The organism is Halomonas sp. MCCC 1A11062 (assembly GCF_021404355.1).
In the GTDB taxonomy this organism is placed as follows: domain Bacteria; phylum Pseudomonadota; class Gammaproteobacteria; order Pseudomonadales; family Halomonadaceae; genus Halomonas; species Halomonas aerodenitrificans.
The window spans coordinates 1-114,295 of sequence record NZ_JABFTW010000003.1; the positions used below are offsets into that span (position 1 = coordinate 1).

The window sequence follows — 114,295 nt, forward strand, 5'->3', positions numbered from 1 at the left end:
GCACTTCCAGAAGCTGGAACTGGTCGTCAGCAACGTCAAGTTCCAGGACGGGGAGCAAGTGGTTGATCAATCAGACAGGAATGCGGCCTGATCGCCATCCACCAGATTTGACGATAACTCGTTGAGCTGACGGCAACGGGTTAGGCACGAGCCGACTCGTTAGCTTAGCCGGCATCAGTCGAGCTGATCACTTCGCTGGGCAATTCTGGGCCTTCAGCGGGCAGCCACCACACAGCGGCTCATCGGGCAGACGATATTTCACGCAACACAACCGCCGCACACGGGTGGGGATATCACCGCCCAACTCGAGATATCGCACCGGCTGGTAGAGCGGATTGCGACGCCCGTCAGCGAGCGTCTTGGTGTCGAGATAGCGCAGCAGCGGCTCCCCGGCAGCGGTAAAGTGTGGATGCCGCGAACAGGTCTGGCCCACGTATTCAACGTAGTGGCCGAGGTTGCTCCAGAACACCTTGGACGAAAGCCCCGAGCACTCGGCCAGTGCCTCGATCAAGGGCGCACAAAAATCATCGAACAGCGTGGTGAAGCGGGTCTCGAAGTAGAGTGACGCCAGGGATTCGCCGCCATCACGCAGCCACAGGCGGGTTGCCTCACCTCGATCGCCGAGCTCGACACGCAGAAGTTCGGGCTGCACCGGCAGCCCCCGCCCCAACAGCAGGTTGGCTACCAGGGACGGTATCGAGACCAGGCTGAAAAGATACTTCGACCAGATCGACGCTGCCGCCATACGATCGGCCCCCTCACCGAAACTGGCCGTATAGCGTGCCAGCAGCTCATCGAGCGTTGCCCGGTCGAGCAGCGCACTGCCAGGTAGTGTCGCCACATCAGGGGCACCGAAGGCGGGCACTTTCAGGTTGTCCAGGGGCGGCTGACGATAGAGCGCGAGCAGCGCCTCGACCGGATTCGCCTGGCGAGTGATAAGCTCCGCTACATGCGTCATGCGCACCTCCTTGTCTCCACTGCCTATCGACTGGGCATCGGCACGCTTCACAATCTGCGCAGTCCCCACATGAAGTAAGCGCCACCGATCAGCGAGGCAACCAGCCCGGCTGGAATCTCGTAAGGGAAAATGATCTGGCGGCCTACCCAATCGGCCAGCACCATCAACAGCATGCCCACCAGTGCCGCCCCCAGCAGATGCTGACGCGCCCTGGACATCCCCAACAGCCTGGCCATATGCGGCGCCAGCAGCCCGACGAAAGAGAGCGGCCCCACCACCAGGGTGGCGCAGGCGGTCAGCAGAGCCACCAGCAATAGCAGCACCAGGCGAGCGCGATTAATGGCAATACCCAACGCCTGGGTGGTGGGTACCCCCAAGGGCAGGATGTCCAGCCAGCGGGTCAGCGGCAGAGTGCACAACGCCAGCAGCGCCGCCAGCGTTCCTACCACCAGGGCGCTGGTGAGATCGACGTAATAGGTGGAGCCCGCCAGCCAGGCGATCACCTGCTGCCCGCGGGGATCGCCGCCTGCCAGCATCACGCTGCGCACCGCATCGAACAGCGCCGTGACCGCCACCCCGGTGAGCAGCAGGCGCTCCGGTACGAAGCCGCTGCGGCGATTGAGTGCCACCAGGATCAGCAGCGTGGCAAAGGCCCCCAGGGTGCCGACGCCGACCAGCATGCCGCTGGTCGGCGCGGGCAGCAGGAAGATACCCAGGATCAGGGCGATCGCACAGCCACCGCTGATACCCAGTACCTCGGGGCTGGCCATGGGGTTGGCGGAGAGGCGCTGCAGCAAGGTGCCGGCCACTGCCAGCATCAAGCCGCTGGCCGCCGCCGCCAGCACCCGGGGCATACGCCACTGCATAACGTTCCAGTTATCCGGCGACAGCCAGTACCAGCCACTCACTCCCTGCCCCAGTAGCAGGCCCAGGGCTGCAGCCAACAGCAGGCCAATGGCCAGACGCATGGCCAGGCGCTCGGGGGCGGGATGTCGGTTGGCCAGCACGGCTGAGGGTTGCGGAGCTCGGTTCCCCTGCAGCTTCAGGCGCGGGATTAGCCACAGCAGCAGCGGCGCGCCAAGGGCACCTGTCACCGCGCCGGTAGGAATCAGCATCGGCACCAGACCAGTGAAGTTCTGCAGTAGCAAGTCGGTAGTGGCCAGCAGCACCGCCCCCAGCAGCGTGCCCCATAGCAGACGCTCGCCGAGGCGGCGCGCCCCCGCCAGGCGCACGATATTGGGCGCAGCCAGGCCGATGAAGCCGATAACACCCACCACGCTGACGATGCTACCGGTGATGAATACCGCCAGCCCCATGCCCGCAAAGCGCAGATGGGTAAGCGACACCCCTAGACTCTTGGCGCTGGCATCGTCCAGTTCCAGCACCGCCAACGGGCGCAGCAGGAACCAGGCCAACACGCAGCTGATGGCCAGCCGCGGCCAAAGAATCGCCACGCCATCCCAGCCATTCTGGGCCAGTGAGCCGGCGCCCCAGATCAGCAGCCCCGAAAGTGCCTCGTGATTGAACAGCAGCAGCGCCGTGGCCAACGCCCCCAGGTAGAGGTTCACCACCAGCCCGGCCAGCACCACCACGATAGGCGCCAAGCCGCGCCGCCAGGCCAGCATGAACACCAACCCCACCGCCAAACCGCCACCGGCGAGCGCCACCCACTCGCGGCCAAAGGCCAGCAGTCCCGGCGCCAGCAGGGTCGCCGTCATCAACGCCAGGTTGGCCCCCGAAGCCACCCCCAGGGTGGTAGGCGACGCCAGCGGGTTGCGCAGCACTTGCTGCATCAGCACCCCGGCCAGCGCCAGGCCACCGCCGGCCAGCAGTGCAACCGAGAGCCGTGGCCACCAGGCGTAATGCAGCAGCAGTTGGTCGACATCCTCGAACGCAGGTGCCAGCAGTGCCTTGAAGCCCAGAGAGATACCACCCTGGGCCTCCAGCCCCAGCCAGAACAGCACGACCAGGGGCAAGCTCAGTAGCCAACAGGTAAGCGCCGGCATACCGCCGCGCATCGTGTGCCCCATCATATTTGCCCCGCCTGCAGCCCTTGCCACACCCGGCGGCACCCTTTCGTCAGCCATGCGGCTCCTTTCGCTCATCTTTGGCTCATCGATTCATCAGCCCATCAACAAACGCTAACAATTATCATTGATATCTTAATTGTGAATGATACTCTTTCCCGCCTAGCAACACCACTCGAGTCTTCCAGGCAAGGGAATCCCATGAAGAAACGCATAGCCCTCGGTTTCACCGTGGTTGCCAGCTCGGCCGCCATGACCCTTCACGCCCAAGAACGCCAGGACACCATGGTGGTAGTGGGATCGCGCACCCCCACCCAGATCAACCAGATACCCGGCGCGGTGTGGATAATCGAAAAGGAGGAACTACAGCAGCAGATCGAAGCCGGCGCCGATCTCAAGACGGCTCTGGGCAGGCTCGTGCCCAGCCTCGACATGGCCCCCGAAGGGCGCACCAACTATGGCCAGAACCTGCGCGGCCGCACCGTACAGGTATTGATCGACGGCGTGTCGATGAACAGCTCTCGGGGCCTGTCCCGTCAATTCGACTCCATCGACCCCTTCAACATCGAACGCGTCGAGGTGCTCTCCGGGGCCAGCAGTCTCTATGGCGGCGGCGCCACCGGCGGCATCGTCAACATCATCACCCGTAAAGGCCGTGTCGGTGGGCCGGATTGGCGCACCGAGGTCGGAGTCACCACCGGCTTCAATCGCAGCAGCGATCTCGACAGGCGGATCGCTCAGTCGGTCAGCGGTGGCAGCGAACGGGTGCAGGCCTATCTCGGCACCGCCTTCCAGGATAATGGCCGCCAGTTCGACGGTCGCGGTAACGAGATCTTCCCCGATCTCGCTCAGACCGACCTGCAGGACAATCGCAGTATCGACGTGCTGGGCAACCTCACCTTTCAGCTGAATGACACTCAAACCCTGGAACTCGCTGCCCAGCTCTACCGCTCGGGCTACGAGGGGGATCGTGGGGTCTACTTCCCCCACCTGGACGCTGCCAGTCCCAGCCTGGAGGACGCCGAGATCCGTGACGGCTATCGTTCCGACCGCGACCCAGCCACCGATCGCAAGATGGTCAACCTGCAGTACCACCACGCTGACCTGCTGGGGCAGAACTTCTATCTGCAGGCCTTCCATCGCGAGGAGGAAGCCAGCTTCCAGGCCTTCCCCTACCCGGTCGCCGGCGGCTCCGAGTTCCGTGCCTCCCAGCAGAACACCGAGCTCAGCGGCCTAAAGGCGCTGTTCGATGCACGACTGAACGAGCGTATCGGCCTCATCTATGGCCTGGATTACGATCGCGAGAGCTTCGACGCCAGCCAGATGACCTTCGACAAGGCCGTATCCGACGCCACTGGCGGGCTGGTACAGGAACAGGCCAGCATCGCACCACGCTATCCCGGCTACCGGGTCGACACTCTCGCCGCCTTCGCCCAGCTCGACTGGCAGGCGACCGATGCTCTCAAGCTATCGGCTGGTGTTCGGCGCCAGCACTCCGACGTCGAGGTCGACGACTTCAACGGCATTCCCGGCGGCGAGAACGACTACGACGCCACCCTGCTCAACGCCAGCGCGCTCCACGACTTCGGCAACGGCCACCAGAGCTGGCTGCGCTACAGCCAGGGATTCGAGCTTCCCGATCCGGCCAAGTATTACGGCCGTCCGGGCATTAGCGTCGGCGCGAACCCGCTCTCCGCCATCGAGACCGACCAGGCTGAACTCGGCTGGCGTTACCAGGGCGGCGACTGGGTGGCCCAGGCGGCGGTCTACTACGCCTGGTCCGACAAGGCCCTGGAAATCAACAGCGGCGACCTGAGCGTCGACGTGATCGACGACAGGAAGCGTGACTACGGTATCGAAGGTGCCCTGACCCGCTACTTCTCGGACGGCCTCGAAGTCGGCGGCACCCTGCATCTGGTGCGCTCGGAGCAGGAGAACGACGAGGGCGGATGGGAAAAGCGCGATGCCCGCTATGCCTCGCTCTCCTCAGCGACCGCCTTCGTCGGCTGGCGAGACCACGTCCATTCGGCCCGCCTGCAGGCCAACCACACCTTCGACCTGGAGGATGACGCCGATCACAGGATCGACGGCAACACCACCCTGGACCTGGCGCTGAGCCGACAGACCGACTTCGGCAAGTTCAGCCTCGGCGTGCAGAACCTGCTGGACGAGAGCTACTCCACGGTGTGGGGCCAACGCGCGGCGATGTTCTATTCACCCTACTATGGCCCGGAATACCTCTACGACTACCAAGGCCGCGGACGCACCTACAGCCTGACCTGGTCGATGGACTACTGACCCGCCTTCATCGTGATGCTCGCCCCCTCAAGCCCACTCTCGCAGTGGGCTTTTCCTTCCCGCGAGCCAGCTCTCTTCACAAGCCGATACATTGTCGGGCTTGACGGCAATTGCTTAAGTAATAACAATTCTCAATTGTATTTACCAAGGAGCCGGTCATGCGCTTCCCTCCCCTGTGGCGAATCAGTGCCTGTGCGGCATTGCTCGGCCTCGGCCAGAACGGCCTGCTGGTCGCGCTGCCGGTACTGGTGGAACGCTTCGGCCTGCCACTGTCGCAGTGGGCCGGTCTGATCCTGCTGGGTTCGATGCTGTTCCTGCTGGGCAGTCCCTTCTGGGGGCGGGTCGCCGATCGTCACGGCGCACGCGGCGTGGTGATCCAGGCTCTGCTGGGCTACGTGACCAGCTTCGCCCTGATCGGCTTCGCTCTGTGGGCGGCGGCCCAAGGCTCTCTGGGGGACAACGCGCTCCTGGCCCTGGTGGCGGCGGCACGGGTGCTGTACGGCCTGACGGTCTCAGGCATGGTGCCGGCCTGCCAGCAGTGGTCGCTGGCCTTGCATGGCGGAGAGGAGCGGGTCAAGGCACTGGCCGCCATCAGCGCCGGGCTCAGCAGCGGTCGCCTGCTTGGGCCGCTGATTGCCGCCGCCAGTTTGAGCCTTTCCGCCCATGCGCCCTTCGTGGTGATGCTGCTGTGCGGCATGCTGGCCCTGCTGCTGCTCCGGGGAATACCGGCCCCGACGCCCCAGCGCCCGTCTGACGCCAGCCGAGCTGCTCAACTGCCACGCGGCACCTACGACCTGCTGCCCTGCCTGGCCATTGCACTGCTGCTGGCGATGTCATCATCGCTGATGCAGTTGGGTCTTCCCGGCGCGTTACAAGGACGACTCGACATCGATGCCACCCGAGCCGGTCACTTGATGGGGATCCTGCTGTCGCTCGGTGCGCTGGGTGCCCTGACCATCCAGTTGGGAATCACTCGTCGCCGTCGGCTATCCGGTTATGCCCTGCTGGCCCTGGGGGCGCTGGGGCTGGTGGCCGGTTACGGAGTGCTGACGATGGCCGTCGGCCCAGCCAGTTTCGGCCTGGGCGTGATGATCGCCAGCGTCGGCGCCGCCCTGGCCGTGCCCGGATATACCGACGCCGCAACGCGTCAGCGCTCCCCGGGCGCCAGCGCCGGCCTGCTGGCCATGGCCCATACCTTGGGCTACGGCGCTGCGACGCTGACGGTCAGCCTGGCCGCCGCCGCTCACCTGTTGCCACTGTCGCTCGCCGCCGCCTGCGTCCTCCTGCTGCTCGTTCCCATGACCAGGAGCCACTTCCGGGTCATGCCGGCGACCTCGCGGATCACACCCACTCACGACTGACCCAGGCCCAACATGCGGGCCGCAAGGAGCCACGACACGACACCAAGAATGAATACTTCTCATTAGTTTTATATTTCTCAACACGGAGGTTTCCCATGGCGACAACTACCGATGCCGCTCCCCTGAACGAGGTCGACCCGGCCGCCAGCTGCTTCTTCAATGCCCTGCTGCGTGAGACCTGCGCCTGGCGGCTCGATACCACCCCCCACGGAGAAGTGGCGCGTCTGCCCATCACCGAAGGCGAGCTGCAACTGCGACTACGGCACCGCAGTGCCAGCGGCGAATGCCGCTTCCAGTGGCCCATCCTGTGGCTCAAGGGTGGCGCCTCCCAGGCGGTCGATTTCGTCACGGCCCTGGAGCACATTCTGGCGACACCGGCTCTGGTGGGCCCGCTCGACACCACCAACCGCCACACCTTCCGCGAGCGGGTGATGGAGAGCCGGGCCAATACCCGGGCCAGCCTCGACGACAGGGACGATCTCACTCATCTGCAAAACGGCCCGCTGACCTTCGCCGAGGCGGAACAAGGCCTGCTGGCCGGCCACGCCTTCCACCCTGCCCCCAAGTCCCGAGCCCCGTTCAACGAGGCCGAGGCACGCGCTTTCTGCCCCGAGCACCGCGCCCGCTTCGGTCTCGCCTGGTGGGCGGTGGCCCCGCCGCTCGCGGCCGGCGACTCCAGCCGCGACGTCAGCGCCGCCGGGCTCGCCCTCGAGCTGCTGCCAGCGGACCTGGCTACCCGCCTGCCGCCCGGCTTCAGCGCCCTGCCCATGCATCCTTGGCAGGCACTGCAGCTACGCCGCCAAGCATGGGTTCAGGCCCAGGAGCGACGTGGCGAACTGCTGTGGCTTGGCAACAGCGCCGCGGAGTGGCTGCCGACCTCGTCGCATCGCTCACTCTACGCGCCCCGGGCCCCCTGGATGGTCAAGGGCTCGCTGTCGGCGCGCCTGACCAACTCGCTGCGCCTGCTGAGCCTCAAGGAGGTCCAACGCGGCCTGCATCTGGACCGCTGGATGCGCGAGCTCGACGTGGCCCGGCGCTTTCCCGGTTTCGCCGTGATGCAGGAACCGGCCTGGCTGGGCTGGCTCGATGCCAAGGGTGACGTCGACCCTGCCAGCCTGGTGGTACTGCGCGAGAACCTGCTACTCGGGGCGGCGGAAACCGAGACGGTGGTGCTGGCCACCCTGACGCAGCAGCCGCTCGGCCCCGGCCGCCAGACTCTGCTCGCAGCGCGCCTGCGTGCCAAGGCTCAGGCGCTGGGCGAGCCGCTGCCTCAGGTCGCACGCGGCTGGTTCGGCGCCTTTTGCGAACGCGTGCTGACGCCCCTGTTCGGCCTCGCCGTGGAGGACGGCATCGTGCTGCTGGCCCATCAGCAGAACATCGTGCTACGGCTCGACGATGGCTGGCCGGTGGGTATGTTCTACCGCGACTGCCAGGGCAGCGGCGTGGGTGACCGCTTCCTCGAACGGCATCCGCAACTCGCGCCCCCGGAGAACCACTGGCCGCAGGCTACCCTGCGGCGCTACTTCCTCTACTACCTGCTGATCAACTCCACCTTTGCCGTCACCAGCGCGCTGGCGGCCGACGGCCTGGTCGACGAAGCCGTCCTGCTACGTGACCTGCGCGCCCATCTCGAAGGACTGCGCACACGGCTCGATGGCGATCTCGACTGCCTTGACCACGCCCTGCATGCCGCCCGGTTGGAGGTCAAAGGCAACTTCTTCTGCTACCTGAGCGGCATCAACGAGGCCACCCTCGCCGAGCCGGCGCGCCTCTATCTGCCGCTGGACAACCCCCTGGCGGCCACTACCGCCACCCATCGCCACCAAGGAGTTCCGGCATGAGCATCACTCTGGACACCCGGCCTCGTACCGACATCGTCCCGCTGCAGGACGCAGCAGCCCGCCTGGAGCGCGACGCGACGACGGAATCGCTGATCGAGCGCATCGATGCCGCCTTCGCTCACCATCCCGAGCTGGCACTGCTGATTCTGGAGCCGGCCGCTTGGCAGGATCATGCCGACTGGCCCCGGCTGGTCGAGGCACTCGGCGGTGGCCGCGTGCTGCGCGGCGATTTCTATCAGCAACCCTGGGATTGGCTGAGGCATCCCCCCACCCGCCCTGAGCAGACTCCCTTCGAGACCGGGAGCGGCCATCCCAGGCGCCCCGCCAAGCCCAGCGGCCTCGTCTATCGGCGCGCCGATCCACGCCTAGGGCGAACCTTCTCGCTGCGCCTGATCGAGCCCGATCGCGACCTCGAGCGCTTCGTGCAGTGGATGCACCTGCCGCGGGTCGCGGAGTTCTGGGAGCAGGCCTGGCCCGCCAGCGAACTCGCTGACTTCATCGCGCAGCGACTCGCCGACCCGCACACTCTGCCGCTGATCGGCGAGTTCGACGGCCGCCCCTTCGGTTATTTCGAGCTCTACTGGGCCGCCGAGGACCGGCTCGCCCCCTATTACCCCTGGGCCTCCTTCGACCGCGGTCTGCACCTGCTGGTAGGCGAAGAGGACGTTCGCGGGGCCCGCTTCGTCGATGCCTGGCTGGGCGGGCTGTCTCACTACGCCTACCTCGCCGAGCCGCGCACACGCCGCCTGGTGCTGGAGCCGCGCCACGACAACCACCGCCTGTTCCGCCACCTAGAGCGTCTGGGCCTGACACGGCTGCGCGACTTCGACTTCCCCCACAAGCGAGCCAGCCTGGTGATGGGGCAGCGCGAACGCTTCTTCCGGGAGGTGCTGTGATGGAGTCGCTCGATACCTGTCTGACGCCGCACTGGGAGGCGGTCAATCGCGAGCTGATCGCCAAGATGATCGGTGAGCTGGCTTATGAGCAGGTCATCGTCCTGACCAACGACGGCGACCTCCAGCGACTCGACCTGGGCGAGAGCGGGGCCTGGCGCTTCCAGGCCAGCCCCAACCTGTGGCGTCACCCCCGGGTCGACCCCGCCAGCCTGGAGCCCCCCGCCGGTGCCACCTTGGAGGCCGCCGATTTTCTCCTCGCTCTGGCGCCGCTGCTCGGCATGAATGACGCCCAGATCGCCGAACATCTGGAAGACCTGTTCGCCACCCTTCGCGCCGACTGTCGGCTACGCGAAGCCCGCCGCGGACTGAGTGCCGATGCGGCCATTCTGCTTTCCGAGCCGCAACGCCAACGCCTGCTCGACGGCCATCCCAAGTTTCTGTTCAACAAGGGCCGCCGCGGCTGGGGATTGGAAGCCCTGGCACGCTACGCCCCGGAGCACGGCAACGCCTTTCGCCTCGCCTGGGTGGCCATCGCCGCCGATGCCCTGGAGTGCGGCGGCGGCCCCATTGATGCCCCTCCCCTGCTCGACTCGGCGCTGGACGAGTCGGAGAAGGCTCGACTGTACCAGGCCCTCGCCCAGCGGGTGACTGACCCTGCCACCTATCGGCTGCTGCCGGTTCACCCCTGGCAGTGGCAGCAGTGGCTCGGCCCCCTGCATGCCTCCGACATCGCCCGCCGTCGCCTGGTCTACCTCGGCGAATTCGGCGACAGCTACGTGCCTCAGCAATCGCTGCGCACCCTGACCAACGTCAGCCGTCCAGCGGCCTACGACATCAAGCTGCCGCTGACCATCATGAACACCTCCTGCTATCGCGGCATTCCCGGCCGCTTTCTGCTCGCCGGTCCCGCCGCCTCGGCCTGGCTGAAGGCCCGGGCACACGACGACGAGGAGTTCGCCCGCGTGAATCTGGAGATCCTCGCCGAACCTGCGGGAGCCGTGCTGCCTCATGAGCAGTATGCCCGCCTGCCGCAATCGCCCTATCGCTACCGCGAACTGTTCGGGGTGATCTGGCGAGAGTCACTGGCACCACGACTGGCAGCCAACGAGCAGGCGCTGCTGATGGCCGAGCTGATGCAGCTCGACGAGCAGGGACGCCCCTGGCTCGCCGCCTATCTGACGGCTGCCGGCGCTCACGCCCCCCAGGCTGCACAGGCCTGGTTCACTCGGATGTTCGAGGTCACACTAGTGCCGCTCTGGCACCTGATGTGCCGCTACGGCGTGTCACTGATCGCCCACGGCCAGAACCTGACACTAATCCTGCGTGACGGCTGGCCTCACCGTCTGGCTCTCAAGGACTTTCAGGGCGACCTGCGGCTGGTCGACGAGGAGTTCCCCGAGGCCCACGACCTGCCCGCCGAGCTCAAGAAAGTCACGGTGCGCCTGCCGCCGGAGAAACTCATCCATGACCTGCAGACCGGGCACTTCGTCACTACCTTGCGTTTCATCGCCCCTCACGCCGCAGCCTGCGGGGTCTCGGAGACATGCTTCTATCGCCTGTGTGGCGACGTGCTCGCCGCCTACCGGGATCGACATCCCGAGCTGGCCGAGCGCTTCATCCGCTTCGAACTGTTCGCCCCGCACATCCTGCGCCTGACGCTCAATCGCGCCAAGTTCCTGCACGCTACCGACGCGGCAGCGGAACGCATGCTCGCCGAGATGGAACTGCGCGTCGACAACCCGCTGCACTTCGTCCGTCTGCCAGCCGATGCGGCCGGCGTCACCAAGACACAGGAGGTGTCCAATGTCTGACTCCAACGTTCTCGATCTTGCCGGCCTGGGCGCCGGACCCTTCAACCTGAGCATCGCCGCGCTGGCCGATTCCCATCTACCACGGCTCGCCACGCGCTTCTTCGAGCGCCGCCGCGATCCGGCCTGGCACCCTGGGCTGATGCTTCCCGACACCCATCTACAGACCGGTTTTCTCAAGGACCTGGTCACCGCCGTGGCACCGGACAGCCGCCACTCCTTCCTGCGCTACCTGGTCGAACACCACCGCTTCTACCGCTTCCTCAACGCCGAGCTGGATACCGTCAGCCGCGCCGAATTTTCCGACTACCTAGGCTGGGCTGCCCGGCGCCTGGACAACGTCGCGCTCGGCGAGGAGGTGCGGGAGGTGCGGCTCGATGCGCGCGGCTTCCGGCTGCGCACCGATGCCAACGACTACCGTGCCCGCCATCTCTGCCTGGGTACCGGCAAGCGTCCCTGGCTGCCGGACTTTGCCGAGGCACTGCGTGGGCCTCACTGCCTGCACGCCGCTGAGATCGCCAGGAGCCGGCGTGACTTCAGCGAGCGCCGCGTGGTGGTGGTCGGCGGCGGCCAGAGCGGCGCCGACATCTTCCTCAATGCGCTGCGCGGCCATTGGGGCCAGCCACGGGAGCTGCACTGGATCTCACGGCGGCGTAATTTCGAACCCCTCGATGAAACCGCCTTCACCAACGAGTACTTCACGCCGGACTACACGCGCAGCTTTCACACTCTGCCCCGCGAGATCCGTGAGCGTGAGGTGGCGGCCCAGAAACTGGCCAGCGATGGCATCACCCCAGCCGCCCTGCAGACGCTTTATCGCGAGTTCTACCACCGGTTCGACGTGCTCGGCGAGCCCCGCTGGGCACGGCTCTTTCCTCACCGCGAGGCCATCGCCCTGGAGCGCAGCGGTCTCGGCTTCACCCTGACCACCACGCATGGACTCACCGGTGGGAAGGAGCACTTCAATGCCGATGTCGTCGTTTTCGCCACCGGTTTCTGTTCCCACCTGCCGGACTGTCTCGCCGACCTGGCCCCGCGCCTGGAACGCGATGCCCATGGCGAGCTGATGCTGGGCCCCCACTTCGAAGCGAGCTGGGACGGGCCCACCACGCACCGCATCTATGCGGTCAACGCCGGCCGCCACAGCCACGGCATCGCGGAGCCTCAGCTGTCGCTGATGGCCTGGCGCTCGGCAACGATCCTCAACCATGTCGCCGGCCACCAGGCCTTCGACCTGCAGGAGGACGATGGCCCCATCGAATGGCACCCTACAGCCGAGCCGCGCTGGGTCCAGGCGATCTGACGCTTCTTGCCTGTACCGCTGTTGCAGCCCGCTCGTTGCTGACGAGCGGGCCCAGACACACTCACCGATCGGAGAGGCGACCAGGCGCTTCGCAGGCGAGATGGCCGGACTCCTCCCCTCTACTCGACAGGAACGACTGGCAGCCCAAGTTTGACATGATCAGCCTTATCGCCCAGAATGCAAATCAATCTCATTGAGATTTTTTATGGTACCCCCCATGACTGCAGAACGCTCTCAGCTGTACTACACATGCGTCTTCCTGCACGTCTCCTTCCAGGCCGTGCATAACTTGGTGGCCACTTCACCGAAGCGGGATGACACGCCCTGCTGGCTGGATGCCCAGATGCTGCGCATGCTCCTCAGCGAGCTACAGCGCTGCCGCAGAGAGGCAGCGCCCTTCAAGGGTGTCCATCAACCGCTGGACACCGCGGTCTATCACTGCGGCCTGCTGATAGCCCAGTGCCCTGCCGCCCTTGACCGCCAGCTCTGCCAGCACCATCTCGAAGCCATCATGGTGCCGCTCAAGGAAGCAACGACTCAGCTCTCGGGCGCTGCCCACCGCGTTGCTACCAGTCGAGCATCGTCACCGAGCCAGCGCCTTCGCAGTTGGCTGGGCTGGTAATCGATTCTTCGTGCAAGGAATCCAACATGCTAGAGGTCAAGGAAGCCAGCTTCGAGGTCAACGGCAAACGCCTGCTCCAGCCAGTGAGCCACGCCTTCGCGGAGGGTAAGGTCTACGGTTTGATCGGTCACAACGGATCGGGCAAATCGACGCTGATCAAGCTGCTCGCCCAGCAGCATGCCGCCAGTCGGGGCGAAGTCCTGCTCGACGGAAAGCCACTCGAGGGCTGGGGGCAGCGTGCGTTTGCCCGCCGCGTTGCCTATTTGCCCCAGCACCTGCCCAGCGCGGAAAACCTGATTGGTCGCGAGCTGATCGGCTTTGGCCGCTATCCCTGGCACGGCCTGCTAGGACGCCAAACGTCCAAGGACAAAGCCGCCGTCGAACGGGCCATCGAACTCAGTCACACCGAGGCCTTTGCCGACCGCTTGGTGGATACACTTTCGGGCGGCGAACGCCAGCGGGTATGGCTGGCCATGCTGCTGGCCCAGGAGAGTCGCTTCCTGCTGCTCGACGAGCCATTGGCGGCCCTGGACATCGCTCATCAAATGGAAGTGCTGAACCTGATACGAAGACTGTGCGACGAGCTGAAGCTGTGCGTCGTCATCGTGCTCCACGACATCAACATGGCCTCACGCTACTGCGACGAACTTCTCGCCCTGCACAGTGGTCGTGTATTGGCCCACGGTTCTCCCGCGGAAATGATGACCAATGCCACCCTGGAAGCCATCTACGGCCTGCCAATGCAGGTCATGCCCCATCCCAGCGGCGAGCATCGTATTGCTGTGGCGTGCTGACCGAAGCTCGCCCTCCCATCGCCTAACGAAAACGCCGCAGCCTATGGCTGCGGCGCTCGTCTTACGAAACGAACCTGGGATCAAGAAGCGGCCTGCTGATAGCGGCGCTCCACCTCTTCCCAGTCGATCACGTTGAAGAACTCGGCGATGTAGTCCGGGCGCTTGTTCTGGAACTTCAGGTAGTAGGCGTGCTCCCACACGTCCAGACCCAGCACCGGGGTGTTGCCGTTGGAGATGGGGCTGTCCTGGTTGAGGCTGTTCTCCACCACCAGCTTCTTCTCCGGGGTAACGCTGAGCCAGGCCCAACCGCTGCCGAAGCGACCCAGGGCCGCTTTGGTGAAGGCATCCTTGAAGGCCTCGAAGCCACCCAGCTCACTGTCGATGGCTGCGGCCACCTCGCCCTTGGGCTGGCCACCGCCGTTGGGCGACATCATCTGCCAGAACATGGTGTGGTTGGAGTGACCACCGCCGTTATTGATCACCGCCTGGCGCTTGTCGGCCGGCACGCGATCGAGGTTGGCGAGTAGCTCGTCGACCGGCATGTCCTCCAGACCCGTTCCCTCAAGGGCAGCATTCAGGTTGTTGACATAGGTCTGGTGGTGACGCGAGTGGTGGATCTCCATGGTCATGGCATCGATGTGCGGCTCGAGCGCATCGTAGGCGTACGGCAGGTCAGGGAGGGTGTGTGCCATGTTGGTCATCTCCTTTGGTGTCAGTGGTTGTGCTGCAATCAAATGAGGTGCGGTCGCCGAGCGGCGATTTCAACCGTCCCGAGCTCCTTTTTCTCAAGGCACGAACACCCTACACCAGACAGAGTGCCCTCGCCCAGAACGCAAAGGCCAATCGGCAAGAAGCCGGCTCCTTGCGGAACCGGCTTCTTTGGACATGACGGAGAGGGCTCAGAGCTTGCTCTCGAGCTCCGGCAGGATCTGGAACAGGTCGCCGACGAGACCGTAATCCGCCACCTGGAAGATCGGCGCTTCCTCGTCCTTGTTGATCGCCACGATCACCTTGGAGTCCTTCATGCCGGCCAGGTGCTGAATCGCACCGCTGATGCCCACGGCAATGTAGAGCTCCGGCGCGACGATCTTGCCGGTCTGCCCCACCTGCATGTCGTTGGGCACGAAGCCGGCGTCTACCGCGGCGCGGGAGGCGCCGATGGCGGCGCCCAGCTTGTCGGCGATGCCGTCGAGCAGCTTGAAGTTCTCGCCGCTGCCCATGCCGCGCCCGCCGGAGATGACCACCTTGGCCGCCGCCAGTTCGGGACGGTCGCTCTGGGCCAGCTCCTGCTTGACGAAGCTGGACTGGCTATTGTCGGCAACGATATCGACATTCTCGACGGCTGCGCTACCGCCTTCGCCGATGGCATCGAAGCCGGTGCTGCGCACGGTGATCACCTTGAGGCTGTCGGCACTCTTCACCGTGGCGATGGCGTTACCGGCGTAGATCGGACGCTTGAAGGTGTCGGCATCGACCACTTCGACGATCTCGGAAATCTGGCTGACGTCCTTCAGCGCGGCAACCCGCGGCAGCACGTTCTTGCCGGTGGTGGAGGCAGCGGCCAGCAGGTGGCTGTAGCCATCGGCCAGCTCGGCCAGCAGCGCGCCCATGGGCTCGGCCAGCTGGTGGGCGTAAACCGCGTTGTCGGCCACACGGACCTTGACCACGCCGTCGAGCCTGGCGGCGGCCTCGGCCACGGCGCCGACGTTCTCGCCAGCGACCAGCACGTCGATGTCGCCACCGATGGCCTTGGCTGCGGCAACCACGTGGGCGGTGGCGCCGGCGAGCTGGCCGTCATGATGTTCTGCTAATACCAGGATGCTCATGCGATCAGCTCCTTCAAATCACTTTGGCTTCGTTCTTCAACTTGTCCACGAGCTCGTCGACGGAGCCCACCTTGATGCCACCCTTGCGCTCGGCCGGCGATTCGACCTTGAGCAGCGTGAGCTTGCTGGCCACCTCGATGCCGTAATCGGCCGGGCTCTTGACGTCGAGCGGCTTCTTCTTGGCCTTCATGATGTCGGGCAGCTTGGCGTAGCGCGGCTCGTTCAAGCGCAGGTCGGTGGTGACGATGGCCGGCAGGGTCAGCTCTACGGTCTGCAGGCCGCCGTCGATCTCGCGGGTCACCTGAAGCTTGTCTCCCTCGACCACCACCTCGGAGGCGAAGGTACCCTGAGGCAGGCCAGCCAGTGCAGCCAGCATCTGGCCGGTCTGGTTGTTGTCGGTGTCGATGGCCTGCTTGCCGAGAATGACCAGCCCCGGCTGCTCCTCTTCCACTACCTTGGCCAGCAGCTTGGCCGCGGCCAGCGACTCGACGCGCTCTTCGGTCTCGACATGAATGGCCCGGTCGGCGCCCAGCGCCAGAGCGGTGCGCAGCTGCTCCTGGGCGGCCTTGGGACCGATGGTCACCGCGACGACCTCGGTGGCCACGCCTTTCTCTTTCAGCCGCACGGCCTCTTCCACGGCGATCTCGCAGAAGGGGTTCATGGCCATCTTGACGTTGGTGAGGTCGACGTCGGAGTGATCCGCCTTGACGCGAATCTTGACGTTGTAGTCGATGACGCGTTTGACCGCGACGAGTACTTTCATGGTGTCCTCGCTTGGTTCGATGGGTGAACCTTTTCGTTAGGGACTCGCTGACGCCCATGGCGTGCCGGGAAGATCAACGACTCCGCGATTCTGTCAGCATGCCTCCGCGCATTCCAGAGCATGCCGTTTCATGCAAGCGTTTGATAGGCGCCGAATCAAAAAACCCTGCCAATGTGCCATAGCCTGGGCTTTGGCAACAATCCCCTTGCAACAGACCGAAGCGTGGAACGTAGCACATTGGCATCGTAGGGGTATCCTGAGTCGTTTATTATGCCTATCATGAAGAATATCGAGAAGCAAACGACCGTTTTATTTTCCTTCGACGTTGGTGGCACATCCGCTCCGACGCCGAAGCCGAGGGAGGAGCGACTGGCATGTCTGAGCAAGTAGAACGCGATTCGATGGATTTCGACGTGGTGATCGTCGGCGCCGGCCCTTCCGGGCTGTCTGCCGCCTGCCGCCTGATGCAGCAGGCGGGCGAGGCCGGCCAGGAGCTGACCGTCTGCGTGGTGGAAAAGGGCTCCGAGGTCGGCGCCCACATTCTCTCGGGCGCCGTGTTCGAGCCCCGCGCGCTGGCCGAGCTGTTCCCCGACTGGGAAGAGCGTGGCGCCCCGCTGACTACCCCCGCCACCCGCGATGAGGTCTACCTGCTCAAGGATGCCGAGAAGGCGCAAAAGCTGCCCAATGCCCTGGTACCCAAGAGCATGCACAACACCGGCGGCGACATGAAGCGCTACGTGATCAGCGCCGGCAATCTGTGCCGCTGGCTGGCCGAGCAGGCCGAAGGGTTGGGTGTCGAGGTGTTTCCGGGCTTCGCCGCCCAGGAAGTACTGCACGACGAGGACGGCACGGTACGCGGCATCCTCATCGGCGACATGGGCGTGGCCGCCGACGGCACCCCCAAGGATAGCTATACACCGGGAATGGAGCTGCGCGCCAAGTACACCCTGTTTGCCGAAGGCGCACGCGGCCATCTGGGCAAGGGCCTGATCTCGCGCTTCAAGCTCGACGCAGGCAAGGACCCTCAGCATTACGGCATCGGTCTCAAGGAGCTGTGGGACATCCCCGCCGAGCAGCACGAGCCGGGATTGGTCCTGCATGGTTCTGGCTGGCCGCTGGCCAAGGACACCCACGGCGGCTGGTTCCTCTATCACGCCGAGAACAGTCAGGTAGTAGTCGGCCTGATCATGGACCTCTCCTACCGGAACCCCTGGCTCTCGCCGTTCGACGAGTTCCAGCGCATGAAGCACCATCCGGTACTGGCCAAGCACCTGGAGGGCGGCAAGCGCGTGGCCTACGGCGCGCGGGCCATCACCAAGGGCGGCCTCAACTGTCTGCCGAAGATGACCTTCCCCGGCGGACTGTTGATCGGCTGCGACGCCGGCACGCTCAACTTCGCCAAGATCAAGGGCCTGCACACGGCGATGAAATCCGGCCTGGTGGCCGCCGAAGCGGTGTTCGAAGCGATCGCCGCCGGCGATGAAGGCGGCCAGGAACTGACCGCCTTCAATGAGAAGTGGGAAGCGAGCTGGGCCTACGCCGAACTCAAGGAAACCGCCAGCTTCGGCCCGGCGATCCACAAGTACGGTACCGTGGGCGGCGGGGCTTACAACTTCGCCAATCAACTGTTGGGCGGCAAGCTGCCTAACCTGCACGACACCACCGCGGACCATGCCGCCCTGAAGCCGGCCGCCGAGTTCGAGAAGATCGATTACCCCAAGCCCGACGGCAAGCTCTCCTTCGACAAGCTCTCCTCGGTGTTCCTGTCCAACACCAATCACGAGGAGGATCAGCCAAGCCATCTGAAGCTGCTGGACCCGGAGATTCCCATTCGCGAGAACCTGCCGAAGTATGCCGAGCCGGCTCAGCGCTACTGCCCGGCCGGGGTCTACGAAGTGGTCGAGGACGACGACGGCAAGCCGCGTTTCCAGATCAACTTCCAGAACTGCGTGCACTGCAAGACCTGCGACATCAAGGATCCTGCGCAGAACATCAGATGGGTGGCGCCGGAGGGCGGCGGCGGTCCCAACTATCCCAACATGTAACTGACGGCTCCACTACTGAGCTGCAGCCGACGAGAAGGGCGTGCCACACGGCACGCCCTTTTCTTCATGACTTTTCCTGTCCTATCTCTTCAACCCAGCACTTTCACCAGCGCCTCGACCACCTGCTGCTGCTGTTCCGCCTCGAGGTAGGGATGCATCGGCAGGCTCAGAACCTCCTGACACACCGTCTCGGTGACCGGCAAGCTGCAGTCGGGATCGGCCACGGCGGGCTGGTGGTTGAGCGGCAGAGGATAGTGCACCGCGGTGGGGATCCCGGCGTCGGCAAGCTTCGCCTGGACGTCGTCACGCCGCGGTACGCGAATGCTGTACTGCGCATGCACGCTGGTGTTGCCGGGCGCCAAGCAAGGCGCGTTGACGACGGCGGACTCGACCAGCAGCGCAGCGTAGCGCTCGGCCACCTGCTGCCGGAGCGCCACCTCCTCGTCGAACAGCTCGAGCTTGGCCAGCAGAACGGCGGCCTGGAGGGTATCCAGGCGGCTGTTCATACCGAGCCGGGTATGATGATAGCGGCGCGCCTCGCCATGACGGGCGACGAGACGCACCTGCTCGGCCAGTTCGGCGTCGTCGGTGAACACCGCGCCACCGTCGCCGTAGGCGCCGAGGGGCTTGCTGGGGAAGAAGCTGGTGCAGGCGACATGCGACAGGCCGCAGGAGCGTCGTCCGTGGCGCGTGGCGCCGAAGCTCTGCGCAGCATCCTCCACCACCGCCAGGTCGTGCTTGCTCGCCAGCGCCCCGATGGCCTCCATGTCGGCGCACTGGCCGAACATGGACACCGGCATGATGGCTCGGGTGCGCGGCGTAATCGCCGCCTCGACACTCTCGGGGTCGATCAGATAGGTGCGGGGATCGATATCGACGAAGACCGGCCTGGCACCGGCCAGCACTACGCTCTCGGCGCTGGCGATGAAGGTGAAGCCGGGCACGATCACTTCGTCTCCCGGGCCGATATCGAGCGCCATCAGGGCGATCTGCAACGCGTCGGTGCCGTTGGCACAGCCGATGCAGTGGGCCACGCCGACATAGTCGGCCAGGCGGCGCTCCAGCTCGGCCACCTCGGGTCCCATCACGTAACGGCCATGCGCCAGCACGCCCTGAATGGCGGCGTCCAGTTGCGGTTTGATGCGTGCCTGCTGCGCGGCAAGATCGATGAAGTTCACCGGCAGCCCCCTCAACCCTGTGCCGTTGCACCGGCCGCACGGGCTGGGACGATACGGGAAAGCTGGGGATGGGCCTCGCCTTCGCTCGGCGCCTCCGGAGTCGCCTGACCCAACTGATAGACGGTTTCCAGGCAGTGCCGTACGGTCTCGATGCCGAAGCCGCGCCCGGAGAGAATCTCGCGGTAACTCACGGTGTGCAGGTCGGTGAACCCACTGGAGAACTCGAACTCTTCGCCGTCGCAGCTGATGCTGCGGTAGGTGGAGTGCTGGCCACGCACGCGTTCGGGCAGATCCTCGGCGTCGATGGAGAGGAACCAACGCACCTTGGCCTTCTCGTATTCGAGATAGCCGGCGGCCTTGTGCTCGTCATGGTAGTGCAGCACCATGCGCTGCAGCTCGCCGAAGATCACGTGCAGCATGTCGAAGAAGTGAATGCCGATTTCCGCCATCACACCGAACGACTTGCGCGAATCGCCCTTCCAGCTTGCCAGATACCACGGGCCTCGTGCAGTGATGTAGGTCAGCTCGACCTCATACCGGTCGTCGCGCTGCTCGGCGATCACCTTGTCCCTGAGCTCGTGAATGGCCGGATGGTGGCGCAGCTGCATGATGCTGTAGACGCGACGCCCGGTCTCCTGTTCGACGCAGCGCAGCTCATCGAGCTGGGCCGGGGTCGAGACCAGGGGCTTTTCGCAGATCACGTCACAGCCGAGATGAAGCCCAGCCGTTATATGTGCGCTATGGAAGTGATTGGGAGAGCAGACTACCCAGTAGTCGACCGCCCTCTCGCGCTGCCGTTTGAGCCGCCAGGCATGCTCGAGAAAATATTCGAACTGGGTAAAGAACGAGCAGTCGGTCGAGATCGAGTCGATGATGCCGACCGAATCGTTGATGTCGTACGCTGCCACAAGGTCATGTCCCGTATCCTTGATCGCCTGCATGTGGCGAGGCGCGATATACCCTGCAGCGCCGATTAGCGCAAAGTTCATATTGTTCTCTCCCCAGATTTCCATTCTGTGTCATCTCCATTGAACCAGCGGCCGACGCTACACGCCAGCCGCGGGGGGATTCAAGCGTTCCCTCTTCCTGAGCGGGCCACAGGCCGTGACGGATCGCGAACCCACTCGCTCCAGGAGCCCGCATAGAGTCGTGGCAGGCTACGTCCGGCAATGGCATAGGCAAGGATATTGTGGCAGGCCGTGACCCCGGAACCACAGTAGGCCACGATGGCCTCGGCCCGCGGCAGCTCGGCCTCCAGCGCCTCGGGCGCCTTGAAGCGGCCGGTGTCGGCGAGATTGGTGGCACTGGGACGACACACCGCCCCCGGTATGTGTCCGGCAACCGGGTCGATGGGCTCTGCCTCGCCGCGAAAGCGCTCCTCGCTGCGGGCATCCACCTTGAGCTCGCGCCCCGAGAACACCTCGTCGGCGGCGATACGCGCGCCGTCATCGAAGGCTGGCTGCCACTGGCTCGGCTCGGGAAGCGGCTCCTGGCCAAGCACCAGCTCTCCGCCCGCTTCCTGCCAGGCCTTCAGCCCACCGTCGAGCACACGCACGTCGGGGTGTCCGGCCCAAATGGCCAGCATCCACCACGCCCGCGCCGCCGCCAGCTGACCGCCCATGTCGTCCAGTACCACGACGGGGCGCTGCGGGGTCACACCCAGGCGGCGCAGAGTGGCGGCAAAGTCATCGGCAGACGGCAAGGGATGGCGCCCCCCTGCCCCGGGCTCGGCCGCCAGATCGCGATCGAGGTCGAGATGCAGGCTGCCCGGCACGTGGCCCGCCTCACACAGGCGGCGACCGGCATCGAGGTCGCCCAACCTGGCGCGACAATCGAATACCTGCGGCGCCCCATCCTTTTCCAGCGCTTGCGCCAGCTCGGTGGCGGCGATGAGTACCTGTTTCATGCATGTTCTCCTTGGGCCAACTCGCTCTCCCTGGCCAACTAGGAAGTCGCGGTGGCGGTCTCAGCGGCAAGAATTTCAATGGGAGCGCGACACGCCAGCAGCCGGCGCCGGCCGGCCTGAACGAAGTTTACCTCGATTACCTGATCGTCGGGATTGCCCTCCACCACCACCACCTCGCCCTCGCCGAACACCGCGTGGCGTAGCCTCAGCCCGGGGCGATAATGCTGAACGGCATAGTCGGCGGTGGGCTCAGCCAATGTGGGCTCGCGCGGCACCAGCTCAATCCCTTCGCAGCCCAGGGCAGCGAGATAGCGTGATACCAGCGCAGGCGACGTCACACTGAGCGGAGACGACGTTTCCTGCGCCGCCGACAGCCGGGCGGCGATCTGCCGGCACTCAAGCCACTGGGTCTCGCCGATGAAACGGCTGGGGCGATGATCGCCGCTGTCGTGCAGCAGCAACAGCTGCTCCCGCGCCCGGGTCACGGCCACGTAGAACAGCCGCCGCTCCTCTTCCAGCCGTTCTGCCGACAGGGGGTTGTCGCGACTGTAGTGTGGAAAGTCCTCCTCGTTGACGCCGGCCACCACGACCAGCGGCCACTCGAGCCCCTTGGCGCCGTGCACGGTGGTGATCAGGATGCCGTCGTCGCGATTCTCGACCGGCCGCTCGAGCAGTTCGATGAAGGCCGCGATATCCGAGGTCTCCCCGGCCTGCTCCACCAGCACATCGAGCAGGCGCACGTCCTCTTCTCCCTTCTCACGCCTTGCGGCGGCCCGCTTGAGCACTTTTTCGGCATCCAGCGCATCGACCACGTGCGCCAACAGCCGGGCCGGGTGCCAGGCGCCGAGACGCGGCAGCTCGCACAGCAGCGTCCAGCGCCGCTTCAGGTTGCGGCGCTGCATCGGCTTGAGCCCAGCCAGCAGGGGATCGTCCCGCTCGGGGTACTGCTGCGTATGGGCCAGGCGCTGGGCCAATGCCGCCAGGCGCTCACGGGCAACGAAGGGGGTCGGCTGCTCCAGCAGCCGCAACAGGTGAGCCGGGTCGTGCAGCAGCGCCGGCGTTTGCGAGAGCCGCAGGTAGCCTGCCAGCGCCTGCACCAGCGGCAGACGGAAGACGAAGCGATCCTCGCGGGCCAGGCGGAACGGAATACCGGCCTGCAGCAGCTGCAGTTGCACGGGCACCGACAGCGCCCAGCTGCGCACCAGCAGGCACGCTTCACTCAGCGCCCTGCCGTCCTGCCGCCAGCGCTCCAGGGTCGCCAGCAGCGCTGCCTTGCCCTGCTCGACGGCAACCTCGGTGGTCGGATTGCCGGAAGCGGCCAGGCACAGCTGATCGGGCCGGCGCCGGTTGGCGGCAATGGCATGATTGGCCAGCAGTGCCAGCGAGTGGCCATGGCGGAAGGTGGTCGAGAGCGGATAGTCGGTCGCTGCGCCGAAGGTGGCGCTGAAGTGCTCGCGCATGGTGTCGGGATGCGCGCCGCGCCATTCGTAGATGCATTGGTTGGCATCGCCCACGGCCATGACGTCCGCGCTGCGCCCCGCCAGCATGGCCAACAGGCGCAGTTGGGCCTGGTTGATGTCCTGATATTCGTCGATGATCGCCTGGTCGAGATAACCTTCCACCCTTCCGACCAGAGCAGAGTCGGCTTCCAGCGCCCGCAGCGGACGGTAGAGCAGATCGGAGTAGGTCATCAGGCCATGCTCGGCGAGCAGCGCCTCGAGGCGCTCGAAGGCCGCGGCGAAGTGCTCGCAGCCCTCGTCGAGGTCGAGTCGCTCTAGCAGCGTGGCGGCGGGCAGCATCTCGGCCTTCACCAGGCCGCAGAAGTGCGCCAGCGCCTCGAGGGTATCGCCCTCGAGGGCCATGTCGCGCCGCTCGCCATCCTCCAGCACCTCCAGGGTCGCCTGCCGCAGCAGACGCTCCACCTGCCAGTCGGCGGAAATCAATCGGCGCGGGGCCAGCGCGCCCCAACGGGTCAGGCTCTGGGTCAGGCGGTGGCCGAGGGAGTGGAAGGTACGTACGTCGGGCAGTCGCTGCCCGGCGGGCGCCATCTCGAACAGCCTGCGCTGAAAGTCCTCGCGGGCCGAGCGGTTGAACATCAGCACCAGGATGCGCTGCGCCGGGACGCCTCGTGCCAGCAGGTGCAGCACGCGGGCGACCAGCGTGGTCGTCTTGCCGGCACCCGCCACCGCCGACACCCTGGCGTGTCCGGCACCGTGTTCGACGACGGCACGCTGCTCCGCGGTCAGCCTCACGAGGCCTCGGCGGGCAGTTCGCCCAGTGGCTGCCAGCTACCGGCACTGGTCAGGCCGAGTTCGACGGTGCCGTCGCCCCTGGGGCGCTGCTCGGCGGCCTCCACCAGTCGGTAATAGACGTTGCGCCCGAGGCGCGCCGCGAGACCGAAGCGCACCGGCACTTCGGGCACCTGCGCGCCCTCGGGAGTAGCACTGAGCCGCAGCCGATGCGTTTCGTCCAACCGCAGGCGATCGCCGGCATGAGTGGTCAGCCACCAGCAGCCCGCGGCATCGTCATAATCGGCGTCCACCACCACGAAGGGGCGGTCGACCACGCGAATGCGCTGCTTCTCCACCGGCGTGACCAGATAGTATTCGCCATCCTCCTCACGCCGCAGCAGCGTCGAGAGCAGGCGAATCAGGCGCGGCCGCGTCATTTCACTGCCTTCGTGGAACCAGCGCCCGTCGGCGGCGATCTCCAGGTCCATTGCGCCTGCCTGCCCCGGCTGCCAGCGGTCCAGCGGGGGAATGTCGCCATCGGGCTCGACGTGATTGAGCAGTGGGTCCAGGTTCATACGCCCCCCTTCGACATGAAACTCCCTCTTACTTGCTACACCAGGCCGGCTCGGGCCAGGATATCGCGCGTCTCGTCGCTGGGCTCGGGCGCCGCACCACGGAACAGGCGGTAGAAGTTGGCCGTGGTCTGCATGGCAACCTCCTCGACGCTGATGCCCCGCTCCTCGGCGATGCATTCGGCGACCTCCACCACCCAGGCCGGCTCATTGGGCTTGCCGCGATACGGCACCGGCGCCAGGTAGGGGCTGTCGGTCTCGATCAGCAGTCGGTCGAGGGGCACCCGGCGCGCCACTTCACGCAGCGATTCGGCGTTGCGGAAGGTGACGATACCCGACAGCGAGATGTAGAAGCCGTGACGCACCGCCTCCCGCGCCATCTCGAGATCCTCGGTAAAACAGTGCAGCACCCCGCCGATGGCCGGATCGCTGTGCTCGCGTATCAGCTCAAGCGTCTCCTCGCGGGCATCGCGGGTATGCACAATCACCGGCAGTTCGAGCTCGGTGGCGGCCACCAGCTGACGCCGGAAACGCTCGCGCTGCACCACCCGCGACGGCACCCGATCAGGGGTCTTGTCGAGATAATGATAGTCCAGACCGCACTCGCCGATGGCGACCGCGCCGAAGCGCTCCGCGGCTTCCTTGATGGCCTCGATCTCCGGCTCACGCTCCAGCAGGTGCAGTGGATGCACGCCGGCAGAGATCGCCACGTCATCATGCTCGCGGGCAATGGCGGCAAGTGTCGGCATGTCATCGAGCGTGACGGCAACGGCGAGGAACTGGCCGACGTCACGGGCCCGAGCGGCGGCCAGGGCGTCGGCAAGGTTGCCGCTGTGGGTGGTGGGATCGAGGCGGTCCAGGTGGCAGTGGGAATCGACGAACATGCAGTGTAAAACTCATCCAGTGAATGGCAGGGGCGATTGGCGATTGCGCCAGATGTAGCGCTTGCGGTAAGCCCAGGCGGCAGTCGGACTTGACCGTGGTGTCCGACGGTCGGCTTAAAGCGTGTAGCTCGACGTACCCTTGTCCAGTTGCCCGGCCAGCAGCGTCTCGATACGGTCGCGCACGACATGATCCTCGGGGCTGAAGTGGATGCCGATTCCCGGCACCCGCCGCCCCGCCACGCCGTCGGGCGACACCCACACTACCTGACCGGTCACCGGCACCCGCTCGCTTTCGCCGGGCAGGGTCAGCAGCAGGTAGACTTCCTGGCCCAGCTCGTAGCGCTCACGGGTCGGAATGAAAATGCCGCCGCGTTCGAGCAGCGGCATGTAGGCGGAGAGCAGGGTCTGCTCGTCCTGAATGGTCAGCGACAGGGCCTTCTGCGGTGCCATGAATCTCTCCGTTACCCTACTTCACGAGGTTACCCTACTTCACGAGCGCAGCAGGGTCGACCAGCGTACCAGCCAGGCCTCGAGGACCAGCTGAGGATTGGGATTGCCACCCGCCGCCAGCAGGCGGCGCTGCTCCCGGGCGAAGTCCAGCAGCCGGAACCAGTCCTGCACCCGGGCATTCTTGACCGCTTGACGGTAGAGCGGAAGGAGGTCGGGATTGCGCACTGTCGCCGACTCCCCCGACAGGCCCAGTCGAATCAAGTCTTCGAGCCAGGCAATACCGTACCATAGTATCGATTCCAGGGACTGACGGTCGAGACGGGCAGCCTCCGCCACCGGCTCGGCGCCACGCACCAGGGCATCGAAGGTTTCGTGCAGCTGTTTGCGCAGTGCCCGAGAGTCGGGGGTGGCCAGCTCGGCGGCGAGCAGCGGCAAGCCACCCGCCACCTGCAGCCAGAAAACGGCTTCATCACGTCCGCCCAGCGACTTCGCCAGCCAATCGATGCTCTGTTCGTGCTCGGGTAGCGGCAGGCTCCAGTGCTGACAGCGAGAGCGAATGGTGGCGAGCATGCGCGAGGGAACATCGGCCAGCAGCAGGAACTGGGTGCGCGCGCCCGGCTCTTCCAGGCTCTTGAGCAGCGCATTGGCCGCCGCCACGTTCATCGCCTCCGCCGGCGAAAGCACGATCACCCGATGGCCGCCCTGCTGAGCGGTCTGGGAGACGAAAGCGTTGACCTCACGGATCGGATCGATACGAATCTGCCGCTTGCCCTCTTCCGGTGAAACCCGTAGCAGATCGGGATGATAGCCGGCCGCCAGCATATGGCAGCCATGACACTGACCGCAGGCCGTCTCGCCCGGCGAGGCGCACAGCAGGTAGCCGAGCAACGCCTCGGCGAAGCGCTGCTTGCCGACACCGCGCGGTCCCGAGAGCAGCAAGGCGTGGGGCAATCGACCGCTGCGATGCAGCGCGAGGAACTGCTGCCACAGTGGAGCATGCCAGGGCAGCGGGGTCGCCGGATCGCTCACAGCCATGCGCTCACTCTCGCTTCCAGGCAGGCGGAGAGGCGCGCCTGCACGGTAGCCAGCGGCGCATCGGCATCAATCACCGCCATGCGCTGAGGCGCCGCGGCGGCACGCGCCAGATAGGCGTGGCGCACGGCTTCGAAGAAGGTCGCCTGCTCCTGTTCGAAGCGATCGCGGCTGTCGCCGCTGGCCGCCAGGCGCCCTTGCAGGCGCCGCTGGGCGGCTGCGACGGGCATGTCGAGCAGCAGGGTCAGATCGGGCTCGAGGCCGCGCTGTACGAAGCGCTCCAGCTCGGCGATACGATCCGGCTCGATGCCGCGACCGCCGCCCTGGTAGGCAAAGGTGGCATCGGTGAAGCGGTCGCAGAGCACCCAGGCACCACGCTCGAGTGCAGGACGTATGCGCTGGGCCAGATGCTGGGCCCGGGCGGCAAACACCAATAGCAGCTCGGCATCGGCATCGAGAGGTTCGTCGGCCTTGGCCGAGAGCAGCAGCTCACGAATGGCCTCGGCTCGCGGCGTGCCACCCGGCTCGCGAGTGCGCACGACCTCGACGCCACGAGCCGTCAGCCACTGGGCCACCCATTCGAGGTTGGTCGACTTGCCGACGCCCTCGCCGCCCTCCAGGGTGATGAAACGTCCACGCTGCCGCATTGGGGGCTCCTGTGCCGCCTGCCGCGCTCCGCCCTGCATAGCGCAATCGCCTCTCAACGATTGCGGATATAGCGGTTCACGGCATTGTTGTGTTCACGCAACGTACGTGAAAAGTGGTGTGTGCCATCGCCACGCGAAACGAAATAGTAGGTGTCGCCGGGAAGCGGGTCGACGGCGGCCTCCAGCGAAGCACGGCCGGGCATGGCGATGGGCGTCGGCGGCAGGCCATTGATCACGTAGGTATTGTAGGGCGTAGCTTCCTGCAGGTCCGCACGGGTGATGCGTCCTTCATAGCGCTCGCCCATGCCGTAGATCACCGTAGGGTCGGTCTGCAAGCGCATGCCGGTTTGCATGCGACGCTTGAACACCCCGGCGATCTCGCGACGCTCCTCGGGGGCACCGGTTTCACGCTCGATGAGCGAGGCCATGATCAGTGCCTCATAGGGAGACTCGATGGTCAGGTCGTCATTGCGCCCTTCCCATACCTCCTCCAGCACCTGCTCCATGCGCGCCAGCGCCTGACGCAGGATATCGAGATCGCTCATGCCCTTGTGGTAGCGATAGGTGTCAGGGAAGAACCAACCCTCGGGGTGGCGACCCTCGCGTTCCAGCAGTGCCATGACCTCCTCGTCGCTGAGGCCCTGGGTGAGGTTCTCGAGCTTGGGAGCGGCATCGAGGCGAGCGCGCATCTGACGGAAGGTCCACCCTTCCGGGACCGTCAGCGGATAGGTCACGACCCGGTCGCTGCCGAGCAGCTCGATCAGCTCGCGTCCGCTCATGCCCGGTTCGAGCAGATACTCGCCGCTGCGCAGCCGCGGGATCGCCTCCGGCTCGAGACGGGTCAACAGACGAAATGCCCATTCGTCCTCGATCACGCCACGCGCCGCCAGGTCCGTCACTACCCGGTTGTAGCCCGCACCTCGCGGCACTTCATAGAGCGTGTCCTCTTCCACCGCAATAGGTGCCGCGAGACGGCTTTCCCAATAGCGATAGCCGGCAAAGACCCCTACGGCCGCCACCACCAGCAGAACCAGCAAAAACTTCAGCAAACGCAGCATGCGCTTTCCTCACTACCTACCAGTCTTATATACAGATCTCGATACGCAGACCTCGAGATGCAGGCCCTGATACACGAAGTACGGCCCAAGCGCGGCATGAAGCTGACTGCGCTCGCCGGCTTATCCCGATCAGTCCGCGGGAGCGGTGGGATAACCCAGCAGCGCATGAGCCTCCCTCTGTAAATCACGTTGAACGCTGCTCAGCGACCAACGATACAGCGGGGTGCCGTCGGCGGTATCGAGGCGCACCACCGGCCAGAGCCCCTGGACCGAATTGCCGAGCCACACCGCCTCGGCATCCGCCAGCGCCTGCGGCCCTACTGAGACCTCGACAATGGACAACCGCTGCATCAGCGCCGCGCGCAGCGTTCCCGCCACGCCACAGGCGTCCAATCGCGGCGTTTCCAGGCGCCCCTGGCGAAGCCAGAACAGGTTCATGCTGGTGGCCTCGACCAGCTGGCCCTGGCTGTCACAGAGCAGCCCCTCGGCAATATCGGCATCGTCCCACTCACGGCGGGCCATCACGTTCTCGAGCCGATTGAGATGCTTGATTCCGGCAAGCAGCGGCTGCATGCCCAACTGCAGCCGACAGTGGCGAATCCTCACGCCTTCCCACCAGCGTCGCGGCTGAGGCGTGAAATCAGTAGCCTGCCACAGCAAGCGCGGCTCCGGCGCAGCGGGCGTCTGGTAGCCACGCCCGCCCCCGCCTCGGGTCACTATCAGCTTGAGCACCTTCAGTGCCGGCCCGGCCTGGGCCGGTAGCACGTCGAGCGTGCCGGCCGCGGGCATGGGAATGCCGAGCCGGCGACAGCCCTCGGCGAGCCGCTGCATATGTTGCGGCCACAGCAGCGGGGCCCCATCGCGTACCAGCACCGTCTCGAACAACCCGTCGCCATAGGCTAGGCCGCGGTCGTCGGACGGCACCCACGCCTCTGTTTGCGGCCGGGTCATGTCACTCGCTCGAGACGCCCCGGCTCAGCGCAGCCGAGAGAAGACCAGGGTGCCGTTGGTGCCACCGAAGCCGAACGAATTCGACAGCGCTACGTCGATCTTCCGCTCGCGGGCCGTATGCGGCACGTAATCCAGGTCGCAGCCTTCCTGGGGATTGTCCAGATTGATCGTCGGCGGAGCCACCTGATCGCGGATGGCCAGGATGCAGAACACCGCCTCGACGGCACCGGCCGCACCCAGCAAATGGCCGATCATCGACTTGGTGGAACTTACCGCGACACCATCGGCCGCCGCCCCCATCACTTTCCTGATGGCACGACTCTCGGCCAGATCTCCTGCCGGTGTCGAGGTACCGTGCGCATTGATGTAGTCGACCGCCGAAGGGTCGATACCGGCGTCGCGAATGGCGTTGCGCATGGAGAGCGCAGCCCCGCTACCGTCCTCCGGCGGTGCCGTCATGTGGAAAGCGTCGTCGCTCATGCCGAAACCGGTCAGCTCGGCGTAGATGCGGGCGCCACGCGCCTTGGCATGCTCATACTCCTCGAGCACCAGGATGCCGGCCCCGTCGGAGAGCACGAAGCCGTCGCGATCGCGGTCCCAAGGACGGCTGGCGGCCTGCGGGTCGTCGTTGCGCGTCGACAAGGCACGAGCCGCGGAGAACCCGCCCAGACCCAGCGGGGTGGTGGCCATCTCGGCGCCGCCGCAGATCATCACGTCGGCATCGCCATAGGCAATGGTGCGCGCGCTATAGCCGATATTGTGGGTACCGGTGGTACAGGCCGTGGTGATGGCGATGTTCGGCCCCTTGAAACCATGCTGGATGGCCAGGTTGCCGGAAATCATGTTGATGATAGAGCCGGGCACGAAAAACGGCGAAACGCGACGCGCACCACCCTTGTTGAGCGCATTGTGGTTCTGCTCGATCATCGGCAGCCCCCCGATGCCGGAGCCGATGGCCACGCCGATACGCTCGGCGTTCTCCTCGGTGCACTCGATGCCGGCATCGCTGATGGCCTGAGCGCCCGCCGCCACCCCGTACTGGATGAACAGGTCCATCTTGCGCGCATCCTTGGGATTCAGGTACGGGCTGATGTCGAAGTTCTTGACCGAGCCACCGAAGCGGGTGTTGAAGCCGGTAGCATCGAAATGCTGGATGGGAGCGATGCCGCTCTTGCTGGCCAGGATGTTTTCCCAGCTCTCCTTGACCGTATTGCCCACCGGCGTGACCAGCCCCAGCCCGGTCACCACAACTCTACGAGCCATCAGTATTCCTCCAGACAACCTTGATGACACGACCCTTCCCCAGGTCGTCTTTGCGCGCATTATACCGGACATGCTCCCTGCTTGGGCAGCGCGGCCTTTACGTAAAGCAAAAAGCCGTCCTGGGACTCAGGACGGCTTTTCAGGGCCTTGCGAACGGGGCCCTACACCTCAGCAAGCGGCGACTAGCGCCCTCTTACTGATGGGCGTTGACGTAATCGATGGCTTCCTGAACGGTGGTGATCTTCTCGGCTTCCTCATCGGGAATTTCGGTATCGAATTCCTCTTCGAGCGCCATGACCAGCTCGACGGTATCCAGGGAATCAGCGCCAAGGTCCTCGGTGAAGGAGGAGCTGTTCTGGATATCCTCTTCCTTGACGTTCAGGCGCTCGGCCACAACCTTCTTCACGCGCTCTTCGATGGTGCTCATTTTATACGTACTCCAGTCGTTCAAGTTAGCCGTTCAGATGACCAGCCATTGGTCCGCAAACTCAAGCTGCGGGTAGTTTATAGACCCCCCCCTGTCGGCGCAACCGCCGACAGGCAGGAGCTTCAACGCATGTTCATACCGCCGTTGACCTGCAGCGTTTCACCGGTAATGTAGCCGGCGCCTTCGCTGGTCAGAAAGCCGACGGCAGCGGCAATTTCCTCGGGCTCGCCCAGGCGGGCCAGAGGGATCTGCGTCATCAACGCCTGATGCTGCTCTTCGGGCAGGGCGCTTGTCATGTCGGTGGCGATGAAGCCCGGCGCCACCGCATTGACGGTGATCGCCCGCGACGCCACTTCCCGCGCCAGCGCACGGGTGAACCCCTCCATGCCCGCCTTGGCGGCAGCATAGTTGGTCTGGCCGAGATTGCCCATGGTCGCCACCACCGAGCTGATGCTGACGATACGGCCGAAACGGGCCTTGGTCATGCCGCGCAGGCACGCCTTGGTGACGCGATAGACCGACTTGAGATTGGTATCGAGAACCGAATCCCACTCCTCTTCCTTCATCCGCATCAGCAGATTGTCGCGGGTGATGCCGGCGTTGTTGATCAGAATGGTGGGCGCACCGAACTCCTCGGTAATCGCCTTCACCAGCGCATCGACACTGGCCTGATCGGTGACGTCCAGGGCTCTGCCGGCCCCCTCGATACCATGGGCGCGCAGATCTTCGTCGATCTTGGCAGCGCCGGACTCGGTGGTTGCCGTTCCGATCACCACGCGCCCCTGACGACCTAGCTCATGGGCAATGGCCCGACCGATGCCACGACTGGCGCCGGTCACCAGGGCGATTCTGCGTTCGCTGGTCATAACCTGTTCCCGCTCCGAATGCTGTTGGATCCTGGGGCTCTTGCCCCTGCTTGTCGTTCAGGCCGCTTCTGCGCCGGCCTTCGGTTCGCGCAGCCTTTACTGCCCGAGCGTCTCGCGCGCCAGGCCGAGTGCCGCCTCGAGGCTGTCGGGATCGTTAACCGCCAGGCCCTTGCTGCTCTTGGCGATACGCTTGCCCAACCCGGTCAGCACCTTGCCCGGACCGCACTCGATGAAGACCTCGGCTCCACCCGCCACCATTGCCTCGACGCAGGACGTCCAGCGCACCGGCTGATAGAGCTGCTCGACAAGACGCGTGCGCAGGGTCTCGACATCGGCATGCGCCTGGGCATCGACGTTCTGATACACGGTGTAGCGCGGCGCACGCATGTCGAGGTCGGCCATGGCCGCCTCGAGGCGGTCCGCCGCCGGGCGCATAAGATCGCAGTGCGAAGGTACGGAAACCGGCAGCGGCATGGCACGCTTGGCTCCCGCCTCCTGACACAGGGCGATGGCACGATCGACGGCCGCCTTGTCACCGGCGATCACCACCTGCCCCGGGGAATTGTAGTTCACCGCCGCCACCACCTCATTTTGTGCCGCTTCGGCACAGGCGGTTTCAACGATGGCATCGTCGAGGCCGAGAATGGCGGCCATCGCCCCCCTCCCGGCCGGCACCGCTTCCTGCATCGCTTCGCCGCGCAGACGTACCAGACGCACACCGTCGGCGAAGCTCATTACGCCGGCGCAGACCATGGCGCTGTACTCACCCAGGCTATGGCCTGCCATGGCACCGGGTCGAGGCCCCTCGAGCTCCTGCCAGACACGCCAGATGGCAACGCTGGCCGTCAGCAGTGCAGGCTGGGTGCAGGCGGTGGTATTGAGCGCCTCATCCGGTCCCTCCTGGACCACCTTCCACAGGTCATAGCCCAGCGCATCGGCGGCCTCCTCGAAGGTCGTCCGCACCACGCTGTAGCGTTCGGCCAGCTCCCGCAGCATGCCTACCTGCTGGGAGCCTTGCCCGGGAAAGACGAGGGCAAGGGGTTGAGTCATGTCGTTCACCATTTGTTGAGTGCTGTCAGTTGCGACCGCCCAACTCGAGAGCGAGTCGGGCGGGCAGGTCTCGACTGACCTCCTGCGCGGCCCGCAGCACAGCGTAGGAAAAGCCGGTGGCATCGGCACTGCCATGGCTCTTGATCACAATGCCATCGAGGCCCAGCAGGCTGGCGCCATTGTAACGCACCGGATCCAGCTCGCTCTTCAGCCGACGCAACGCCGGCCTCGCCAACATTCCGACCAGGCGACTGCTCCAGTGCGAGTCGAAGGTCGCCTGTACTCGTTCGATCAGCATGCGCGCCAGGCCTTCGCTGGCCTTGAGCACCGCATTGCCGACGAAACCATCGCATACCACCACATCGGCCGAGCCGGCGAAGATACCGTCGCCCTCGACAAAGCCGATATAGTTCAACGCACCGACTTCGGCCAGCAGCGCATCCGCTTCGCGCACCGCGTTGCTACCCTTGGTCCCCTCGCTGCCGACGTTGAGTAGCGCCACCCGCGGGGCGGCGATACCGTCCACGTGACGCGCCATCACTTCGCCCATGCGTGCGAAGTCAACCAGCCGCTTCGCAGAGACGTCGACGTTGGCTCCCAGGTCCAGCAGATAGCAGCGCCCATCGCCGCGAGTGGGTATGGCAGTGCAGATGGCCGGACGTGGAATGTCCGCCACGGTGCCCAGCTCGCGCCTGGCCAGCGCCATCAGCGCACCGGTGTTACCGGCACTGACACCGGCAACGGCGCCCTGAGTGGCCACATGCTTCAGCATCATCGCCATGCTCGTATCGCCGCCGCGCCGAAGCGCGTCGGTGGGACGCTGGTCCTGTCGAATCAGGCTCGGTGCATGATGAACGGACAGATGCGAACCGGCCGCGGCAAGGTGCCGCGGCAGGTTCTTGAGCTCGTCTGACAGTCGATCGCCCGGTCCGAACAGATCGGCCTGCAATTCAGGCCTTGCCAGCACGGCAGCAGCCGCCCCCTGTACGGCAGCGGCAGGGCCTGCATCTCCGCCCATCGTATCGATGGCAATCCGCACGTTCAGGTGCCGATGGTCATCGAGGCGGGTCGACTTAGACGTCGACGACCTTGCGACCGCGGTAGAAACCGTCGGGGGAGACGTGGTGACGCAGGTGAGTGGTGCCGGTTTCCTTGTCCTGAGACAGGGTCGGCGCGCTCAGGGCGTCATGGCTACGACGCATGCCGCGCTTGGAACGAGTCTTACGATTCTGTTGAACTGCCATGGGTGTCACTCCGAAGTGAGACGATAAACAATCAGGATTTGTCCTTGAGGCGGCGCAGCACCTCGAAAGGACTCGCGGGAGCAGGCTCGTTCTCCACGAACTCCTCGCCGCTGCTCAGCTGGTCGCGCGAGACACGGCAATGCGCCTCGTCGTGGTAAACCACCTGGGGCAGACTGAGGATCAATTCATCCTCCACCACCTCCAGCAGGTTCAGCTGTTCGTTTCCCACCAGCACCGGCTCGTGGGTGCTCGGCAGCTCCGCCGCCAGCGCATCGCTCGAGACCATTCCCAGCAGGAACTCGCTCTCGACGCGCTGAGACAGCGGCTCGAGGCAGCGCCGACAGGGCAGCTGCAGCTCGGCCTCGAGACGGCCGCGAATCTCACGGCGCCCCTGGGCATCGATGCCGAAGTCGAGCCACACCTGGCAGTCGCCCGTCTGCTCGCCCACCTGGGCGGCAAGGCGCTCGAACTGGTCGAGCGCCATCAGCCCCGAGAGGCTTTCGGCACGAGCGGCGAGCCGATAGGGCTCGACCTTGTTGGGAAGTCGTGAGGTCAACATAGGCGCGCAATGATAGGCACTCCCCATGCCCCTGTCAAAGACGCCATGTCAGCAAGTTACAATACCTCTCTCTTCGAACCCGCCAACGGCTCGCATCACCCAGCACAGGAGCACACCATGCCACGACTCGTTCTCGCCTCAGGCTCCCCCTGGCGCCGCCAACTCCTCGACCGCCTGGGCCTGCCCTACGCCTGGCTCAGCCCCGATATCGACGAAACACCACGTCCCGGCGAAACGCCGCAAGCACTGGTGCACCGCCTGGCTCTGGCCAAGGCCAGCCGTGTGGCCGAGCAGTATCCCGACCATCTCATCCTCGGCTCTGACCAGGTCGCCGTGTTCGGCGGCGAGATTCTCGGCAAGCCTGGCGACGAAGCCACGGCCCGCGCTCAGCTCGCACGCTTTTCCGGTCAGCGGGTCACCTTTCTCACCGGCCTGGCCCTGGTCGACACCCGCCAGGCGAGCCACCGGGTCTGTCACGAGCGCTACGACGTGGTGTTCAGGCGCCTCAGTGATGACGAGATCGCTCGCTACGTGGAGCGCGAGCGACCGCTGGACAGCGCCGGCAGCTTTCGCATGGAAGGGCTGGGCGTCGCCCTGTTCGAAAAACTCGAGGGCGACGACCCCAACACTCTCATCGGTCTGCCACTGATTCGCCTGTGCGCCCTGCTGCGCGAAGCGGGCCTCGACCCACTGGGCGATCAGGGCAGCTGGTAGCGCACCGGCGAACGACTGGTGGGCACGCCCATCCACTCGGCGGCGACCCGGCCAAACTGACGGGTCAGCCGCTCGAAGGGATCCAGCCGCGGCGTGTAGTCGTGCAGGCGCACCTCGCCAAACAGCTCGCGACTCAGGGCGTCGAGGCTGCCGATCCCATCGATGAGACCCAGCTCATACGCCTGCTGACCGCTCCAGATCAGACCGCTGAAGAGGCGCTCATCCTCCACCAGACGATCGCCCCGGCCCAGCCGCACCGCCTCGATGAACTGGCCATGGGTGGTATCCATCACCGTCTGCCAGAACTCGCGCTCCTCCGGCCGCACCGGCGAGAATGGATCGAGGAAGCCCTTGTTCTCGCCGCTGACATAGATACGCCGCTCGATCCCGAGATTGTCGATCGCCTCCTCGAAGCCGAAGCTGGCGAAGATGACCCCGATCGACCCCACCAGACTTGCCGGCGCGGCGATGATCTCATCGGCGGCCGCCGCCATGTAGTAGGCACCGCTGGCGCCGACGTCCTCGATTACCGCGATGATCGGCTTGCCGCCCTCTTCACGCAGCCGCATGATCTCCTGGTAGACCCGCTGGGACTGCACCGGACTGCCTCCCGGACTGTCGATGTGCAGCACCACGGCAGCGGCATTGTCGGCATCCCAGGCACGGTTGAGCCCTTCGATGATGCGCTCGGCGCTGGCCGGGGATTCGCCATCGATCACACCGCGCACGGTTACCACGCCCAGATGCTGTCGCTCGGGCTCGCGGGCACCATCGCCGAACAGGCTATAGAAGCTGGTGGCCAACGAGGCCAGGATCAGCGCGGCGAAGAAGAAGCGAAAGAACAGTTTCCAGCGCCGCGAACGACGCTGCTCCGTCAGCACGCCGCCGATCCAGCGATCGAGCATCTCCTGCTGCGCCAGACGCTGCCGCTCACGCAGCACCTCGGCACTTTCGGCAGGCGGCGCCGGCTTCTCGGTCTTGGCCTGACGCACCTCGCGCGCCTGCTCGGGGGTCAGCTGCGGCCCATCGGTCCAGCGATCTTCGCGCTCCGGGCGCTTGTCGTCGTCTTGCCGCTTGTCGTCGCTCATTGACTCGTCTTCCTTTTCATCACTCGCGATTCAGCCATTCGAACAGTTCGCCTACCGTCCCGGCAGTATAGACAGGGCGACTCGCCGCCAGCCGTCCCGGCTCATGCACCCCCCAGGTGACGGCGACCCGATCCATGCCCAGGGCGCGCGCCATCTCCAGGTCATACTCGGTGTCCCCAACCATCACCGTCTCCTCCACCGGCGTGCCCAGCTCCACCAGCAGCTCCTCGAGCATCTGTGGGTGTGGCTTGGAGCGGGTTTCGTCCGCCGTGCGACTGGCGTGGAACCAACGACCGCTGTCGCTTTCGCGAAAGACTCGGTCGAGCCCTCGCCGGCTCTTGCCGGTGGCCACGGCCAGCCGCCGTTCGTGCCGCTCGCGCAGCGTGGCAATGCCGGATTCGACGCCGTCGAAGAAGGTCATCGGCGTGCCATCGGCCTCGACGAAATAGTGCACATAACGGCTACGCAGCAGCTCGAAGCGCTCGGCATCGATCCCCGGGCACAGGCGATCGATGGCCTCGGGAAGCCCCAGACCGATGATATCGCGCACCGCCGCCGCCTCGAGATGGCCCCAGCCGGCATCGCGCGCCGCCGCCTGCATGCTGGAAACGATTCGGGCAGCGGAATCCATCAGGGTTCCGTCCCAGTCGAAGATCACCAGTCGGTAGCGCATGAAAACTCCGCGTCAGATATCGATGAGGCAGTGCTCAATGGGACTCGCGAGCGCGCGACAGCACCGCCTCGAGCTCTTCCGGCAGGGGTGCACGAATCTGCACCGGCCGGCCGCTGCTCGGCTCGGGGAAGGTCAGCGACTCGGCATGGAGAAACAGGCGCGACAGGCCCAACTGCCGCGCCAGCGCCTCACCTTCACGCGAGCCGTACTTGTCGTCACCCAGCAGCGGAAAGCCTGCATGCGCGGCATGCACGCGAATCTGATGGGTACGCCCGGTGACCGGCTCGGCTTCGATCAGGGTCGCCTTGGGAAACGTCTCGCGCACGGCAAAGCGGGTGCGCGCGACCTTGCCCGCCGCATCCACCCGTACTCGGCGCTCGCCGTTGCCGGCATCGTAGCGGTCGAGCCGGGCGCTGACGAACTCGCGCCGGGCGGGCCAGCGACCCGCCACCAGCGCCAGGTAGCGCTTGTCCATCTTGTGACCCTTGAGCGCCTCGTTGAGGGCGAGCAGCGCCGGACGCGACTTGGCCAACAGCAAGCAGCCGGAGGTGTCGCGATCGAGCCGGTGCACCAGCTCGAGAAAATCGAGATCCTCGCGCACCTGGCGCAGGGCCTCGATCAGGCCGATCTTGACGCCGCTGCCGCCGTGCACGGGCAGACCGGCCGGCTTGTTGAGTACCAGCCAGCCCGGACCTTCCACCAGCACGCTGCCGGCCAGCAGGTTGCGCAACCCTTCGCTGACCTGCTTGACCGCCTCGCGCGGGGCCAGCTTCAGCGGCGGGATACGCACCACGTCGCCAGGCTGCAGGCGGTAATCGGCCTTGACCCGCTTCTTGTTGACCCGCACCTCGCCCTTGCGCACGATGCGGTAGACCAAGGTTCGCGGCACGCCTTTCAGGCGCGTTATCAGAAAGTTGTCGACCCGCTGGCCCGACTGCCCTTCGCCCACTTCCACCCACTGTACGTCGCGACCTTCGGTCATGACACTCCTGCTGAAAATCCGTTGTGAGCCAGCATTCTAACGTACTCGGCGATGCGCTGCGCCAATTGCTGCGAATTGCCATTACTGCTATATTGCCAGCTCGCTCGGATGGATCCCTTCGGTCCCATGGCGCCTGCACGACAGACACGCAGGCCGGAGCGACGAAATCGGGCCGCGACGATCCCTGTACATGGATCCCGCCGCCGACGAGTGATAGACGCATGAATTTGCAGCAATACAAGTAATGACGCCACGCCCGGATCCCGGCTCGCATCAGTCACAGGCGAGCGGTGGCCACGGGAATCGTTCAACATCGTGCCGGTGGCCGGCGTTGGCGAATCGATGAATGCCAGGTGTCTGGCGGTGACCGCAGGGCCGGATGGGAGAAGACCCACCGAGACATGTCCTGCCTCCGCCGCGTACTCAACATGATCATGTCGTGCTGGGCCCTCACGGTGCCGGTACGATCGGGCGCCACTGTGCATCCGCGACATGCGCTGAGCACAAGCACGCAGCACCCAGAGGTTCGCCTTCTTCGATGCCCCCCGGCGCGTCCAGATTGCGAGACAACATGAAACGGATGCTCATCAATGCAACCCAGCCGGAAGAGCTGCGTGTTGCGCTGGTCGATGGACAACGCCTGTACGACCTGGACATCGAGTCCGGTGCCCGGGAGCAAAAGAAAGCCAACATCTACCGCGGCAAGATCACCCGCGTAGAACCCTCCCTCGAAGCCGCCTTCGTCGACTTCGGCGCCGATCGCCACGGTTTTCTCCCTCTCAAGGAAATTTCCCGCGAGTACTTCCTGAAGGAAGCCTCGGGGCGCCCCAGCATCAAGGAAGTTCTCAAGGAAGGCCAGGAAGTCATCGTCCAGGTCGACAAGGAGGAGCGCGGCAACAAGGGGGCGGCGCTGACCACCTTCATCAGCCTCGCCGGCCGCTTCCTCGTTCTGATGCCCAACAACCCCCGCGCCGGCGGCATTTCGCGTCGCATCGAAGGCGACGAGCGCACCCAGCTCAAGGAGGCCATGGGCCTGCTCACCGTGCCGGAAAAGATGGGCGTGATCGTGCGCACCGCCGGCATCGGCCGCAGCTCCGAGGAGCTGCAGTGGGATCTCGACTATCTGGTCCAGGTGTGGGAGTCGATCACCGAGGAGGCCGGCAAACGCCCCGCCCCCTTCCTGATCTACCGCGAGTCGAACGTCATCATCCGCGCCATGCGCGACTACCTGCGCCAGGACATCGGCGAGGTGCTGATCGACAGTCCCGAAGTGCATCAGGAGGCGCTGACCTTCATCCGTCAGGTCATGCCTTCCTACCAGCAGAAGATCAAGCTCTACGCCGATGAAGTGCCGCTGTTCTCGCGCTTTCAGATCGAATCGCAGATCGAGACCGCCTACGAGCGCGAAGTGAAGCTGCCCTCCGGTGGCTCCATCGTCATCGACCATACCGAAGCGCTGGTCTCCATCGACATCAACTCGGCGCGCGCCACCCGTGGCAGCGACATCGAGGAAACCGCGCTGCAGACCAACCTGGAAGCGGCCGACGAGATCGCCCGCCAGCTGCGCCTGCGCGATATCGGCGGCCTGGTGGTCATCGACTTCATCGACATGAGCCCGGCGCGCAACCAGCGCGAGGTCGAGAACCGCATGCGCGACGCGCTCAAGCTCGACCGTGCCCGGGTGCAGATCGGTCGCATCTCGCGCTTCGGCCTGATGGAGATGTCACGCCAGCGCCTGCGGCCTTCGCTGGGCGAAACCAGCGGCGTAGTCTGCCCACGCTGCAACGGCCAGGGCACCATTCGCGACGTGCGCTCACTGTCGCTCTCGATCATGCGCCTGATCGAGGAAGAAGCGATGAAGGAGCGCAGCGCCCAGATTCGCGCCATTCTGCCGGTACCGGTCGCCACCTATCTGCTCAACGAGAAGCGTGCAGTCCTCTCGGACATCGAGAAGCGCCAAGGCGTCCGTGTGCTGGTACTGCCCAACCCCGATATGGACACCCCGCACTACGACGTGCAGCGTCTGCGTGACGACCATGTCGAAGAGGAAGGCGATCACGACAAGTCCAGCTTCGAGCTGTCCGTCGAGACGGACATCGGCAAGGAGCCGGACATGAGCATCGCCAAGCCGGTTGCCCGCTCCGAGGCGGCCGTCAAGACGGTGATCCACAACGAGCCGGCGCCGGCTTCGCTGCAGCAGGAGCCGGCTGCGAAGCCGTCTGTCGCCCCTGCTGCCGCGCCCGCTGCCGGCGTGCTCGGCCGCCTGCTCAAGGGCGTGACCAAGCTGCTCGGCGGAGCCGAGAGCGACACCACCACAGCAACCGAGTCGCGCAAGCCGGCCACACCGCCGCCGGCCCCCGCCCGCAGCGGCGATGACGAGCGTGGCGAGCGCAACGGTCGTCAGCGTCGCCGTTCACGCAGTGAAGGACAGGATGAGCCTCGCGGCCAGCGCGGGCAGTCCCGCCAGCAGGCCGGCGGTGGTGAGAGCGCCCGCTCCGAGGGCCGTCAGGAAGCTCGCCAGGACAACGCTGCCGGTCGTGGAGAAGGCCGAGGCGAAGGTCGTGGAGAAGGCCGTGGCGGACGCGGCCGCGGTCAGGCGCGCAGCGACAAGCCGCAGACCGACGAAGCACGCCAAGGCAAGCCGCGCGGTCGTGACGACGCCACCCGGAGGCAGAAGGCAGAAAAGGCGGAGCCCCAGGAGAAGCCGGCCGAGCAGGCTGCAGAGCCGGTCGACGACGGCAAGCCCAAGCGCACGCGCAACAATCCGCGCAACCGCTCGCGCCAGCACGCCATCAACCCTCAGGCCGAAGCCGAGCAGAAGCGTCTGCAGGCCGAAGCGCCCGAGCAGAAGGATGAGGTCGGTGCGGAGCAGGCCAAGGCGGATGCGCCCAAGCCGGCGGAGAAACCCGCCGAGGCGGTGAAGGCCCAGGCCCCTGAAACCAAAGCACCTGAAGCCAAAGCCCCTGAAGCCAAGGCACCTGAAATCCAGGAGCAGAAAGCCCAGGCGCCCAAGGCAGAAGCCCCCAAGGCGGATGTGCCCAAGCCGAGCGAGCAAACGGCGGAGAAACCCACCGAGGCGGTGAAGGCCCAGGCCCCTGAAACCAAGGCCCCTGAAGCCAAGGCACCTGACACCCAGGAGCAGAAAGCCCAGGCGCCCAAGGCAGAAGCCCCCAAGGCGGATGCGTCCAAGCCGAGCGACCAGCCGGCGGAGAAACCCGCCGAGGCGGTGAAGGCCCAGGCGCCTGAAACCAAAGCACCTGAAACCAAAGCACCTGAAGCCAAAGCCCCTGAAGCCAAGGCACCTGAAATCCAGGAGCAGAAAGCCCAGGCGCCCAAGGCAGAAGCCCCCAAGGCGGATGCGTCCAAGCCGAGCGACCAGCCGGCGGAGAAACCCGCCGAGGCGGTGAAGGCCCAGGCGCCTGAAACCAAAGCGCCTGAAGCCAAAGCCCCTGAAGCCAAAGCCCCTGACACCCAGGAGCAGAAAGCCCAGGCGCCCAAGGCAGAAGCGCCCCAGGCGGATGCGCCCAAGCCGAGCGACAAGCCAGCGGAGAAGCCCGCCGAGGCGAAGGCCCAGGCACCTGAAGCCCAGGCACCCAAGACGACCGACAAGCCGGCGGAGGAACCTGCCGAACCGGTGAAGGCCACAGCACCTGAAGCCAAAGCACCTGAAGCCAAAGCGCCAGAAGCCCAGGAGCCAAAGCCGGAAGCCAAAGCCGAGGAGCCGAAAGCAGACGCTCCGCAGCAGGCCGATAGCGAGCAGCCTCAGGCCGCTCAGCGCCGCCGTCGCCGCGCCCACAACGACCCGCGTGAGATCCGCAAACGCGAGCAAGAGGGGCAGAAAGGCAGCCAGGGCTGAACGGCTCGCACCGCAATGAAATGGCCCGCACACTATGTGCGGGCCATTTTCGTTGGTCAGCTCTCGGTACGAGCAGGGTTTAGGCCGGACAGGATTCAGAACAAGGCTCAGGCCAGCCGGGGCTCCCGCTCCAGTACCACGCCAAAACGCTCTCGAACCCGCTCGGCCACCGCGTCGGCGAAGGCCAGCAGCTCTTCGGCATTGCCGCCACCGAAGTGCACCAGCACCAGGGCCTGACGTTCGTGCACGCCGAAGTGCCCGCTGCGCCACCCCTTGAGGCCGCAGCGGTCGATCAGCCAGCCGGCAGCCAGCTTCACCTGCCCACCGGCCAGCTCGAAGCGCGGCATGTCGGGCCATGTCGCCAGCAAGAGCTCGGCTACCTCCCGCTCCACGATGGGATTCTTGAAGAAGCTGCCGGCATTGCCCAGCTCAGCCGGATCGGGAAGTTTCTCGCGGCGAATGGCGCATACCGCCTCGGCCACCTCGAGCGGAGTCGGCCCAGGACCTGCCCGCTGGGCCAGATCGCCGTAGGTCAGGCGAGGCGCGGCCTCACGGTCAAGCCGAAGCGTCATGCCGGTAATGACCACCCTGCCCTCGAGCTCGCCCTTGAAGATGCTGTCTCGGTAGCCGAAGGCGCACTCCTCCACCGTAAGCACGGCGCTTCGCCCATCTTCCATGAACACGACCTGCACCGCCTCGACCAGCTCGCACAGCTCGACCCCGTAGGCACCGATGTTCTGGATCGGTGCGGCGCCGCAGTGGCCGGGTATCAGGGCCAGGTTTTCCGTGCCCCACAGGCCACGCGCCGCCAATGTCATGACCAGCGGATGCCACTCGACGCCGGCACCGACATGTAGCTTCACTGCGCTGCCCTGCCGCTCCAGCCACCAATGATTCAGCGCCGGCCTGACCACCAGGCCACTCAGACGCTGCGGCAGGATCAGGTTGCTGCCACCGCCAAGCAAGGTAACAGGCCAGCTCTGTGCGGCAGCCCGTTGCAGCAGCCGGCGCAGCTGACCCACCGTTTCCGGAGCGGCAAAACGCTCGGCCCGGCATGGCAAGCCCAGCGTGTTGCTCCGCGTCAGATCATGATCGTGACGGACGATATCGTTCAAACCCGGTGCCCTTCGAGCCGACGGGCGATCTCCTCGAGCAGGCCGCGCGAGGCGGCTTCGACCAGGTCCAGCACCTCTTCGAAGCCCTGCTCACCGCCGTAGTAGGGATCGGGCACCGGGCGGTCGACGTGACCGGCGAAGTCGAGAAACAGGCCGATATGGGCGCCACACCCCTCCGGGCACTGCGCACGGATGGCCGCCAGGTTGTCGTGGTCCATCGCCAGCAGGTAATCGAAGCGCGAGAAGTCCTCGGCTGCCAGCTGGCGCGCACGCAGTTCGCTCAGGTCGACGCCACGCTGGCGCGCCGCCGCCATAGTGCGCGGGTCGGGCCCCTTGCCCACGTGCCAGTGGGCAATGCCGCAGGAGTCGACTTCCACCCGATGTGCCAACCCCGCCTTCTCCAACTCGCGCCGGAACACGCCCTCGGCGGTGGGCGAGCGACAGATGTTGCCGAGGCAGACGAAAAGAACGCGCATGCTCTACTCCTTATCGGTTCGCGCTCAGCAGTGCCCTGACGCGCTCCAGATCTTCGGGCGTGTCGACGCCGGGTGGATTGGGCTCGGCGGCCAGCGCCACCTGGATGACATGCCCGTAGTGCAGCGCGCGCAGCTGCTCCAGTTGCTCCAGCCGTTCGAGTGCCGAAGGGGTCCAGTCGCGATAGGCCGCGAGGAAGCCGGCGCGATAGGCATAGATGCCGATATGGCGCAGCCACGCATCGGTTTCGAGCCATTCGGGGCGCGCGGCAAAGGCCTCGCGATCCCAAGGAATGGGGGCGCGGGAAAAATAGAGCGCCCGCCCGGAAAGCGAGCGTACCACCTTGACCACGTTGGGATTGAACAGCGACTCGACGTCGGCGATGGATTCGGCGAGGGTGGCGATGGATGCCTCGGCATCGTCGTGCAGGCGCATGGCCACCTGATCGATCAGCCGCGGCGGAATCAGCGGCTCATCTCCCTGTACGTTGACCAGCACGGCATCGTCATCGAGCGCCAGCAGCTCAGCGACCTCGGCCAGCCGGTCGGTACCGGACGGATGGTCGGCGCGGGTCATGACCACCTCGGCACCCAGCGGGGTCAGGGCGTCGCGGATGCGATCATCGTCGGTGGCGACGACGACTCGACTGGCGGAACTCGCCGAGGCCCGTCGCCAGACATGGGCCACCATGGGCTCGCCGCCAATATCAAGCAGCGGCTTGCCCGGCAGGCGCGATGAGCCGAAGCGCGCCGGAACCACCGCAATGAAGGTTCGATCCTGCGCCATCATGCTTCCCCGGTGCGTCCGGGCGAAGCCGGCAGCTTCTCGTCCACGTCCAGTTGCCGCGCTTCTTCAGGCAGCATCACCGGGATACCGTCACGTATCGGATAGGCCAGGCCATCGTAAAGGCATACCAATTCCTGAGCCTCGCGGTCGTACTTTAGCTTGCCCTTGCACAGCGGGCAGACCAACATGGCCAGCAGTTCCTTGTCCATCGTTTCACCTCTATATCCACGAGTATCATGCTCTCGCTCACCTGGCCATTCGGTTATCGCAGGCTTGCAAGGCGTCTGTCCAGCCAGGCCACGAAGTCCAGCGAAGGTTCGGCTTCGACCTCCAGCACCCAGACCTCCCCGAGCGCCAGCAAGTCGCACTTCTCGGCATCCTTGGCCGTCATCACCACCGGCAGGCCGTCGCCGAAGGTCAGATCCTGGGCCGTGAACCGATGGTGATCGGGAAAGGCATGTGGCACGGCCCGTACGCCCAGCGCCTCCAGCGTGGCGAAGAAGCGCTGTGGATTGCCGATACCCGCCACGCCGTGAACCGGCCCGCCGAAAGGCAGCGGTGTCAGGGGCCTTGCCACGCCATCGCTCAGCGAACGCCAGCGCGCCGGCACCAGGCGGAAAATCCAGGCGCCCTGAGGTGGGGTGAAGGCCGGCTCGCCGTTGATCAGCACCGCATCCACCTCGTCCAGGCGCGACAGTGGCTCGCGCAGCGGGCCGGCCGGAAGACAGTGTCCGTTGCCGAAGCCGCGACGGCCGTCGACGACCACCAGCTCGATATCGCGTCCCAGCGCCAAGTGCTGCAGGCCGTCATCGCTGAGCAGGATATCGCAGCCCAGCTCGCACAGGGCCTTGGCCCCACGCGGCCGGTCGGGGTCTACCACCACCGGCACGCCGGTCTGGCGCGCCAGCATGCGCGGCTCGTCTCCACTCTGCTCGATGGGGGTTTGCAGCGTGACACGCAGCGGATGATCCGTTTCACGCGCCGCCTTGCCTCCATATCCCCGCGAGACGATCCCCGGTCGCCAGCCCCGTTCGCTGAGATGGCGCGCCAGCCAGGCCACCAGAGGAGACTTGCCGGTGCCACCCAGGGTCACGTTACCCACCACGATCACCGGCACCTCGGCACGCCACACGTCACGCCGGCCGTCGCGGTAGGCGTCGGCACGCCGCGCCACCACCAGGCGATACAGTGCCTCGAGCGGCTTGAGCAGCCTGAGCCAGGCACTGCCCTGATAGGCGGCCTGTAACCAGCGCTCCCCCAGGCTCATGACACCGTGGTTTCCTGGAACTGTAATCGATGCAACGCCGCATAGGCGCCTTCGCGTGCCAGCAGTTCGGCGTGACTGCCCTGCTCGACGATCCGTCCCTGCTCCATCACCAGAATGCGGTCGGCCCGCTCGATGGTGGAGAGCCGGTGTGCAATCACCAGGGTAGTACGGCCACGACACACCACCTCCAGCGCCTGCTGGATGTAACGCTCCGACTCGGTGTCCAGCGCCGATGTCGCTTCGTCGAGCACCAGCAGCGGAGAATCCTTGAAGATCGCCCGGGCGATGGCGAGCCGTTGGCGCTGGCCGCCGGAGAGCATGACGCCGTTGTCACCGACGATAGTGTCGTAACCACCGGGCAGGCGCTCGATGAACTCATGAGCATAGGCCGCCTTCGCGGCGCTCTCGATGGCGCGCCGATCCGCTTCCGGCATGCCGTAGGCGATATTGTCGGCCACGCTGGCGTTGAACAGCGTGACCTGCTGCGACACCAGGGCGATCTGTCGGCGCAGCGGTGCCAGGCGATACTCATCGATGGGCACGTCATCGATCAGCACTTCCCCGGCGGTAGGACGGTAGAAGCGCGGCAGCAGCCCGGCCAACGTCGACTTGCCACTGCCCGAGCGTCCGACGATCGCGACCATCTCGCCAGGTTCGATCACCACATCGATGCCCTTGAGCACGTCGGGCTGATCGTCGCCATAGCGGAAGTGGACCCCACGCAGTTCGACCCGGCCCCGCAAGCGCTCGGGCTCGCGAGAGCCCTCATCGGGCTCGAGCGGCACCTGCATCAGGCCGAACAGCTCGCTGGCGGCGGCAATGCCCTTCTGGATCTCGCTGTTGATCTCAGTTAACTGACGCACCGGCTTGGCCATCAGCGAGGCGGCGGTGATGAAGGCAACGAACTCGCCAGGCGTCATGTCGGCCAGCAGCGCCGGCGACATGGCCAGCCATACCAGCACGGCCAGCGACACGGCAATCAGCAGCTGGATCACCGGCGTGCTGATGGCCTTGGTCAGGGCTTCCTTCATCTTCTGCTGACGGTTGTAGTCGCTGGCCCGGGCAAAGCGCTCCTTCTCGTACGCTTCGGCACCATGGGTACGCACCACCCGGTACCCCGTCAGCGCCTCGGAAGCGACATGGGTCACGTCACCCATGGAGTCCTGAATGCGCAGAGAGATACGCCGAAAGCGCTTGCTGGCATAGCTCACCACACCGCCGATCAGCGGGGTCACCGCCACGAACAGCAGGGTCAGCATCCAGTTGGTCCAGAGCAGGTAGGACAGCAGACCCACCACGAACAGCCCCTCGCGCAGCAGTATGGTGATGGCGTTGGTCGCCGCCCCGGTGACCTGCTCGACATGGTAGGTAACCCGCGAGATCAGATGACCGCTGGAGTGCGAATCGAAGAAGCGACCGGGCAGGTGCAGCATGTGGTTGAACACGTTGCAGCGCAGCGCATGGACCACGTTGCGTGCCACGTTGCTCATGAAGTAGGTGCCGAGGAAGGTGCCCAGCCCCCTGGCGGCGAACATCAGCACCACGAACAGCGGCAGGAACAGGCGAAAGGCGGCATCCGGGTTCTGGATGCCGTCGATCAGGCGCTTCATCATCTCGGCCAGGGCCGTGCTGGAGGCCGCATAGATGGCATAGCCGACGATCGCCAGGGAAAAGGAGATCCAGTGAGGCTTCACATAAGCCAGCAGCTGCTTGTAGAGGGCCCAGCCCGAGTGTTGGGTCCGGTCTTGATTCACGGTGTCTCCGCTTGCGTGGATGTTGCCTGTGTTTCGCGCGTGGCGATGCGCACCTGGCGAATGCCGTGCACGCCGGCCTGATCCAGGGCGCGCACCACATCGGCATGTACCGCTCTGGCGTCGGCTTCGACCACCAGCCCATGCTGCCTGGCCTGCTCGGCCTCGTCAGCCAGCGCCCGGCTCAGTTCAGCAGCGTCGAGCTCTCGCTCGCCCAGACGATAGCGCCCCTGTTCGGTCACCACCAGGGTGACCGGCGATACCTCGAGATCCACCCCGGAAACGCTTTCCGGCAGGGTGAGTTCGAGGGCCTGACGCGTCTCGAAGGTGGTCGACACCATGAAGAAGATCAGCAGCAGGAAGACCACGTCGATGAGCGGCGTGAGGTTGACCTCCACCGGATCATGGCGCCTGCGAGCGAACTTCACGAGGGCCGAGCCTCCGCGCCAGGGCGCTCGCCTTCACGCTGCTCGTTGAAGCCGATCTCGCCGCGATAGTGAGCGAGAAACTCGACCACCTGGCTGGCCTGCTCCTCCATGCGTACGGTGATCTCCTCGACCCGGCGCTGGAAGTAGCGGTGGAACATCAGCGCCGGGATCGCCACGGTGAGCCCGGCGGCCGTGGTTACCAGGGCCCGCGAGATGCCGCCGGCAAGCTCGGCGGTACGCCCCACGCCGTCGGCAGAGACGATCACGGCAAAGACCTCGATCATGCCCACCACGGTGCCCAGCAGCCCGATCAGCGGCGTGATGGCGGCAATGGTACCCAGTGGGCTGAGAAAGCGCTCCATGTCATGGATCACGGCCGTTGCCGCTTCCTGCAGCCGCGCCCTGACCTGCTCGTGGCCCAGCCGGGCATTGCGCAGCCCGGCGGCCAGCACGCCACCCAGGGGGGAGTGGCCTTCCAGCCAGTACAGGTTGACCTGCCCGCGTGCCACCAGCGAGCAGACCTCCTGGCCCAGGCCATAGGGCGCGATGCGCTTGGCCCGCAGTGTCCACAGCCGCTCGATGATGATCACCGTCGCCAGCAGCGAGCACCCCAGCAGGGGAATCATCAACCAGCCGCCGGCGATGAGCGCATCCATCATGTCCATGGTTATCCCCTCTTCACGCAACCAGCGTCGCGATCATTGGCGCGATTCTACCGCATGGCACTTGCCTTCGACACCGCCACGGCGCCAGGGCGATGGACGGGCGGCGATGGGCGATGCTGCCTGCTGTTGGCCCAACCAGAAGGTCACGGCCCCATCCAGTGCCGTGCTCCACTGACAGCTGCCGGCGCGACGAAAGCGGCGCACCACCTCATCGTGGGGGTGACCGAAGGCATTGCGACGCCCGGCACTGTAGACGACGTGGTCGGGTTCGAGCATCTGTACCAACTGCGGCCCCGAGCTGGTGCGACTGCCATGATGCCCCGCCACCAGCAGGGTGACCGGAAGCGTGACATCGAGCAGGAAGCGACGCTCGACGTCGCGGCCCACATCGCCGGTGATCAACAGACGGTCCTCGCCGGCCGTCACCTCGAGCACGCAGGAGCGGTCGTTGCTCGACAGCTCGGCGGTCTCTTCGGGCGGCCACAGCACGCGATAGGAGACGCCGTCTCTCTGCCACGCCTGCCCGCGCAGGCAGCTGTCGAAAGGCACGCCTATCGATTCGCCGGGCGGCGCCAGAAAGCGTCCCACCGTATGCTGCTCGGCCAGTACCGTAACGCCACCGGCATGGTCGAGGTCGTCATGACTGACCATTACCTCGTCGAAACGCTGCCCCGCCGGCCATAGCGCGCTCAGCGGTGCGAAGCCCGAAGCGAAGCGCGGCCCGGTATCATACAGCAGACGGTAATTGGCGCTGCGCAGTTCGACCAATTGGCCCTGGCCGACATCCTGCACCCTCACCCGCAGCGTGCCGGGCTCGGGCCCTGACGCCTCGAGCCCCAGCATGGCCGGCACCAGCAGTAGCGTCGCCCCCAGACGCAGCGCGTTAGCCAACCCCGGAAGTGCCCACAGCAGTGCCACCAGTCCAAGCATCAGCGCCAGCGGCCAGACGAACTCCGCCAGCGGCCACCACAGTGGAAGCACCGCCACCGACAGTTCGAGTACATGCACCAGCACTTGCGTGGTGAATTCGAAAAGACGCCAGCACAGTGTAGCGAGCAGCGGCACCGGAGCGAGCAGCCAGCCCAACAGTCCCAGCGGCACCAGCACCGTACTGACCAGTGGCACCGCCACCAGATTGATCAGCGGAGCCGCCGGCGCCAGGCGCGCGAAGGCCATCAGCACGGCAGCCGCCATCAACGGCGCCAAGAGCATCTGCGTGCGTACCAGTGCCCAGCTCCAGCCGCGAATTCCGCGCAATCGCGGTCGGCCTTGCCAGATCAGGATCAGCAGCGCCACGGCAACGAAGGAGAGCCACAGCCCCGGTCGCCACACCGACAATGGGTCCAGCATGACGATCACACCCAATGCCAGCCACCAGGCCTGCCAGGGCCCCGGCGCATGACGCCCACTGGCCACCCACAGTCCAAGCAGAGTCATGATCATGGCGCGCATGGCAGGGGGCTGCAGGCCCGCCAGCCAGGCATAGCCAACCGCCGCCGCCCCGGCCAGCCACCACGGCCACACCGCCATGCGCCAAAGGCGGGGCGTCACCACGCGCGCCACACCACGTCCGACCAGCAGCACGAAAGCGGCCACCAATCCCACATGCAGACCGGAGATGACCACCAGGTGGGTCGTGCCACTGGCATTGAGCAGATCCCAATCGTCACGCTCGAGCCGCTCGCCGGCTCCCAGCGTCAGCGCGGCCAGCCAGCGGCGGGCCTGAGGCGACAGATCCTGGGCGTCGAGATGGTCGAGCGCGCGCGCTCGCAGCGAGGCAGGTGCCGGCCTCAAACGCTGAGCGGCAGGCTCGCTGCGCACATAGCCGGTCGCCTGAATGCCCTCACGCCATAGCCAGGCGCCGTAATCGAAGGTGCCGGGATTGGCGAAACCGGCCGGCGGCCTCAGGCGCACCGTCAGCGCCCAACGCTCCCCGGCGTGTAGTTCCGGCGCTCCATAAAAGCTGAGTCGTATCCGCTTCAGCGCATCGCAAGGCAGCCGGGCGGGGTCCAACGGGCGGCAGGCGTCGACACGCACCATCAAACGGCTGAGTCGACCTTCATCCTCCACCGCCTCGATGCGCCCTTCCACCAGCAGGTCTTCACGCAGCAATCCATCCGGCAGCACGGCGCCCCTGGCCAGCAGAATCTGACTGGCCGTGACGGCAACGAGCCCGCCCAGCATCACGGTGCGCCAGTGTCCACGCCCCGCCAGCCACAGCAGGCACAACGCCCAGGCCTCGAACAGCCCGGGCGGCGCCCGGTTTCCCAGACCGACCCCCACCAGTGCCGCCAGCGCCAGCGGCATCGCCATGCCAATTCGCACGCTCCTTGTCTCCCCCGATCCCTGACCCGGCTCATCGCCCGGCATCATCTTATTGTTGCGCCCAGCATGGCGGGCCACGCCCCATCCATGGATAATACCCGGGTCCCGAAGCAGCGAGCCAACCCGACATGCCGCGCCGATTCCTGCAGCGCTACATGCCCAACCCCGACACGCTCAGGCGCCAGCGCTCGCTGCGCTTCATGAGCCGCATGATCGGCGACCCCGGGCTTTGGGTGCTGTCGCGCCGTACCGTGGCCAATGCCTTCTCGGTCGGGCTGTTCAGCGCCATGCTGCCGATCCCCTTCCAGATGGTGGTGGCCGCCTTCGGCGCCTGGGTGCTGCGCTGCAATCTGCCTCTCTCGGTCGGCCTGGTCTGGATCACCAATCCCCTGACCATGCCGCTGATCTTCTACGGCAACTACCGTATCGGCGCCTGGCTGATGGATACCCCCGTGCGCGAAGCCCCTGCCCGCCTGTCGACCCACTGGATCGCCTCACGCATGGCCGACATCCTGCCGGCCCTGGCGCTCGGCTCGGTGGTATCGGCCATCGTGTTCGCGATTCTGGGTAACCTGCTGGTGCGCCTGGTGTGGCGCTGGCACATCTCGCGCAGTTGGAAGCAGCGTGCCATGCGTCGCCGCCTGCGGCGTATGGAAATGGAGGACTGAGCCCCCGTTGAACGGGGGCTCGAAAGGACTGCCGGCAGAATCGGTAGCGCTCAGTGCTGCTCGGTCAGACGCCCGCCGTCGAGCTTCATGACGCGGTCCTGATGGGCAGCAAGCGACGTATCGTGGGTCACCACGACGAAAGCGCATTCGGTGGTCCGCGCCAGCTCGTCCATCAACGCCAGGATGCTGGCCGCCGTGGCCTGATCCAGGTTGCCGGTGGGCTCGTCCATCAACACCAGGCTTGGGTCGGTGACCAGCGCCCGGGCAATGGCCACCCGCTGACGTTCGCCCCCGGAGAGCTCGCCCGGCTTGTGATCGGCACGGTGCTCGATGCCAACCTTGACCAGCAGCTCACGGGCCTGTGCCTCGGCCGCCTTCTTGCGCATACCCCGCACGATCAGCGGCAGCGCGGCGTTTTCCAGGGCAGTGAACTCGGCCAGCAGATGGTGGAACTGGTAGACGAAACCGATGTGGCGATTGCGGAACTTGCCCAGCGCCGCTTCGCCCAGGTCCAGCAGCGACTCACCGGCAATGGCCACCTCGCCGCGGGTGGGACGGTCGAGCCCACCCAACAGGTTGAGCAACGTGGTCTTGCCCGAGCCGGAGCTACCCACCACGGCGACACGCTCCCCTGCGCGCACTTCCAGCGACAGGGAGTCGAGCACGGTGACGTCCTGCGGCCCCTCGTGGTAGATCCGGGTCAGGTCGCGGCAGGCCAGCATCACCTTGCCGCTGGCCGTGCGCTGGATCAGTTCGTCTTTGTTCACGATGGCTGAATCACTCATAGCGCAGTACCTCCGCGGGTTGCACGCGCGACGCGCGCCATGCCGGATAGAGCGTGGACAGGAAGGTCAAGCCGAAGGCGGCGGCCACGATATTGCGTACGTCGTCCCAGTGCAGGCGTGACGGTAGATCGCTGATGAAGTAGACCCCGGCATCGAGGAACTGGATGCCGAGCGCCGACTCCACCCAGCCGATCAGGTCGCTGATGGTCAATGCCAGCAGGATCCCGAGCGCCACGCCGATGGCGATGCCGATCACGCCGATGGCCATGCCCTGCACCACGAAGATCCCCATGATCGAGCGTGGCGTGGCGCCGATGGTACGCAGGATGGCAATGTCCGCGTGCTTGTCGGTCACCACCATGACCAGGGTCGAGACGATGTTGAAGGCGGCCACTGCGATGATCACCGTCAGCAGCAGCGCGATCATGCGCTTCTCCATCTGGATGGCCTGGAACAGGTTTCCGTGGGAGAAGGTCCAGTCGATGCCGCGGTAGCCGGTGCCCAGCTCATTGATGATGGCACGGGTCTCGCTGGCGGCGACGAACAGGTCGTCCAATTCCAGACGCAACCCGCCCACGGCGTCGCCGAGACGTGCCAGGGTCTGCATGTCCTCGATGTTGGCATAGGCCAGGTTGGCGTCGAGATCGGCACCCACACTGAAGATGCCGCTCACGGTGAAGCGCTTGAGGCGGGGGAAGACCCCGGCCGGGGTGATCGAGGCCTCCGGTACCAGCAGCGTGACCCGGTCGCCCACGCCGACACCGAGGTGTCGCGCCAGCAGCGAGCCCAGCACGATGTTCCACTCACCCGGCTGCAGGTCGTCGAGGCTGCCGCGCTGCATGTGGCGACCGATGATCGAGACGCGATCCTCCCACTCGGGATGGATACCGTTGACCATCGCCCCCTCGTTGCGCCCGCCCACGGAGAACATGCCCTGCTGCTGCACGTAGGGTGCGGCACCGATCACCCGCTCACGCTGCATCAGCCGTTCGGCCATGGCTTCCCACTCGACCAGACCGCTGCGCGACTCGATCTTGGTGTGCGGCACCATGCCGAGAATACGGGTGCGCAGCTCGTGATCGAAGCCGTTCATCACCGAGAGCACCAGGATCAATACCGCCACGCCCAGCATCAGGCCCAGCATGGAGGTAAGGGAAATGAAGGATATGAAGTGGTTGCGGCGCTTGGCGCGCACATATCGCAACCCGATCAGCAGTGGCAGGCGGTCGAGCATCATCGCGTTCCTTGTCAGAGGTGGCCATGGTACGGTTTTTTGCGCCGCGCTGCATCGGCTGCGCAATCATTCCCCGAAGCTTGCATCATTGGCGGTGCCAGCCTACATTGCGCCGACTCGCTATCCGGCCCCGTTCTAAGGAAGCACTGAACAAATCGACGAGCGAGATGAAGCACAAGGCGCACGGAGCACAAGAACCGGAGCATATGGGGTATATGTGAGGATTCCGCGCACCGCGCAACGCAGTGATTCGCTCGCGTAGGCATTTGTGCAGCGCTTCCCTAAGACGCGACTCAAGAGGCTTCGTTCATGGCCAATCGCCTGCTCCCCGAATGGCACCCCCAGGATGCCGTTCAGCTCACCTGGCCCACTCCGACCAGCGACTGGGCGCCCCTGCTCGAGCGCATCGAGGCCACCATGGAAGCCATGGTGGTCGCCATCACGCGCTATCAGCACGTGTTGATCGCGGTACCCGATGCCGCCACCCGCGCTCACCTGACCCAGCGCTTCGCCCATCTGGGGGTCGACGCCACGCGCCTGCACCTTGCGGTGGCCGAGGCCGACGACACCTGGGCGCGGGACCACGGCCCCATCGCCATCGAGCGCGACGGCAGCACGGTATTGCTCGACTACGTCTTCACCGGCTGGGGCGGCAAGTTCGAGGCCGGACGCGACAATCAATTGACCAGGAAACTGGCCGAGCTCGGCGCTTACGCCTGCTCGGTGGAAAGCCGTGATGTGGTGCTCGAAGGCGGTGCCATCGAAACCGACGGCGAAGGCACCCTGCTCACCACCGAGGCCTGCCTGCTCAACCCCAACCGCAATCCGCAGCTCGACCGCGAGGCGGTGGAAGCCCTGCTCATGGCAGATTTCGGCGTCGAGCGCGTGCTGTGGCTGGCGCATGGCCACCTGGAAGGCGACGACACCGACAGCCACGTGGACACCCTGGCGCGTTTCTGCGACCCGGCCACCATCGCCTACGTCCGCTGCGACGACGAGTCCGATCCGCACTACCCGGCCCTGGCCGCCATGGAAGCCGAGCTTCAGGCGCTGCGCCGCAGCGATGGCGAGCCCTATCGCCTGGTGCCGCTGCCGTGGCCGCGCCCCTGCTTCGACCCGGTGGACGGCCACCGGCTACCGGCCACCTACGCCAACTTCCTGATCGTGAACTCCGCGGTACTGGTGCCTGTCTATGGTGACGCCGCCGACAGCCGGGCGCTCGTCGCCCTGGCCTCCGCCTTCCCCGACCGCGACATCGTGCCGATCGACTGCCTGAGCGTGATCCGCCAGCACGGCAGCCTGCATTGCCTGACCATGCAGCTCCCCCGGGGCAGCCTGAACGTCGCAACTCAGCAAGGAGAGACATCATGACCCGCACCCTCAAGGTCGGCCTGGTCCAGCAACCCGCCTGGCCCGACAAGAGCAAGAGCCTGGCCGAGAGCGAGGCCGGCGTGCGCGAGCTGGCTGCCGCTGGCGCCGAGCTGGTGCTGCTGCAGGAGCTGCATGCCACACACTATTTCTGCCAGTACGAGGCCACCGAACTGTTCGACCTGGCCGAGCCGCTGGACGGTCCCACCGGCCAGCGCCTGGCAGCACTGGCGGCAGAGCTCGGCATCGTGCTGGTGGGCTCGCTGTTCGAGCGTCGCGCCCCGGGCCTCTACCACAACACCGCCGTGGTCTACGACGGCGACCGCGGTCGAGTCGGCGTGTACCGCAAGATGCATATCCCCGACGATCCGGGCTTCTACGAGAAGTTCTACTTCGCCCCGGGCGATCAGGACGACAGCCGCAAGCAGGGCTTCCAGCCCATCGACACCTCGGTGGGCCGCCTGGGCTTGCTGGTATGCTGGGATCAGTGGTACCCGGAGGCAGCGCGCCTGATGGCCCTGGCCGGGGCGGAAGTGCTGCTCTACCCCACCGCGATCGGCTGGAGCCCCTCCGACGACGACGGCGAGAAGGCACGCCAGAAGGAGGCCTGGACGCTGATCCAGCGTAGCCACGCGGTGGCCAACGGTTTGCCGGTGGTGGTCGCCAACCGCGTCGGCCACGAACCGGACCACTCCGGCGTGGGCGAAGGCATCGACTTCTGGGGCGGCAGCTTCGTCGCCGGCCCTCAGGGCGAGCTGCTGGCCCATGCCGGCACCAAGGCCGAGCGTATGCTGGTCACGCTCGACATGAGCCGCGGAGAGGACGTGCGGCGCATCTGGCCCTACCTGCGCGACCGCCGCATCGACGCCTATGGCGACCTGACTCGGCGCTACCGGGATTGAAGGGAGCCGTGAGCCACGTACCAGCATAAGCGGCTCTGGGGGTAAGCCGGAGAGGAGGTGTGTTGCTTGCCCCCAGATCAGCCGCGAGTAAAGGCCACAGAGGCTTATCAGGTACGACTGATAAAGAAAAACCCACCGCTGCCAAAGCATGCGGTGGGTTTTTCGTTTACCGCCGGGTTCAGGCGTCCGGCGCTTTCCAGAAGTCGCGGATCGAGGCGATGCCCTGGGCACCCACGGCGCGGGCGTGGTTGGCATCGAAGCGGGTCATCCCGCCCAGAGCGAATACCGGCATGGCGGCACGCTCCACCATCTGCTGGAAGTCGTGCCAGCCCATCGGCGCCACCTCAGGGTGCGACGGCGTGGTACGCAGCGGCGAAAGCGTGACGAAGTCGCAGCCGATACGAGCCGCCTGGCCGAGCTGCTTGCGATCATGGGTAGAGGCCGCCAGCCACTTGTCCTCGGCGATGGGACGACGCTCGAGGGTCATCAGCCGCTCGCTGGTGAGATGCACGCCGTCGGCTTCCACCCTATCCAGCAGAGCCGGATCGGCATTGAGCAGCAGGCGAGCGCCGTGGCGACGGCACAGCGCCAGGGCACGCTCGGCGCGGGCCAGATAAGCCGCTTCGTCCAGCGTCTTGGCGCGCAGTTGCACCAACCGTACGCCATCCTCCACCAAGGCACGCTCGAGACAGGCATCGAAGAGCGTCTCATCGGCCTCCTCGGCGGTGATCAGGTACTCGGTGGGCAGCATCACCGCCTGCAGAATCGGCAGGTTGGCCGCCGGGAACGGATAGTTGACCAGCTCATCGAGCGGCACCCAGCGTATCGCCTGACCTTCACGGCCGAAAGGCTCACCGCTGAACTCGTGCACCTGCCAGACGTCGAGCAGGATGTGCTTGTCCGGATACTCGTGGTGGATGCGAATCAGCGGCTGGGCACGCTTGATCTCCACCCCGAGCTCCTCGTGGAGCTCGCGCTTGAGCCCCTCCAGGCCGGTCTCGTAAGGCGCCAGCTTGCCCCCCGGGAATTCCCACAACCCGCCGTGATCGACGTTGGAGGGGCGACGAGCGATGAGCGCCTTCTCACCATCGCTGCTGATGATGGCGGCAGCCGCCACGTGCACCCTTCTCTTCACCATTACGTTCATTGACTCCTACCCGCTTGTCCCGCACCGAACGTTCGGCGCGGGTATCGTTCTTGCCTCGCCACAGACTGGTCTAGCTGCGATAGTCGGCGTTGATACTGACGTAGTCGTGAGACAGGTCGGTGGTCCACACGGTGGCCCCCTCATCGCCCCGCCCCAACGCAATGCGAATCACGATTTCCTCTTCGCCCATCACCCGGCTGCCGTCCTCCTCGGTGTAGCCGGCGGCACGCCCGCCCTGCTCCACCAGGCGCACGTCGCCGAGGTCGATGGTCACCCGGCCGACGTCGAAATCGTGCAGCGGCGCCCGCCCCACTGCCGCCAGGATACGCCCCCAGTTGGCGTCCGAGGCGAACAGCGCCGTCTTCACCAGCGGCGAGTGCGCCACGGTGAAGGCCACGTCCAGCGCCTCTTCACGCGTAGCCGCCTCCTGCACCTGCAGGGTGACGAACTTGGTCGCGCCCTCGCCATCGCGGACGATGGCCTGTGCCAACTCGGTCATGACCCGCTGCAGGCCGTTGCGGAAGATCGCTACCTGTTCGTCGCTGGCCACCGCGGCGCCGCGCCCTGTGGCGATCAGCATGCAGGCATCGTTGGTGGAGGTATCGCCATCCACGCTGATGCAGTTGAACGAGCGGTCCACCGTCTCGCGCAGCAGCGTATCGAGCAGGGGCTGCTCGATGTTCGCATCGGTCGCCACGAAGGCCAGCATGGTCGCCATGTTGGGCTTGATCATGCCCGAGCCCTTGCTGATGCCGTTGATGGTGACCGTGCGCTCGCCCATCTCCAGGGTCACGCTGGCGCCCTTGGCCCGGGTATCGGTGGTCAGGATACCTTCGCCGGCCTGCTGCCAGGCCACACCGTCGCAACTCAGCGACTCCAGCGCCTGGGGCAAGCCGACCAGCAACCGCTCCATGGGCAGCGGCTCGCCGATCACCCCGGTGGAGAACGGCAGCACGCTCTCGGCCGGCACCCCGGCGAGCCGGGCGAGCTCGGCGCAGGTCGTCCTGGCATCGCGCAAGCCGGTCTCGCCGGTACCGGCATTGGCATTGCCGGTATTGATTACCAGCAGACGTGCCCCCTCGCCGCGGGCCTGGCACTCGGCCAGGTGCTGCTTGGCTACCGTTACCGGGGCGGCACAGAAGGCATTGAGGGTGAAACTGCCCGCCACCTTGGCGCCCTCGGGAATCTCGATCACCACCAGGTCACGCCGCCCAGGCTTCTTGATACCAGCCATGGCGGTACCCAGGCGCAGCCCTTCAATGACCGGCATGGCCGGAAAACGTGTCTCACCCACTGCCATGAAATGGTGACTCCTCAGTTGGTTGGAGCAGTTACGGCATACGCTGCGCGCGCGGGCTCCGCAATCAGCTCAACTGGCCGCAGCACTGCTTGTACTTCTTGCCCGAGCCACAGGGACAGGGGTCGTTACGCCCCACTTTGGGCCCCTCGCGGCGTACCGGACGTCCATCGCCCGCCGGAGCGGTCGCGGCGCCCGCCTGCTCCTCGCCGTCGAGTTCGGGGGCATCGTGGCGGCTGGCAGCGGCGGCCTTCTCCCGCTCCAGCGCCTCACGCCGCTGACGCTCGAGTTCGTCGACTTCTTCCGGCCGGCGCACCTGCACGTGGCTGGTGATACGGGTAATGTCGGCCTTGATGTTGGTCAGCAGGGTCTGGAACAGCTCGAACGACTCGCGCTTGTACTCCTGCTTGGGATTCTTCTGAGCATAGCCGCGCAGATGAATACCGCGACGCAGGTGATCCATCGACTGCAAGTGCTCCTTCCAGCGCGTGTCGAGCACCTGCAGCATGATCTGCTTCTCGAAACGACGGATGAGTTCCTCGCCGGCGATCTCGACCTTCTCCTGATAGGCCTTGCGGTGCATCTCGTGCAGACGCTCGCGCAGTTGCTCCTCGTGGAAGCGTTCGTCGGCTGCGGACCACTCCACCACCGGTGCCTCCAGGTTGAACTCGGTCTTGAGATGCTCCTGGAGCCCGGCCAGGTCCCACTGCTCCGGCAGGCTCTGGGGCGGCACGAACTCGCTGACGGCCAGATCCAGCACTTCGTCACGGATGCCCAGCACGTTCTGAGAGACATCCTCGGCGGCCAGGATCTCGTTGCGCTGCTCGTAGATCACGCGGCGCTGATCGTTGGCCACGTCGTCGTACTCGAGCAACTGCTTGCGGATGTCGAAGTTGCGGCTCTCGACCTTCTTCTGGGCCCGCTCCACGGCGTTGGTGACCATCTTGTGCTCGATGGCCTCGCCGCGCTCCAGCCCCAGCGCCTTCATCATGCGCTGTACGCGGTCGGAGCCGAACAGACGCATCAGGCTGTCTTCCATGGAGAGGAAGAAGCGCGTCGAACCTGGGTCGCCCTGACGGCCGGCACGGCCGCGCAGCTGGTTGTCGATACGCCGCGACTCGTGACGCTCGGAGCCGATCACGTGCAGGCCGCCGGCCTCCAGCACCGCCTGGTGGCGCACCCGCCACTCCTCGCGCAGCTGCGCGATCTGCTCCTCGCTGGGATTCTCGAGCTTGGCTGCCTCGGCCTCCCAGTTACCGCCCAGCACGATATCAGTACCGCGACCGGCCATGTTGGTGGCGATGGTAATGGCACCCGGACGCCCCGCCTGGGCGATGATCTCGGCTTCGCTCTGGTGCTGCTTGGCGTTGAGCACGTTGAAGTTGAGTCCGGCCTGTTTCATCAGCCCGGCGAGGTACTCGGAGGTCTCGATGGAGGCGGTACCCACCAGCACCGGGCGCCCGGCCTCGGTCTCGGCCTTGACGTCGTTGATGATCGCCTCGTACTTCTCTTCACCCGTGAGGTAGACGAGATCGTTGAGATCGCGACGCACCAGCGGGCGGTTGGTCGGGATCACGATGACGTCCAGGCCGTAGATCTGGCGGAACTCGAAGGCCTCGGTATCGGCGGTACCGGTCATGCCGGCCAGTTTGTCGTAAAGGCGGAAGTAGTTCTGGAAGGTGGTCGAGGCCAGGGTCTGGCTCTCGCGCTGCACCGGCACCCCTTCCTTGGCCTCCACCGCCTGATGCAGACCCTCGGACCAGCGGCGACCGGGCATGGTACGGCCGGTGTGCTCGTCGACGATCACCACCTGGTTGTTGGCGACGATGTAGTCGACGTCACGGTGATAGAGATGGCGCGCACGCAGCGCCGAATGCATGTGATGCAGCAGGTTGAGGTTCTGGGCGGCGTAGAGCGAATCGTCGGCGCCCAGCAGCCCCTCGGCGCGCATCAGCTCTTCCACCTTGTTGTGCCCCGCCTCGGTGATCTCGACCTGCTTCTGCTTCTCCTCGAGCACGAAGTCGCCTTCGATGGGGGCGTCGGCATCTTCGGAGACCTCGCCCCTCTCCAACTGGGCCGCCAGGCGGTCGACCACCTTGTAGAGCTCGGTGTTCTCGTCCACGGCGCCGGAGATGATCAGCGGCGTACGCGCCTCATCGATGAGGATGGAGTCGACCTCGTCGATGATGGCGAAGCTCAGCCCGCGCTGGACCTTGTCCTCCAGCGAGAAGGCCATGTTGTCGCGCAGGTAATCGAAGCCGTACTCGTTGTTGGTGCCGTAGGTGATGTCGCAGGCGTAGGCGGCGCGCTTCTCCTCGGAGGTCTGCCCGGCGAAGATGATCCCCACCGAGAGGCCCAGGAATTCGTACAGCGGGCGCATCCACTCGGCGTCGCGACGCGCCAGGTAGTCGTTGACGGTCACCACGTGCACGCCCTCGCCCGGCAGGGCGTTGAGATAGACCGCCAGGGTGGCCACCAGCGTCTTGCCCTCGCCGGTCTTCATCTCGGCGATGCGGCCGCGGTGCAGGGTCATGCCGCCGACCATCTGCACGTCGAAGTGACGCATGTTCATCACCCGCTTACTGGCCTCGCGTACGGTGGCGAAGGCTTCAGGCAGCAGGGTGTCGAGGCTCTCGCCGTTGGCCAGGCGGGCGCGGAACTCCTCGGTACGCGCCTGGAGCGCGGCATCGTCGAGGGCTTCGTACTGCGGCTCCAGGGCGTTGACCTGCTGGACCTGGCGCTGCATGCGCTTGACTTCACGGTCGTTCTTGGAGCCGACGACCTTGCGTAAAAGAGTATTGATCATGGAATGTCCAATCTGCGTGTCGCGTTCAGCCGATGACCCGAGCACCCATCGAGGGACTGCGGTCAGCGGCAGGAAGAGTTGGCTTGGTGAATGCGATACGCAAGAGGTGGGCCACGCCGCGTGAGCACGTCGTGGTCGGCCGCCCAGCGGCGCTGCGGCAGCGCCCTTGGTGGTGCGACGGCCTTCCTGACCTGCACCACCGGCCGGCGCCGCGGCCAGTGCGGCAGCGCACGCCGACGCGCCACATAGCGGCAGCGGGCGCGCATCAGCGTCGGTGCGAGAATGCAGGTCTGCACGACCCGCTCGGCCAGGCGCAGGGTTTCCGCCTGGGTCAAGCCGGCCGGCAACAGACAGCTGACCAGCAGGCCGGCAAGCCACCAGCGCGAACGCTGTCGACAGCGTGTCGTCGCAGCCGATAGGCTGGCGACGCTACGATCCTGTGGCTGGGCGGCGGTCATGCTGTCGCTGATCTCCGAGCGTGCTAGGCTTGCCGTGTTGGTACGATGAGAAACAAGCACATGAGTATAAAGGTTAAGCGCTCACGAGCACAGCCCATGTCGCGCCTGCTCGGTGGTAACGGCGAGTTGGCACCGCTGATGCGCACGGCACGCCTAATCGGCAAGGCCCAGCAGCACCTACGTGAAAACTTGCCGGAAGAGGTGCGCGAGCACGTCTTCGTCGGCGGCTATCGCGACGGCAAGCTCACGCTACTGACCGACCGCGCCGTATGGCTGACCTGGCTGCGCTACGAGCAAGCACGCCTGCTCGAGCTGCTGCACCGCTTGCCGGAGTTTGCCGCCGTCACGGGCTTCAGTCTCAAGGTACGCCCCGTAAGGCCGCTCAAGGTACCGCCTCGCCAGGTCAGGCAGCTGCCCGCCCCGGCTGCCGACGAGATCTCCGCCTGCGCTGCCGACGTGGAGGACCCGCGCCTCAAGCGAGCCCTCGAGCGACTCGCCTCCCATGCCAAGCACGGTGACGAGTCGCCCTAGCGACAGCTTCTTCATGACAATCGATAGGTAATGCCGTCGACTTCGACCTCCTGGATGTCGGCATAGGCGACGGTAACGCCGTTGATGTCACCTGGTGCCCCATCGTGCTCCATCAGCGTGGTCTCAGGCACCACCTTGACTCCGGTGGCGCCCACATGCTGAATGCGCGCTGAAAAACGTTTGCCCTCGCGCTCGACTACCACTCGTTCACCGAACATACAGCGCCCCACCTGGGCCAGCAGCTCCGCTTCGCTTACCTGTTGGACTGTCATCACTTTCCTCCCTGGTTATACGCCGCTCCAAGCTGCGGCGAGAGCATTTCATGCCTTTCAATGTAGGAGATGAAGCAGAGGATGACATCCCGCAGCCGGCTGGTGGAATCTCGTGTCCCGGCGCTATGCTAGGCTATGTACGAAAAGTCGGCGAGCGAAGGTCAGGCAAGGCAAAAATTGGCGAAAAAACGGAGTTTACGGGGTGTAAATGAGTATTTTGAGCCGATTTTTAACGCTGCATGGCCGAGCGCAGACAGTTTTCGTACAAAGCCTAGGGGCGAGTAGATATTGCCAGACCCACCTCTTCATCCGCAGGTAACCATGACCCTCAGCAAGACCCAATCCAGCTTCTATCGCCGCCTGTACCTGGCCCACTTGATCGAGTGCGGCATCAGCAGCATACCGGCCATCGTCAGTGCCACCGGCATGCCCCGCCGCACCGCCCAAGACACCCTCAAGGCCCTGGAGGAGCTGGACATCCGCTGCGAATTCCGGCCGACACCGGGCGAACGTCACAATAGCGGTGGCTACGAAATCGTCGACTGGGGACCTATCGACCCAGCGTGGGTGAGGAACAACGCCGAGCGGCTGCGTAACACCCTGAGCTATCCCGAAATGTCACGGGCCTGAGCCGACATGAACAGGCACGGCTGGAATATCGGTGGATTGCTGGCTCTGATCGCCCTGCTGGCCGGCTGCGCCGGGCCGGTACTGCAAACACCGGGACCGGCCGCCAGCGTGCCCCAATTGACCTCCTACCAGGTGACTGCCGACGACGGCTACCGCTTGCCGCTGCGCCACTGGCCGGCCGAGGACGAAACCGAGGTGGTCGTGCTGGCAGTACACGGTTTCAACGATCACGCCGGCAGCTTCGACGTCATGGCCCAGGCTCTGGCCCCGCACGGCATCGAGGTCTATGCCCACGACCAGCGTGGCTTCGGCACTACCGATCAGCGCCGCATTTGGGCCGGTCACGAGCGCCTGCGCGACGACGTCATCATGCTGACGAAGCTGCTACGTGAGCGCCATCCCGAAACCCCGCTCTATGTGATCGGCAAGAGCATGGGGGCCGCAATCACGTTGCTTGCCATGACCGCCGATACACCGCCGCCCGTGGACGGCAGCGTACTGATCGCCCCCGCCGTTTGGGGTACGGAAACCATGCCCTGGTACCAGCGCGCCGGGCTCTGGCTCGGCGTGCGTCTGATGCCCCAAACCACTTTCTCGATCCGCACCACCCGGCGCCTGGGCATCGAGCCCACCGACGACGACGAGATCAAGCGCCAGCTCGCCGGCGACCCCCTGATTCTGCGCAGCGCACGAGTCGACACCCTGGCAGGCCTGACCAATACCATGGGGCTGGCTCTCGAAGCGTCGAGCAAGCTGCCCTCACCGGCTCTGATCCTCTACGGCGACGAGGATCAGGTTATTCCTACCGAAGCCTACTGCGCCCTGCTGGAGCGCTTGCCGCAGGATGAGGCGATACGCCTGGCGTTCTATCCCGGCGGCTACCATATGCTCACCCGTTACAGCCAGCGCCAGCGCACCGAGCGAGATATCGCAGCCTGGCTTCATGACCCCTCCGCCGAGCTGCCCTCGGGGCTCGAGGTGGCACGCGAGATACCGCTGGCCACGCTGTGCGATCGATAGTTTGTCGGGCCGACAATAAAAAAGCGGCGGGCAAGGCCCGCCGCGAAACACCGATCAGTCGCACTGACCGAGAGAGATGCCTGGTAACGATCAGATCTCGAAGCCGAGACCGAACTCCTCCGCCGACAGTGCCATCAGCGGCTCAGCGCCGGCCTGAATGCACTGGGCGTGGGCGCGGGTGCGCGGCAACAGGCGCTGGAAGTAGAAGCGCGCGGTCTTGACCTTGGCCTGGTAGAAGGCCGCTTCGTCGCTGCCTCCCGCCATGGCTTGCTGAGCCTGCTTGGCGGCACGGGCGAAGAGGTAGGCAAGCGTCACGTAGCCGGAGTACATCAGGTAGTCGACGCTGGCCGCACCGACTTCCTCACGGTCGTTCATCGCTTTCATGCCGATGCCCATTGTCAGCTCGCCCCACTCGGCGTTGAGCTTGGCCAGCGGCGCGACGAACTCGGCCATGTCGGCGTTGCCCTCTTCGCCTTTGCAGAACTTGTGAATCTCCTTGGTGAAGACCTTGAGGCTCTCGCCCTGGCTCATCAGCACCTTGCGACCCAGTAGGTCAAGGGCCTGGATGCCGGTGGTGCCTTCATAGAGGCGCGTGATGCGGGAGTCGCGCACCAGCTGCTCCATGCCCCACTCCTGGATGAAACCGTGACCGCCGAAGACCTGCACGCCCTCGTTGGTGGCTTCGAAGCCCACCTCGGTGAGGAACGCCTTGACGATCGGCGTCAGCAGGCTGAGCAGGGTCTCGGCACGCTCGCGCTCGGCGGCGTCCTGGCCGTGCTCGACGACATCCAGCATCTGCGCGGTGTAGAGCACCAGCATCCGGCCGCCTTCGGCGAAGGCCTTCTGAGTCAGCAGCATGCGCCGCACGTCAGGATGCACGATGATCGGGTCGGCGGGCTTCTCGGGCGCCTGCGGACCGGAGAGTGCGCGCATCTGCAAACGGTCGCGGGCATAGGCCAGCGCGTTCTGGAAGCTCGCCTCGGTCAGGCCCAGGCCCTGGATGCCCACGCCCAGGCGGGCAGCGTTCATCATGGTGAACATGCAGGCCAGCCCCTTGTTGGGCGGGCCGACGAGGAAGCCACGAGCGGCGTCGAAGTTCATCACGCAGGTGGCGTTGCCGTGGATACCCATCTTGTGCTCCAGCGAGCCACAGGCCACGCCGTTGCGCTCGCCGGGATTGCCTTCGGCGTCGGGCATGAACTTGGGCACCACGAACAGCGAGATGCCCTTGGAGCCCTCGGGGGCATCCGGCAGCTTGGCCAGCACCAGATGGACGATATTCTCGGCCAGGTCGTGCTCACCGGCGGAGATGAAGATCTTGGTACCGGTGATCTCGTAGGCGCCGTCGGCAGTGGGCACGGCACGGGTCTTGATCAGGCCCAGGTCGGTGCCGCAGTGCGGCTCGGTCAGACACATGGTGCCGGTCCACACGCCCTCCACCAGCTTGGTGAGGTAGGTGGCCTGCTGCTCCTCGGTACCATGATGGCGCAGCGCGTCGGCAGCACCGTGAGACAGGCCGGGATACATGCCCCAGGCCAGGTTGGTGGCGCAGATCATTTCGGAGAGCACCATGGCCAGCGAGTGCGGCAAGCCCTGGCCGCCATGGGCGGGCTCCGCCGCCAGGCTCGGCCAGCCGCCTTCGACATACTGCTGATAGGCCTCCTTGAAGCCCTTCGGCGCCTTGACCTCACCGCCCTCGAGCAGACAGCCCTCCTGATCACCGCTCTGGTTCAGCGGCAGCAGCACCTCGCGGGCGAAGCGAGCGCCCTCTTCGAGAATGGCGGCCACGACATCAGGCGTGGCCTCTTCACCGCCCGGCAGACGAGCGTAATGAGCGGGATAGTCCAGCATTTCGTCCATCACGAAACGAAGGTCACGCAGGGGGGCCTGATAATCGGGCATCTCTACTCTCCAGAAAGGTCGACGAAAGGTCGCCTGAAGCCGGGCGTGGGAAAACGGCATCGACCGCTTTCAAACATGTGTTTGAAACTAGCTCGCTCTAGACGACGAGTCAAGCGCTCGTTTTAATCTTTTTCTTCCATTTCTCTTCCCACTCTTATTACTCGCTCAGACATGACGCGGGATGAGCGGCGTATGGGGCTCCCAGCGGCTCGCACCAGGCGCATGACACGGTGGCAGGCGACGAGCTCAGGGCTTTCACAACCACGCCATCAATAATTGCACAAAAATAATTGGCACCAATATCTTGTGCGCCATACAAAAGGCAGGAATTCCCCAAGAATGGGGACCGCTCTACCTTGGCCGGCATTCAGGCCCGGCTCATGGCATGGCGTCGTAAAGCCTGTCTCGCAGCGCCTCGAGCCGTGCCTTCAGCTCCTCCAGCTCTTCCTGGGGCTGACCGCTGGCCATGACCACGCAGCCGGGGATCTCCTGCGCCTGCGCCTGTAACGCCCTGCCCCGCTCGGTGAGAAACAGTTCGACGACCCGTTCATCGCGCCGGTTGCGCACCCGCCGCAGCAGGCCCTCGGCTTCAAGCCGCTTGAACACGGGGGTCAGCGATCCGGTATCGGTCATCAGGCGCCGGCTTATGGCTCCGGCGCTCTGGCCATCCTGCTGCCACAGGGTGAGGAGAACGAGATATTGCGGATAGGTGAGGCCAAGCCCCTTGAGCAGAGGCTTGTAGAACTTGGTCATCAACAGCGAAGTGGAGTACAGCGTGAAACAGAGCTGACTCTCGAGTTCGAGGTCAGTGCCGATCTCCTGGCTGGGCATGGCAGGCGTTCCTGTTACGGCTTGTCGTGCACCTACGCTAACGCGCCGGCAAGTGGCCTGCCAAGGCAACGCTACCAACGCTCACTGCATGCGAATGCCGCCGTCGAGACGGATCACTTCCCCGTTGAGCATGGCGTTGGTGATGATCTGCTCGGCCAGGCGGGCGAACTCGTCGGGATGGCCCAGGCGCTTGGGGAACGGCACCGAGGCGGCCAGCGCCTTGGCGGCCTCGTCGGGAATCTCGCTCATCATCGGCGTCTGGAACACCCCGGGGGCAATGGCCATCACGCGGATGCCATGACGCGACAGCTCGCGTGCCGCCGGCAGGCTCATGCCCACCACCCCGGCCTTGGAGGCGCTGTAGGCGCACTGCCCCACCTGGCCGTCGAAGGCGGCGATGGAGGCCGTGTTGACGATCACCCCGCGCTCGCCGTCCTCGCTCGGTGCATTTTTCGCCATGGCGGCGGCGGCCAGACGCATGACGTTGAAGGTGCCAACCAGGTTGATCTGCACCGTGCGCGCGTAGGCGTCGAGGTCGGCCGGGTTGCCTTCACGGTCGACCAGCTTGGCCACGCTGACCACCCCGGCGCAGTGCACCACCCCGGCCAGACCCGCATCGCCCCCCAGGGCGACGGCGGCGTCCACCGCCGTCTGCATGTCGGCCGCCGAGGTCACGTCGCCGCGTACCGCGCGGGCGGCCTCGCCCAGCGTTTCGGCGTGGGCCTCGACGGCCTCGCTGAGGTCGCAGAGCACCACCCGGCCGCCGCCGGCCACCAGGCGCTCGGCAGTGGCCGCCCCCAGTCCGGAGGCGGCGCCGGTGATCAGAAAGGTACGGTCCTTCACTTGCATTGGGTTGTCTCCCGGTTCATTTGGCTGCTGCCTCCGCCTTTTCGGCGGCATCGGCGCGCAGCTTGAAGCGCTGTATCTTGCCGCTGGGCGTCTTGGGCAGGGCCTCGACGAATTCGATCACCCGCGGAAAGGCGTGGGTGGAGAGCCGCTCACGCACCCGCTGACGAATCTCGTCGGCCAGTTCGTCGCTGGCCTCGAAGCCCTCGCGCAGCACCACATAGGACTTGATGATCTCGCCGCGAATCTCGTCGGGCTGGCCCACCGCGGCGGACTCCGCCACTGCCGGATGCGTGAGCACGGTGTTCTCCACGTCGGTGGGACCTACACGGTAGCCGGCGGTGGTGATGATGTCGTCGTCACGCCCGGCGAACTGGAAGGTGCCGTCCTCGTTGCGGATCACAACGTCGCCGGTCAGGTAGTAGCCCTTGGCGAAGGGGTGCTTCTCCTGCCAGGTATAGCCCTGGAAGAAGTGCGCCGGCGAGCGCTCGATGTCCACCGCCAGCACGCCCGGCTCGCCCGGCGGCAGCTCGTTGTACTCGGCGTCGAGAATGGCCAGGCGATAACCGGGCATGGGCACGCCCATGGCCCCAACGTGCTTGGGATGCCCGAGCGCATGATGGTTGCAGCAGGTCATGCCGGTCTCGGTCTGGCCATAGTGATCCATCACCGGACAGCCCAGCGAGCGCTCGACCCAGGTCACCACTTCGGTGTTGAGCGGCTCACCGGCGGAGCTGGCCACGCGCAGCTCGAGGCTCTCGTGGGCGCTGTCGAACAGCCCCGAGGCCTTCATCAGGCGATAGGCGGTGGGCGCGGCGGCAAAGTTGGTGATGCGGTGCCGGCGCATGAAGTCGAGCGCCCCTTCGGCGCTGAAACCCGCCTCGCAGAAATGCGTGGTCACCCCCAGCAGCAGCGGCCCGGCAATGGCGTAGTAGAGCCCATAGGCCCAGCCGGGGTCGGCCATGTTCCAGAAGCGGTCGCTCTCGCGCAGGTCGATGGCCAGCTCCATGTAAAGAGCGAAGGCCGGCATGCCGGAGAGCGGCACCGCCACCCCCTTGGGCTTGCCCACGGTGCCCGAGGTGAACATCTGCAGGAACGGAGCCTCCGGCGAGAGCCGAGGCGGATTGGCCTGGATCGGCGAGTGCGACAGCGCCTCGTCCCAGTCGAGATCGCCGTCGTGTCCTTCGCTCGGTCCGCCTACGGCCAGCACCGGCGGACACTGGGAGAGACCGTCGAACTTGAAGCGGTTGGCATGATCGGTGATCACCAGCTTGGTATCGGCCCGGCCCAGGCGGTAATCCACGGCATCGGGGCCGAAGGCGGTGAACAGCGGCTGATAGACCGCCCCGATACGCCAGGTGGCCAGTACCGCCACCAGCAACTCGGGGGAACGCGGCAGCATGCAGGCGATGCGGTCACCCACGCCCAGACCGCGCTCGGCGAACCAGCCGGCGAGCCGGGCGCTCTCGGCTTCCAGCTCGGCATAGGTACGCCGATTGACGTTGCCCTGGGTATCCTCATGCACCAGCGCCAAAACCTCACCGCGGCCGGCGCGCAGGTGGCGGCCGCAGCAGGATTCGAAAGCGTTGAACTTGCCATCGCCGTGATCGTCGAGACGCGCGATGACCTCGTCGATGGAGAAGCGCTCCATAAAGGCGGGATACTCAGGAAGCGATTGCGTGCTCATTGACTGCCCTCTTGTGCCTGATTGTGCTTGTTGTTGAAGCTCCGCCTCGACACTGCGCCAGTGTCGAGGCCGGTTCGCCGTTCCATTCCGTTTGGATCTCTTCTGCTTAGATGCAGTTGACGTAAGCGTCAACCTAGCAAGCGCTAGGTACAAGCTAGAAGCAAACTCAAGGCGGGGCAACCCCTCGAATGAGGGGTATGGGCTAGACCTTGGTCGACTGCCCAGGCGGGGTGTGGGCTGAGGTGGTGATCATCGCGACCAGCTCATGGGCCAGATCTTCGGGTTTGCGTGCGCCTTCGGGGTCGTACCAGCGCACCGTCCAGTTCAGCGCCCCCATGACGAAGCGCGAGACGAGAAAGCGGTCGCCGTGTATCAGACCGGCCTCCAGGGCCTCGTCGATGACCCGCTCCCACAGCTCTTCGTAAGCATCGCGCAAATGGCTGAGATGATCTCGCGATGCGGCATCCAGCCGCCGCCACTCGTAGAGCGCGACGACATGGGCGTTGCGGTCGGTCAGCAGCGTCTGCAGATGCGCCCTGGCCATGGCATGCAGCCGTTCGTCGGCCGAGTCGCCGCACTCTTCCAGCGCCTGACGCGCCAGCGCCAGGGCGTTCTGGGTGCCCTCCTCGATGACGGCGGCAAGGATCTCCTGCTTGTCGCGGAAATGATGGAACAGACTGCCAGACTTGATGCCCATCTCCTGGGCCAGCATGCGCACCGTGGTACGGTCGAACCCCTCCTGAACGAACAATTGCGCGGCCAGACGGGTCAATTCCTTACGGCGTGGGGACTCGTTAACGACATTCATCGGGTTTACACTAGCGCTTGCTTGGTTGATCTTGAGAAGAACACAGCAGCGCAAGGAGGTCAACGCGACTAGCGTCGAGACGGCGCTGCGAGAACGTGAGAATACATGCAAGAGACGGCCGTGGCGCCAGGCCGGCTCGCGACAATGACAAATCACCCAGGAATACCAGGAGACCGCCACCATGAGCAGCCCGCACGACATCGTCTTTCTTTCCGCTACCCGCACGCCCATGGGCGGCATGCTGGGCAGTCTGGCCAGTCTCACGGCACCCGAACTCGCCGCCACGGCGATTCGTGCCGCCATCGAGCGTGCCGGTATCGAGGCCGGCAGCATCGATGAAGGCATCATGGGCTGCGTGCTGCCGGGTGGCGTCAAGCAGGGTCCGGCTCGCCAGGCCATGCGCCAGGCCGGCATTCCCGACGGCATCGGCGCCACCACCATCAACAAGCTGTGCGGCTCAGGCATGAAGGCCGCCATGCTGGCCCACGACCTGATCCGTGCCGGCAGCGGCGAGGTGATCCTGGCCGGAGGCATGGAATCAATGTCCAACGCCCCCCACGTGCTGACCAAGGCGCGCACCGGCTACCGTCTGGGCCATGGCGAGCTGAAGGATCACATGTTCCTCGACGGCCTGGAAGACGCCGAAACCGGCAAGCTGATGGGCGTGTTCGCCCAGGACATCGCCAGCCAGCGCGACTACTCCCGCGAGCGTCTGGACGACTTCGCCATCGCCTCGCTGGAGCGGGCCATGGCGGCCACCAATGCCGGCCACCTCGCGGCCGAGATGGCCCCGGTCACCGTCACCAGCCGTCAGGGCGAAAGCGTGGTCGAGCACGACGAGCAGCCGTTCCAGGCCAAGCTCGACAAGATCCGTCAGCTGCGCCCCGCCTTCGCCAAGGACGGGACCATCACCGCGGCCAACTCCAGCTCCATCTCCGACGGCGCCTCGGCGCTGATCCTGGCCAGCCAGGCCGCGGCAGACAGGCTCGGCAGCAAGCCGCTGGCGCGCATGCTGGGTCACAGCACCCACTCCCAGCACCCCAGCGAGTTCACCATCGCCCCGGTGGGCGCCATCGACAAGCTGATGAAGAAGCTCGGCTGGGGCGTGGCCGACGTCGACCTGTTCGAGATCAACGAAGCCTTCGCCGTGGTCACGCTGCTGGCCATGGACGGACTCGACATCCCGCACGACAAGGTCAACGTCTTCGGCGGCGCCTGCGCCCAGGGCCACCCCATCGGCTCCACCGGCTCGCGCATCATCGCCACTCTGATCCACGCCCTGCGCACCAAGGGCGGCAAGCGCGGCATCGCCAGCCTGTGCATCGGCGGCGGCGAAGCCACCGCGGTGGCCATCGAACTCGTGGATTGATACCTGGTCTACCGATCGAGCGCTGCATCGACGACGCCCGCCTCCTCTACAGGAGGCGGGCGTTTTCATGTGCAGGTGCTGGGTCAAGAGAGTGGGCTCGAGAGCCGGTCCAGCCGCAGCCGCTCGCGGGAGTCGAACAGCCGGCGGCTGCCCGCCGAAACGGCCGCCAGGGTGCCGAAGCCGGTGCCCAGCGTGATCGCGAACATGATCAGGATCTGGTACTTCACCGCCAGGCCCGGCGCGGTGCCGGCGAGTATCTGGCCGGTCATCATGCCCGGCAGGCTGACCACCCCGGCCGCGGCCATGGCATTGATCATCGGCATCAGCCCGCTGCGCATCGCCTCGCGACGAATGTCGCCGATCGCTTCCTGCCAGGGCTGTCCCAGCATCAGCCGGTTCTCGATCACGCCGCGCTGACGCCAGGCGCTGTCGGTCAACCGGTCCAGCGCCAGGGCCACGCCGGTCATGGTGTTGCCCAGCAGCATGCCCAGCAGCGGAATGGCGTACTGCGGCAGATACCAGGGCTCGGGGCCGATGATCACGGTCAGCGTCAGCACGGCCACGGTGAACGAGGAGAGAAACATCGACAGCGTGCCGATGCCGAAGGCCCAGCCGCCCAGCAGCCGGCGTTTCTGGCGCGCCATCACCTCGCGCCCGGCGATCAGCAGCATCGCCAGTGCCATCAGCACCACCCATACCAGCCGTTCGGCGGCGAACAGCGCTTCCAGCACCAGGCCCACCAGCGCCAGCTGAATGACGGTTCGCAGCGCCGCAATCAACAGGCTGCGACTCATGCCCAGCCGCATGGCAGCGGTGCAGCCGGCAAGTGCCACCACCATCAGTGCCGCCAGCGCCAGCTGCCACCAGGAGAGCTCGATCACGTTCATGCGGGCTCCAACTCCTCGAGCCGCGCTCCGGCAATCCTCCAGTGATGGCTGGCCACCCGGGCGATCTGCGCGCGGTCGTGGGCCACCCACAGGGTCGGCCAGCCGCGGGAGCGAATGCGCTCGACCAGCCAGGCCTCCACCCGCGCGCTGGTGGCGTCATCCAGGTTGGCGGTCGGCTCGTCGAGCAGCAGCACCTGCGGCTCGAGGCTCACCGCCCGCAGCAGGCCGAGGCGCTGCTTCTCACCGGTGGAGAGACGGCTCACCTGCCACTCCAGGGTATCGGGCGTGAAGCCCAGCGCCGCGAGCTCGCTTTCTGCGGGGCGCGTGGCGAAATGCTCCCCCACCCGATCCTCCCACCAGTGGCTCTCGGCCGGCACCAGCATCACCCGGCGACGCCAGACATGCCCCGGCATTTGCGACTGGGCCTGCTCGCCCAGCCACACCTCGCCGGCGTGAGGCTCGAGATCGGTCACGGCGCGCAGCAGCCGGCTCTTGCCCGAGCCGCTGGCACCGGAAATGCAGCCGATCTCGCCGGGCGCTATCCCGAGATCGATATCGCTCAGCGCGCCGATGCCGACGCCAACGAGCCGCAGAGGTTCGGTCGAGCCCAAATCGCTTCCTCATCATCGGTATTGGCTGAATCATAACAGCGCAGGCGCCGGGTTCGACATGCCGGCCGGCGTTGCTCATATATGGAAAACCATATATCTTTCGCCAAGCCCTTCTCGCGCAGGAGCCACACATGCCCAACGACACTCTCACCCAGGCGCCCTCCACTGCCGAAGGCATGGGACGCTTCGAGCGCTTTCTCTCCGTGTGGGTGGCGCTGGCCATCGTCGCGGGCGTACTGCTTGGCCAGTTCGCCCCGGCCGTACCCGAGACGTTGGCGCAATTCGAGGTCGCCCAGGTATCGATTCCGGTGGCCATTCTGATCTGGGCCATGATCTTTCCGATGATGGCCCAGATCGATTTCGCCGCGGTGCTCGGCGTTCGCCGCCAGCCCAAGGGGCTGGTCATCACCACCACGGTGAATTGGCTGATCAAGCCCTTCACCATGTTCGCCATTGCCTGGCTCTTCCTGATGGTACTGTTCCGGCCCTGGATCCCCGAGCCGCTGGCTCAGCAGTACCTGGCCGGGGCGATCCTGCTGGGCGCCGCACCCTGCACTGCCATGGTCTTCGTCTGGAGCACCCTGACCCGCGGCGACGCCGCCTACACCCTGGTGCAGGTCTCGCTCAACGATCTGATCATGCTGTTCGCCTTCGCTCCCATCGTGGTGCTGCTGCTTGGCGTTTCCAACATCCAGGTGCCGTGGGATACCGTGGCGCTGTCGGTCTTCCTCTACATCGTCATCCCGCTCACGGCGGGCTATCTCACGCGCCGCATCCTGATCGCCAGGCGCGGCAGTGCGTGGTATGACAACGTCTTCATGAAGCGGATCGGGCCGATCACTCCCATCGGCCTGATCGTCACCCTGATACTGCTTTTCGCCTTCCAGGGTGACGTGATTCTCGCCAACCCGCTGCACATCGTGCTGATCGCCATTCCGCTGATCGTGCAGACATTTCTGATCTTCTACATCGCCTATGGCTGGGCCAAGGCCTGGAAGGTACCGCACAACGTGGCCGCTCCCGGGGCCATGATCGGCGCCAGCAACTTCTTCGAGCTGGCAGTGGCGGTGGCCATCGCGCTGTTTGGCCTGCAGTCCGGCGCAGCGTTGGCCACGGTGGTGGGGGTACTGGTGGAGGTGCCGTTGATGCTGGCTCTGGTGCGCATCGCCAACCGTACCCGACACAGGTTCGCCGCTGCCGGGGCATGACCCCACCAAGACGAATGACGGCTTGCCTCACCGAATGGGCGCGGTGAGTATGCGTGGATGAATGCCACCTCACTGCAGCGCCATGCGCTTACCGTCATCGTGCTTGCCCAGCTGTGCGGCACCTCGCTGTGGTTCTCCGTCAACGGCGTGGGGCTCTCGCTGTCGCGGGATCTCGGCTTCTCAGAGGTCGATCTCGGCAGGCTGACACTCGCCGTGCAGGCGGGCTTCATCTGCGGCACCCTGTTCATCGCCGCCACCGGCCTGGCTGACCGCTTTCGCGCCAGTCGCATCTTCGCCGCCTCCTGCTTGGCGGGCGCGCTGGTCAACGCTGCCTTCGTGCTGGCGGCTACCCAGTTTCCGCTGGCGGTGCTGCTGCGCTTCGCCACCGGGCTATGCCTGGCCGGCATCTATCCGCTGGGCATGAAGCTGGTGATCGGCTGGACGCCCAAGCACACCGGGGCGGCGCTCTCCTGGCTGGTGGGTATGCTCACCCTGGGCACCGCCCTACCCCACTTGCTGCGTGGCAGCACCCTGGGCATGCCGTGGGAGTGGCCACTGCTGGGCGCCTCGCTGCTGGCCCTGCTGGGGGGCGCCATGGTGCTGCGGCTGGGCGACGGCCCGCACCTGCCGCCTTCCGCGGGCAAGGCGCGGCTTTCCGAGGGGCTAGCCGCGCTGGGGGTGAAACGCTTTCGCGCCGTGGCCGGCGGTTACTTCGGCCACTGCTGGGAACTCTACGCCTTCTGGATGCTGACACCCTTTCTGGTCATGCGCGAAGTCGAACGGCTCATGGCCTCCAACGATCTGGTGGCCTGGCTCTCCTTCGGCATCATTGCGCTGGGGCTGGTGGGCTGCGTGGGGGGCGGTTGGGTGAGCCGCCATTTGGGCAGCCTGTGGGTGGCGCGTTGGGCGCTGACGGCCTCCGGCATGCTATGCCTGGCCTATCCTCTGCTGGCCTGGGCCCCGCCGGGCCTGCTGCTGGCACTGCTGTTTCTCTGGGGACTCACGGTGATCGCCGACTCGCCTCAGTTCTCCGCTCTGGCAGCAGCGGCCGCCCCACGCGAGCGGGTCGGCTCCACGCTGGCGGTAATGAATGCCATCGGCTTCGCGCTCACCATTCCCGCCATCTCGCTGACCACTACGCTGTGGTCGCTGCAGGAACTGTGGGTACTGTGGTGGCTGTTGCCGGGACCGATTCTCGGCCTGTGGGCGCTGCGTGGCGTAAGCGGTTCGGCGGAACCGGCACCGGCGAGACAGGCGTGAGGTCGTCCGCACTTTTCGTCAGAGCTTGAGCTCACAACCTAGCAGAGGGCGGCGCGCCGCTCGGGCCGATTGCCCATGCCCTGCAGGCGCTGCTGTAGCTCGACCAGACGCGGCGCCTCTCCTTTCTCCGCCGCCGCCAGCACCTGGGCCACCCAGCCCGGCAGCTCATCGGATATGCGGTAGTAGACCCACTGGCCTTCACGGCGATCGCTGAGCAGCCCACAGGTCCGCAGCTGCGCCAGGTGCCGCGAGACCTTGGGCTGGGACTCTTGCAGAGCATGGGTCATTTCGCAGACGCACAGCTCCCCTTCTTCCCGAATCAAAAGGGTCAGCGTCAAACGGGTCTCGTCGGCGAGGCATTTGAAGAGGCGAACGGGATCCAGCTCGGGCACCGGCAGTCTCCAGCGGCAAGGACGGAGCCCCATTCTAACCAAGTGAAGCCCCGTCCGTGCAGGCGAATCAACCCAGCTTGCGCAGCTTGGCATCCACCCACAGTTGAAGGCGCCCGCGGATCTCCCGTAGCGTCTTGCGGTAGGCATTGGGGTCGTCACTCAGGCGGGGGTCGGGAATGTCCCAGAAGACCACTTCGCCGGCCTGTCCCTGCCACTCACGGCAGCTCTGCTGGGCTTTCTCGCACAGCACGATGACCGAGTCGAAATACTCCCCGGCATAGCGCTCCAGCGGCTCGCTGGCCAGCCCTTCGGTGCCGATACCCAGATGGTGAAGCGCTTCGAGCGTGAGTTCATGGGGTCGATCGGGCTCGACCCCGGCACTGAAGGCGACGATCCGCTCGCCTTCGATATGGTTGAGCAGCGCCTCGGCCATCAACGAACGGGCGGAGTTGGCGTTGCAGAGAAAGAGAACCCGATACGGTTTCACTGTACTCACCTCACCTCGATCAGCCGAAACGTCCGGTGATATAGTCATGGGTGCGCTGTTCGCGCGGATTGGTGAAGATGTCGTCGGTATCGCCTACCTCGACCAGGTCGCCGAGGTGGAAGAACGCCGTCTTGTGCGCCACCCGCGCCGCCTGCTGCATGTTGTGGGTCACCATGACGATGGTGTAGCTCTCGCTCAGCTCATCGATGAGCTGCTCGATCTTGCCCGTGGCGATGGGATCGAGGGCTGAGCAAGGCTCGTCCATCAGGATCACCTCAGGGCTCACCGCAATGGTGCGCGCAATGCACAGACGCTGCTGCTGCCCTCCGGAGAGACTGGTGCCGGGCTGATCCAGGCGATCCTTTACTTCGTCCCACAGCCCGGCACGGCGCAGGCTGCTCTCGACGATATCGTCGAGTTCGGCACGCCGCCGGGCCAGGCCGTGCAGGCGCGGGCCGTAGGCGATGTTCTCGTAGATCGACTTGGGGAAGGGGTTGGGCTTCTGGAACACGATCCCAACCTGGGCACGCAGCAGCACCACGTCGAGCGAGGGGTCGTAGATGTCGTTGCCGTCGAGGGTCACCTGGCCCTCGACGCGACTCCCCGCAATGGTATCGTTCATGCGGTTCAGGCAGCGCAGGAAGGTCGACTTGCCGCAGCCCGAGGGGCCGATGAAGGCCACCACCTCATGCTCCATGATATCGAGATCGATACCGTGCAGCGCCTCGTTCTCGCCGTAGAATACCTTGACGCCGCGGGCGCTCATCTTGACGTTGGCTGCCTGGGCAGTGCGCTTGTTCATGGCCGTGGGTACGGTGACGGATACAGTCATGGTTACCACCTCGTCTCGAATTTCTTGCGCAGCCAGATGGCCGTCGCATTGAGGCTCAGCATCAAGCCCAGCAGCACGATGATGGCCGCCGAGGTGCGCGCCTCGAAGAAGTTGCGTAGTTCGTTGCCCTGCCACAAGTAGATCTGCACCGGCAGCGCCGTGGCCTGGTCCACGGGCGAACTGGGCACGTTGGCAACGAAGGCATTCATGCCGATGAGCAGCAGCGGTGCCGTTTCCCCCAGCGCCTGAGCAACGCCCAGGATCGAGCCGGTGAGGATGCCCGGCAGCGCCAGGGGCAGTACGTGATGGAACACCGTCTGCACCCGCGAAGCACCGATGCCCAGCGCCGCCTGGCGGATCGAGGGCGGAATCGAGCGCAGCGCCGCTCGCGTGGCAATGATGATGGTGGGCAGCGTCATCAGCGTCAGCACCAGACCGCCCACCAGCGGCGCGGAAAGCGGCAGACGTAGATAGCCGATGAAGATCGCCGCCCCCAGCAGGCCAAAGATGATCGAAGGCACTGCCGCCAGGTTGTTGATGTTGATCTCGATGAGATCGGTCAGGCGGTTCCTGGGCGCGAACTCCTCTAGGTAAATGGCACTGGCCACCCCCAGCGGTATCGACAATGCGATGACGATCAGCATCATGAACAGCGAGCCCATGAAGGCACCGGCCAGACCCGCCGAGGCCGGCGAGCTGCGCGAATCGGTATTGAGGAACAGCGCCGTGCTGAAGGCGTTGCGAATCACTCCCTGCGCTTCCAGATGATCCGCCCACTCGCGGGTCTGGGCGCTCAGCTGCTGGCGGTGATCCGGAAGGTTACGGTCGATGTTCCCCTTCAGCCAGACGTCCACGTTGGCGCTGGCCAGCATCTTGACGTTGATGGTCTGTCCGATCAGCTCGGGGTTCGCGACCACCCGCTCACGCAGCGCGAAGCGCTCACCGGTGGCCACCAGGGCGCGCAGGTCACGCGCCTGGCGCGACTCGATCTCTCCCGGCAGATGGGCCTTGAGCGCCTCGTCGATCAGCGCATTCCAGTTGACCAGGCCAAGCTGATTCAACCAGGCGAGTTCGCGCTCACGAAACTGGGCCGGGCTCTCCCCTGTCTCGCGCACCGGCCGCTCGTCTACCTGGATGACCTCGGGGTCGAGGTAGACGTCGAGATAGAGGGTGGCCTGCCAGAAGGCCGGCAGCCCGCGTGCCAGAATGCTGGTGAACAGAATCGCCACCAGCACCAGGCCGGTGACGACGGCAGCCAGCCCCATGAACCTGAAGCGACGCTCGCGGGCATGTCGGGCGTTCAGTGAACGCTGGATGGTATCGAGCCGTGCGCGGCGTCTGGTATCGGCAATGTCGAAATTGGTAGCGGTCACAGGGCGTCACTCATATTGCTGACGGTATTTACGTACCACCACCAGGGCGATCACATTGAGCCCCAGAGTGATGACGAACAGCGTAAGACCAAGCGCGAACGCCACCAGCGACTGCGGGCTGGAGAAGTCCATGTCGCCGGTCAACTGGTTGACGATGGTCACGGTGATGGTGGAGATAGCCTCAAGAGGATTGGCATGCAGCACCGGGTTGTTGCCGGCAGCCAACACCACGATCATGGTCTCGCCGATGGCGCGACTGGCAGCCAGCAGAAAAGCACCGACGATGCCCGGCAGCGCGGCGGGCAGCACGACTTGGCGAATCATCTCCGACTTGGTAGCACCGAGCCCCAGGGCGCCGTCGCGCAGCGATTTCGGCACCTGGGTGATGATGTCGTCGGAGAGCGAAGAGACGAAGGGAATGATCATGATCCCCATCACCAGGCCCGCCGTCAGCGCGCTGGTGGCACGAATGCCGATTCCCAGCATGTCGCCCAGCCCGGACAGGAACGGGCCGATCACGATCAGGGCGAAGAAGCCGTATACGATGGTCGGAATACCAGCCAGCACCTCGATGATCGGCTTGGCCACGTTGCGCAGCCACGGCGGTGCGTACTCCGCCATGTAGATGGCCGTCATCAGCCCCAGGGGTATCGCCACCAGCAGCGCAATGGCGCTGACCATGAGCGTACCCCACAGCAGCGGCAACAGCCCGAACTCGCCCTGCTGGCCTACCCCGGAGGTGCTGAAGCGGGGGTTCCATACGGTACCGAAGAAGAACTCCGCAGGGCTGATGTAGCGGAAGAAGTGGAGCGCCTCGCCCACCAGCGACAGCACGATACCCACCGTGGTCAGGATGGCGACGCCGGAACTCAGCGCCAGCAGTGCCGTTATCACCCGTTCGACTTGGTTGCGGGCACGAAGCTGCGGCGAGACACGCCGCTGCGCCGTGACCAGGCCGACGACGGCCAGCACGGCCATGGCCGCGATCATGGCCAGCCGCCCCATGCTTTCGAGGCGAGCCATCTGCTGAGCGGCGGCAACCTCGTAGGCCTGCACCTCACCGCTCACGCCCTGGCCCGAGGCCAGCGCCCCGATGCGACGCAGCAGCACCTGCATCTCACGCTCACTCAATGCGGCAAGCTCAGCCGGTAATTGCTGAACGACCAGCACCTCGACGATGGCATCCTGCAGCAGTAGCCAGACGCCAAAAAGCAGCAGTGCCGGCAGCCCACACCAGAGGGCGACCAGCACGCCGTAATATCCGGGGCGGGAATGCAGCCGCACCCCACCGTCTGCTACCGCCCTACTGCGGGACAGCCCGACCTGATAGGCCATGGCCATCACGATCAACACGGTAGCGATCAAGACAAGATTCATCGTCTCTCCATCTCGCGCTCTTGAGTCCGAGTCGGGGAGCGGCGGCTACCGCTCCCCGTTACTGCAACCCTCTTACTCGGCGGAGACCACGGTGCGCGCCTGGAACTGCTCCAGCGCCTGGGCACGTTCGTCGTCATCCATCGGTATCAGACCGGCGTCTTCCAGCGGGCTACCGAAGCCGGAGATGGCATCGCTGAGGAAGAACTCGGTGTACTCGGCCAGGCCGGGAATCACGTCGAGATGCTCACCCTTGACATAGAAGAACAGCGGACGCGACACCGGATACTCGCCGGAGCCGATGGTCTCCAGGCTCGGCGTGACGCCGTCGACGGTAGCCACCTGCAGGCGGTCGCGGTTCTGGTCGTAGAAGCTCAGACCGAACACGCCCACAGCATCGGCCTGGGCGTCCAGACGCGCCAGGGTCTCGGTGTAGTCACCGGCGATCTCGATGATGCGACCGTCGCCGCGCAGGTTGTTACAGGCATCGCCCTCGATCTCGGCGTAGCTGTCGCAGCCGGCGTGCAGCACCTTCTCTTCGAAGACTTCACGGGTGCCGTGGTTGGAGGCCGGGATGACCAGCACGATCTCCTGATCGGGCAGGTTGCTGTCGATCTCGGACCAACGGGTATAGGGGTTGGCGACCAGTTGGCCGTCCTGAGGAATCTGGGCGGCGGCAGCGGCAAAGACGTGCTGCGGGGTCAGGGCGAACTCACCGCGGTCGGCGCGCGATGCGAAGACGATGCCGTCATAGCCGAACATGACCTCGAGCACGTCGTTGACGCCATTGGCGGCGCAGTTCTCGAGCTCGCCAGAGCGGATGGCCCGGGAGGAGTTGGCGATGTCGATGGTGTTCTCGCCGACGCCCTGACAGAACTGGCGCAGACCGCCGCCGGAACCTCCGGAACCGACCACCGGGGTGTTGAACTGCGGGAAGGAGCCACCGAACTCCTCGGCAACGATGCTGGCAAAGGGCAGCACGGTGGAGGAACCGGCGATCTGGATGGTGTCACGGGCCTGGGCGGCGGTCGACAGACCGGCGGCAAGGGAAGCGGCGATCGCCATGCTCAGCGTGCTCTTCTTGAAGCTCATCTTCACGATCCTCTCTGCGTTTTGATCCGACAGACCCCACGGCCTGGCAGTGTCGTCTTGGCCCGAGGGCCATTCGCAAGAGAGATTCTGGAGATGCTTGATTGCAGAAAGATGACACGTGAACGGAACGTAACGAATTACAGCAGCAGCCCCACTGCCGCTAGCGTACACAAGGCGAGTGAAGCGCCCTGCAGGCGACGCCGGTCTAGCTTGTGGGCGATACGATCAGCCAGGGCGTTGCCGGCCAGCACCGCCGGCAAAAAGGTGAGCGCCAGCCCCAGATGCCACAGACGTACCTGACCGGCCAGCGCCAGAGTCACCAGCGTCAGGCTGGAGGTGATGATGAAGAAGGCCGCCAGATTGCCACGCAGCCGATCCGGCGATAGGCCGTGCATCAGCAGCACCATGGGCGGCCCGCCGATGGCCGCCACGGTGCCGAAGATACCCGAGACCACGCCGGCACCGAACAGGCTCGCTCGGTTGACCGGCAGGCGGAAACGAAACAGCGTAACCGCCACGGCGAACAGCACGCTGAAGGCAATCAGCTTTTCCAACAGCACCATGGGGGCGGCGAGCAGCAGCCACAGGCCCAGGGCATTGCCGGGAAGGCGCCCGATCAGCGCCATGCCGATCTCACCGATCTGCACCTCGTGACGGTAATGACGCACCGTCATCAACGACACGGTGAAGCCGAACAGCACCAGTATCACCGGTACCAGACGCGGCTCGAGCATCAGCAGCAGCGGCGCGCCGACCACCGCCAGGCCGAAGCCTGTGGCACGCTGGACGAAGGCCCCAAGCGCCAATACCAGGGCACAGCCAAGCCAGGTGATCGGCGCCATGTCGAGCCAAAGAAGGAAAGCGTCAGGCATGCACGGGGCGTCCGGCCAGCCGAGACAGCATGACGTTGCCGAACAGCGAGGCCACCAGCATGGTCAGCACCATGGGCCACAGGTTCTCGATCTCGAAGGCCCCCACCATCACCCCTGCCAGCGCCGCGGAACCGAACTTGGCCGCCCCCATCAGCGCCGTGGCGGTGGCGCTCATGTGGCCGAAGTGATCCAGCAGCAATGCCATGGCATTGGGCGAAATCAGCCCGATCATGCCCGAATAGAGCATCACCAGAGCCACGACCACCGGCAGCGAGGCCATTCCGGTCATTACAGCCATCACCAGGCCACTCGCCGCCACCATCTGAATGGCGAGCCCCAGATAGAGATTCTGCAACGGCGTACGCGACTTGAGCAGGTGGATGTTGAGCCGATTGGAAAGCGCGATGAAGATCACGTTGGCCCCCAGCACGAAGGGATAAGTGGCGGGCGACAGACCGAAGTGCTCCATATAGACGAAGGGCGACGCGGTGACGAAGGCGAACAGGCCGCCGAACGAGGCCGACACCGCGCAGATGTAACCCAGCCCTTCCCGATGGCGTATCACACTGGCGTAGTTGCACAACACCTGGGGGAACGAAGCCACGGGGTGATTGGGGTCCCGCGTCTCGGGCAGCCTGGTGGACATCAGCCACAGCAGAAAGGCTGCGTAGCCCGCCAGGAAGACGAAGATCACGCGCCAGCCTGACAGATACAGCATGGCGCTACCGAATAGCGGCGCCACCAATGGCGCCAGCATCATGATCATGGCCATGGTGGAAATCACGCTGGCCGCCTGTCGTCCACTGAAGCAGTCGCGCACGATGGCCGCCGAGTTGACCACACAGGCCCCGCCTCCCAGCGCCTGCACGAAACGCCACGCCAGCAGCTCCGTCAACGAACCAACCGTAGCCAGCATCAGGCTGGCCAGCAGGAACACCACCAGCCCAGACAGCAGCACCGGCTTGCGTCCCAGCCGGTCGGATACCGGCCCGAACAGCAGCTGGCCGATGGCGAAACCGGCCAGGAACACGCTGATGGAAAGCTCGGTATGGTGAATGCTGGCCCCGATGCTGGCCGCCAGTACGCCCATGGCCGGCAGATAGGCATCGATGGCAAAGGGCGCCAGCGCGGTATTGATGGCAACCAGCAGGGAGACTCGTCCAGGCGTCAGGGTCAAGGCTGCTCCATATGCATGTCTGGTAAAAGATAGGTCGCTAATGATACTAGCATGCTTGGGGAAGATCGCCTCGAAACGAAGCCGCCTTTGTCATGAAATGCAATATTAGCGCTTTACCCTTTCCCTGAATTCGATCAGACGCCTTCAGGGAGCACCAAGTGACGCGCCTTCAGAACCTCTCCATCCGTCGAGCCAGCCTTGTCATGCTGGGCCTGGTAACCCTGCTGCTGCTGGCTTTCGCTTCGCTGACCTGGAAAGTGATGCAGCAGAGCCGGCTCGACCTTACCGCGCTCGAACGGATCAACGTAGAGCAGGCCTCGACGCTCAACCGCATGCATATCGCCAGCCTCGAGGGGCTCAATCGCATGGACCGCGCCCTGGAGCGACAGCTGCGCCCCTCCCTGGGTGACCCGTTGGCGGCTCTGCAAGCGATAGAAGCCGAACTCGAAGAAATGACGACTAGCCTTACTTCCTTCCTCGAAGCTACACGCTCTACGCCGCATGGCGCCTTGCGCGATACCCTCGACGCTGACGCCATGAGGCTGATCGAAACGATGCAGCAACAGCTCATGGCCATACGAGCAGGCGATCGCAGCGCCTACCGGCAGTTGACCCTGGAAGCCGTGGATAACAGCCAAGCCCTGACCGAGAGCGCGCGGCACTTCTATGCCTTGGCCGACCAACAGGGTGTGGCGCTGCTGCACCATGCGGAAGGTCAGGCCCAACTGTTCACCTGGCTGCTGACCTCCGGTCTCGCTCTGACCCTCGTCGTCCTGGTTCTCATGGCCTGGCTGGGTCAGCGCTGCGTTCTTACCCCGCTGCAGAACGTCGTGGTCCATTTCCGCACCATCGCCAAGGGCAACCTGACCGAGCCTGTCGTGGCCAGCGGCTTCAAGGAGATCAGTCAGCTCTTCCACGAACTTTCGGGCATGCAGCAATCGCTGGTAGAGACGGTTAGCCATCTGCATGGCACCAGCCATCACGTCCTCGACAGCGCCGAGCGGTTGGCGCAGAGCAACCAGTCGCTTGCCGTACGTACTCGCCAGCAGGGCGCGGCCCTCGAAAAGACCGCCTCGCACCTGCGTGAGCTGACCGACAACGTGGCGGACAATGCCGAAAGCGCCAACCAGGTCAGAACACTGGCCAATACTGCTCTCGACAAGGCGCAGCAGGGAGAAGTCGTGATGCAGCGCTTCATCAGGACGATGGAAGAGATCCACGAGCACGCGACCCAAGTCAACGCGATCGTCGACCTGATCGACTCGATCGCTTTCCAGACCAACATCCTGGCGCTCAATGCATCGGTGGAGGCCGCCCGGGCCGGCGACCAGGGCCGTGGCTTCGGCGTGGTTGCCGGCGAGGTGCGCTCCCTGGCCTCTCGCAGTGCCGAGGCCGCCCACCGGATTCGCGACCTGCTCGGCGCCTCCCGCGACAGCACTCGGCGCGGTAACGAACTCTCGAGCCACGCCAATCAGGGCATGACGGAGATCGTGCAGGCAATCGACGAAGTCAACCGACTGATGGCAGACATCGAACGCGCGTCACAGCAGCAGCATGACGGCATCGCGCAGCTCAACCAGGCCATGGACGACATGACCAGGGTCACCCAGGACAATCAGCAGTTGGTGGCTCACTCCAGCCAAAGTGCCCACGCACTGCGCGAGAAGGCCGAGCACATGCAGGCTCACGCCGGCCGCTTTCGCATCACTGCAGCCCAGGAAAGTCTGACAGAGTCCGAGCCTGTCCTCCATGCCGATGTCTGGCAGCCTCGTGTCATCGATGCTCCACCCCACCTGCGGGGTACAGAAAGCAGCGTTGCCTTGCTAAAGTGACGTAAACCATCACGCCAACGAAGGGAGTTCCATGGCCGAGGACCTGCTTACCCAACTCAAGACGATGAGTACCGTCGTGGCCGACACCGGCGATATCGAGGCTATCCAACGCTTCGCGCCCACCGATGCGACCACCAATCCTTCCTTGATCCTGCAGGCAGCCCAGCATGAGGGCCGACGCGAGCGGCTGGCAGAGATCGCTCGGCAGGCCACCGACATCGACGATGCGCTGGATGCCGTGGCAGTGGAGATCGGCAGCGAGATCAGCGGTCTCGTTCCCGGCTACGTCTCCACCGAAGTCAGTGCACGACTATCCTTCGATACCGAGGCGACTCTGGCCCGCGCGCACTCGCTGATCGAACGTTACGACCGCCACGGCATCGGCCCTGAGCGCATCTTGATCAAGATCGCCTCGACCTGGGAGGGCATACGCGCCGCCCGTCAGCTGGAGCGCGAGGGTATCCACTGCAATCTGACCCTGCTGTTCAGCTTCGCCCAGGCCCAGGCCTGCGCCGACGCCGGCGTAACACTGGTCTCGCCGTTCGTCGGCCGCATCCTCGACTGGAATCGCGACAAGTGGCCGGATGCCGACTTCAGCGGCGATAACGACCCCGGAGTGAAGTCGGTCAAGCGCATCTACGAGCACTACAAGGGGCATGGCTACAAGACCATCGTGATGGGTGCCAGCTTCCGCAATACCGGTGAGATCCTGGCCCTTGCCGGCTGCGACCGCCTGACCATCTCCCCTGCCCTGCTCAGCGAACTGGCAGAGAGCCAAGACCGGCTCGAGCGCCGCCTGACGCCGGTCGACGCCGAGACGTCGCCGCCCGAGCCTCAGGACGAAGCCGAGTACCGCTGGGCGATGAACGAAGACGCCATGGCCACAGAGAAGCTGGCCGAGGGGATTCGCAAGTTCGCCGACGATCAGCGCAAGTTGGAGAAACTGCTGGGAGAGCTGCGTCAGGGCTGAGCAGCAGCCTGACGACGATGGGTGCGGTTGGCATGGCAACGACGCCATGTCGGCCGCAAGCGGGTCCCTCTGGGGCTTGGCTCCTGTCTGGGTGGCCCCTGGGCTCAATCCTTGTGGGAGTGTGAGGTCTCCTGCGCCTCGAGCATTTCCACCAGCGGCTGGAACTCTTCCCGGTTATGCTCGTTCATGCGCATCAGAATGCGGTGCGCTTCCAGGATGCGCTTGCGCATCTCTTCCATGTCGGCGGGAATTTCAGGCAGGTCACACAGCTCACAGGTCTCGGTCAGCGGCGCTTTCACCATGGCGAAGAACTGGGCGAAGCCCATCACTTCGAGCATGCGCTGCACATCGGGGTTGTCCACCACGATGGTAGGCTTGTAGAGGATGTGATCCTTGACCGCCATGGCGACCTTGGCCAGGAAGCCCAAGGCGGTGGAGTCCACGTTGGTGGCCTCGCGCAGATCGATTATCAGCGACTGCAGCCCCGGCGTTCGGGCCAGCTGCTGGGCCTGGCTGTCGAGGGTCGCGCAGAGCGTCAAGCGTACGTCGCCGCACAGCTTGAGCACGAAGACACCAGAGTCGAACGCCGCCTTGACGCGGCCTTCATTCGTGATCATTACCAAATCCGCTCAACATCATGATCGTCAGGTCATCGGGCAGTTCCTGTCCGCCGCCATCCCCTTCGGCATCGATGTCGCGGGGAGTGTCCAGCATCAGGCTGTCGCGAAGCCGCTCCAACGTCGCACAGTTCAAAACACGTTGCTCGAGCTCCCTGAGCCGCGTGTCGAGCGTTTCGCCCGGCAGGCACTCCAGTATTCCATCCGAACACAACCATAACCGGAAGTTCGACGGTAGCGTATACGTCAAACGTGGATACTCCACGTCCGGAAACAGACCGACCGGCATACCTTCACCGGGCAGCTCGCTCACCGTCCCGTCGGCTACCAACAGCGGCTTCGGCAGTTGGGCGCCAAGCGAATAGTGAAGCTCACGGGTCTGGCGGTCAATGACACCAACGAACAGGGTGGCGTGCTTGCCGATCCCGGTGTCCAACAACTCCCGGTTGAGCGATGCCAGCCAGCGTGCCGGCATCTCCGTCGGCTGATCCGCATCCCAGGCGGCCAACCAGCGGTTAAACAGATACTTGAGCAGCACGGTGACGAAGGCGGAAGAGGCACCGTGACCGGAGACGTCGGCAAAATAGAAAAGAATGTGACGATCGTCCAGACGCTGGAAATCGAGAAAATCTCCCGACAGGTAGAGCGAGGGAATCAGCCAGTAATCGCAGCTCACCCCTTCGATGGTCTGAGGGTGAGGCGGCAGCAGCTTGCGCTGAATGTGCCCACCGGCCTGCTGGTCGAGCCGCAGCAGCGCCAGGTGCGTCTCCAGGCTCTCGTTCAACTCTTCCAGATGCGCGTTGAGCTGGGCGAGTCGCTCGCGGTCGTGCTTGCGCTGATCCTCCAACCGCCGCAGCTCGATCGCCTTGCGGATCATGCGCCGCAACAGCTGCCCATGACGCATCGGCTCGACCACGTAATCCACCAGCCCCACGTCGACGGCAGTCAGCAGATCGGCATCGAGCCGCGAGTCGCTCACCACCACGGTGGGCAGGCGCTCCGTCAGGCTCGACCAGGCCAGGCTGGGAATCGCCTGAGCATGGGCCACCACCAAGACCGTCTCCTTGGGCAGATCCTCGAGGCGCTCGGCGGCGAACACCGCCAGACCATCACGGGCGATGGTTTCCGCCAGCGCGTCGCGGTAGGCACCGGGCTCGTCGAGAACGCCAATCAACGGCTTGGGTAGATCCATCGGCTCAGACCTCAATCGGCGAAGTCGGCATCGTCGCCCTCGGGTTCTTCGAAGGCGTCGTCGAAGGCATCATCGAAGTCGGCGTCATCGAAATCGAAGTCGAACTCATCGCTGGCGAAGGGATCGTCGCCCAACTCGCCGTCGCTGACTTCGAAGCGTCTACGCTGCAGGTAAGCATCGCGTATGAAGACATAGCGATCCCCCCGGATCAACTCTTCCTGATCGAGGAAGCCTGCGCGCACGTCGACGACACGCAGCGCGGTCAGGCCATAGCGTACCTTGTCATCTTCCACGTAATAGAGCGGATAGGTCACTGTATCCAGCGGCAGGCCGGCGGTATCCCTTACCGTGCTGGGGCCAAGGAACGGCAGGACCAGATAGGGTCCTTCCGATACCCCCCAGACGCCCAGGGTCTGGCCGAAATCCTCATCCTGTACGGTGATGCCCATGTGGGTGGCGAAGTCCCACAGACCGGCGATACCCACCGTGGAGTTGATCACGAAGCGCGAGGTAGCGAGACCGGCATTGGCCGGCTTGCCCTGCAGCAGGCTGTTGAGTGCGGTGCGGATCTCGCCGAGGTTGGAGAAGAAGTTGCCGACCCCGGTCTGCACCGGCTGAGGCGTGACGGTGCGATAGCCGCGCGCCACCGGCCGCAGTACAGCCCGGTCGACCGCCTCGTTGAAGGTGAAGACCCTGCGATTGAAGCCCTCCCAGGGGTCGTCGGGATGGCGATCCTCCACCGCCACCCGTCCGGCACAGCCCGCCAGCATGGCCAACAGCGACATGGCGACCAGGGCCCGGGTAAAAAAGCCGGTCTGCTTCACGACCATCGGCTACGTCTCCTCAAGGTTCTCGTAGAGGGGTGCGTCACAGCCGACGCACCACCACGCAGCCGGCACTGTACCCGGCGCCGAACGAGCAGACCACCCCTATGTCGCCCGAGGCCAGGTCGTCACGGTGCAGATGGAAGGCAATGATCGAACCGGCGGAGCTGGTATTGGCATAGCGATCGAGGATGATCGGCGCCTGCCCGGGTTCGGGATCGTGCCCCAGCACCCGCCGGGCGATCAGGTCGTTCATGTGGTGATTGGCCTGGTGCAGCCACAGGCGCGAGAGATCGCCACCGGTCAGGTCGAGGCTGGCCAGATGGTCGCTGATCATGGCCGCCACCATGGGGCAGACCTCCTTGAACACCCGCCGCCCTTCCTGTACGAACAGCTTGTCGCTGGCCAGGGGGTCGCTGTCGGTGACCCGATTGAGGAAGCCGGCATTGTTGCGAATGGCATTGGAGAAGCGCGTGACCAGGCGGGTCCCGAGGATCTCGAAGCGGCGCTCGGCAGTGGCCAGTGCGGCGTTCTCCAGCACGATGGCGGTACAGGCATCGCCGAAGATGAAGTGGCTGTCGCGGTCGCGAAAGTTGAGGTGGGCCGAGCAGATCTCGGGATTGACCACCAGGGCACGCCGGACGTTGCCGCCGCGAATGGCACCTGCCGCCAGATCGATGGCAAAGGTCGCCGAGCTGCAGGCCACGTTCATGTCGAAGGCATGCCCGGTGGTGCCCAGGGCCGCCTGCAGTTCCACCGCCACCGCCGGATAGGGGCGCTCCAGGTTGGAACAGGCAACGATCACCATGTCGATGTCGCCGGCTTCGACGCCGGCGGCGGCGAGAGCCTGACGTGCGGCGACAAGCCCCATCTCGCACTGGATGGAGGGTTCGTCGTTGCTGCGCTGGGGCAGACGCGGACGCATGCGCTCGGGGTCGAGAATGCCCTCGGCATCCAGCACGTAGCGGCTGTGGATCCCCGACGCCTTGACGATGAACTCGCTGCTCGAATATGCCAGCGGTTCGCGCTCGCCGGCCGCGATGGCGGCGGCATGGCGTTCGTTCTCGATATCCACCCAAGCGTTGAACGAGGCGACCAGCGCATCGTTGTCGATGGCGTGCTCCGGCGTGAAGAGTCCCGTACCGGTAATCACGACGTCTGTCATCAGTGTCTCCCTCATGCGGCCTGTCGACCGCTGGCTGACATCGGCGAACCGATGCCTCATGTCTCGTTTATCGGCGGGTCAGGCCCCACCTTGACCGTGTCCCGTCAGTTCCGTCCAGCGTCGCTCGAGACGCTTGACGGAGACCGGCATGCGCGTGCCCAACTGCTGGGCGAACAGCGAAACCCGCAGCTCCTCGATCCACCAGCCGAACTCCACCAGCTCGGGATCCTCGTGGCCACCGCGGCGCTGGCTTTCACGGCGCGCGGCCAGGCGCGCCTCGAAGTCCTGCACGTCCTGCATGTGCATCTGATCGCGCATGCGCTCGCGTGGGGCTTTCTCCAGGCGGATCAGGGCCGCCTCCATGTAGCGCGGATACTCCTCGAGCCACTCTCCAGCTTCGCTCACGAAGCCGGGGTGCACCAACCGCTGCATCTGCACCTTCAAATCACTGTATACCAAGGCCAGCGCCAGGTTCAGGTTGCCCTTCAGCGCCTTGGTCACCGCCAGGTGGCCTTCCAGCGCTCGCTTGAGCGTGGCGACCAGTGCTTCGGCAGTGGGCACCAGGTCGCCGCGGGTCGCAGCAAGGCGAGCGTCGAGCTCGGCGTTGCTGCGCGGCAACGGTGCCATGCCCATGCTACGGGCGAAGACTGCTTCGACCACGTCGTCGACCAGGACCCGCTTGCTGCCCACCTTGGTGAACAGCAGGGCGCAGGCATCGAGCCCCTTGAGCTGCTGGATGACACGCACCTGCTCGGGCAGGCGGGTCATGGCCAGCCGCACCACGCCGCGGCGATGGGCCTGCTCGGCCTTGCCGGGATGATCGAACAGCTCGATGCGGAAGGCGTCTCCTTCCGGCACCAGCGCCGGATACGCTTCGACCCGGATACCTGCCTGGGTGGTCACCCGCGACGCGGGCAGCGGAGTGTCGGACAACCCGGCGACATCCGGCGCGTCGCTGACTTCGGCCGCCAGCGCCCTGGCGCCCTCGCCCGCCGCGGCTTCGAAGCGCCGCTCGAGCTCGCGCGCGTCACGGCCCTGGCCAAGCACCTTGCCTTCATGATTCACGACACGCACGTTCATGATCAGGTGGGGCTCGAGCTGGTCGTAGCGCCAATCGTCGGGGTGTACGCGCACCCCGGTGCGGCGGCGCAGAAACTCCCCCAGCGCCTCGCTGAGCGGCACGTCGTCGGGCGTGAGCGTCTCCAGCGCCGCATCGACCCAGTCGGGAATCGGCACCACCTGGCGGCGGATCGCCTTGGGCAGCGACTTTAGCAGGGCGATGCACTTCTCCCGTAGCAGCCCCGGCACCAGCCATTCGAGCCGTGCCCGCGGCAGCTGCGGCAGCATCGCCGCCGGCACCGTCAGGGTCACACCGTCGTCCGGCGCTCCCGGTTCGAAGCGGTAGGCAAGCGGATAGCGCACCCCAGCGAGCACCAGCTCATCGGGGTACTGGGCCTGGGTGACCTCCGCCGCTTCCCGGGCCAGCAGCGCGGCGCGATCGAACTTGAGGATGGCGGGATCCTTGGCCTCGGCCTTATTGCGCCACGCCTCGAAGCCCTTGCCGTTGACGATATCCTCGGGGATGCGCTCGTCGTAGAAGGCGAACAGCGTCTCCTCGTCGACCAGAATGTCACGCTTGCGGGCGCGATCCTCCAGCTCTTCGACCTCTTCCACCAGAGCGCGATTGTAGTCGAAGAATTCCCCCTTGGTGCGGAAATCCCCCTCCACCAGCGCCCGGCGGATGAACAGTTCGCGCGATTCGCGCGGGGCAATCGGTCCGTAGTGCACGCTGCGGCCGCTGACGATGGGCAGGCCGAACAGGGTGACTTGCTCCTTGGCCACCACCTGGGCACGCTTCATTTCCCAGTGGGGCTCGCTGTGGCTGCGCTTGACCAGATGGCCGGCGACGGGCTCAATCCACTGCGGTTCGATCCTGGCCACCGTTCGCGCGAACAGTCGGGTGGTCTCCACCAGCTCGAAGGCCATCAGCCACTTGGGCGTTTTCTTGGCCAGCCCGGAGCCGGGGTGGATGACGAACTTGCGGTTGCGTGCCCCCAGGTATTCGCGGTTTTCGGTAAGCATGCCCAGATGTGAGAGCAGCCCCGGCAGCAGCGCCTTGTGCAGCTGCACGGCGTTCTGCCGGCGGGCCTGTTGTCGCGCCTGGTCGAGGGTCTCCCCTTCACCGGCGGGCTCGGGCGGCGGCGTGGGCGGAGGCACCTCGATCTCCATCTCGCGCAGCAGCTGACGCAGCTGGCGGAAGGTGTCGTGCCATTCCCGCAGACGCAGGTAGTTGAGGTAGCGCTCCTTGCACCAGCGCCGCAGGCGATTGCCGGAGAGTTCCTCGCGGGCCGCCTCGAAGCCCTGCCACAGGTTGAGCAGGGCGACGAAGTCGGAGTCCGGGTCGTGCCAGCGGCGGTGGGCCTGATCGGCGGCCTCGCGCTTCTCCGCCGGGCGGTCGCGCGGGTCCTGCACTGCCAGCGCCGAGACCACCACCAGTACGTCGCGCAAGCTGCCCTGCTCGGCGCCGGCCAACACCATGCGCGCCAGGCGCGGATCGATGGGCAGCCGGGCGAGCTTGCGCCCTATCGTCGTCAGACGATTGCTCTCGTCCACCGCACCCAGCTCGAACAGCAGGCGGAAGCCGTCGGTGATGAAGCGCGAATCGGGTGGATCGACGAAGGGGAACTGCTCGATGTCGCCGAGCTTGAGCGACAGCATCGAGAGGATCACCGAGGCTAGGTTGGTACGCCGAATCTCGGGATCGGTGAATTCAGGACGGGAGAGGAAATCCTCCTCGTCGTAGAGGCGAATGCACACCCCCTCGGCCACGCGCCCGCAGCGCCCCTTGCGCTGGTCGGCGCTGGCCTGGCTGACCGGCTCCACCGGCAGCCGCTGGATCTTGGAGCGATAGCTGTAGCGGCTGATGCGCACCAGCCCCGGATCGATCACGTAGCGGATACCGGGCACCGTGAGCGAGGTCTCGGCAACGTTGGTGGCCAGCACGATACGCCGCCCGGCGTGAGGAGCGAACACGCGATTCTGCTCGGCGTTGGAGAGCCGCGCATAGAGCGGCAGGATCTCGGTGGCCTTGAGGTCGGCGCGGCGCAGCGTATCGGCGGTCTCGCGGATCTCGCGCTCACCGGGCAGGAACACCAGGATGTCCCGTGGGCCGTGGAACCAGCGCTTGTCCCGCTCGATCTGTTCGATCTCCTCCACCGCGTGGAGAATGCCCTCCTGCAGGGTGCGATCGGCCTCGTCCTCCTCCTCGCGCACCAGCGGCCGGTAGTGCACCTCCACCGGGTAGGTGCGCCCCGACACCTCGACAACCGGCGCCGGTCGGGGCCCGCCCTTCTCGCCGGGCAGCGCAAAGTGCTCGGCGAAGCGCGCCACGTCGATGGTGGCCGAGGTGATGATCACCTTGAGTTCAGGCCGGCGCGGCAGCAGCCGCTTGAGGTAGCCGAGCAGGAAATCGATGTTGAGGCTACGCTCATGGGCCTCGTCGATGATGATCGCTTCGTAGCGGGTCAGATCCGGGTCGTGGCGGGTCTCGGCCAGCAGGATGCCGTCAGTCATCAGCTTGACCAGGGTGGCGTCGCCGCTCTGATCGGTGAAGCGCACCTGATAGCCCACCTGCTCACCCAGCGACACCTGAAGCTCCTCGGCCAGGCGTGTGGCCACCGAGCGTGCCGCCAGGCGCCGCGGCTGGGTGTGGCCGATCAAACCGCGCCGTCCCAGCCCCAGCTCCAGGCACAGCTTGGGCAGTTGGGTGGTCTTGCCCGAACCGGTCTCGCCGGCCACCACCACCACCTGGTGCTCGCGCAGCGCGGCGAGAATGTCGTCACGCCGCTCCGCCACCGGCAGTTCGGGAGGATAGTCGAGCGTCACCGGCTGCGCCCGGCGGCTGGCAGCCAGCGCCGCGGAGCGCTCGATGCCGCGCACCACCTCGGCCAGGCCGCGATCCACCGGCTTGCCCTCCCGCAGGCGTCGCTCAAGGCCCTTCAGCCTGCGCGTGAGCGTCTCGCGATCACGCAGCATGACGTCATCCAAAGCGCGCTCCAGACGCTCCAGCGCGGCCCTGTCGGCGGCATTGGCGGAACCAGTAGGGGTTGCGGTGCTCACAGCCATCCTCTTGCCATGGAAAAAAACCTGCCCGCTCCAGGCCACCGGAGCGGGCAGATCATTGTAACGCCGGGAAGCGGAGTTCGGCCAATCGCGGCCGTGCTACTCCTTGCCGTCGCTTTCCTCGTCACGCAACTGGCGACGCAGCACCTTGCCGACGTTGGTCTTGGGCAGCTCATCGCGGAACTCGACGAACTTGGGCACCTTGTAGCCGGCCAGCTCCTTCTTGCACCACTCGCGCAGCGTCTTCTCGTCCAGGCTCTCGTCGCGCTTGACCACGAACAGCTTCACCGCCTCGCCGCTGTCCTCGTCCTTGACACCGACCGCGGCCGACTCGACCACGCCCGGGTGACCGGCCACCACGTCCTCGATCTCGTTGGGATAGACGTTGAAGCCCGACACCAGGATCATGTCCTTCTTGCGGTCGACGATCTTGATGTAACCGTCCTCCTGCAGCACGGCGATATCGCCGGTGGAGAACCAGCCATCGTCGCTCAGTACCTTGGCGGTCTCTTCATCCAGGTTCCAGTAGCCCTTCATCACCTGGGGCCCCTGCACGCACAGCTCGCCCGGCTCGCCCAGCGGCAGGGTATTGCCGTCGCTGTCCACCACCTTGACCGCGGTACCCGCCACCGGCTTGCCGATGGTGCCGAGCTGAATGGCGTCGATGGGATTGAAGCTGACCACCGGCGCGGTTTCGGTGAGCCCGTAGCCCTCGGCGATGTCGCATCCGGTGACCTCCTTCCAGCGTTCCGCCGAGGCCTTGGTCAGCGCCATGCCACCGGAAATGGTCAGGTGCAGTTGCGAGAAATCGAGCTTGCGGAAGTCCTCACGGTTGCACAGCGCATTGAACAGCGTGTTCAAACCGATGAAGGCGGTGAACTTGACCTTCTGCAGCTCCTTGACGAAGTTGTCCAGGTCCCGGGGGTTGGGAATCAGGATCGAGTGGTTGCCGGTCTTCATCAGGAACAGGCAGTTCACGGTGAAGGTATAGATGTGATAGACCGGTAGCGGCGCGATCACCACCTCCTTGCCCTCGTCCAGGCCCGGGCCGATGGCCGCATCCGCCTGCAGCATGTTGGCCACCAGGTTGCAGTGGGTGAGCATGGTGCCCTTGGGCAGGCCGGTGGTGCCACCGGTGTACTGCAGCGCGGCGATGTCGTCGAGCCCTCTCTCGACTTCGCGATGCTGACGCGAAGCGCCGTCCTTCAGCGCCTTGCGGAACGGAATCGCCATCGGCAGCGAGTAGGAGGGCACCATCTTCTTGACGTACTTGACCACGGCGTTAATGAGGAAACGCTTGGGGAAGCCGTGCATGTCGCCAAGCTCGGTGACCAACACGTGCTCGATGTCGGTACGGTCGAGCACCTTCTCGAGCTTGCTGGCCATGTTGGCCAGGATCAGGATTGCCCGGGCACCGGAGTCCTTGAACTGGTGCGCCATTTCACGCTCGGTATAGAGCGGATTGGTATTGACTACCACCAGGCCTGCCCGCAAGGCGCCAAACACCGCGATAGGGAACTGCAGCACGTTGGGCAGTTGAATCGCAATACGATCGCCCGGCTGAAGCCCGGTCTCGTGCTGCAGCCAGGCGGCGAAATCGGCCGAGAGACGGTCGAGTTCGGCAAAGGTGAGCGTCTGACCCATGCAGGTGAATGCCGGATTGTCGGCAAAACGCTTCACTGCTTCATGGAAGACGTCCATCAGCGACCGATACCGATCCATGCCTTCCAGCTCAGGTCCGTTGAGAATACCGGCGTTGGCTTGTTCATTCATAGGCGCTATCTCCACAGCTTCGTCGACACGGTCATTCACCCTCGACCCCGACGGTTCTTGTTGTGACAAAGCCGGTACGATATACCAGGCATCGCTCGCCTGTAAAACGCATGATTCAAACGAACGTTCACAAAAGAATGTGCGGTTTCAGGGTGCTCCTTTGTCTACCAAGCTGGGCAAAATCGGCCGGAAAGGCAAGCCGACGCGGGCAAAGGACTCAGTCTCGTTCCGTGATTGTCTCAGTCACGTAGCGGGACACGATCCGCCCATGCCGCCACACCAACAGCTCACCCGGCACCATGCGAACCCATGCCTCGTTACTGGTCAGCGGCTCCGTCGCGATTACCGAGACGATGTCGTCGGGGGTCGTATGCTCGGCAAAGTTGACCGTCAGCTCGGCATCCGAGAGCTCGGCGCTGCCGAACGGCGCGCGCCGCGTGATGTGGGCCAGCTTGGTCGAGCAATAGGTGTAGAGAAACTCGCCGTCAGCCAGCAGCAGATTGAAGACCCCTTTGCTGCGCAGCGTTTCGCAAAGGCCATGGAGGCGTTGCCAGAGGGCCTGATGCTCTTCGCTCAGCAGCGCGTCGCTCGACGCCAGTCGCGGCGCCTCGGCAAAGCGTTCGCGCAGGCTGGCCAACAGCCAGCAGAAGGCGTGCTCGCTGTCGGTATCGCCCACCGGCCGATAGAAGCTCAAGGGCAATTCCTGCCACGCTTCGAGCTGGCCGTTATGGGCGTAGCACCACGTTCTGCCCCACATTTCCCGGGTGAAGGGATGGGTATTGGCCAGACGAACCTGACCGACATTGGCCTGACGAATGTGGCTGATGACGATATGTGACTTGATCGGATAGTCGGTGATCAGCCGGGCAATGGGCGAGCGAATCGACGGGTGAGGGTCGCGGAAATCGCGATAGCCGCCCGCCTCGTAGAAGGCGATGCCCCAGCCGTCACGATGGGGCCCGGTACCACCGCCTCGATGCAAGAAGCCGGTGAAACTGAAGCAGATATCGGTGGGCACGTTGGCGCTCATGCCCAGCAGCTCACACATGCGGTTCCTCCCGTGATCCGGCATGGCGATGCCGTATCGCCATTCGCCAGGCGACCAACAGCACCAGCAGTAGCAGCAGCCCACCGGCCAGTAGCGCACCGGCCCCGCGTCGGTCTCCCACGGCCTCCTCGAGCGGCCGGGTCAGCACGGGCTGCCACTCTCGCCAGCGCTCCTGGGCCGCCCGCGGCAGTTGCTGAATGCTGCGCACTGCCTGTTCCAGCGGCTGCGGCAGCGGCGACTCCGAGGTGGCACGCGGCTCGCGCACTGGAGTCAGCTCTTCGTGAAAGCGCACCACCTCCAGCGCCGGGCCGGCATCCACCTGACCGATCGCCGTGGTCACCGACGGGAACAGCACCAGGCGCGGTAGCTGCAGCTCGTGGGTCTCGCCGTCGAGGGTGACCTCACCGCGCAGAACCAGCGGCACGCTGAGCGCCGTGTCCAGCTCAGGTAGCGCAATGCTCCAGCGCCGCTCGGCCATCGGCTCAGCGGCAAGGTGTGCGCCCTGGAGCTGACCGTAAAGACGGGTATTGTGACGATCCAGCAAGGGATGTTCGGCGCTCAACAGAACGCGGTGGTTGGCCTCGTCATGGCGGGCCGCCACGGCCGGCAGGACATTGACCGGCTGGACACGCTGACGGCGAAAGCCCTGGCCTTCGGCACGCACCGCCAGTTGGGCCTTGCCCGCCAGCACCGGTGCCGGCAGCTTGCCGGCGAAACGCGCCTCCTGCTGCTCGAGTACCACCGCCGACTGGGCCGAGCCCGATTCGTCGCGCAGCTCCGCCGTCAAACGGAGATGGGCCGGCAACGCGTCGGCCACCACCTCATCACCCTCGCGCAGGAACCAAGCCTCCACCGGCACGCCGAAACCGAGATACAGGGTGCTCGACACGCCACTCATCTGCAGGTGAAGCGGCGACTCGACGGTGATGCGGCTGTTCGGCCCCGCACCGCCCTCGAGGCGCCATTGACCCGCTTGAGGATCAGGTACCTTGATGAGGTCGTAGTGAGGCTCGCTGCGCCACTCGGCGCCTTCCGGGGGGGCTTCGGCGGTGTAGCGCCGGCCGTCGGGTGCGACCAGCGTCGCCGGCTCCTCACCGCGAAACAGCAGCGCGGTGAAGCCGCGCAGTCCCGGCTCGACGAGGAACCCCCGGTCGGTGACCGGTACGCGATCGCTGGGATAGATGCGATCGACGATATCGAGGAAGGCGCCCATCAGCGCATCGGGAGCGGCAACCGAAGCCGAAAGCCCACCGGTCATCTGAGCCAGGCGCTCGACCAGATCGAGGTCGGCCTCGTCCGAGAAGGCAATGGCGTGTATCACCACGCCTTCCTCGGCCAGGCGTGGACCAAGCTCATCGAGCAGGGCCTCGCGGGATGACGTATCGATGGCCGGCTTGCTACCGCGCCAGGCAGGCAGGTCGATCACGCCATCGGTAAGCAGCACCAGGTGCAGCGGAACGCCGTTCGGCTCGACCATGGCCGTATGATAGACCGCCGACTCGATGTCGGTGAATTGCTCGTAAGCGACCAGCTGAGGTGCCAGCGCCCTGGCACGCTCGCGCCACTCGGCGTTCACTGGTGACGGCGGCAGCGGGCTGCGCACCCGCTCGCCGAAGGTCCAGATCCCTGCCGTGGCGCCATCGGGCACCATGGCGACAAGGAGTTCCAGCGCCTTGCCGGCCAGCTGGTCGGGGTCGTTGTGACGCATGCTCCCCGAAACATCGAAGATGACCCTGACCTCGGGCCGCTCCGCTACCTCTGTAGCGGAGAGATGACCCGCCATTACCAAGCAACCGACCAACCCTGCCAGCCAGCGCCATATCGTGTTGCGCTCCCTCCCCATCGGGGCTCCCTAGCCGATCTTCGGCTCCCGGCGCTTGGTTGACGCATGCGGTTGTCTACCGCCCTGGCCAGCACGCCTTCTGTTATGGTCCCGCTTCCTGCTCTCTTCGTCCTGTTGCTTTTTCTTCTGCGCACCGCCTTCAACCACAGGCTCGGCACGAAACATCCATACCTGCAACACGCCGATGGCCAGGCCCAGCAGTGCACCCGCGGCCAACAGCAAAGCCGTCGACATCAGTGTCGACGCATTGCGCTCGAGAAACGCCACGGCAGCCACCACCACCGCCGGCGCCATGCCGGTATAGGTCTCCCCTTCCACCAGCGGCAGCCGAAAACGCGTCGGCATCCACAGAATGCCGGCCACCGCCCAGGTGATGGGTAGACGCAGCATACGGGGTAGAAATGCCAGCCCCAGGTAACCTGCCACCAGCACGACCAGCGACAAACCCAGATAGGTCAGCCATAGTAGGGACATCGAATCGGATGTCAGCATCGATACCTCTTCGTTGCATTACGCCCCGCCACATGACGGAGCGTACAGGATGGAAAGTCATTTTGAGTATGGTACACCCGCCCCAATGAAAGCACAGCCGCCACAAAGTTCCTCTATCCCCGCCGCCGATTTTTCATCGCCGTCGCCGGTCGAACGGTTTCGCCGCCCCGATGACCCCGAATGGCATTGGCTGGAAGACCGCGACGACCCGCAGGTCAGCGCCTTTCTGGAAGCGGCGAATGACGAATCCAAGACCTGGATGAGACCACTCGACGATCTGGTGGAGCGGCTCTATCACGGCCATCTCTCGCGTCGTGAGCTGGGCATCAAGGGCCTGCCCACCGCGCTCGATCGCTTCACCTACTGGAGCGAGACCGCCGCCGATGCCGATTACCCCGTATGGTGGCGCCATCACAACGGCAATCCGAGCGACGCGGTACCTTTTCTGGACCTGCAGCAGCGCGCCGCGGCGGAGCACTACCTGGAATTGGGCGACATGGCCCTATCGCCGGACGAGCGCTGGCTGGCCTGGACCGAAGACACCAGCGGCGATGAGCGCTTCACGCTCTACCTCAAGGCGCTGCCCGACGGTGAACCGCTGCTGCTGCTGGAGGAAATAGGCCCGGAGCTGACCTGGGCCGAGGACAACGCCACCCTGCTGTTCACCCGCTACGACGCCACCCAGCGCCCCGACAGCATCTGGCGCCTGCCGCTGAATCGAGGCCAGGCCGGCGAACCGGCGTTGATCCTGCGCGAAGACGATGCGGAGTTCTGGCTGGGGCTGGGCAAGACACGTTCACGGCAGTGGCTGGTGCTAGAGAGCGCCTCGAAGGACACCAGCGAGTGTTACCTGCTGTCGGCCCAGGCGCCCGACCAGACGCCGCGCTGCTTCCGGCCACGGGAGAAGGGCGTGGAGTACGGGCTGGAGCACCGTCCCGGATATTTCTACGTGCTGCACAACCGCAACGCCCCCCACTTCTGCCTCGAGGTCGTGGACGAGCATGATCCGCAGGCGCCCTGGCGTCCGCTGATCGAACACCGCGACGACACCACCCTGGAGGATGTCGAAGCCTTCGACTGGGGGCTGGCCATTAGCGAGCGCGACCATCACGAGGCCCAGGTCAGGGTGCGCATCGTCGAACTCGATGGTGGCCATGCCGTCGGACGAGACGAGCGTCTGCCCCTGCCGGAATCGCCCTGCAGCCTGATGCTCGGCGATATGCCCCACTTCGACAGCCGCCGCCTGCGCCTGCGGGAGGAGTCGTTCGTCATGCCGGTGCACTGGCTCGAGCACGACCTCGACAGCGGCCAGCGCCAGGTGCTCAAGTCGCAGCCCATCCACGGCGACCTGCAGCCCCAGGACCTGTGCTGTGAACGCATCTGGGCCCGCGCCCACGATGGCGAACGAATTCCGGTATCGGTGGTGATGCGTGCCGATCTAGCCGGCCACCCGCTGCCCACCCTGCTGTACGGCTATGGCGCCTACGGCGAGGTGCTAGACCCCTGGTTCTCGGTGGCCAGGCTGGAGCTGCTTGCGCGCGGCGTTGCCTTTGCCGTGGCGCATGTGCGCGGCGGCGGCGACCGAGGCGAACCCTGGTACCTGGCCGGCAAGCTCGAACACAAGGAAAACAGTTTTCGCGACTTTCTGGCGGCGCGCCACGCGCTGGTGGAGAAAGGCTTCAGCGACGCCGAACGGATTGCCGCCTACGGCGCCAGCGCCGGGGGCCTGCTGGTGGGCGCCAGCCTCAATCTGGCACCAGAGGCCTTCTGTGCCGCCCTACTGGACGTGCCCTTCGTCGACGTACTGCGCACCATGGAGAACCCCGACCTGCCGCTGACCACCGCCGAATACACCGAATGGGGCAACCCCGACGAGCCCGATGCGCGAAAACGCATTCGCGCCTATTCGCCGCTCGACAACCTGACGCCGCAGCCCTACCCCACGCTGTTTCTTCAGGGCAGTTGGCACGACACCAGAGTGCCCTACTGGGAGCCCGCCAAGCTCTATGCCCGACTACGGGAAATGGGTACCGCACGCGGCCCGGTGCTGCTGCGCACCGACATGGCCGCCGGACACGGTGGCGCTTCGGGACGCTTCAAGGCCTGGCACGACAATGCCCGCCAGGACGCTTTCATTCTTTGGGCGCTGGGTCTCGCCGAGAGAGAGGCCTGAGCAGCCGAGGGCAACAAGAATCCGGCCCGGTTGGAACCGGGCCGGGTCGTCACGGAAGATCAGCCGCCGGCACCGCCACCGCTGCCGCCACCGGCACCGCCGCCGTCACCACCGCCGGAGCCGCCGTTGCCGCCCCCGCCGGAGCCGCCGCTGCCGCCCCCACCGGAGCCACCGTTGCCGCCCCCACCGGAGCCGCCGCTGCCGCCCCCACCGGAGCCGCCGCTGCCGCCCCCACCGGAGCCGCCATTGCCGCCCCCACCGGAACCGCCTCCGCCGTTGCCACCGCCTCCGTTGCCATTCCCACCGCCGTCGCCGTTGCCACCGCCTCCATCGCCGTTGCCACCGCCTCCGTTGCCGTTGCCACCGCCTCCGTTGCCGTTACCACCGCCGTCGCCGTTGCCACCGCCTCCGTTGCCGTTACCACCGCCACCGTTGCCACCGCCTCCATTGCCGTCGCCACCGCCGCTATTGCCACCCCCGCCACCGCCGCCACTGCTGGGCGGCGAGGAGCCGCCGGTGCGCACCAGGCCACCGTCACCTCCCCCTCTGGAGCCATCCAGGCCCATCGCTCCCAGGCCGGCGCCGGTTGGCGGCAGCCATTCCAGCAATTCGTCGAGTTCTTCGTCGCTCAGCACGGCGCCGTCGTTGAACAGCGCATTCCAACGTGCCGTCATTTCCTCATCGCTGAGCGGTTCGGTCCAGGGCTGCGACTGGGCCATGGCGCTCGTTGTCAGCATGACGCCAAACGTCACTCCTGCCGTCGTCATCCATCTCCGTTTCATGATCCCCTCCCATCGGCTTGCTCAGCTCTCGTGGCATTTGCAATGCCCCCTGAAAGCAACACAATGTTACAAGCTGCAACACTCAGCATTATGGGGAATGGGAGAAATGGCCATCAGCAGCCAGGCTGAAATTGGATACCAAAGACCTTCAGACCTTGAGGGGATCAGCCGTCAATCGGCAGTATGGCAATGATGTGGTCTTCCAGTTCGTCGTCTGGCACGTCACGCTGGGAGATGGCAAAGCTGCGCACGCTGATGCCTTTGCGATGCACGCGCTCGGGGTCGCCGGAGATCAGTGGATGCCAGCCCGCCAGCCGGCGGCCTTCCGCGATACGGCGGTAGGCGCAGGACTTCGGCAGCCAGCGGAATTCTTCGATACGCTGGGGCGTGAGCCGGGCACAGTCGGGTACCCGGGCCTGGCGGTTGGGGTAGTCGCTACAGCGGCAGCTGTGGATGTCGAGCAGTTCGCAGGCCACGCCAAGCACGGCGAGGTCGCCGCTGTCCTCGTCCTGGAACTTGACCAGGCAGCACTGGCCGCAGCCGTCGCACAGTGCTTCCCACTCCTCGGCGGTGAGCTCCTCGAGGTCGAAGCGCTCCCAGAACAGTTCACGCATGTCAGTAACGCGACTCTGTGGGGGTGCGATACAGGTCCAGCAGATACTCCTCCTTGGCTGGCGGCATCTGCAGGTAGAACCCCTTTTCGCGGATCGCTGCCATCACGTCCTCCACCTTGGCGCGGGCCAGCGGTTTTTCCGGCGACAGGATCATGGTCATGATGGACACCGGCTTGCCGAAGCGCTCGAGCAGTACCGCGGGCACCTCGGCCAGCCCCTGCCGCTTGTCGACGTAGAGGTACATCTCCTCCTTGTGCGGACTCTTGAAGATCTCGCACAGCAGCTTGTTGCCTTGCAGACGGTCGTCGTTCATGCGGCCTTCACCTCATTCAAAGCTTGTTCCAGGGGTGTCGCGAGGCAGTCGCCGCGCCAGCCCTCAGGCAAAGGTAGCGGTTCCGCCGCCAGATCGGCGGCAATCAGCGCTTCCAGCTCGCGCCGGCGCATCAGCACCTCAGGCGCCAGCCCCAACCGTTCGGCATGCTCGTTCACCACCCGCTTGAGCGCCTTCATGCGCCGCTTGTAGTCCGCCCCCAGCGGCGAAGGCTGCGCCGCCGGCAGAGTGTCCGCCTCGCACTGTTTCGCCTGCTTCACCATGGCCAGCAAGGCATCGCCGTCGCGCTTGATCAGGCTCGGCTTGATCTCTTCGACTTCGGCGAGCTGATAACGATTCTCCGGCATGCGTTCGGCGATGGCGTACAGCACCCGGTCGTTGACCAGCCAGCCCCGCGGCAGGTTGCGTCGCCGGGCCTCGCCCTCGCGCCAGGTGGTCATCAGCCGGTAGGCTTCGACCTGACGAGGCGTGAGCCGCCACAGCTGGCGATGGCGACGATACCACTGCCCATCCGCCTCGTCGCTGCGCAGGGCCTGGGCCATCAGCTCACGGCAGTCGGCTTCCAGCCACTCACGACGCTCCAGCCGTTCCAGCGCTTCGTGCTGACGTTCCCAGACCTTGAGCAGGTAGACCACGTCGAGTGCCGCATAAAGCCGCTGGGATTCACTCAGCGGACGCTGCAGCCAGTCGGATCGGGTCTCGTCCTTGGGCAGCGTCTCCCCGGTCCAGTGATGCACCATGCGCTGATAGCCCATGGCGGGGTCCTCCCCAAGCAGCGCCTGGGCAACCTGGGTATCCACCAGCGGAGCCACCGATACCCCAGCCCAATGCGCCAACACTTCCAGGTCCTCGCTGCTGGCGTGCAGCAGCTTCAGCGGCCCCTCGCCCAACAGGCGGCGAAAGGCATCGGTACAGTGCACCACGACAGGGTCAACGAGCCAGGCCGGTCCACCGCTGGAAAACTGGATCAGAGCGGGAACCGGGTGAAAGGTCTTCTCGCGAAAGAATTCGGTATCCAGCGCGATCACCTCGGCGCCAGCCACCTCGGCACAGGCGGCATCCAGCGCCTCGGGGGTGTCGATCCAGCGGATCTCGGGGGTCAGGGTCATGCGGTCATCCGGCAACAGGAAAAGGCAGCGGCTTCAATCGCCGCGAAACGGCAGGCGGCCATTGAAGGCACGACTGAGGGTACCGCCATCGACGTACTCGAGCTCACCGCCCATGGGCACGCCATAGGCCAGGCGCGACAGGGTCACCCCATGGGGCGCCAGCTGGGCAGCAATGTAGTGCGCCGTGGCCTCGCCCTCCACGGTGGGGTTGGTGGCCAGGATCACCTCGCTGATACCGCCCTCGGCGATACGCGCTTCGAGCTGGTCGAGGCCCAGGTCCTCGGGGCCGATGCCATCCAGCGGCGAAAGGTGACCGTGGAGCACGAAGTAGCGGCCACGGTAACCGCCCGCTTCCTCGATGGCGAGCTGGTCGGCCGGCGACTCTACCACGCACAGCAGCGCATCGTCGCGTCGACTGCTGGTGCACAGGCCGCAGATATCCTCTTCGGTGAGGGTGCGGCAGCGCCGACAGTAGCCAACCTGTTCGATGGCCTGCTCGAGCACACCGGCCAAACGACGGCCGCCGTCGCGGTCGCGCTCGAGCAGATGCATCGCCATGCGCTGGGCGGTCTTGGGCCCCACGCCCGGCAGCACACGCAGCGACTCCATCAGTCTCTCGACGAGGGGGGAAAAGCTCATTCGATACCTCTAGAGGATGGTTGACGCCGCATGGCCGAGCGAAGCCGGTTTCAATAGAGTCAGAAAGGCATCTTGAAGCCGGGCGGCAGGTTCAGCCCCGCCGTGGCCTCTTCCATCTTCGCCCGCGAGCTGGCCTCGACCTTGCGTACCGCGTCGTTGACTGCCGCGGCCAGCAGATCCTCGAGCAGCTCCTTGTCCTCTTCCATGACGCTGGGGTCGATATCGACCTTGCTCACGTCGTGGCGACCGTTCATGGTCACCTTGACCATGCCGGCGCCGGCTTCACCGGTCACCTCGGCCTTGGCGATCTCTTCCTGGACACGCTGCATCTTCTGCTGCATCTCCTGGGCCTGCTTCATCAGGTTGCCCATTCCACCTTTCATCATGGTCGTTCCTCTCGCTTGGCAAAGTGAACTTGTCTTCAGGCCCTGGGTGCCGCTTCGGCCGGCTTGACGCTGGACTCGATCAGGCGTGCCCCGAAGGTTTCCTGCAGCTGCCTGACGTGTGGGTCACGATGCAGGGCAGCCACCGCCTCGGCGTGACGCTCGGCGGCAATCCGGTCGGCACGCAGGCGGGGCGTCTCGATGTCGGTCGGCAAGGACCCCGGCACGATCGCGAGTTGGCGTACGATGCCGATGCCGGCCAGCGCCTCCTGCACACGACGCACGTGGATCTCTGCGTTCATGGCCTCCTGGGACGGGTCGAGGCGCAGCGTCAACCGCCTACCGTCATCGGCTTCGACCACACAGTGGGCCGCAAGGTTGCGCGTCAATCCACCGAGGCCCAGAGCATCGAAACCATCCAGCCAGCGATCATGACTTAGCAGTTCGCCATCTGCCGCTTGCTCTAACGCAGGGCGCGGCTCGTGGGCATTGGCGGGCGCGACCTCGACGACCGGCTCGGGTTCGTCGAGCAGCGCCAGGTCGCTCTCTTCTGTTCGTGCCGCTACTGTCTGTGCCGCTTCTATCTGTGCTGCTGCCCTGCCTGCGTACTCCTCCGCCGGCTGGACGGCGGCAGTGCGCGGCTCGAAGGCAGGTTCAGGCGCGGACGGGTGAGCAAGCTCCGGTTCGGGTGCAGGCTCCGGTTCAGGTTCAGGTTCAGGTTCAGGCTCGGGTACAGGCTCCGGCGAAAGCCGGGACTCGGGAGCCCGCTCAGGCTCAGGTTCGGGCCTTGGCGCGACAGTCGCTTCCGCGGCGAACTCGGGCTCGGCCGTCGCCTGGGCGGTGGAACCAAGCGATGGCTCCGGCGCCGCCTCCTCCCAGGGTGGGGGTGGCTCCGCTGGGCGCACGGCCTCGGCAACAGGCGACGCTGCACTCATCGCCGGGGCCGGCGCGCCAGCCGACTCGCCCTCCGGTGAGGCAGCGGGCGGCGGCTCGCCGGCGCCACCAGCGGGTGCGGCGGACGAACCGCCACTTTCGACACCGCGTAGCGGCAGCGGGGTCTTGGCCGGCTGCGGCACCCCCTGGGGGCGGAAGGCCAGCATGCGCAGCAGCGTCATCTCCAGCGCCGTGCGCAGGTCGGGGGCGTGAGCCATGTCGCCGCGCCCCTGAATGCCGATCTGGTAGTAGAGCTGCACGTCCTCGGCGGTGAAGCGCGAGGCCAGAGCCAGCACCGTGTCCCGGTCGCCGTGGCCGTTGTCCACCGCGGCGGGTACCATCTGAGCCACCGCCAGGCGGTGCAGCACCGCGCTCAGGTCGTCGAGTACGGCGGCGAAATCCGGCCCTTGCTCCGCCAACTGGGCGATCTCGGCCAGCAGCCGTGGCGCATCGACGTCTGCCAGCGCTTCGACCAGTGCCAGCACATGACGGTGATCGAGCGTTCCCAGCATGGCGGCCACGTCAGCATGGCGCACCTGCCCATGGCCGAAGGCGATGGCCTGGTCGGTCAGGCTCATGGCATCGCGCATGGAACCGTCGGCGGCCCGTCCCAGCAGCCACAGCGCACTCTCCTCGAAGCCGATGCCCTCGGCCTCGAGCACCTTGGCCAGGTGGGTGACGATACGCTCCGGCGGCATGTTCTTGAGGGTGAACTGCAGGCAGCGCGACAGTACCGTGGCCGGCAGCTTCTGCGGGTCGGTGGTGGCGAGCAGGAACTTGACGTGGGGCGGCGGCTCTTCCAGCGTCTTGAGCAGCGCGTTGAAGCTGCTGGTGGAGAGCATGTGCACCTCGTCGATGAGGTACACCTTGTAGCGGCCCTGGGTGGGAGCGTACTGCACGTTGTCGAGCAGCTCGCGGGTGTCTTCCACCTTGGTGCGCGAAGCGGCGTCGACTTCGATCAGATCGACGAAGCGGCCCTCGTCGATGGCACGGCAGCTGTCGCACTGGCCGCACGGCGTAGAGGTTATGCCATCGTCACCATACCCTTTGGCCGTACAGTTGAGACATTTGGCAAGTATTCTTGCCAGTGTGGTCTTGCCGACGCCGCGTGTCCCGGTGAACAGGTAGGCATGATGCAAACGCCCCTGATCGAGGGCGTTCACCAGCGCACGCTGGACGTGCTCCTGGCCGACCAGTTCATGGAACGTACGCGGTCGCCATTTGCGGGCCAGAACCTGGTAGCTCATTGCTGTACGGATTCCTTGCAACAGGGCTGGCGGGCAGCCGATCGGAGCAGGGCCTGCTGCGCCCCGACGAAGGTGTCCGGTGACGAGCCGAACGCGAAAACCTCCATTCTACCGGCTGATGCCGGGGGCGCAAAGCACACCCGGCAATGGCCCACGGCCCGCCAGTCGAAGCACCGCCTCGGGGGCTCGTCCGCCAGGCTGGCTGTGTTAGCATGCGTTGAGTATTTTCGACATTTACTGGAGTCATCATGAGCGATCCGCGCTGCGCCTCCTACTATACCGCCACCATCCACCAGGAGTCGGACTACCCTCGGCTGGAAGGCGAAGTGACGGTCGACGTGGCCATCGTCGGCGGCGGCTTCACCGGCGTGGCTACGGCGGTGGAGCTGGCCGAGCGCGGCTATCGGGTAGCCATCGTCGAGGCCAACAAGGTCGGCTGGGGCGCCAGCGGACGCAACGGCGGCCAGGTGACCGGCAGCCTCTCCGGCGAGGCGGCCATGCGCAAGCAGATGCGCCGCACTCTGGGCGAAGCCGCCGACGACTTCGTCTGGAACCTGCGCTGGCGCGGCCAACGCATCATTCGCCAGCGAGTCGAGCAGTACGACATTGCCTGCGACCTGAAGCACGGTCATCTGCAGGCGGCCTGGAAGCCCTCGCACATGGCGGCGCTCAAGGCCGACTTCGAGGCCTGTCAGGCCCGCGGCATGGGCGAGCACGTCGAGCTGCTCGATGCGCATCAGGTACGCGACGTCATCCGCACCGAGCTCTATCACGGCGGTCTGCTCAACCGTTACAACCTGCATCTGCACCCGCTCAACCTGTGCCTGGGCGAGGCGCGCGTGGCCCAACGGCTGGGTGCGCAGATCTTCGAGCATTCGCCGGTGGTGCGCATCGACCACGGCCCCTCGCCCGCCGTGATCACCGCGCACGGCACGCTACGCGCAGACCGCGTACTGCTGGCCGGCAATGCCTATCACCGCCTGGAGCGCCGCCGCCTGGGCGGCAGGCTGTTTCCGGCTTCGCTGGGTATCGTCACCACCGCGCCGCTGGGCGGGCTGGCCGAAGCCATCAACCCCCAGGACCTGGCGGTGTACGACTGCCGCTTCGTGCTCGACTACTACCGTCTCACCGCCGACGGCCGGCTGCTGTTCGGCGGCGGCGCCAACTATTCGGGCAAGGACTCCCCCGACATCGCCGCCGAGCTGCGCCCGCGCCTGGAAGCCACCTTTCCGCAGCTCGCGGGCACGCCCATCGATTACGCCTGGCAGGGCATGGCCGGTATCGTGGTCAATCGTATCCCCATGCTCGGCAGGCTCTCCGACACCGTCTATTACGCCCAGGGCTACTCGGGGCATGGTGTAGCGACCTCGCACATCGTCGGCGAGATCATGGCCAAGGCGATTGCCGGTCACCTGGAGGAGTTCGACACCTTCGCCGCCTGTCGCCACCTCAAGGTGCCGTTCGGCGACGCGCTGGGCAATCCGCTGTTGGCCGCGGGGATGTGGTATTACCAGTTACTCGAGCGCTGGCGCTGAGCCATGCCTGAAAAATGGCTGCGCTCGGCGATTTGTTCAGCGTTTCGCCGCTGCTTATAGTGAGCTTCACCCCAACAACTAGAATAGCGGGCCGGCCATGACAGCTTCCTTTTCCGAACGTATCGACGCCTTTCGTATCGCCCGCCTGCCGGATATCCGCTTCGGTGCCGGCAACATCGAACTGCTGCCGGGGCTGATCGCCGACTACGGCAAGAGCGTGCTGGTGGTCACGGGCAGGCGTTCCTTCGTCGCAACGTCACATTGGCGGGCGCTGGTCGCAGCGCTCGAGGCGCAGGGCGCCAACTGGCATCACGTCACCGTCGAGGGGGAGCCCTCGCCGCAGCGGGTGGATGCCATCGTCGCCGAACAACAGGCTCACGCCATCGACGTCGTGGTCGCCATCGGCGGCGGCAGCGTGCTGGATGCGGCCAAGGCGGTGGCCGGCCTGCTGCGTCCCGGCAATTCGGTGATGGATCACCTGGAGGGCGTTGGCAGCGGCCTGCCCTATCGCGGCCCGGCGGTACCGCTGATTGCCGTGCCCACCACGGCCGGTACCGGCAGCGAAGCAACCAAGAACGCCGTGCTCAGCGTGCAGGGCGCCGACGGATTCAAGAAATCGTTCCGCGACGAGCGCTTGGTCGCCGCTGTGGCGCTGGTCGACCCGCAGCTGCTGGCGGGGTGCCCCAAGGCGCAGATTGCCGCCAACGGCATGGATGCCTTCACCCAGCTACTCGAATCCTACGTCTCGCTCAATGCCAGCCCCGCCACCGACGCCCTGGCCTGGTCCGGCATGCAGGCGTTCTGTCGCGGCTTCTGGTCGGCCTGGCAGGCGAACCATCCCGAGGCCGAGCAGGGCTACGAACAGATCGCCTACGCTTCGCTGATGTCGGGCATCACCCTGGCCCAGGCGGGCCTGGGATCGGTACACGGGCTGGCCTCGCCGCTGGGCGCCTTCTTCCCGATTCCTCACGGTACGGTGTGCGGCACTCTGGTTGCCGAGGCCACCGAGGTCAACGTTGCGGCGCTGCGCCAGCGTGAGCCGCACGCAGCGGCCCTGGCCAAGTACGCCGAGGCCGGCCGCCTGGTCAGCGGCGAATGCGAGCTCAGCGACAGCGATGCCTGCGATGCGCTGGTCGCAACGCTGCGCGAATGGACCCAGCGGCTCGACATGCCGAGGCTCGGCGCCTACGGCATGCAGCGGGACGACATCGAGCGCGTGGTCGCCGGCGCCCGGGGCGGAAGCATGAAAACCAACCCCCTGGTGCTGACCGATGCCGAGCTGGGCAGCCTGTTGGAACGGCGACTCTAGGCGGCCCAAGGCGGCACTAGCCGGCTCTAACCAGGGCGGCATCGAAGCCGCTCAACACATTCACCACGTTGATGCCGATCTCCTCCACCGCATAGCCGCCCTCGAGCAGGAAGACGGTGGGTAGGCCCAGCGCGGCCAGGCGGCGTCCGACATCCGGGTAGTCGTCGCTTCTCAGCTTGAAGCTGCTGATCGGGTCGTGCTCGAAGGTATCCACCCCGAGCGACACGATCAGCAGTTCGGCCCCGGCCTGACGAATGCGCGCCAGCCCCTCGTCGAGAGCCGCCGACCAGCGCGCGTAATCGGTACCGGGCGGCATGGGATAGTTGACGTTGTAGCCCGCGCCCCGGCCGCTGCCGGTCTCGTCGGCGTGGCCCAGGTAATAGGGAAAGCAGTGCAGTGGGTCGCCGTGCAGCGATACCACGATCACGTCGTCGCGGGAGTAGAAGATCTCCTGGGTGCCGTTGCCGTGATGAAAGTCGATGTCCAGCACCGCTACCCGCGAATGGCCGTGCTTCAGGGCCTGCTCGGCGGCGATGGCCGCGTTGTTGAAGAAGCAGTAGCCGCCGAACTGGTTCGACGACGCATGGTGGCCCGGCGGACGGCACAGACCGAAGCTCGGCTCGCCGCTCTTGAGCGTGTGATCCAGCGCCGACAGGGCGATGTCCTTGCTGACCTCGGCGGCTTCGAAGGTATTGGCGCAAATCGAGGTCTCGCCGGTCTGGGCGTAATAGCCGAGCCGCCCTTCGATATGCTCGGGTATCCGCGTGCCGGGCATCGAACGGGACGGCCAGATGTTGGGGATCGCCTCGCCGGCCATGCCGACCGCCTTCCACTCCTCCCAGCAGCTGGCCAGGAACTCGACGTAGTCGCGATCATGTACGGCCAGCACCGGCTCGAGACCGAAGCGGACCGGGGCCTGCACCGGGCCAAGCCCGCTCGCTCGAATCCGCTCGAGCACCAGGTCGACGCGCTCCGGACACTCGAAAGGCGCCATGAGCAACCCCTCGTTGAGCTCGGTCTTGGCGCGACGCAGCTTGGTCGACTCGCTATGGAAGGTCAGCATGACGACACCTCTTCGGGATGGTTCGCCTGACCTTGCCATGCCCTAGGCCGAGATACCATATAGTGGAATACTTCAACGACGAGCGCCGACTGGGGGAGGGCCAATGCTAAGTGACATCGAACAGCGCATCGTCGAGCGCTGCGAGGCGCTGATGGACGACACCCTGGCGCTGACCCGCGACCTCGTGCGCGGCTACAGCGTGCTGGGCCAGGAGCACGGCGTACTCGAGACCATGGAGCGCTGGTTCGAGCGCCTCGAGCTGCCGGTTACCCGGGTGCCGCTGGACGCCCCCGGTTTCGCCGAGCACACCCACCGCGCCCCCACCGAATGGGACTGCACCGAACGCTATAACCTGGTGGCCCAACTCAATGCCGAGGCTCCGGGGCCGCATCTGGTATTCAACGGCCATCTCGACGTGGTCCCCGCCGAGCCCACCGACATGTGGACCCGCCCACCCTGGGAGCCCTGGGAACGGGACGGCTGGCTCTACGGGCGCGGCGCCGGCGACATGAAGGCCGGCATTGCCGCCATGACCCTGGCCGTGCAGGCGGTGCGTCAGGCCGGCGTGGCTATCGACTTCCCGCTGACCCTGCAGACGGTGATCGAGGAGGAGTGCACCGGCAACGGCGCCCTGGCCTGCCTGCACCAGGGCTTCAGCGGCGACTTCGTGCTGATTCCCGAACCCTTCGGCGCGCGGATCTATGCCGGCCAGGTCGGTGTGCTGTGGTTCCGTATGCGCCTCGACGGCGTGCCGGCCCACGTGCTCGACACCCGTGCCGGGCGCAACGCCATCGAGACACTGGTCGAATATTTGCCCGCGTTCAAGGCGCTGGAGGCCGAGATCAACGGCCTGCCGCGCCAGGCGCCCTACGACACCCTCGACAGCCCCTTCAATCTCAGCATCGGCAAGATCGAAGGGGGCAACTGGGCCTCCAGCGTGCCCGCCCATGCCATCCTCGAAGGCCGCGTGGGCTTCCCGCCGGGCATGACGCCCGACGAGGTGATGGAGCGTGTGCGCCGCTGCGTGGAGGCACGCCACGCCGAACTTGCCGATGACGGCCCCATGCCCCGGGTGGAGTTCCACGGCTTTCGCTCCGAAGGACACCTGGTCGACCTCGAGGCACCGGGCATTGCCCTGCTTTCGCGCTGCCACCAGGATCTGCTCGGCGCCCCGCCGGCCACCTATCTCTCCACCTGCACCACCGACCTGCGCGCCTTCCACGTCAGCGGCGCGATCAATGGCACCTGCTACGGGCCGGTGGCCCAGCGCATCCATGGCGTCGACGAGTGCGTAGAGATCGACTCGATTCGCCACGTGCTGACCACCTACGCGCTGTTCATCCATCGCTGGGCGGAGATGACCTGAAACCAGGGACACGAATTCTAAAGGGGATCAAAACGCAGCGGGGAGGCCATTGGCCTCCCCGCTCGTTCTTTCATTCGTGCGTGTAAGTGCTCGTCGCTGCCGGACTCAGGCGCAGTCCGCCGCACCCTCACCGAACATGTCGAACAGCAGCTCGCGGCCCATGGCGCTCAGCACGAAGCGACCGTGTTCGTTGTAGATGGCGGCCTCGCTGCTCTCGAGTACCCGCTGGCAGGCCGGCCACTCCTGGGAGGCTTCGCGCATCTGGCGCAGCGCGCGGCTATCGAGTCCACGGAAGGGGATGGTGATGGTCTCCAGCACGTGACCCTGCTGGTAGAGTAGAAAGGCAGCGTTCGACAGGCACTGGCGCAGGCTGCGCTGAATACCGGCGTTGGGCGTGGCGTCGATCTGCATGGTGCACATCCTCTCGCAAGCGTTTTGCTGCGCTGCATATTAACACCAAAGTCTAAATAGACCAAGGTCTAACATCGAAGCGCGCTGCGCGGAGATACACAAGACGAAAAGAAAACAAGAGGCCGAAATGGAGGCAGCCCCGACAGCCACATCCCGGCACACGCGACCACCACTACCGTTGCTCCCTTCCGGGCCTGGCGGGGTTTGCGGTTTAGCGTTGCGGGAGGACCGACGGGGCCACCACGACACGATGCCTTCGAGGCATCGAACCCGGCGTGCATCAATGGCTTGCCGAGTGCGCGTGCACTATACCAGCGGCACCGGAGGCGAGCAAGGACCGTCGCTCGAGGCAGGCATGAGCGACGGCCCGGGCTGTAAGGCGGAGCCAAATCGGCTAGGGTGAAAGGGCAAGGGAGACGATGAGGAGAGGCACACACACCGGAGGAGACGCCCCATGAAGAAGAATCCCGACAAGGGCTACATTGCATTGCTCGGCTGGAGCCTGAATGCCGTCGAGGCTGCCGAGAACTTCGACCGTCGCTACATCGTGGTAGCGCCGGAATGGGCGGAAGAGTACTGCCAGAAACACGATATCCCCCATGTGTCATGGAATTTCGAGCGCCTCAACGACCGCTCGCTGGAAATTGCCGAGACCTTGAAGGAAATGGGAGTGGACGTGGCAATCCCCCTGTTCGAGGAAACCGTCGAATGGGCCGGCGCCATCAACTCGGTATTACTCGACAACCCGCGGCTATACGGCCAATCGCTGCTGCTGCGCGACAAGGCGCTGATGAAACGCCGCGCCCAGCTTGGCGGCATTCGCGTGGGGATCTTCGAGGAGGCCCACGACAAGGGCGACGTCATCCGCTTTCTCAAGCGCGTCAACCAGACCCTGCTCAAGCTGGACGGCGACCCCAACGACCCCATTCATCTCAAGGCCTTCGACAAGGCCGGCTGCCTGGGGCATCGGGTGATACGCACCCCCGACGAGGTCGATACCATTCCCGATGAAGAGTTTCCGGTGCTGATGGAGTCGCACCTGGACGGCTGGGAATTTGCCGTGGAGGCGTGGATCCATGACGGCAAGATCGCCTTTCTCAACATCTCGGAATACGTCACCCTGGGCTACTCGGTCTTCGTGCCCGCCTCGCCGGAACTGGAACGCTACCGGCCCCAGATCACCGCTCAGATCGAAAAGCTGATCAAGGCCTTCGACATCGATTTCGGCCTGATCCATCCCGAGTATTTCGTCACCAGCGACGGCGAGATGTACTTCGGCGAGGTGGCCTATCGCCCACCGGGCTTCAAGGTGTTCGAGCTGCTCGAGCGGGTCTACGGCTTCAATGCCTACCAGGCCAGCATGCTGGTGTTCGACCCCAAGAGCAGCGCCGAAGAGGTCGCCGCCTTCTTCC

General features: G+C 65.5%; 102 protein-coding genes and 1 other RNA gene (1 of these 103 cut by a window edge). 27 read left to right on the plus strand and 76 right to left on the minus strand.

The features are described from left to right. Positions 1-187: 187 nt before the first annotated feature. Both fhuF and fhuB read right to left on the minus strand, forming a co-directional pair. Complete coding sequence (fhuF, locus tag HOP58_RS04185; protein WP_234259651.1) at positions 188-958, minus strand: siderophore-iron reductase FhuF; 771 nt, start codon at positions 956-958, stop codon at positions 188-190. Between the two features lie 47 nt (positions 959-1,005). Continuing rightward, on the minus strand, positions 1,006-2,991 hold the full coding sequence (gene fhuB, locus HOP58_RS04190) for a Fe(3+)-hydroxamate ABC transporter permease FhuB (RefSeq protein WP_234259652.1): 1,986 nt from the start codon (positions 2,989-2,991) through the stop codon (positions 1,006-1,008). A gap of 195 nt (positions 2,992-3,186) precedes the next feature. Between fhuB and HOP58_RS04195 the strand changes: the two genes are divergently transcribed. The 8 genes from HOP58_RS04195 to HOP58_RS04230 all read left to right on the plus strand — a co-directional run bounded on the left by HOP58_RS04195 (position 3,187) and on the right by HOP58_RS04230 (position 13,908). Then, positions 3,187-5,283, plus strand: coding sequence for a TonB-dependent receptor (locus tag HOP58_RS04195; protein WP_234259653.1), 2,097 nt, complete (start codon positions 3,187-3,189; stop codon positions 5,281-5,283). A gap of 158 nt (positions 5,284-5,441) precedes the next feature. Then, on the plus strand, positions 5,442-6,644 hold the full coding sequence (locus HOP58_RS04200) for an MFS transporter (RefSeq protein ID WP_234259654.1): 1,203 nt from the start codon (positions 5,442-5,444) through the stop codon (positions 6,642-6,644). Positions 6,645-6,739: 95 nt separating this feature from the next. Beyond that, the gene (locus HOP58_RS04205) at positions 6,740-8,485 is read left to right on the plus strand and encodes an IucA/IucC family protein (RefSeq protein WP_234259655.1); all 1,746 of its coding nucleotides are present in this window, start codon (positions 6,740-6,742) and stop codon (positions 8,483-8,485) included. Beyond that, complete coding sequence (locus tag HOP58_RS04210; RefSeq protein ID WP_234259656.1) at positions 8,482-9,381, plus strand: GNAT family N-acetyltransferase; 900 nt, start codon at positions 8,482-8,484, stop codon at positions 9,379-9,381. Before HOP58_RS04205 ends, HOP58_RS04210 begins: the two co-directional genes overlap by 4 nt. Next, positions 9,381-11,192 carry an IucA/IucC family protein gene (locus HOP58_RS04215; RefSeq protein WP_234259657.1) on the plus strand — a complete coding sequence of 604 codons (1,812 nt, stop codon included), beginning with the start codon at positions 9,381-9,383 and terminating at the stop codon, positions 11,190-11,192. Before HOP58_RS04210 ends, HOP58_RS04215 begins: the two co-directional genes overlap by 1 nt. Next, positions 11,185-12,492, plus strand: coding sequence for a SidA/IucD/PvdA family monooxygenase (locus HOP58_RS04220; protein ID WP_234259658.1), 1,308 nt, complete (start codon positions 11,185-11,187; stop codon positions 12,490-12,492). The genes HOP58_RS04215 and HOP58_RS04220 overlap by 8 nt, the downstream gene beginning before the upstream one ends. Before the next feature lie 217 nt (positions 12,493-12,709). Beyond that, entirely contained in the window at positions 12,710-13,114 is a 405-nt protein-coding gene (locus tag HOP58_RS04225; RefSeq protein ID WP_234259659.1) for a hypothetical protein, read from the plus strand. Positions 13,115-13,140: 26 nt separating this feature from the next. After that, entirely contained in the window at positions 13,141-13,908 is a 768-nt protein-coding gene (locus tag HOP58_RS04230; protein WP_234259660.1) for an ATP-binding cassette domain-containing protein, read from the plus strand. 80 nt (positions 13,909-13,988) lie between these two features. Here the strand turns inward: HOP58_RS04230 and HOP58_RS04235 are convergent, their stop codons facing one another. The 3 genes from HOP58_RS04235 to HOP58_RS04245 form a co-directional block, all read right to left on the minus strand. Further along, complete coding sequence (locus HOP58_RS04235) at positions 13,989-14,600, minus strand: superoxide dismutase (RefSeq protein WP_234259661.1); 612 nt, start codon at positions 14,598-14,600, stop codon at positions 13,989-13,991. A 207-nt stretch (positions 14,601-14,807) separates the two neighbouring features. After that, positions 14,808-15,734 carry an FAD-binding protein gene (locus tag HOP58_RS04240; protein ID WP_234259662.1) on the minus strand — a complete coding sequence of 309 codons (927 nt, stop codon included), beginning with the start codon at positions 15,732-15,734 and terminating at the stop codon, positions 14,808-14,810. Between the two features lie 13 nt (positions 15,735-15,747). Continuing rightward, on the minus strand, positions 15,748-16,497 hold the full coding sequence (locus tag HOP58_RS04245) for an electron transfer flavoprotein subunit beta/FixA family protein (protein ID WP_234259663.1): 750 nt from the start codon (positions 16,495-16,497) through the stop codon (positions 15,748-15,750). Between the two features lie 374 nt (positions 16,498-16,871). Here HOP58_RS04245 and HOP58_RS04250 point away from each other — a divergent pair, with 374 nt between their 5' ends. Then, positions 16,872-18,542 carry an electron transfer flavoprotein-ubiquinone oxidoreductase gene (locus tag HOP58_RS04250; RefSeq protein ID WP_234259664.1) on the plus strand — a complete coding sequence of 557 codons (1,671 nt, stop codon included), beginning with the start codon at positions 16,872-16,874 and terminating at the stop codon, positions 18,540-18,542. An 89-nt stretch (positions 18,543-18,631) separates the two neighbouring features. Here HOP58_RS04250 and HOP58_RS04255 read toward each other — a convergent pair whose 3' ends face one another. From HOP58_RS04255 to HOP58_RS04340, 18 genes are all read right to left on the minus strand, one after another. Then, positions 18,632-19,720 (minus strand): DegT/DnrJ/EryC1/StrS family aminotransferase, encoded by a 1,089-nt coding sequence (locus HOP58_RS04255; protein ID WP_010627969.1) that lies wholly within the window; start codon positions 19,718-19,720, stop codon positions 18,632-18,634. A gap of 11 nt (positions 19,721-19,731) precedes the next feature. Further along, entirely contained in the window at positions 19,732-20,709 is a 978-nt protein-coding gene (locus HOP58_RS04260) for a Gfo/Idh/MocA family oxidoreductase (RefSeq protein WP_141638574.1), read from the minus strand. Between the two features lie 80 nt (positions 20,710-20,789). Further along, positions 20,790-21,626, minus strand: a complete 837-nt coding sequence (locus HOP58_RS04265) for a sulfurtransferase (protein WP_234259665.1) — start codon at positions 21,624-21,626, stop codon at positions 20,790-20,792. Between the two features lie 38 nt (positions 21,627-21,664). Then, positions 21,665-23,878: an ATP-dependent helicase gene (locus HOP58_RS04270; protein ID WP_234259666.1), complete on the minus strand. Its 2,214-nt coding sequence runs from the start codon at positions 23,876-23,878 to the stop codon at positions 21,665-21,667. Continuing rightward, positions 23,875-24,432 carry a DUF1285 domain-containing protein gene (locus HOP58_RS04275; RefSeq protein ID WP_234259667.1) on the minus strand — a complete coding sequence of 186 codons (558 nt, stop codon included), beginning with the start codon at positions 24,430-24,432 and terminating at the stop codon, positions 23,875-23,877. The genes HOP58_RS04270 and HOP58_RS04275 overlap by 4 nt, the downstream gene beginning before the upstream one ends. Positions 24,433-24,467: 35 nt before the next feature. Then, entirely contained in the window at positions 24,468-25,313 is an 846-nt protein-coding gene (locus HOP58_RS04280) for a TatD family hydrolase (RefSeq protein ID WP_234259668.1), read from the minus strand. A 114-nt stretch (positions 25,314-25,427) separates the two neighbouring features. Next, positions 25,428-25,763 carry a PilZ domain-containing protein gene (locus tag HOP58_RS04285; protein ID WP_010627963.1) on the minus strand — a complete coding sequence of 112 codons (336 nt, stop codon included), beginning with the start codon at positions 25,761-25,763 and terminating at the stop codon, positions 25,428-25,430. Between the two features lie 39 nt (positions 25,764-25,802). Beyond that, complete coding sequence (locus HOP58_RS04290; protein ID WP_234259669.1) at positions 25,803-26,798, minus strand: DNA polymerase III subunit delta'; 996 nt, start codon at positions 26,796-26,798, stop codon at positions 25,803-25,805. Then, positions 26,789-27,442 (minus strand): dTMP kinase, encoded by a 654-nt coding sequence (gene tmk / locus HOP58_RS04295; protein WP_010627961.1) that lies wholly within the window; start codon positions 27,440-27,442, stop codon positions 26,789-26,791. The genes HOP58_RS04290 and tmk overlap by 10 nt, the downstream gene beginning before the upstream one ends. 53 nt (positions 27,443-27,495) lie before the next feature. Further along, a complete protein-coding gene (mltG, locus tag HOP58_RS04300; protein ID WP_010627960.1) occupies positions 27,496-28,500 on the minus strand; it encodes an endolytic transglycosylase MltG in 1,005 nt (334 codons plus the stop codon). 129 nt (positions 28,501-28,629) lie between these two features. Then, positions 28,630-29,451, minus strand: coding sequence for an aminodeoxychorismate lyase (gene pabC, locus HOP58_RS04305; protein WP_010627959.1), 822 nt, complete (start codon positions 29,449-29,451; stop codon positions 28,630-28,632). Positions 29,452-29,475: 24 nt separating this feature from the next. Further along, complete coding sequence (gene fabF, locus HOP58_RS04310) at positions 29,476-30,717, minus strand: beta-ketoacyl-ACP synthase II (protein ID WP_234254295.1); 1,242 nt, start codon at positions 30,715-30,717, stop codon at positions 29,476-29,478. Between the two features lie 190 nt (positions 30,718-30,907). Continuing rightward, positions 30,908-31,141: an acyl carrier protein gene (acpP, locus tag HOP58_RS04315; RefSeq protein WP_008956801.1), complete on the minus strand. Its 234-nt coding sequence runs from the start codon at positions 31,139-31,141 to the stop codon at positions 30,908-30,910. Between the two features lie 122 nt (positions 31,142-31,263). After that, positions 31,264-32,007 (minus strand): 3-oxoacyl-ACP reductase FabG, encoded by a 744-nt coding sequence (gene fabG / locus HOP58_RS04320; RefSeq protein WP_010627957.1) that lies wholly within the window; start codon positions 32,005-32,007, stop codon positions 31,264-31,266. A 96-nt stretch (positions 32,008-32,103) separates the two neighbouring features. Continuing rightward, a complete protein-coding gene (gene fabD / locus HOP58_RS04325; protein WP_234259670.1) occupies positions 32,104-33,057 on the minus strand; it encodes an ACP S-malonyltransferase in 954 nt (317 codons plus the stop codon). 25 nt (positions 33,058-33,082) lie between these two features. Then, positions 33,083-34,096: a phosphate acyltransferase PlsX gene (gene plsX / locus HOP58_RS04330; RefSeq protein WP_338073333.1), complete on the minus strand. Its 1,014-nt coding sequence runs from the start codon at positions 34,094-34,096 to the stop codon at positions 33,083-33,085. Positions 34,097-34,130: 34 nt separating this feature from the next. Next, a complete protein-coding gene (gene rpmF, locus HOP58_RS04335; protein ID WP_010627954.1) occupies positions 34,131-34,301 on the minus strand; it encodes a 50S ribosomal protein L32 in 171 nt (56 codons plus the stop codon). Positions 34,302-34,332: 31 nt separating this feature from the next. Beyond that, complete coding sequence (locus tag HOP58_RS04340; protein ID WP_234259671.1) at positions 34,333-34,860, minus strand: YceD family protein; 528 nt, start codon at positions 34,858-34,860, stop codon at positions 34,333-34,335. 117 nt (positions 34,861-34,977) lie between these two features. Here HOP58_RS04340 and HOP58_RS04345 point away from each other — a divergent pair, with 117 nt between their 5' ends. Next, positions 34,978-35,574 (plus strand): nucleoside triphosphate pyrophosphatase, encoded by a 597-nt coding sequence (locus HOP58_RS04345; RefSeq protein WP_234259672.1) that lies wholly within the window; start codon positions 34,978-34,980, stop codon positions 35,572-35,574. Here HOP58_RS04345 and sppA read toward each other — a convergent pair. The 3 genes from sppA to HOP58_RS04360 are packed head-to-tail and all read right to left on the minus strand — an operon-like array spanning position 35,559 to position 38,317. Continuing rightward, positions 35,559-36,662 carry a signal peptide peptidase SppA gene (sppA, locus tag HOP58_RS04350; protein ID WP_234259673.1) on the minus strand — a complete coding sequence of 368 codons (1,104 nt, stop codon included), beginning with the start codon at positions 36,660-36,662 and terminating at the stop codon, positions 35,559-35,561. The two genes, HOP58_RS04345 and sppA, sit on opposite strands and share 16 nt — an antisense overlap. A gap of 19 nt (positions 36,663-36,681) precedes the next feature. Continuing rightward, entirely contained in the window at positions 36,682-37,335 is a 654-nt protein-coding gene (locus tag HOP58_RS04355) for an HAD-IA family hydrolase (RefSeq protein ID WP_234259674.1), read from the minus strand. A 34-nt stretch (positions 37,336-37,369) separates the two neighbouring features. Then, the gene (locus HOP58_RS04360) at positions 37,370-38,317 is read right to left on the minus strand and encodes an RluA family pseudouridine synthase (RefSeq protein ID WP_234254143.1); all 948 of its coding nucleotides are present in this window, start codon (positions 38,315-38,317) and stop codon (positions 37,370-37,372) included. A 571-nt stretch (positions 38,318-38,888) separates the two neighbouring features. Between HOP58_RS04360 and rne the strand changes: the two genes are divergently transcribed. Then, positions 38,889-42,173 carry a ribonuclease E gene (gene rne / locus HOP58_RS04365; protein ID WP_234259675.1) on the plus strand — a complete coding sequence of 1,095 codons (3,285 nt, stop codon included), beginning with the start codon at positions 38,889-38,891 and terminating at the stop codon, positions 42,171-42,173. 107 nt (positions 42,174-42,280) lie between these two features. On the opposite strand, the gene murB is transcribed toward rne, so the two are convergent. Genes murB through HOP58_RS04410 form a run of 9 tightly spaced genes read right to left on the minus strand, consistent with a single transcriptional unit; the run spans position 42,281 to position 50,972 of the window. Next, on the minus strand, positions 42,281-43,288 hold the full coding sequence (murB, locus tag HOP58_RS04370; protein WP_234259676.1) for a UDP-N-acetylmuramate dehydrogenase: 1,008 nt from the start codon (positions 43,286-43,288) through the stop codon (positions 42,281-42,283). Then, complete coding sequence (locus HOP58_RS04375; RefSeq protein ID WP_234259677.1) at positions 43,285-43,764, minus strand: low molecular weight protein-tyrosine-phosphatase; 480 nt, start codon at positions 43,762-43,764, stop codon at positions 43,285-43,287. Before HOP58_RS04375 ends, murB begins: the two co-directional genes overlap by 4 nt. A 10-nt stretch (positions 43,765-43,774) precedes the next feature. Next, positions 43,775-44,548: a 3-deoxy-manno-octulosonate cytidylyltransferase gene (gene kdsB / locus HOP58_RS04380; RefSeq protein WP_193365783.1), complete on the minus strand. Its 774-nt coding sequence runs from the start codon at positions 44,546-44,548 to the stop codon at positions 43,775-43,777. Beyond that, the gene (locus tag HOP58_RS04385; RefSeq protein WP_010627944.1) at positions 44,548-44,757 is read right to left on the minus strand and encodes a Trm112 family protein; all 210 of its coding nucleotides are present in this window, start codon (positions 44,755-44,757) and stop codon (positions 44,548-44,550) included. Before HOP58_RS04385 ends, kdsB begins: the two co-directional genes overlap by 1 nt. Before the next feature lie 53 nt (positions 44,758-44,810). Further along, positions 44,811-45,815: a tetraacyldisaccharide 4'-kinase gene (gene lpxK, locus HOP58_RS04390; RefSeq protein WP_010627943.1), complete on the minus strand. Its 1,005-nt coding sequence runs from the start codon at positions 45,813-45,815 to the stop codon at positions 44,811-44,813. Beyond that, positions 45,812-47,569 (minus strand): lipid A export permease/ATP-binding protein MsbA, encoded by a 1,758-nt coding sequence (gene msbA / locus HOP58_RS04395; RefSeq protein ID WP_234259678.1) that lies wholly within the window; start codon positions 47,567-47,569, stop codon positions 45,812-45,814. The genes lpxK and msbA overlap by 4 nt, the downstream gene beginning before the upstream one ends. Beyond that, positions 47,566-47,994, minus strand: a complete 429-nt coding sequence (locus HOP58_RS04400) for a biopolymer transporter ExbD (RefSeq protein WP_010627941.1) — start codon at positions 47,992-47,994, stop codon at positions 47,566-47,568. The genes msbA and HOP58_RS04400 overlap by 4 nt, the downstream gene beginning before the upstream one ends. Next, on the minus strand, positions 47,991-48,659 hold the full coding sequence (locus HOP58_RS04405) for a MotA/TolQ/ExbB proton channel family protein (RefSeq protein WP_010627940.1): 669 nt from the start codon (positions 48,657-48,659) through the stop codon (positions 47,991-47,993). The genes HOP58_RS04400 and HOP58_RS04405 overlap by 4 nt, the downstream gene beginning before the upstream one ends. A 33-nt stretch (positions 48,660-48,692) precedes the next feature. Beyond that, complete coding sequence (locus HOP58_RS04410; RefSeq protein ID WP_234259679.1) at positions 48,693-50,972, minus strand: DNA internalization-related competence protein ComEC/Rec2; 2,280 nt, start codon at positions 50,970-50,972, stop codon at positions 48,693-48,695. A gap of 140 nt (positions 50,973-51,112) precedes the next feature. Between HOP58_RS04410 and HOP58_RS04415 the strand changes: the two genes are divergently transcribed. After that, entirely contained in the window at positions 51,113-51,652 is a 540-nt protein-coding gene (locus HOP58_RS04415; RefSeq protein ID WP_010627938.1) for a DUF2062 domain-containing protein, read from the plus strand. Between the two features lie 50 nt (positions 51,653-51,702). On the opposite strand, the gene HOP58_RS04420 is transcribed toward HOP58_RS04415, so the two are convergent. Together HOP58_RS04420 and HOP58_RS04425 are read right to left on the minus strand one after the other, a co-directional pair. Then, entirely contained in the window at positions 51,703-52,437 is a 735-nt protein-coding gene (locus tag HOP58_RS04420) for an ATP-binding cassette domain-containing protein (RefSeq protein WP_010627937.1), read from the minus strand. Continuing rightward, a complete protein-coding gene (locus HOP58_RS04425) occupies positions 52,430-53,671 on the minus strand; it encodes a lipoprotein-releasing ABC transporter permease subunit (RefSeq protein WP_086508384.1) in 1,242 nt (413 codons plus the stop codon). Before HOP58_RS04425 ends, HOP58_RS04420 begins: the two co-directional genes overlap by 8 nt. 309 nt (positions 53,672-53,980) lie before the next feature. Between HOP58_RS04425 and HOP58_RS04430 the strand changes: the two genes are divergently transcribed. Next, a complete protein-coding gene (locus tag HOP58_RS04430; protein ID WP_234259680.1) occupies positions 53,981-55,042 on the plus strand; it encodes an agmatine deiminase family protein in 1,062 nt (353 codons plus the stop codon). Further along, positions 55,039-55,941, plus strand: coding sequence for a carbon-nitrogen hydrolase (locus tag HOP58_RS04435; protein ID WP_234259681.1), 903 nt, complete (start codon positions 55,039-55,041; stop codon positions 55,939-55,941). Before HOP58_RS04430 ends, HOP58_RS04435 begins: the two co-directional genes overlap by 4 nt. Before the next feature lie 178 nt (positions 55,942-56,119). On the opposite strand, the gene HOP58_RS04440 is transcribed toward HOP58_RS04435, so the two are convergent. The 4 genes from HOP58_RS04440 to HOP58_RS04455 all read right to left on the minus strand — a co-directional run bounded on the left by HOP58_RS04440 (position 56,120) and on the right by HOP58_RS04455 (position 61,649). Continuing rightward, on the minus strand, positions 56,120-57,079 hold the full coding sequence (locus HOP58_RS04440; RefSeq protein ID WP_234254150.1) for a Nudix family hydrolase: 960 nt from the start codon (positions 57,077-57,079) through the stop codon (positions 56,120-56,122). A 79-nt stretch (positions 57,080-57,158) separates the two neighbouring features. After that, positions 57,159-58,388, minus strand: coding sequence for a bifunctional glutamate N-acetyltransferase/amino-acid acetyltransferase ArgJ (argJ, locus tag HOP58_RS04445; RefSeq protein WP_234259682.1), 1,230 nt, complete (start codon positions 58,386-58,388; stop codon positions 57,159-57,161). A 64-nt stretch (positions 58,389-58,452) separates the two neighbouring features. Continuing rightward, positions 58,453-61,191: a preprotein translocase subunit SecA gene (gene secA / locus HOP58_RS04450; RefSeq protein ID WP_234259683.1), complete on the minus strand. Its 2,739-nt coding sequence runs from the start codon at positions 61,189-61,191 to the stop codon at positions 58,453-58,455. Between the two features lie 62 nt (positions 61,192-61,253). Beyond that, on the minus strand, positions 61,254-61,649 hold the full coding sequence (locus HOP58_RS04455; protein WP_010627930.1) for a hypothetical protein: 396 nt from the start codon (positions 61,647-61,649) through the stop codon (positions 61,254-61,256). A gap of 60 nt (positions 61,650-61,709) precedes the next feature. Here HOP58_RS04455 and HOP58_RS04460 point away from each other — a divergent pair, with 60 nt between their 5' ends. Further along, on the plus strand, positions 61,710-62,180 hold the full coding sequence (locus HOP58_RS04460) for a DciA family protein (RefSeq protein WP_035590897.1): 471 nt from the start codon (positions 61,710-61,712) through the stop codon (positions 62,178-62,180). A gap of 11 nt (positions 62,181-62,191) precedes the next feature. On the opposite strand, the gene HOP58_RS04465 is transcribed toward HOP58_RS04460, so the two are convergent. Continuing rightward, positions 62,192-62,452 carry a hypothetical protein gene (locus tag HOP58_RS04465; RefSeq protein WP_234259684.1) on the minus strand — a complete coding sequence of 87 codons (261 nt, stop codon included), beginning with the start codon at positions 62,450-62,452 and terminating at the stop codon, positions 62,192-62,194. A gap of 321 nt (positions 62,453-62,773) precedes the next feature. On the opposite strand from HOP58_RS04465, the gene HOP58_RS04470 reads away from it, so the two are divergent. Both HOP58_RS04470 and HOP58_RS04475 read left to right on the plus strand, forming a co-directional pair. Continuing rightward, positions 62,774-63,082, plus strand: a complete 309-nt coding sequence (locus tag HOP58_RS04470; protein ID WP_234259685.1) for a winged helix-turn-helix domain-containing protein — start codon at positions 62,774-62,776, stop codon at positions 63,080-63,082. A 6-nt stretch (positions 63,083-63,088) separates the two neighbouring features. Next, positions 63,089-64,102 carry an alpha/beta fold hydrolase gene (locus HOP58_RS04475; RefSeq protein WP_234259686.1) on the plus strand — a complete coding sequence of 338 codons (1,014 nt, stop codon included), beginning with the start codon at positions 63,089-63,091 and terminating at the stop codon, positions 64,100-64,102. A gap of 90 nt (positions 64,103-64,192) precedes the next feature. On the opposite strand, the gene HOP58_RS04480 is transcribed toward HOP58_RS04475, so the two are convergent. The 5 genes from HOP58_RS04480 to HOP58_RS04500 all read right to left on the minus strand — a co-directional run bounded on the left by HOP58_RS04480 (position 64,193) and on the right by HOP58_RS04500 (position 70,176). Then, a complete protein-coding gene (locus tag HOP58_RS04480; protein ID WP_234245467.1) occupies positions 64,193-66,004 on the minus strand; it encodes an acyl-CoA dehydrogenase C-terminal domain-containing protein in 1,812 nt (603 codons plus the stop codon). Between the two features lie 378 nt (positions 66,005-66,382). After that, positions 66,383-66,835 carry a MarR family transcriptional regulator gene (locus HOP58_RS04485; protein ID WP_010627924.1) on the minus strand — a complete coding sequence of 151 codons (453 nt, stop codon included), beginning with the start codon at positions 66,833-66,835 and terminating at the stop codon, positions 66,383-66,385. Positions 66,836-66,916: 81 nt separating this feature from the next. Further along, positions 66,917-67,684: an SDR family NAD(P)-dependent oxidoreductase gene (locus HOP58_RS04490; protein ID WP_234259687.1), complete on the minus strand. Its 768-nt coding sequence runs from the start codon at positions 67,682-67,684 to the stop codon at positions 66,917-66,919. Between the two features lie 16 nt (positions 67,685-67,700). Beyond that, positions 67,701-69,368: an AMP-binding protein gene (locus tag HOP58_RS04495; protein ID WP_010627921.1), complete on the minus strand. Its 1,668-nt coding sequence runs from the start codon at positions 69,366-69,368 to the stop codon at positions 67,701-67,703. 202 nt (positions 69,369-69,570) lie between these two features. After that, a complete protein-coding gene (locus HOP58_RS04500; RefSeq protein ID WP_035590879.1) occupies positions 69,571-70,176 on the minus strand; it encodes a TetR/AcrR family transcriptional regulator in 606 nt (201 codons plus the stop codon). Between the two features lie 181 nt (positions 70,177-70,357). Here HOP58_RS04500 and HOP58_RS04505 point away from each other — a divergent pair, with 181 nt between their 5' ends. Further along, positions 70,358-71,545: an acetyl-CoA C-acyltransferase gene (locus HOP58_RS04505; protein WP_010627919.1), complete on the plus strand. Its 1,188-nt coding sequence runs from the start codon at positions 70,358-70,360 to the stop codon at positions 71,543-71,545. An 83-nt stretch (positions 71,546-71,628) separates the two neighbouring features. On the opposite strand, the gene fetB is transcribed toward HOP58_RS04505, so the two are convergent. Beyond that, complete coding sequence (gene fetB, locus HOP58_RS04510) at positions 71,629-72,432, minus strand: iron export ABC transporter permease subunit FetB (RefSeq protein WP_234259688.1); 804 nt, start codon at positions 72,430-72,432, stop codon at positions 71,629-71,631. Then, positions 72,429-73,043 carry an ATP-binding cassette domain-containing protein gene (locus tag HOP58_RS04515; protein ID WP_234259689.1) on the minus strand — a complete coding sequence of 205 codons (615 nt, stop codon included), beginning with the start codon at positions 73,041-73,043 and terminating at the stop codon, positions 72,429-72,431. Before HOP58_RS04515 ends, fetB begins: the two co-directional genes overlap by 4 nt. A gap of 131 nt (positions 73,044-73,174) precedes the next feature. Between HOP58_RS04515 and arsB the strand changes: the two genes are divergently transcribed. Together arsB and HOP58_RS04525 are read left to right on the plus strand one after the other, a co-directional pair. Continuing rightward, entirely contained in the window at positions 73,175-74,251 is a 1,077-nt protein-coding gene (arsB, locus tag HOP58_RS04520; protein ID WP_010627916.1) for an ACR3 family arsenite efflux transporter, read from the plus strand. Between the two features lie 57 nt (positions 74,252-74,308). Further along, a complete protein-coding gene (locus HOP58_RS04525; protein WP_234259690.1) occupies positions 74,309-75,511 on the plus strand; it encodes an MFS transporter in 1,203 nt (400 codons plus the stop codon). A gap of 38 nt (positions 75,512-75,549) precedes the next feature. Here HOP58_RS04525 and HOP58_RS04530 read toward each other — a convergent pair whose 3' ends face one another. From HOP58_RS04530 to HOP58_RS04565, 8 genes are all read right to left on the minus strand, one after another. Continuing rightward, the gene (locus HOP58_RS04530; RefSeq protein WP_234254163.1) at positions 75,550-75,936 is read right to left on the minus strand and encodes a metalloregulator ArsR/SmtB family transcription factor; all 387 of its coding nucleotides are present in this window, start codon (positions 75,934-75,936) and stop codon (positions 75,550-75,552) included. A 34-nt stretch (positions 75,937-75,970) separates the two neighbouring features. Further along, on the minus strand, positions 75,971-76,390 hold the full coding sequence (locus HOP58_RS04535; RefSeq protein WP_010627913.1) for an arsenate reductase ArsC: 420 nt from the start codon (positions 76,388-76,390) through the stop codon (positions 75,971-75,973). A 19-nt stretch (positions 76,391-76,409) separates the two neighbouring features. Beyond that, positions 76,410-77,192 (minus strand): phosphate ABC transporter ATP-binding protein PstB, encoded by a 783-nt coding sequence (gene pstB / locus HOP58_RS04540; RefSeq protein WP_026038058.1) that lies wholly within the window; start codon positions 77,190-77,192, stop codon positions 76,410-76,412. A 32-nt stretch (positions 77,193-77,224) separates the two neighbouring features. Beyond that, the gene (pstA, locus tag HOP58_RS04545) at positions 77,225-78,595 is read right to left on the minus strand and encodes a phosphate ABC transporter permease PstA (RefSeq protein WP_010627911.1); all 1,371 of its coding nucleotides are present in this window, start codon (positions 78,593-78,595) and stop codon (positions 77,225-77,227) included. A 6-nt stretch (positions 78,596-78,601) separates the two neighbouring features. Continuing rightward, entirely contained in the window at positions 78,602-79,972 is a 1,371-nt protein-coding gene (gene pstC, locus HOP58_RS04550) for a phosphate ABC transporter permease subunit PstC (RefSeq protein ID WP_010627910.1), read from the minus strand. 72 nt (positions 79,973-80,044) lie between these two features. Further along, positions 80,045-81,061, minus strand: coding sequence for a substrate-binding domain-containing protein (locus tag HOP58_RS04555; RefSeq protein ID WP_010627909.1), 1,017 nt, complete (start codon positions 81,059-81,061; stop codon positions 80,045-80,047). A gap of 137 nt (positions 81,062-81,198) precedes the next feature. Beyond that, positions 81,199-81,933, minus strand: coding sequence for a sulfite exporter TauE/SafE family protein (locus tag HOP58_RS04560; RefSeq protein ID WP_010627908.1), 735 nt, complete (start codon positions 81,931-81,933; stop codon positions 81,199-81,201). Next, entirely contained in the window at positions 81,926-83,110 is a 1,185-nt protein-coding gene (locus HOP58_RS04565; protein WP_010627907.1) for a multidrug effflux MFS transporter, read from the minus strand. The genes HOP58_RS04560 and HOP58_RS04565 overlap by 8 nt, the downstream gene beginning before the upstream one ends. 158 nt (positions 83,111-83,268) lie before the next feature. On the opposite strand from HOP58_RS04565, the gene HOP58_RS23245 reads away from it, so the two are divergent. Then, complete coding sequence (locus tag HOP58_RS23245; protein ID WP_234259691.1) at positions 83,269-84,942, plus strand: methyl-accepting chemotaxis protein; 1,674 nt, start codon at positions 83,269-83,271, stop codon at positions 84,940-84,942. Positions 84,943-84,973: 31 nt separating this feature from the next. Continuing rightward, positions 84,974-85,912 (plus strand): transaldolase, encoded by a 939-nt coding sequence (gene tal, locus HOP58_RS04575; protein WP_234259692.1) that lies wholly within the window; start codon positions 84,974-84,976, stop codon positions 85,910-85,912. A 104-nt stretch (positions 85,913-86,016) separates the two neighbouring features. Here the strand turns inward: tal and HOP58_RS04580 are convergent, their stop codons facing one another. The 9 genes from HOP58_RS04580 to HOP58_RS04620 all read right to left on the minus strand — a co-directional run bounded on the left by HOP58_RS04580 (position 86,017) and on the right by HOP58_RS04620 (position 98,988). Continuing rightward, the gene (locus HOP58_RS04580) at positions 86,017-86,529 is read right to left on the minus strand and encodes an STAS domain-containing protein (RefSeq protein WP_010627904.1); all 513 of its coding nucleotides are present in this window, start codon (positions 86,527-86,529) and stop codon (positions 86,017-86,019) included. Then, positions 86,516-87,721 (minus strand): PP2C family protein-serine/threonine phosphatase, encoded by a 1,206-nt coding sequence (locus HOP58_RS04585; RefSeq protein WP_010627903.1) that lies wholly within the window; start codon positions 87,719-87,721, stop codon positions 86,516-86,518. Before HOP58_RS04585 ends, HOP58_RS04580 begins: the two co-directional genes overlap by 14 nt. Positions 87,722-87,732: 11 nt before the next feature. Next, positions 87,733-88,551 carry a VacJ family lipoprotein gene (locus tag HOP58_RS04590; protein WP_010627902.1) on the minus strand — a complete coding sequence of 273 codons (819 nt, stop codon included), beginning with the start codon at positions 88,549-88,551 and terminating at the stop codon, positions 87,733-87,735. A gap of 37 nt (positions 88,552-88,588) precedes the next feature. Further along, positions 88,589-89,710, minus strand: coding sequence for a beta-ketoacyl-ACP synthase III (locus HOP58_RS04595; protein WP_234254171.1), 1,122 nt, complete (start codon positions 89,708-89,710; stop codon positions 88,589-88,591). A 78-nt stretch (positions 89,711-89,788) separates the two neighbouring features. Continuing rightward, positions 89,789-93,745: an ATP-dependent RNA helicase HrpA gene (gene hrpA / locus HOP58_RS04600; RefSeq protein ID WP_234259761.1), complete on the minus strand. Its 3,957-nt coding sequence runs from the start codon at positions 93,743-93,745 to the stop codon at positions 89,789-89,791. Positions 93,746-93,931: 186 nt separating this feature from the next. Further along, complete coding sequence (locus HOP58_RS04605; RefSeq protein WP_010627899.1) at positions 93,932-95,605, minus strand: AMP-binding protein; 1,674 nt, start codon at positions 95,603-95,605, stop codon at positions 93,932-93,934. Between the two features lie 217 nt (positions 95,606-95,822). Continuing rightward, complete coding sequence (locus HOP58_RS04610) at positions 95,823-96,653, minus strand: class II glutamine amidotransferase (RefSeq protein WP_234259693.1); 831 nt, start codon at positions 96,651-96,653, stop codon at positions 95,823-95,825. After that, positions 96,646-98,496: a vWA domain-containing protein gene (locus HOP58_RS04615; protein WP_234254174.1), complete on the minus strand. Its 1,851-nt coding sequence runs from the start codon at positions 98,494-98,496 to the stop codon at positions 96,646-96,648. Before HOP58_RS04615 ends, HOP58_RS04610 begins: the two co-directional genes overlap by 8 nt. A gap of 9 nt (positions 98,497-98,505) precedes the next feature. Next, positions 98,506-98,988: a hypothetical protein gene (locus HOP58_RS04620; protein ID WP_010627896.1), complete on the minus strand. Its 483-nt coding sequence runs from the start codon at positions 98,986-98,988 to the stop codon at positions 98,506-98,508. An 85-nt stretch (positions 98,989-99,073) separates the two neighbouring features. Here HOP58_RS04620 and HOP58_RS04625 point away from each other — a divergent pair, with 85 nt between their 5' ends. Next, on the plus strand, positions 99,074-101,161 hold the full coding sequence (locus tag HOP58_RS04625) for a prolyl oligopeptidase family serine peptidase (RefSeq protein WP_010627895.1): 2,088 nt from the start codon (positions 99,074-99,076) through the stop codon (positions 101,159-101,161). Positions 101,162-101,220: 59 nt separating this feature from the next. Here the strand turns inward: HOP58_RS04625 and HOP58_RS04630 are convergent, their stop codons facing one another. The 7 genes from HOP58_RS04630 to dnaX form a co-directional block, all read right to left on the minus strand. Next, complete coding sequence (locus tag HOP58_RS04630) at positions 101,221-101,943, minus strand: hypothetical protein (protein ID WP_234259694.1); 723 nt, start codon at positions 101,941-101,943, stop codon at positions 101,221-101,223. A 164-nt stretch (positions 101,944-102,107) separates the two neighbouring features. Next, entirely contained in the window at positions 102,108-102,557 is a 450-nt protein-coding gene (locus tag HOP58_RS04635; RefSeq protein ID WP_010627893.1) for a YcgN family cysteine cluster protein, read from the minus strand. Position 102,558: 1 nt separating this feature from the next. Then, positions 102,559-102,870, minus strand: coding sequence for a YcgL domain-containing protein (locus HOP58_RS04640; RefSeq protein WP_234254177.1), 312 nt, complete (start codon positions 102,868-102,870; stop codon positions 102,559-102,561). Beyond that, positions 102,867-103,997, minus strand: a complete 1,131-nt coding sequence (rnd, locus tag HOP58_RS04645; RefSeq protein WP_234254178.1) for a ribonuclease D — start codon at positions 103,995-103,997, stop codon at positions 102,867-102,869. Before rnd ends, HOP58_RS04640 begins: the two co-directional genes overlap by 4 nt. 33 nt (positions 103,998-104,030) lie before the next feature. Next, on the minus strand, positions 104,031-104,636 hold the full coding sequence (gene recR / locus HOP58_RS04650; RefSeq protein ID WP_234259695.1) for a recombination mediator RecR: 606 nt from the start codon (positions 104,634-104,636) through the stop codon (positions 104,031-104,033). 59 nt (positions 104,637-104,695) lie between these two features. Next, complete coding sequence (locus HOP58_RS04655; RefSeq protein ID WP_010627889.1) at positions 104,696-105,022, minus strand: YbaB/EbfC family nucleoid-associated protein; 327 nt, start codon at positions 105,020-105,022, stop codon at positions 104,696-104,698. A 35-nt stretch (positions 105,023-105,057) separates the two neighbouring features. Next, positions 105,058-107,199: a DNA polymerase III subunit gamma/tau gene (gene dnaX, locus HOP58_RS04660; protein ID WP_234259696.1), complete on the minus strand. Its 2,142-nt coding sequence runs from the start codon at positions 107,197-107,199 to the stop codon at positions 105,058-105,060. A gap of 248 nt (positions 107,200-107,447) precedes the next feature. On the opposite strand from dnaX, the gene HOP58_RS04665 reads away from it, so the two are divergent. Both HOP58_RS04665 and HOP58_RS04670 read left to right on the plus strand, forming a co-directional pair. Then, positions 107,448-108,734, plus strand: coding sequence for an FAD-binding oxidoreductase (locus HOP58_RS04665; RefSeq protein ID WP_010627886.1), 1,287 nt, complete (start codon positions 107,448-107,450; stop codon positions 108,732-108,734). 97 nt (positions 108,735-108,831) lie between these two features. After that, positions 108,832-110,043 carry an iron-containing alcohol dehydrogenase gene (locus tag HOP58_RS04670; protein WP_234259697.1) on the plus strand — a complete coding sequence of 404 codons (1,212 nt, stop codon included), beginning with the start codon at positions 108,832-108,834 and terminating at the stop codon, positions 110,041-110,043. A 16-nt stretch (positions 110,044-110,059) separates the two neighbouring features. On the opposite strand, the gene HOP58_RS04675 is transcribed toward HOP58_RS04670, so the two are convergent. Further along, complete coding sequence (locus tag HOP58_RS04675) at positions 110,060-111,106, minus strand: histone deacetylase family protein (protein WP_234259698.1); 1,047 nt, start codon at positions 111,104-111,106, stop codon at positions 110,060-110,062. A 103-nt stretch (positions 111,107-111,209) separates the two neighbouring features. On the opposite strand from HOP58_RS04675, the gene HOP58_RS04680 reads away from it, so the two are divergent. Then, complete coding sequence (locus HOP58_RS04680) at positions 111,210-112,472, plus strand: ArgE/DapE family deacylase (RefSeq protein WP_010627883.1); 1,263 nt, start codon at positions 111,210-111,212, stop codon at positions 112,470-112,472. A gap of 105 nt (positions 112,473-112,577) precedes the next feature. Here HOP58_RS04680 and HOP58_RS04685 read toward each other — a convergent pair whose 3' ends face one another. Together HOP58_RS04685 and ffs are read right to left on the minus strand one after the other, a co-directional pair. Beyond that, positions 112,578-112,883, minus strand: coding sequence for a hypothetical protein (locus HOP58_RS04685; protein ID WP_010627882.1), 306 nt, complete (start codon positions 112,881-112,883; stop codon positions 112,578-112,580). Positions 112,884-113,020: 137 nt separating this feature from the next. Further along, an RNA gene (gene ffs / locus HOP58_RS04690) (signal recognition particle sRNA small type) lies at positions 113,021-113,117 on the minus strand. A 220-nt stretch (positions 113,118-113,337) separates the two neighbouring features. Between ffs and HOP58_RS04695 the strand changes: the two genes are divergently transcribed. Then, positions 113,338-114,295, plus strand: partial view of a carboxylate--amine ligase gene (locus tag HOP58_RS04695; protein WP_010627881.1) — the 5' portion only. Its footprint extends 266 nt past the window's final position; only the first 958 of its 1,224 coding nucleotides appear in the window; the start codon lies at positions 113,338-113,340; its stop codon lies off the right edge, out of view.

What these genes read in the sequence shown, in the direction of transcription:
- HOP58_RS04440 (WP_234254150.1), bottom strand. Translation starts at nt 57,079, where the DNA reads ATGGTGAAGAGAAGGGTGCACGTGGCGGCTGCCGCCATCATCAGCAGC.
- HOP58_RS04640 (WP_234254177.1), bottom strand. Translation starts at nt 102,870, where the DNA reads ATGAACGACGACCGTCTGCAAGGCAACAAGCTGCTGTGCGAGATCTTC.
- HOP58_RS04465 (WP_234259684.1), bottom strand. Translation starts at nt 62,452, where the DNA reads ATGACAGTCCAACAGGTAAGCGAAGCGGAGCTGCTGGCCCAGGTGGGG.
- HOP58_RS04265 (WP_234259665.1), bottom strand. Translation starts at nt 21,626, where the DNA reads ATGAAACAGGTACTCATCGCCGCCACCGAGCTGGCGCAAGCGCTGGAA.
- HOP58_RS04275 (WP_234259667.1), bottom strand. Translation starts at nt 24,432, where the DNA reads ATGAACCTGGACCCACTGCTCAATCACGTCGAGCCCGATGGCGACATT.
- HOP58_RS04505 (WP_010627919.1), top strand. Translation starts at nt 70,358, where the DNA reads ATGAGCAGCCCGCACGACATCGTCTTTCTTTCCGCTACCCGCACGCCC.
- HOP58_RS04490 (WP_234259687.1), bottom strand. Translation starts at nt 67,684, where the DNA reads ATGCAAGTGAAGGACCGTACCTTTCTGATCACCGGCGCCGCCTCCGGA.
- HOP58_RS04530 (WP_234254163.1), bottom strand. Translation starts at nt 75,936, where the DNA reads ATGGGGCTCCGTCCTTGCCGCTGGAGACTGCCGGTGCCCGAGCTGGAT.
- HOP58_RS04195 (WP_234259653.1), top strand. Translation starts at nt 3,187, where the DNA reads ATGAAGAAACGCATAGCCCTCGGTTTCACCGTGGTTGCCAGCTCGGCC.
- acpP (WP_008956801.1), bottom strand. Translation starts at nt 31,141, where the DNA reads ATGAGCACCATCGAAGAGCGCGTGAAGAAGGTTGTGGCCGAGCGCCTG.
- HOP58_RS04245 (WP_234259663.1), bottom strand. Translation starts at nt 16,497, where the DNA reads ATGAAAGTACTCGTCGCGGTCAAACGCGTCATCGACTACAACGTCAAG.
- tmk (WP_010627961.1), bottom strand. Translation starts at nt 27,442, where the DNA reads ATGCGGCAGCGTGGACGTTTCATCACCCTGGAGGGCGGCGAGGGCGTC.
- HOP58_RS04525 (WP_234259690.1), top strand. Translation starts at nt 74,309, where the DNA reads ATGAATGCCACCTCACTGCAGCGCCATGCGCTTACCGTCATCGTGCTT.
- fabG (WP_010627957.1), bottom strand. Translation starts at nt 32,007, where the DNA reads ATGACCAGCGAACGCAGAATCGCCCTGGTGACCGGCGCCAGTCGTGGC.
- rnd (WP_234254178.1), bottom strand. Translation starts at nt 103,997, where the DNA reads ATGACCCTGACCCCCGAGATCCGCTGGATCGACACCCCCGAGGCGCTG.
- pstB (WP_026038058.1), bottom strand. Translation starts at nt 77,192, where the DNA reads ATGAACAAGCGCACTGCCCAGGCAGCCAACGTCAAGATGAGCGCCCGC.
- HOP58_RS04595 (WP_234254171.1), bottom strand. Translation starts at nt 89,710, where the DNA reads ATGACAGACGTCGTGATTACCGGTACGGGACTCTTCACGCCGGAGCAC.
- rpmF (WP_010627954.1), bottom strand. Translation starts at nt 34,301, where the DNA reads ATGGCAGTTCAACAGAATCGTAAGACTCGTTCCAAGCGCGGCATGCGT.
- HOP58_RS04215 (WP_234259657.1), top strand. Translation starts at nt 9,381, where the DNA reads ATGGAGTCGCTCGATACCTGTCTGACGCCGCACTGGGAGGCGGTCAAT.
- HOP58_RS04665 (WP_010627886.1), top strand. Translation starts at nt 107,448, where the DNA reads ATGAGCGATCCGCGCTGCGCCTCCTACTATACCGCCACCATCCACCAG.
- HOP58_RS04585 (WP_010627903.1), bottom strand. Translation starts at nt 87,721, where the DNA reads ATGGATCTACCCAAGCCGTTGATTGGCGTTCTCGACGAGCCCGGTGCC.
- HOP58_RS04360 (WP_234254143.1), bottom strand. Translation starts at nt 38,317, where the DNA reads ATGACCGAAGGTCGCGACGTACAGTGGGTGGAAGTGGGCGAAGGGCAG.
- hrpA (WP_234259761.1), bottom strand. Translation starts at nt 93,745, where the DNA reads ATGCTGCGTGATCGCGAGACGCTCACGCGCAGGCTGAAGGGCCTTGAG.
- HOP58_RS04410 (WP_234259679.1), bottom strand. Translation starts at nt 50,972, where the DNA reads ATGGCGATGCCGCTGGCGCTGGCGGCACTGGTGGGGGTCGGTCTGGGA.
- fhuB (WP_234259652.1), bottom strand. Translation starts at nt 2,991, where the DNA reads ATGATGGGGCACACGATGCGCGGCGGTATGCCGGCGCTTACCTGTTGG.
- tal (WP_234259692.1), top strand. Translation starts at nt 84,974, where the DNA reads ATGGCCGAGGACCTGCTTACCCAACTCAAGACGATGAGTACCGTCGTG.
- HOP58_RS04625 (WP_010627895.1), top strand. Translation starts at nt 99,074, where the DNA reads ATGAAAGCACAGCCGCCACAAAGTTCCTCTATCCCCGCCGCCGATTTT.
- HOP58_RS04430 (WP_234259680.1), top strand. Translation starts at nt 53,981, where the DNA reads ATGGCCAATCGCCTGCTCCCCGAATGGCACCCCCAGGATGCCGTTCAG.
- HOP58_RS04630 (WP_234259694.1), bottom strand. Translation starts at nt 101,943, where the DNA reads ATGAAACGGAGATGGATGACGACGGCAGGAGTGACGTTTGGCGTCATG.
- HOP58_RS04560 (WP_010627908.1), bottom strand. Translation starts at nt 81,933, where the DNA reads ATGCCTGACGCTTTCCTTCTTTGGCTCGACATGGCGCCGATCACCTGG.
- dnaX (WP_234259696.1), bottom strand. Translation starts at nt 107,199, where the DNA reads ATGAGCTACCAGGTTCTGGCCCGCAAATGGCGACCGCGTACGTTCCAT.
- HOP58_RS04590 (WP_010627902.1), bottom strand. Translation starts at nt 88,551, where the DNA reads ATGGTCGTGAAGCAGACCGGCTTTTTTACCCGGGCCCTGGTCGCCATG.
- fabD (WP_234259670.1), bottom strand. Translation starts at nt 33,057, where the DNA reads ATGACTCAACCCCTTGCCCTCGTCTTTCCCGGGCAAGGCTCCCAGCAG.
- HOP58_RS04500 (WP_035590879.1), bottom strand. Translation starts at nt 70,176, where the DNA reads ATGAATGTCGTTAACGAGTCCCCACGCCGTAAGGAATTGACCCGTCTG.
- recR (WP_234259695.1), bottom strand. Translation starts at nt 104,636, where the DNA reads ATGAGCTTTTCCCCCCTCGTCGAGAGACTGATGGAGTCGCTGCGTGTG.
- HOP58_RS04220 (WP_234259658.1), top strand. Translation starts at nt 11,185, where the DNA reads ATGTCTGACTCCAACGTTCTCGATCTTGCCGGCCTGGGCGCCGGACCC.
- HOP58_RS04470 (WP_234259685.1), top strand. Translation starts at nt 62,774, where the DNA reads ATGACCCTCAGCAAGACCCAATCCAGCTTCTATCGCCGCCTGTACCTG.
- HOP58_RS04475 (WP_234259686.1), top strand. Translation starts at nt 63,089, where the DNA reads ATGAACAGGCACGGCTGGAATATCGGTGGATTGCTGGCTCTGATCGCC.
- HOP58_RS04355 (WP_234259674.1), bottom strand. Translation starts at nt 37,335, where the DNA reads ATGCGCTACCGACTGGTGATCTTCGACTGGGACGGAACCCTGATGGAT.
- argJ (WP_234259682.1), bottom strand. Translation starts at nt 58,388, where the DNA reads ATGGCAGTGGGTGAGACACGTTTTCCGGCCATGCCGGTCATTGAAGGG.
- HOP58_RS04635 (WP_010627893.1), bottom strand. Translation starts at nt 102,557, where the DNA reads ATGCGTGAACTGTTCTGGGAGCGCTTCGACCTCGAGGAGCTCACCGCC.
- HOP58_RS04610 (WP_234259693.1), bottom strand. Translation starts at nt 96,653, where the DNA reads ATGTGTGAGCTGCTGGGCATGAGCGCCAACGTGCCCACCGATATCTGC.
- HOP58_RS04670 (WP_234259697.1), top strand. Translation starts at nt 108,832, where the DNA reads ATGACAGCTTCCTTTTCCGAACGTATCGACGCCTTTCGTATCGCCCGC.
- arsB (WP_010627916.1), top strand. Translation starts at nt 73,175, where the DNA reads ATGCCCAACGACACTCTCACCCAGGCGCCCTCCACTGCCGAAGGCATG.
- fetB (WP_234259688.1), bottom strand. Translation starts at nt 72,432, where the DNA reads ATGAACGTGATCGAGCTCTCCTGGTGGCAGCTGGCGCTGGCGGCACTG.
- HOP58_RS04435 (WP_234259681.1), top strand. Translation starts at nt 55,039, where the DNA reads ATGACCCGCACCCTCAAGGTCGGCCTGGTCCAGCAACCCGCCTGGCCC.
- pabC (WP_010627959.1), bottom strand. Translation starts at nt 29,451, where the DNA reads ATGACCCGGCCGCAAACAGAGGCGTGGGTGCCGTCCGACGACCGCGGC.
- HOP58_RS04200 (WP_234259654.1), top strand. Translation starts at nt 5,442, where the DNA reads ATGCGCTTCCCTCCCCTGTGGCGAATCAGTGCCTGTGCGGCATTGCTC.
- kdsB (WP_193365783.1), bottom strand. Translation starts at nt 44,548, where the DNA reads ATGGCGCAGGATCGAACCTTCATTGCGGTGGTTCCGGCGCGCTTCGGC.
- secA (WP_234259683.1), bottom strand. Translation starts at nt 61,191, where the DNA reads ATGATCAATACTCTTTTACGCAAGGTCGTCGGCTCCAAGAACGACCGT.
- HOP58_RS04620 (WP_010627896.1), bottom strand. Translation starts at nt 98,988, where the DNA reads ATGCTGACATCCGATTCGATGTCCCTACTATGGCTGACCTATCTGGGT.
- HOP58_RS04480 (WP_234245467.1), bottom strand. Translation starts at nt 66,004, where the DNA reads ATGCCCGATTATCAGGCCCCCCTGCGTGACCTTCGTTTCGTGATGGAC.
- HOP58_RS04240 (WP_234259662.1), bottom strand. Translation starts at nt 15,734, where the DNA reads ATGAGCATCCTGGTATTAGCAGAACATCATGACGGCCAGCTCGCCGGC.
- HOP58_RS04345 (WP_234259672.1), top strand. Translation starts at nt 34,978, where the DNA reads ATGCCACGACTCGTTCTCGCCTCAGGCTCCCCCTGGCGCCGCCAACTC.
- HOP58_RS04205 (WP_234259655.1), top strand. Translation starts at nt 6,740, where the DNA reads ATGGCGACAACTACCGATGCCGCTCCCCTGAACGAGGTCGACCCGGCC.
- mltG (WP_010627960.1), bottom strand. Translation starts at nt 28,500, where the DNA reads ATGCTGCGTTTGCTGAAGTTTTTGCTGGTTCTGCTGGTGGTGGCGGCC.
- HOP58_RS04425 (WP_086508384.1), bottom strand. Translation starts at nt 53,671, where the DNA reads ATGCTCGACCGCCTGCCACTGCTGATCGGGTTGCGATATGTGCGCGCC.
- HOP58_RS04580 (WP_010627904.1), bottom strand. Translation starts at nt 86,529, where the DNA reads ATGATCACGAATGAAGGCCGCGTCAAGGCGGCGTTCGACTCTGGTGTC.
- HOP58_RS04285 (WP_010627963.1), bottom strand. Translation starts at nt 25,763, where the DNA reads ATGGCACCGCAGAAGGCCCTGTCGCTGACCATTCAGGACGAGCAGACC.
- HOP58_RS04225 (WP_234259659.1), top strand. Translation starts at nt 12,710, where the DNA reads ATGACTGCAGAACGCTCTCAGCTGTACTACACATGCGTCTTCCTGCAC.
- HOP58_RS04615 (WP_234254174.1), bottom strand. Translation starts at nt 98,496, where the DNA reads ATGGGGAGGGAGCGCAACACGATATGGCGCTGGCTGGCAGGGTTGGTC.
- sppA (WP_234259673.1), bottom strand. Translation starts at nt 36,662, where the DNA reads ATGAGCGACGACAAGCGGCAAGACGACGACAAGCGCCCGGAGCGCGAA.
- HOP58_RS04235 (WP_234259661.1), bottom strand. Translation starts at nt 14,600, where the DNA reads ATGGCACACACCCTCCCTGACCTGCCGTACGCCTACGATGCGCTCGAG.
- HOP58_RS04250 (WP_234259664.1), top strand. Translation starts at nt 16,872, where the DNA reads ATGTCTGAGCAAGTAGAACGCGATTCGATGGATTTCGACGTGGTGATC.
- fhuF (WP_234259651.1), bottom strand. Translation starts at nt 958, where the DNA reads ATGACGCATGTAGCGGAGCTTATCACTCGCCAGGCGAATCCGGTCGAG.
- HOP58_RS04655 (WP_010627889.1), bottom strand. Translation starts at nt 105,022, where the DNA reads ATGATGAAAGGTGGAATGGGCAACCTGATGAAGCAGGCCCAGGAGATG.
- HOP58_RS04675 (WP_234259698.1), bottom strand. Translation starts at nt 111,106, where the DNA reads ATGCTGACCTTCCATAGCGAGTCGACCAAGCTGCGTCGCGCCAAGACC.
- HOP58_RS04415 (WP_010627938.1), top strand. Translation starts at nt 51,113, where the DNA reads ATGCCGCGCCGATTCCTGCAGCGCTACATGCCCAACCCCGACACGCTC.
- rne (WP_234259675.1), top strand. Translation starts at nt 38,889, where the DNA reads ATGAAACGGATGCTCATCAATGCAACCCAGCCGGAAGAGCTGCGTGTT.
- HOP58_RS04290 (WP_234259669.1), bottom strand. Translation starts at nt 26,798, where the DNA reads ATGGCTGTGAGCGATCCGGCGACCCCGCTGCCCTGGCATGCTCCACTG.
- HOP58_RS04385 (WP_010627944.1), bottom strand. Translation starts at nt 44,757, where the DNA reads ATGGACAAGGAACTGCTGGCCATGTTGGTCTGCCCGCTGTGCAAGGGC.
- HOP58_RS04495 (WP_010627921.1), bottom strand. Translation starts at nt 69,368, where the DNA reads ATGAGCACGCAATCGCTTCCTGAGTATCCCGCCTTTATGGAGCGCTTC.
- HOP58_RS04420 (WP_010627937.1), bottom strand. Translation starts at nt 52,437, where the DNA reads ATGAGTGATTCAGCCATCGTGAACAAAGACGAACTGATCCAGCGCACG.
- HOP58_RS04455 (WP_010627930.1), bottom strand. Translation starts at nt 61,649, where the DNA reads ATGACCGCCGCCCAGCCACAGGATCGTAGCGTCGCCAGCCTATCGGCT.
- HOP58_RS04280 (WP_234259668.1), bottom strand. Translation starts at nt 25,313, where the DNA reads ATGTTCGTCGATTCCCACTGCCACCTGGACCGCCTCGATCCCACCACC.
- HOP58_RS04405 (WP_010627940.1), bottom strand. Translation starts at nt 48,659, where the DNA reads ATGGACATGATGGATGCGCTCATCGCCGGCGGCTGGTTGATGATTCCC.
- HOP58_RS04605 (WP_010627899.1), bottom strand. Translation starts at nt 95,605, where the DNA reads ATGAATGAACAAGCCAACGCCGGTATTCTCAACGGACCTGAGCTGGAA.
- HOP58_RS04685 (WP_010627882.1), bottom strand. Translation starts at nt 112,883, where the DNA reads ATGCAGATCGACGCCACGCCCAACGCCGGTATTCAGCGCAGCCTGCGC.
- HOP58_RS04340 (WP_234259671.1), bottom strand. Translation starts at nt 34,860, where the DNA reads ATGTTGACCTCACGACTTCCCAACAAGGTCGAGCCCTATCGGCTCGCC.
- HOP58_RS04680 (WP_010627883.1), top strand. Translation starts at nt 111,210, where the DNA reads ATGCTAAGTGACATCGAACAGCGCATCGTCGAGCGCTGCGAGGCGCTG.
- HOP58_RS04460 (WP_035590897.1), top strand. Translation starts at nt 61,710, where the DNA reads ATGAGTATAAAGGTTAAGCGCTCACGAGCACAGCCCATGTCGCGCCTG.
- HOP58_RS04230 (WP_234259660.1), top strand. Translation starts at nt 13,141, where the DNA reads ATGCTAGAGGTCAAGGAAGCCAGCTTCGAGGTCAACGGCAAACGCCTG.
- HOP58_RS04375 (WP_234259677.1), bottom strand. Translation starts at nt 43,764, where the DNA reads ATGCGCGTTCTTTTCGTCTGCCTCGGCAACATCTGTCGCTCGCCCACC.
- HOP58_RS04260 (WP_141638574.1), bottom strand. Translation starts at nt 20,709, where the DNA reads ATGAACTTTGCGCTAATCGGCGCTGCAGGGTATATCGCGCCTCGCCAC.
- HOP58_RS04485 (WP_010627924.1), bottom strand. Translation starts at nt 66,835, where the DNA reads ATGCCCAGCCAGGAGATCGGCACTGACCTCGAACTCGAGAGTCAGCTC.
- HOP58_RS04555 (WP_010627909.1), bottom strand. Translation starts at nt 81,061, where the DNA reads ATGAGCTTCAAGAAGAGCACGCTGAGCATGGCGATCGCCGCTTCCCTT.
- HOP58_RS04210 (WP_234259656.1), top strand. Translation starts at nt 8,482, where the DNA reads ATGAGCATCACTCTGGACACCCGGCCTCGTACCGACATCGTCCCGCTG.
- lpxK (WP_010627943.1), bottom strand. Translation starts at nt 45,815, where the DNA reads ATGAGCCTGGGGGAGCGCTGGTTACAGGCCGCCTATCAGGGCAGTGCC.
- pstC (WP_010627910.1), bottom strand. Translation starts at nt 79,972, where the DNA reads ATGAATCTTGTCTTGATCGCTACCGTGTTGATCGTGATGGCCATGGCC.